This is a genomic window from Cnuella takakiae, from assembly GCF_001953305.1.
GTDB lineage: Bacteria > Bacteroidota > Bacteroidia > Chitinophagales > Chitinophagaceae > Flavisolibacter > Flavisolibacter takakiae.
In genome coordinates, this window is sequence record NZ_MTFE01000010.1 from 1,473,015 (window position 1) to 1,578,711 (window position 105,697).

Sequence of the window (105,697 nt, forward strand, 5' to 3'; positions counted from 1 at the left end):
CGCATCGAGGAAGTGCTGCGTGCCCACAACGTGGTGGACGAAAACCCGCAGGGCAAAACACTGCCCCATTTCCAGCACAGCATCGAGCTGCGCAACGTGTCGTTCGACTACGACGGGCACCCCATCCTCCATAATATCAACCTCACCATTCCTAAGGGGAAGACTATTGCGCTGGTGGGCTCGTCGGGAGCAGGCAAAAGCACGCTGGCCGACCTCGTACCGCGTTTCCACGATGTGAGCAGCGGCGAGTTGCTGATCGATGGCGTGAACATCAGGGATTATTCGCTCCAGTCGGTACGCGAACAGATTTCCATTGTAACGCAGGAGCCCATCCTCTTCAACGATACCATTGCCGCCAACCTGCAGATCGGCAAGCAAAACGCTACCCCCGAAGAACTGGAGGCCGCTGCAAAAGTGGCCAATGCGCATAGTTTTATCACCAACAAGGAGCAGGGCTACCAGACCAATATCGGCGACCGGGGCTCCAAGCTCAGTGGCGGCGAACGCCAGCGCCTTACCATTGCCCGTGCCCTGGTGAAAAACCCGCCCATCCTCATCCTCGACGAGGCCACCTCTTCACTGGATACCGAAAGCGAGCGCCTGGTGCAGGACGCCATCAATAATATGATGCAGAACCGCACTTCCATCGTTATTGCCCACCGCCTCAGCACCATCCGTCACGCCGACGAGATCATTGTGCTGCAAAAAGGAAAGATCGTGGAAAGGGGTACGCACCAGCAGTTGATGGAGTTGGGTGGGTATTACCGGAAACTGGTGGAAATGCAGGAGGTAAAATAAACCTCCTGTCCCCTGCAGGGGGAACTTAGGCCGGAATGGCTGAGGGTATTAGATGGTGTCATTCAAAGTAAGTTTTGATGGGAACACAGATGAAACGGATGGAACTGATGGGAACAGATATCCGTTTCATCCGTTCTATCCGTGTTCCCATTCCGAGATCAAAAAGATAAAACCTGCTGTTTTATAGTAAACAACAATGCCCCTCTGCAGCAGAGGGGCATTGTTGTTTAAAGTTATGTGCGACCTAAGTTCCCCCTCTAGGGGGACAGGGGGTGTTTAAATTTCCCTGGCTATCACCACCTTCTGTATCTCGCTGGTGCCTTCCCCAATAGTACAGAGCTTGGCATCGCGATAATGTTTTTCTACCGGGAAATCCTTGGTATAACCATAGCCACCAAAAACCTGTACGGCATCATTGGCCACTTTCACCGACACTTCGGAAGCATAGTATTTAGCCATAGCCGAAATCTTGGTTACCGACTCACCGCGGCTCTTCAGGTCGCAGGCCTGGAGGGTGAGCAGGTCGGCGGCCTCTATTTCGGTGGCCATATCGGCCAGCTTGAATGAAATGCCCTGGAAGGAAGCGATGGGTTTGCCAAACTGGTGGCGCTCCTGTGCATATTTCACAGCAGCTTCAAAGGCGCCTTTTGCAATACCCAGGGAAAGGGAGGCTATAGAAATACGGCCGCCATCCAGCACCTTGAGCGATTGCTTAAAGCCATCGCCCACCTCGCCCAAGCGGTTCGCATCAGGAATAATGCAGTTGTCAAATACCATTTCGGCGGTTTCGGAAGCCCGCATCCCCAGCTTGTTTTCCTTTTTGCCACCGCTAAAACCGGGTGTGCCGCGCTCCACGACAAATGCTGTTGCATTGTTTTTGGTGCGGGGTTCGCCGGTACGGCAGATCACCACCGCCACATCGCCGGTAAGGCCGTGGGTGATCCAGTTCTTGGTACCGTTAATCACCCAGTTGTCGCCATTGCGCACCGCGGTGCACTGCATATTGCCCGCATCGGAGCCGGTGTTGGCCTCGGTAAGTCCCCAGGCCCCGATCCATTCGGCCGTGGCCAGTTTGGGTAAATATTTTTGTTTTTGCGTCTCGTTGCCAAACAGGAGGATATGGCCGGTGCACAGCGAGTTGTGCGCCGCAACGCTCAGGCCGATGGAGCCGTCCACCTTGGCAATTTCCTCGATGATGGCCTTGTACTCAAAATAGGAAAGACCGGCGCCGCCGTACTGCTCGGGCACCAGTACACCCATCATACCCAGCTGGCCGAGGGCTTTGAAGATATGGGTGGGGAATTCCTGGCTTTCGTCCCACTCCATTACGTGCGGACGGATCTGTTGTTGTGCAAACTCACGGGCGGCCTGTGCCACCTGCTGGGTGATTTCTGTGGTTTCGAAGTTCATGGGTGCAATCGTGATCGCAGATGGAAGGATGATGTAAGATTTCGCAGATAATTGTCTGCGACACTTGGGTTTCCACCTGCCTGGTTTATTGGGGTTAAATGTATGGTCCTTCGTAATACAAAACGCTTGCCTTGCCGTTAAGGTTGATGCAATAGTTGGCTGACAGCTAAACTAATCGTTGCATCCGGCAATATGAATTACCTGCCGGTCGTATGCCAGTTCCATACCCTGCGGCAGGTCGGCATTTACATCGGCATGGCGGCCCAACTGGTGGGAGATATGGGTAAAATAGGCCTGTGGAATTTCCAGTTCCCGCACAACGGTCATGGCTTCCAGCAGGGTGAAGTGCGAAATATGCGGCTCGTGGCGGAGGGCGTTCAGTACCAGCACATCGCTGCCCTGGATCTTGGCCCGCTCCTGTGGTTCGATGCGGTTGGCATCGGTGATATAGGTAAAGCGGCCGAAGCGAAAACCATAAACCGGCATTTTCATATGCCATACCATGATGGGCTGCACCGGGATGTCGCCGATCATAAAAGGCTCCTCGGTGATGCTGTTCAACTCCAGTTGCGGCACACCGGGGTAGCGCTTTTCGGCAAAGGCGTAGGCAAATTCCCGCATCAGCGCATCGATAGTCATCTCGTTGGCGTAGAGGTTCATCGCCCGCTTCAGGAGGAAGTTGTAAGCCCGCACATCGTCGAGGCCGGCAATATGATCTTTGTGTGGGTGGGTAAACAAAACGGCATCCAGGTGCATCACCTTTTCGCGCAGCATCTGGTAACGGAAATCGGGGGTGGTGTCCACCACAAAACTGGTGGTGGCCGACTGTACCAGGATGGAGGAACGAAGCCTTTTGTCGTGGCGGTCGGGTGAGGTACACACTGCGCAGGTACAGCCAATCATGGGTACGCCGCTGCTGGTGCCGGTGCCCAGGAAGGTGATGGTGAGTGGAGGACAGTTCACGGATGGAAGATAGTGGTTTGAGGCATTTGTGCGTGAGGCAGATTATTGATTATTGAATTATTGATTATTGGGCACCTGCGATAAGGCAATAATTAATAATAAATAATTACTCATCCGATGCACCATCCTGTTTTACCCTTGCCATTACATCATCATACACCTTACGGCTTTCAGGCGTCAGCGCTTCGGGGTCGAGGCCCAGTTGTGGAATCAGGTCGATAACCGTATTGATGCGGCCTTCCAATTGGAGGAACTTGTTGAGCACAATTACTTTCTTCTGCTCCAGGATGCAGTAGCCGCTATTGAAGGTGCCCCGCTCGTAGCGAACGATATAGCCCACTTCGGTGATGACCTTTTCTATTTTATTGAGTGTGTTTTGTGTGTATTTCATATCCGCTCCGCCGCACCCCCTGTCCCCCTGAAGGGGGAACTTAGGCCGGAAATGTTTTTATTATTTCACTCAAGCCTTATTTCAGTATGGCCTGGATTGAATGCGACTGCAAGATACAAAGAAGCATTTTTTTAAAGCCCTTCCCAACCTTTGCAGGTTGTAAGCCTTATTTAAGCGCTAACTTCCATATTTGTATTTGAAGATTAGTAAAAAACAGCATAAATGTTCGGTTATGAATGCTTTACTCCGGTTTGCAACCCGGTCTCCATTACTAATAACCCTGCTTTTTATTGGCTTAATCTACAGCATTGTTTATTGGTTATCGCCGGGTATCAGATTTCCTTTAATAACCATTTTCCCATTCATCATCATTCTTTATAAATATTATCAGTATCGTAAAGGAAACCGCCAACCACTAGAGAAGATGGCCTACTTAAGCATCATTATGGCCATTACCCTAGCAGTTCTGCTGATTGTTACCAGGCTTTTCGACTTAAGCTAATAAGCCGAATAAACCTTATCATCAAAGTTTATTGAATGGATGGAAAGTTTATTTTACCTAAAGACACGCTTACCTAAGTTCCCCTTTCAGGGGGACAGGGGGTGGGGTATTACTTCTTCACCATCGTCACCACCGGCACAATCATCTCCTCCAAACTAACTCCGCCATGTTGAAACGTGTTGCGGTAATAATTTACATAATGGTTATAGTTGTTGGGGTAACATAAAAAGGTATCCTCCCCCGCAAAGATGTAACTGGAGTTTACCGAAGGCGAAGGCAGCCCCGCCTCTTTGGGTTCGCGGAAAGCCAGTACATCTCTTTTCTCGTAGTTGAGGTTGCGGCCGTGTTTGTACCGCAGGTTGGTGGTGGTTTGCTTGTCGCCGACCACCTTGGCAGGGGTTTTTACCCGCACCGAACCGTGGTCGGTGGCCAGTACGATCTTGATATTTTTATCCGCAATCTTCTTCAATGCCTGGTGCAGGGGCGAGTGCTCGAACCAGGATGTCGTGATGCTGCGGTAGCTCACCTCGTCGCCGGCCAGTTCCTTCAGCACTTCCATCTCGGTACGGGCATGACTCAGCATATCCACGAAGTTGTACACGATCACGTTCAGGTCGTTGTTAAGCAGGTTGTGGATATTGGCCACCAGTTCGAGACCCGCCTGGTTGTTGAGTACCTTGGTATACGATACCCGCATGCTGCCCTCGCCGAGACTAGCCAGCTGGGCCCTAAAGAAAGCTTCCTCGTTCAGGTTCTTGCCACCTTCCTCATCGTCATTTTTCCAATGCTGCGGGAATTTCTTTTCAATATCGATGGGCAGCATGCCGGCGAAAATGGCGTTGCGGGCATAATGGGTAGCCGTGGGTAGGATGGCATAAAAGGTATCCTCTTCCACCACGCGGAAGCTTTCGGCAAAGATGGGCTGGATGGCCCGCCACTGATCGAAGCGGAGGTTATCGATCAGGATAAAAAAGGTGGGTACGCCCTTTTCCACCTGGGGCAGCACCTTTTCCCGCACCAGCGTGTGCGACAGCACCGGCTTATTGCCTGTTTTGCCACTTACCCAGCTGGCATAGTTGCGCGAAATGTATTTGAAGAACTCCGTGTTGGCCTCCGCCTTTTGGGTGTGAAATACCTCCTGCATCTCGGGCGAGTCGGAGCGCTGCAGGCTCAGCTCCCAGTACACCAGGTTTTTATAAATGCCCATCCACTCGTTGTAGTCGGGGTTGGCGTTGAGGGCCATAAACAGGTTGCGGAACTGCTGCTGGTAGGCCGTGGTGGTGCGTTCGGCCACCAGGCGGCGGTTGTCGATGATCTTTTTCAGCGACAGCCATACCTGGTTGGGGTTTACCGGCTTAATCAGGTAATCCGATATCTGGCTGCCGATGGCTTCATCCATCAGGTTTTCGGTTTCGTTCTTGGTGATGAGCACCACCGGGATGCTGCTGTTCACTTCCTTGATCTTTGCGAGGGTTTCCAGCCCGGTGATGCCGGGCATGCTTTCGTCCATCAACACCACGTCCACGATGTTTTCCTTGATATAATCAATGGCGTCAAAGCCATTGGTCAGGGTATGCACATCATAGCCCTTATTTTCCAGGAACATTTTCTGCGACTGCAGGCTCTCGATCTCGTCGTCTACCCAAAGGATTTTTGCCAAAGACATGGATGTGGTTTGGGGGTTTATTGTTTGGTGTTTAGGGTTGTTGTACTACAGCAAGGCTCCGGGAAAGTACGAATGAAATCGGAACCGCCGGAGGCAGGGTCATATACAAACTACAAACCACAAACTATGGCCTACTTTTGCCACCTCAACAAAGCAGGAGCATGGCCCAGGTACGCAAGATCATCAATGACCCCGTTTACGGCTTTATCACCATCGACCACCCGCTGGTAATGGAGATCATCTCGCACCCCTACTACCAGCGGCTGCGGCGGATTCACCAGATGGCTTTTGCCTCCCTGGTGTACCCCGGCGCCGTGCACACCCGCCTGCACCATAGCCTGGGCGCTTACCACCTGATGGGCCTTGCCATTTCAGAGCTGCGCAATAAGGGCACGGAGATCACGCCCGACGAGGAACTGGCAGCCAAGATTGCCATCCTGCTCCACGATATCGGGCATGGACCTTACTCGCATGCCCTGGAGCGCAAGCTGATCCGCGGGGTGCACCACGAGGAAATTTCCACCCTGATCCTGGAACTGCTCAATGATAAGTTTGGCGGCGAGCTGGACCTGGCCATTGAAATTTTCAAAGGCACCTACCACAAAAAGTTTCTCCACCAACTGGTGTCGGGACAGCTGGATGTGGACCGTATGGACTACCTCAGCCGCGATTCTTTTTATACCGGCGTATCAGAAGGCGTGATCGGCTACGATCGCATTTTGAAAATGTTGGTGGTGCATGAGGGCGAGCTGATGGTGGAGGAAAAAGCCATCTACTCCGTTGAAAAGTTCCTGGTGGCCCGCCGCCTGATGTACTGGCAGGTGTACCTTCACAAAACCGTGGTGGCCGCCGAAAAGATGCTGGTGCGCACCATCGACCGGGCGCAGGAACTCACTGCCGCCGGCATCGACCTGCCCGTGGCCTCGCCGGCACTGGCCTTTTTCCTGAAAGAACACCAGCCCGACGGCAATTTCCTCAGGCACCTGGAGAAGTTCTGCCAGATGGATGATACCGATATCATGTGCACCCTCAAGCAATGGGGCTATTATATCGACCCGGTGCTGGGTCGCCTAAGCCGGGGCCTTACCGACCGCAGGCTGCTCAAAATTCATTACCGAAACCAGCCCTTTACCGATGCCGAAGTGCAGGAGAAGCGCCAGGAAGTAATGGAAAGGCTGCGCCTCAACGAAGCGGAGGCAACCTATCTGGCCTTTGCCGGCGAAGCCAAAAACACCACCTACAACCCCGCCAACGAACATATTCGCATCTTATTTAAGAACAACCGGGTGGCCGATATTTCAGAGGTGGACAATGCCCTGATTATGCAGCATATGGCCGCCCCTGTCAAAAAATACTACCTTTGCCACCTCAGATAGGCAAGACCCAAAAGGTAAATTTCAGAAAGGCCCGCACTAGCCACGGCTTTTTTGCCGTTTGTACCAGAATGAACGAGGTTTTGATTTTGCCTTTTGACTTTTGACTTTTTACTTTATCAGAATATGCAGTTTACAGCCGCCCAGATATCTTTAATTATTCAGGGGAAAATTGAGGGAAATGCAGACGCTGCGGTTGATTCCTTTGGCAAGATCGAAGAGGCGAAGCCTAACCAACTGACCTTTTTGGCTAATCCCAAATACGAGGAATTTCTTTATTCCACCAACGCTTCTATCGTTATTTTAAACGAAGCTTACGAGCTGAAAGAGCCCATTGCGCCTACGCTGATCCGGGTGCCCGATGCCTATAGCGCCTTTGCACTGCTGCTGAGCAAGTACCAGGAAATGGCTGCCCAGCAAATGAAAGGCATCCAGCAGCCTTCCTATATTCCCGATTCTGCAGAGATCGGTGAAAATGTATTTATTGGTGCTTTTGCCTATTTCGGGCAAAATGTAAAAGTGGGCGCCAATACCAAAATTTATCCCAACGCTTTTATTGGCGATAATGTACAGATCGGCGACAACTGCGTGATCCATCCCGGCGTGAAGATCTATTATGGCTGTATTCTCCGCAACAATGTGGTGATCCATGCAGGCACCGTGATTGGTTCCGACGGCTTTGGCTTTGCGCCGCAAGCCGACGGCTCTTACAAAAAAGTACCCCAGATCGGTAATGTAGTGGTTGAAGATGGCGTTGAGATTGGCGCCAACACCACCATCGACCGGGCAACCATTGGTTCAACCATCATTAAAGCGGGCGCCAAACTCGACAACCTGATCCAGATCGCCCACAATGTGGAGGTGGGCAACAATACCGTGATCGCCGCCCAGGCAGGTGTTTCGGGTTCTACCAAGATCGGCGATAATGTAATGATCGGCGGACAGGCCGGGCTGGTAGGTCATATCCAGATTGCCGACGGCAGCCGCATCAATGCCCAGAGCGGTGTGAGCAAATCGCTTAAAACGCCCGGCACCACCGTTACCGGCTCTCCTGCCCACGACTACAGCTCGGTGCTTCGCAGCCAGGCCGTTTTCCGCAACCTGCCCAACCTCGAAAAGCGTATTTACGAGCTGGAAGAGTTGGTAAAGCAGTTGATGGCGGAGAAGGTTTAGGTTGAGGAGCAGGTTTAGGTTTAGAACTGAAGGAAATTTTTAAGATAGGAAGGAGGCTGATGGCCTCCTTTATTTTTTTTACCGCTATCCTTCCTGATAAACCACAAATTATTTCCAACCACTTACGCCAACAAGAATGCTGGGTTGTAAATAGAAAACTGGGATTGCACCAAGTGAATACATTGTGGTTCTTCTATTTCATTGTTGGCCAGAAACGGCCCATCACTAACTCCCCTGCACTCAGGAATGGCAACCAGGCATATCGTAGTCTGGCTTTTATGGTTGCGTGAAGCAGCGGCAGCCCGTAGGGCTTAAATCTGAATAGCCGCCGGTTGCACCGGCGGGAAACAAGGCGCCGGCTGAATGCCAAATGCCCAACCCCGTAGGGGTTGAATAATACAGGTGCTCAAGGTTCAACCCCCAAGGGGTTGGCCGTTATAGGGTTGCGCTTTCTTTGCCATCCGCCGGTTGCACCGGCGGCTATTTGAATTGAAGCCCTATGGGCTTTACAGAACCTTGACGGATTACCGGGATATAATGCCAGGGGTATCTGTTTCTTTTACCTCCATTCCAAACTTAATCTAAACCGCTCCCTCAACCTTTGATTGATGCTTCCTGCTGATCAATCTCCAACCTACTCCCAATAGCACCACTGAAAACCCCAGGAACCCAAAGTTCCAGGCTGCCACATTTCCGGTTATCTCCCGCACATTGTGCAGCTTTAGGATGTGGTGATCCATCAGTCCCTCCAGAATATTGAAAAGGCCCCAGCCTGCCAGCAGTCCGCCCCACAACAGGTTACCGCTGCGGTCGGCATCGGCACGCCGGCCTGTTTTCCAAAGCATTACTACCCCCACTAGCACTACCAGCAGGCAAAAAGCATGGAAAATGCCATCCCAAAACATATTCACGGTTTTAGCCACGAGGTCGGTAGGAGGGATCTTGTTGCTCAGCATTTCGTGCCATTGCAGTATTTGGTGCAGCATGATGCCATCTATAAAGCCGCCTAGGCCGATGCCCAGCACCAGGGCTGCCGTTGCCAGTGGCATGAGGTTGTATACCGTTGCTGGTCCCTGCACACCAGAAGGTTGATGGTATCGTTTACCAAAGAGCCAGGCCAGGCCGCCCACAATTGCTGCCAGCAGGATAAAGGGCGACAGCATAGCCAACAGGTTGGGGTAAAACTGGCTGTCGAAGATGGCTTCCTGCACTTTTTTGTTGCAGGTGATACAGGCTTGCAGGGGTGGCCCCACCGTTAGGAACAGGGGCAATAACAAGAGGGCTTTATTGTGGTTTTGCATCAACCGGTTTTACCCGTTCAGCAACAAGAATAGGACCGCCTGCCAAAAGGGGCTGAAATGGGCGGTTTTTGGGGATAAAATGGCAGGTTTTTAACGGCTGTACACATGGCAGAGCGGCCCATTTTCGGTACATTTGCCCACTTGTGGACTCCTCCACAGGAATAGCAAAATTCAAAGCGAAACATGAGCGAATTAATTGAAACCATACCTACCCCTGAAACACCCGCCGCAGCACCCAGTTATGGTGCCGACAGTATTCAGGTACTGGAAGGTCTGGAAGCCGTGCGCAAGCGCCCGGCGATGTATATTGGCGATATCGGTGTAAAAGGCTTGCACCACCTCGTTTATGAGGTAGTGGACAACTCCATTGACGAAGCCCTTGCCGGTTATTGTAAGAACATCACAGTTAACATACACGAAGACAATTCCATTTCCGTTTCCGATGATGGCCGGGGTATCCCCACCGCCATGCACACCAAGGAAAAGCGTTCGGCGCTGGAAGTGGTACTTACCGTACTGCACGCAGGTGGTAAGTTCGACAAAGGCTCCTACAAAGTATCGGGCGGTTTGCACGGTGTGGGTGTGAGTTGCGTAAACGCATTGTCCACCAAGCTGCACGTTACCGTTCGCCGCGAAGGCAAGGTCTTCGAGCAGGAGTACGGTATTGGCGCTCCCAAATACCCTGTGCGGGAAATTGGTACTGCCGACACTACCGGTACCACCGTTCACTTCTGGCCCGATGATACCATCTTCACTACCACTACCTACAATAAAGACATCCTCGAAGGCCGTTTGCGTGAGCTGGCCTACCTTAACCGCGGTATCCGCATCATCCTCAACGATTTTCGCGAGCAGGATGAAGAAACCGGAACTACCTATACCAATACTTTCTTCAGCGAAGGCGGTATCACCGAGTTTATCGAGATGCTGGACGGCAATGCCGGCCGCGCACCGCTGATCCCCAACGTGGTGTACGTGGAAGGCCACGACGAAAAAACCAATGTACACGTAGAAGTAGCCACCCTGTACAACGATGGCTACCACGAGCATATCTATTCTTACGTAAACAATATCAACACCATCGAAGGTGGTACACACGTTGCCGGTTTCCGCCGTGCTTTGACCCGTGTGTTCAAATCTTATGGCGACAAGAACGGGCTTTTTGAAAAAGCCAAGGTTACCATTGAAGGCGACGACTTCCGTGAAGGCCTGAGCGCCATTATTTCGGTAAAAGTACCCGAGCCCCAGTTTGAAGGCCAAACCAAGACCAAGCTGGGTAACAGCGAGGTGAGCGGTGTGGTGGACAGTACTGTTAGCCGTGTGCTGGAAGCTTACCTGGAAGAAAATCCCAAGGAAGCCAAGAACATCATCAACAAGGTGATTTTGGCAGCCCAGGCCCGTGCCGCTGCCAAGAAAGCCCGCGAGATGGTGCAGCGTAAATCGGTACTGAGCGGTGGTGGCCTCCCCGGCAAACTGGCCGACTGCTCCGAACGCGACGCTGAAAAATGCGAGCTCTACCTGGTGGAAGGTGACTCGGCGGGCGGTACTGCCAAGCAGGGCCGCGACCGCAGTTTCCAGGCCATCCTGCCCCTGCGTGGTAAAATCCTGAACGTGGAGAAGGCCATGGAGCACAAGATCTACGAGAACGAGGAAATCCGCAACATGTACACCGCCCTTGGTGTAACCGTGGGAACCCCCGAAGACCCCAAGGCGCTCAACATTACCAAGCTCCGTTACCACAAGCTGATCATCATGACGGATGCCGACGTGGATGGAAGCCACATCGCCACCCTGATCCTCACCTTTATCTACCGCTACATGAAAGAGATGGTAGAGCAGGGTTATGTATACCTGGCCCAGCCGCCGCTTTACCTGGTAAAACGTGGTAAGGAGCAGGCCTACGCTTACAACGAAGAGCAACGCAAAGCCCTGGTGGAAAAGCTGGGTGCCGGTAAGGAAGACAGCGTAACCATCCAGCGCTATAAGGGTCTGGGTGAAATGAACGCCGACCAGCTGTGGGATACCACCATGAACCCTGATACACGTACCCTGAAGCAGGTAACCATCGACAGTGCCGCCGAGGCCGACCGCATCTTCAGCATGCTGATGGGTGACGAAGTGGCCCCCCGCCGCGAGTTCATCGAGAGCCATGCGAAGTATGCACGTATCGATGCTTAAGTTTTGTCCAACTTGTTCATAATAAAAAAGTGGTTTCCATCCGGAACCACTTTTTTTATTGCTTTTATATAAAACTCTATTTAGGGGAAAGGGCACCTTTGCGCTCCCTGCTTCAGTTGGCAGCAAAAAACTTTTCCCTGAATTTTTGATACAATTGGGGTAAACTCATCGTAGTTGCTTTGCTGGCCTGTATCATCAGGCTTTTATAACCCGTAGGCCTGGTGTTGAAGGCGTATTGCAATAAGGCAGGAACCATCCGCTCAATCAAATCAATATGCGCTTGTGAGGTCCTGCGCTTTGCTTCGGGTATGCTGTAAAAAAGGGATATGATTTCATGGCTGTTGATGATGTAAAAGCGCTCCGTTCCCCGCAGGTCTAATGACTGCTCAATTGCCGACAGCCATCCGCCAACCCGCTGCTCCAGGTAAAATCGATCCCGCCAGTCCAGGCCTTCGGTAGGTGTATGTTCCACCCATTTCATCCACTCCTTCAGAGCTTGTATATAAAAGTTATCCTCATCATGCGGAAGCCGGTACCTTTTGCGCAGGGAGGCAATTTCCATCGGCGGATCAAACCAGTTGTATCCAAAACATTTGGCAACGCCGAAAACGCCACCCCTTAGTATCAGGTCACCTTTTCCAAAATGATCCCATTGGCCATGGGTAAACATCTCTTTGTCCGCATCGTCAATATTGCCTGCAGTATGTGCTGTATAAAGCCTTTCCTTTTCTGCCGAAAAAGGACCCTTTTTGATGTACTGATGTTTTACCTGCAGTGCGCGTGCAATTTTTGGTGGCAGGTCAAAATCGGTAAGCGTGAGGTGTTTGTGATCCTGGGTGTAGGTAGCAAAACTGATCTTGGCAGTGTGGCATGCCGCTGCAATCAACCTGGAGTCGTAGCCTGACGTAAGGGGTAGCAAAATCCTTTTCCTGGTTTGGTACAGGTTGGAAAGCGAAGTGATAAACCGGTCCTGTATCCGGTCCAGCACTTCGGGGTAAGACAGTTCCGGGATTGGCTTAGGTAAAGGCCGGTAAACAGGCTGGAAGGTTTGCAGGTTGAGAGTCTGGCTGGGCAGCAATTTATACACCCCTTCAAACCTGCTTAAGGGCAAAGGGTACCATTCCACGCCCCGGCGGTGTTTCAGCACTTCGGGGCGGGGAACAAGACCTTCAATTTCCTGGAGGAGCGCCAGGCTGCCGGACACCCATTTGCGCCCATTCACCAGGGTATAAAAACAACCGATCAGGCCACTGCAATCAAGGTGAATTTCATCGTTGCCAATCAGCAGCCACCTGCCATTCCAGGTTTTATAATGTTCCTTTATTTCCGAGGTCCGTGCTTTTTTTATAACGGTAAGCGGGTCTTCGCTCAGGCGGTCCGAATGAACAGCTATACCCATCAGCCACCACGATATTCCGTCAGCGTCTACAGCTTGTTCAACCCTTAGTTCCGAACAATGCATCAGCAAAAAACCGGCATTGATCTTAACAGTCTGCCAGTCTGCATTCACTGGTGCTGCGCCTGTTCCAATTAAGTACTGCATTTTGTGCATCATCTGGGAAAGAATTTCTGATCAGGAAATCGAATAGTTTACAAGACGCTACACAGATTAGCCTGAAGGTTTTTTTACAGCACAATCTGTAGCAGCCAGGCTGGTAGTGGTTTGTATACCGAAAAGCCAGCAAGGGCATTGGGGAATATTGTTTAAAAAGGGTAGGGAGCAAGCGAGTGGTTATTGGCAAAGCACAGGCCAATGGATGCCTTTCGTTTGCTCTGTTGATAGCAAGGGATTGGGTTTACGCTACACTTGCGTAAGGGTGCAAGCAATTAGTAAACCAAGCGCAGGCTGGGTGCATATTTGCTATGCTTACCCTGCCGTTAAAAAAAGGAACATAACCTAATCCGGCCGGCCCTATTTTTACGCCACTTAATTTTTCCCGATGACCTATACCGCTAACGACCAACGCTATGCCGCCATGCAATACCGCCGCACGGGCCGCAGTGGCCTCAAGCTGCCCGCACTTTCGTTGGGCCTGTGGCACAACTTCGGCGAGGTAGACACCCTGGCCAATTGCCGCGACATTATCTATACTGCATTCGACCATGGTATTACGCACATTGACCTGGCCAACAATTACGGCCCGCCTCCCGGAGCTGCAGAAGAAACCTTTGGAAGGATCTTCGCTTCCGGCCTCCAGCCTTACCGCGATGAGCTGATTATATCCACCAAGGCCGGCTGGCCCATGTGGCCCGGGCCTTATGGCGACCTGGGTTCTAAAAAATACCTGGTGGCCTCCCTCGATCAAAGCCTGAAAAGAATGGGGTTGGATTATGTAGATATTTTTTACCACCACCGCCCCGATCCCGATACGCCGCTGTACGAAACCATGTCCGCACTCGACGGTATCGTGCGGCAGGGCAAGGCACTGTATGTAGGCATCAGCAGTTACGGACCGGCAGAAGCTGCCGAGGCTTTTAAAATTTTGCGCTCCCTGGGTACACCTTGTCTGATCCACCAACCCAAGTACTCGATGCTGGACCGCTGGATTGAAGACGGCCTGCTGGATGTGCTGGAGCAGGACGGTGTCGGCTGTATTACCTTTTCATCGCTGGCGCAGGGCCTGCTCACCAACAAATACCTCAACGGCATCCCGGCCGACTCACGTGCCGCACGCCCCCTGGGCAACGGCGCCATTGAGGCCGATGCCATCACCGATGCCAATATTGAGAAGGTACGGCGCCTCAACACCCTTGCGGAGCAAAGAGGCCAGTCGCTGGCGCAGATGTCGCTGGCCTGGGTGCTTAAAGACCCGCGCATCACATCGGTGGTGATTGGCGCTTCCAAAGCTTCCCAGGTTTTGGATTCGATCAAATGCCTCAACAACCCGAACTTTGCGGCCCAGGAGCTGGAAGCAATTGAAGCCATCCTGAAAGGATAAGGATTTTGGATGTGGGATATCGGATTTCGGAGCGCTTGAAACAGTAATACGCTTACTGGTGCTGAGAACTGCCGAAATCCGAAATCCCACATCCGGAAATCCCTGTCGGTATATTTTTTACAGTAAACAACATCATGGTACAATCAAACCCTTTCAACGTTGCGGCTGTGGCCGCTACTTTTCGTGAAGCCTACGGCACCGAACCCCTGGTGGTACGTTCGCCGGGACGGGTAAACATCATTGGCGAGCACACCGATTACAACGAGGGTTTTGTATTGCCTGCAGCCATTGACAAGGCCATTTATGTAGCCATCGGCAAAAGGGACGACGATACCATTAAGCTTTTCTCCCGTGAGTTTGGCCAGAGCCATACCACCACGCTTTCGGATGTACACCCCACCCGGGGCTGGGCCAACTATATCCTTGGCGTGGTAGATCAACTGCAGAAGCGCGGTTATAAACTGGGCGGCTTCAACCTGGTATTTGACGGCGATGTACCTATCGGCGCCGGGCTTTCCTCTTCAGCGGCTGTGGAGTGCGCTGCAACCATGGCCCTCAGCGAACTGTTTGGCCTGGGCGTAGCGCGCCGCGAGATCACCGATATTGCCCAGAAAGCCGAGCATACTTATGCTGGTGTTCGGGTAGGCATCATGGATATGTTTGCCTCTGTTTTTGGCAAGAAGAACCATGTGATCAAACTGGATTGCCGCAGCATGGAGTACGAATATGTGCCCCTGAATATGGAAGGTGTGCGCATCGTATTGCTTAATACCAATGTAAACCACTCCCTGGCTTCCTCCGAATACAATACCCGCAGGCAGGAATGCGAGCAGGGTGTAGCCTGGATCAAAGAACAGCATCCTGAAGTGCATAGCCTGCGCGATGCTACACTTGAGATGCTGGACCAGCATGTAGCACCCAGGAGCAAGGTTGTGGACAAACGCTGCCGTTATGTGATCGAAGAAATCCAGCGCCTGCAGGCAGGTTGCGAAGACCTGCGCAACGGCCACCTGGAAGACCTGGGACAAAAGATGTTTGCAACCCATGATGGATTGAGCAAACAATATGAAGTAAGCTGCAAAGAGCTGGACTTCCTGGTCGATCATGTGCGCAACAATCCCGCAGTGCTGGGTGCCCGTATGATGGGTGGCGGCTTTGGCGGCTGTACCATCAACCTGGTAAAAGAAGAAGCGATCGAAGACCTGATTGCATCGGCTACCAAGGCCTATAAAGATGGTATGGGCATGGACCTTACAGCTTATGTAGCGCAGGTGGAAGATGGCACTTCGGTGATCAGCAGGCCGTAATGAGTGATGAATGATGAGTAATGAGTTTTTATAACAAAAGTTTTAATGTACATCAATAGAAAAGCCGGCAATCATGTGCCGGCTTTTCTATTTGGAACCTGTCATGCCGAACTTGTTTCGGCATCCCCCCTGCTTTCGCAAACTCCGAGAAAAGAAGGAGATGCCGAAACAAGTTCGGCATGACAGACGCTATAACTTTCAAGTTCCCTTCATACCTTAATAAATTCACTCACCACTCACCACTTACAAAAACCGGAACACCGTCACCGATTCAAACACCTCACCCGGGTTCAACCTTGTAGTAGGGAAGTGCGCATGATTAGGCGAGTCGGGGAAGTGCTGGGTTTCAAGGCAGAAGCCGCTGTTCTTTTCATCCATGGCGCCACTGCGCAGCCGAACAGTGCCCTTCATGAAATTGGCGCCATACAACTGTACACCGGGCTCGGTGGTTTCCACTTCCAGCACTATACCGCTTTGTTCACCAATGACGCGGGCGGCAAAGGAGCGGGTATTTTCTTTTTCCTTCCGCAATACAAAGTTGTGGTCGTAGCCGTGCCCAAACTGGATCAGCGGATGCGGGTCGTTTACCCTTTCGCCAATGGTATGCGGCTCCAGGAAGTTGAAGGGGGTGCCGGCAACAGGCAGCAGCACACCGGTAGGAATGGCAAAGGCATCCGTTTCAGTAATATAATCTGCATTTATCTGCAGGCGGTGGTTTAATATGGAACCGCTGCCCTGACCATTCAGGTTGAAATAAGCATGGTTGGTGAGGTTCACCACGGTAGGTTTATTGGTGGTAGCTTTGAAGCTTGCTTGCAGTTCGTTGTTACCGGTAAGCTGGTAGCTTACTTCAATATCCATATTTCCCGGGTAGCCTTCTTCGCCATCGGGCGAGTGGTAGCGGAACACAATGGTTGCAGCATCGGGCTGGGTAGCTTCCCATACTTTTTCCTGAAAATTTTCAATGCCGCCATGCAGGTGGTGTTCACCCAGGTTGGTTGCCAGCGCGTAGTCATGGCCATCAAGGGAAAACCTGCCTTTGGCAATGCGGTTGGCATAACGGCCAACCGTTGCGCCCAAAAAAGAAGAGCGTGCGGCTTCATAAGCCTGCAGGCTGTCGAGGCCCAATACCACATCGCGTAAAACGCCGTTTTTATCAGGTGCCAGCAGGCTTACCAGTCTTGCGCCATAGTTGGTAAAAGCGGCCTGCAGCCTGCCATTGTGCAGGTAGAAAAGGTCCACCTGTTTTCCATCCTTTTGTTGCTGAAAACCTTCTTTTGCGGGCAATGCTACTGCTGCGTCCATGTGTAAGCTGCTTTTATATGAACGGGGAAATTAGGGAAAAAGCCGCTACCAGTTTCTGATGCCAACAGCATTGCGCTACCGCATTTTATTTACCAGTCTTCAGTTATGTTTCCACCTTCCTTTCAACATAGTTGTTCGCTACATCAAGCGGGCATCGCTCAGGCCATTATCTTTAAGCCATAGCAAATAAAACATGCCAATATGAAACAACTCCTCTTTGGCCTCGCCCTTAGCTTCACCCTGCAATCGCAGGCGCAGCACAGCATGGAAAAATTATGGGAAAGCGATACTACGCTGGCTATCCCCGAATCGGTATTGCCTGTTGCAGGACAGGACCTGCTGTATGTTTCACTGATAGACGGCTCGCCATGGGAAGCTGATGGCAGAGGCCATATTGCCGTATTGAACCGGAAGGGAAAGATCATCAACAGCAACTGGGTAAGCGGGCTAAACGCACCCAAAGGCATGGCGCTCCACAATGGCAAACTCTATGTGGCCGACATGGGCGAGGTAGTGGTGATAGATGTCAAGCGCAGTGCCATCGAAAAGCGGATACCCATTGCAGGCGCCCAGGGATTGAACGATATTACCCTTGGTGCAAATGGCGCTGTATACGTGTCAGACTCAAGGCTGGGAAAAGTACACCGCATAACAAACGGTAATCCTGAGTTGGTAATTGAAGGACTCAAAGGTGTTAATGGCCTCTTATGGACCAACAACGAACTCTATATCTGCACGTCCAACGATGTGCTCAAGACCAAAGACGGCAAGCAAACCCAAGTGGTAGCTACCATGCCTTCAGGTGGTGATGGCATCGAACCTGTAGGCAATGGCGACCTCATTACTTCCATCTGGGGCGGCGTGGTTTATTACATCACAAAGGATGGTACCGTTACGCCCATGCTTGACACACGGGAGCAAAAAAAGAATACCGCCGATATCGGCTATGATGCCAAAGAGCGGATCATTTATGTACCCACCTTTATGGCCAAGAATGTGGTGGCTTATAAGCTGAAGTAAAAACCATACCCCCTGTCCCCCTAAAGGAGGGAACTTAGGCCGGAATGCCCGCCCATTCTGCGAATTGCTTTAGAATTAAGTTGTTATAATAACAGCGCCCCTCTGCTTTGGAGCGGCGCTGTTATTATAGGGTTGTATTACCTAAGTTCCCCCTTTAGGGGGACAGGGGGTGGTTACTGGGTGTGTGTACTGCTTTCCATGCCCAACTTCTTCAACCCGCGCTTCACTTCCGGGCAACTCATAAAGAGGTTCCACAACAGTCCGGTGCGGTAGTTTTCCATCATCACAACAATGGGCCCCTGGTCAATGGCCAGGTGCGAGTTGGCATACCAGTTAGCGGTTTCGTTGAATGCATCAACAAATCCGTATTCACTCCAGATCTTATCTCCCAGGTCGTCATAAAAATGACGGAGGGCCTGCATCGAATAGGCAGGGGTATAGGGGAAAGAGGAGAGTGCCGCGGTTGGCGTGATCACGCCCAGGTCTTCGGAAGGCGAATGTGCGCCATAACCCTGGTGGTTATCAGATGCGGTAAGCCCCCAGCTTTGCGGGCCATAGCCTTTCCACTTCCTGGGGTTCTCTAAACAATAGGCCCGGTTGATCAGGGTATGGTTGCGGTTCTGTTCCCAGTAATCGGCATACTGGTCTTTGAGCCCCCTGGGATCAAGGCAAACGAAGGAATAATGCGCAAAGAACAGTGGTCCGCCATAGTCAAACCCAAGTGGCAGTTTGTGGCCATAAAAGGTCTTGCCGTTTTTAAAAAAATTGCTTTGTGCCCAGCCGCGGTGGTACACACTGGCAGGTACAGGGTAGCGTTCCGCACCAGCCGCCAGCACATAGGTAATGAGGGTTTCGTTGTACCCGCGCAAAGGAAAGTTCATGGCCCACCCGTTGTTGGGGCTCCAGTGCCAGTACAGTACTTCCTGTCCCTCGCGGGTGTACCAGTCCCATTCCAGTTCGCCATACATCCAGTTGATCTTATTGCGGATATCCTGCTCTATGGGATTGTCCTGGTTGAAGTACTGGCGCACACAAAGCAGTCCCTGCATCAGGAAGGCCGTTTCCACCAGGTCGCCGCCATCATCCTTGCGGCTAAACGCAATGGTCTTGCCGGTAGCGCCGTTCAGCCAGTGCGGGTATACGCCGTGGTAGGCATCGGCTTTCCATAAAAAGTTCACCAGCTTGCGCAGGTGGCGGGCCGCCGTATCCCTGGTTACCCATCCTCTTTCCGCAGCCACAATGATGGCCATCACACCAAAGCCGGTACCGCCTGTTGTTACCACTTCATCGCCGTAGCCAAAGCTGGCATTGCTGCGCTCCCTGGCCATGCCCGACACCGGGTGGGCAAAGTCCCAGAAGTAGCGGAAGGTTTGTTTTTGCACCAACTCCACCAGTGCCGTATCAGACAGGTTGCGCGGCCGGTTGGCGGCATTGAAAACCGGCGTATTGTTCCGGCTTTTCTTTTGCGCGGTCAATGGTTTATTGCAGGCAAACAGCAGGAGGAATAAGGGAAGGAATCGCAGCATCGTTAGCGTGTTTCGTTAGGAAATACAAACATCGGATGATATGGTAAGCAGTTGCAATTTTTTTTACCTGCAAAACTTTGTCCAGCTGGCCCTTGCTATTTGTTCGTGGTAAAAAGCGTTAAGCATTTCAAGTGCCCGCCTTCCGGTTGGCAACCCACACGCCACCCAGTATCAGGGCCAGGCAGGCTACCTGTAAAATGGTTACCGGTTCTTTTGCCACCACGCCCCAGCCGATGGCTATTACCGGTATGCCATAGGTGACCAGGGAGGCAAACAACCCGCCGGCTCTTTTGATCAGGGCATAGTACAGCACCGTTGCAAAGGCGCTGCCGATGATGCCCAGCAGGGCGGTGGCCCCCACCGACCAACGCGTGGCTTCACTGCTGCTCCAGCCTGCAAGGCTGTTTTGCTGCCATGCTACTGCACCGGCAGCCAGTCCCACACCTGCCAGCGAAACACTGGCTAAGTGCAAGGGGTTGATGCCTTTCAGAAAACGGGTGACCAGGTGAATGTTGAGCGCATACATCAGGGTGGCGATAAAGATCAAAGCAGCATAACCCGCATTTTGAAGCGAAATGCCGCCTTTGGAAAAGGACAACAGCAGCAGCCCGGCAAATCCAATGGATACCCCCACCAGCTTATTGCGGGGTACAGGAGTGCGGAAAAATAAAATGCCCAGCAGGATCACCAGCAGGGGTGTAAGCGAATTGAGGATACCCGCCAGCGAGGAGTCTATCTGGTGGTCGATGGCAATGGCAAACAAAAATGCCGGCAGCAGGTTGCCCAAAGTACCGGAAAGCAGGGCCAGCAAAAAGGTGCGCAGCGTAAAGTTTTTCAGGTGTACAAGGGCCATGGGCATAAACACCAACCCTGCGAAAAAGATGCGCAGGGCACCGATCTGCATGCCGTTCAGTCCTTCCTTGCTCACCTTCATCAGGATAAAGGAACTACCCCATATCAGGGATAAGACCCCGAAAATTACCCAGTTTACGACCCTTTGCTTTTGCATACCTTATGTGCAAATGTGCGGCAATAGACTTGCATGACATGACGGTGTTTTACACATCCGTTCAGCATTACCCAATTTTTTCTTTATGTACCAGCTCAATGAAATAGATACCCTGCCGCCTGAAAGTGCCGACAAGGAAACCAGCAAGGTTGCCATCAAAGCCCTCCTGCAGGAGTTAGACGAATTGCAAAACCTGCTGTACGCCAGCCGCAAACATGCATTGCTGGTAGTACTACAGGGTATGGATGCCAGTGGTAAGGATGGGCTTATCCGTGATGTATTTGGCAACCTCAATCCGCAAGGTGTGCGGGTGCAACCCTTCAAAGCACCCACTGAAGAGGAGCTGGCCCACGACTTCTTGTGGCGTATCCACCGCCATGTGCCGGAGCGGGGGATGATACAGGTGTTCAACCGCTCGCATTACGAAGATGTGCTGGTGACCAGGGTACACGGAATGATCGATGATGCAACCGCCGGAAAACGGTTTGCCGCCATCAACGATTTCGAGCGCCTGCTGCAGGAACACAGTCAAACCGTTATACTGAAGTTCTACCTCCATGTTTCTGCCGAAGAACAGTCGAAGCGGCTGAAAGAACGCATCCAGGACCCGCGCAAAATGTGGAAGTACAATGCCAACGATGAAAAGGAGGCTTCCCTTCGCACCCAATATATGCGGATGTATGAGGAGGTTTTTGCCAACTGCGCCCAGCCCTCCTGGCATATTGTTCCGGCCGACAAAAACTGGTATAAGGAATACTATGTTGCCCGCGCGGTTGTGGAAGCATTGCGGGCCCTGGACATGAAATATCCTTTAATAAAACAATCCTGACTTTGCAAAATGCACTGGCAGGACCTATCTTGAATAGGTAAAATTTATACCATGGGATTTGTCAAAGAGTTTAAAGAGTTTGCCGTTAAAGGCAATATCGTGGATCTCGCCGTTGCCGTAATCCTGGGTGCTGCATTCACGGCCATCGTTTCTTCGCTGGTAGATGATGTGGTGACCCCGCTATTGCTGAAGCCGGCACTTGAAGCAGCCAATGTAGAAGACCTGGAAAAACTTTCCTGGGGCGCTGTGAAATACGGCAAGTTCCTGGCAGCCGTAATCAAGTTTTTGATTGTAGCCCTGGTGCTGTTTTTCCTGATTCAGGCTATCAACCGGATGCAGCGGAAAAAAGCCGCCGAAGTGGCCGCACCGGCAATACCCGAACTCACCCTCAGTGAAAAACTGCTGACTGAAATCCGCGACAACCTGAAACAATAAGGTTCGGACAACATAGCGTATATAGGATGCCCGCACCGGGCAAAAGGGAAGGAAAAGACCCGCATTGGCATTGACCGGACACATTCCGGTCTTTACCGTTTGTGCCGTCTTTCCTGTCTTTTCTGTCTTAACTTGCATCCGTGAGCAATACCACCTATCAGATTAACCTACCCCAGTTTGAAGGTCCTTTTGACCTTTTGTTGTTCTTCATCGAACGCGACGAACTGGATATCTATAATATTCCCATTACCCGCATCATCTCCGACTTTATGGATTATATCCATAGCCAGGAGGAGTTGAATATTGAGCTCTCCAGCGAGTTCATTCTTTTTATTTCCACCCTGATGCGCATCAAGGCCAAGATGCTCCTGCCCCGCAAGGAGCTGGATGCGCAAGGCAACGAGATTGATCCCCGGCAGGAACTGGTGGATAAGATCCTGGAATACAAAAAGTACAAGGAGGCCGCTGCCGAGCTGGCCCTGCAGGAGGCCGAGCGCCTGCTGTTGGTAAAACGTGGGAATATCCAAAAAGAACTGAATCATATCGGCGCCGAAGCCGGCGAGGGAACCGAAATACAGGCCATCACCATGTTCAAATTGATGAAGGCTTTTGAGCGGGTGATGAGCAAATACCAGGAGCGCTTCAACAAGCCGGTACATACTGTTGTGCAGTACACCTACAGCATGGAAACCACTAAAGCTTCCATGATCTCTTATGTACAAAGCCACCGCACCGTTTCTTTTGAAAAAATCTTTGAGGAAGTAGAGAACCGGGTACACGCCATCTTTACCTTTCTTTCGATGCTGGAGCTGGCGCAACAGCATTATTTCCGCATTCTGGTAGGCGATGGGCGCAACAACTTCATTGTAGAATACAACGAAACCGAAGCAGGGCTCACCGATGAAGAGCACATGCGCTTGCTATAAATTGTAAAAGGGTAAACAGCATGCCGGTGAGTTATTTGCCGGCTGTATCTGCGCAATAGCTACATTAAGTTCTGCGGCTTTGGCTGGCTTAAGCCAGCTTTCTGATTTGTCTTCTGCGACAGATAGCTGGCGTGGTTTGATAGGAAGTGCTGCTCTATCAAAGCTGGAATGTCTTCCCTGAAATGGGCATGCAGGATCCTGGCTCCGGATAGCCGGGGAAATATGGTTTTGTACTCGCCCAATAAGGTCTCCCTGCCATAATTAGGATTGGAAAGAATGATATTGGTGCCTCCAAAATAGGACGCCAGTGCAGCTGTGCCCCCATGTACCGAAATAAAATGGTTGGTATTGGCATAAACCATCAATTGCAGGTGATTGAAGCTGTTCACCTGTTCGCTGTGTTTATGATAAAGATCATCCAGCAGGATAACCCCGGGAAAAGACTGGCGGATCCACTCATGTTCCTGCAGGTCGAAAATTTCACTGTTGTCTTCTACAATATGTTTGGGCAAAGGCCGGTTGTAAATGATTTGAAACTTGTCCTGGCATAACGTAATGATTTCCTTCAGGATAGCAGGGTCGAAATAATTAATGGGCGGAAGGCTCCATTCTTTATTGTATTTGTTGGCTATTACCAGTACCGGCTTTTCAAATACAAATATGTTGTTGGCGTACTGCTTTTTTAAAGGTACCTGGCGCCATTTGCGATAGCTATACCGGTTGCTATGCGTCATGTTGGGAATGTGAAAGGCGGAAGTAGTACCGCTCAGGGTTCTTTTATCAAACCGCTCCAGGTGTTCGGGGCTAAAAAAGTAAAGGTCTTTGGTTCCGTTGCAGGAAATGGTTTGGCGCAGCGTGCCATTCAAATGGTGCCAATAAGCAAAAGGGAGTGTAAATAAGAGTTCCTGCTGAAACTCGCCGTGGTACTTGATGATTTTATATGGTCTTTTCTGCAGGTAGTCCTGAACAATATATTTTCCCTGAAGCAACCGGGCAAATAGATTATCCCGGATCATAGAGCTAAGGTCTGCCCTAAGACCAGGATGTTTGAATTGTACCCAGCGGAGCAACACAGCCCGGGCAAAACTGCGTAGTTGCATGCGGAAGGTCATGGTTAAAGGAAGGGCTTTGGTTTCGATATTTATCACAGCCTTTAGTTTGGAAGTCGGCATTGCAAAAATGCCGACTTCCAAATTAATTTAAAAAATCAAACCTAGGGTTCAGGATAAGCAATTAATATGGGTAAAAAATATATTATATAGCCTCGGCCATATTGGAGGTGGTAAGCGAACGCACTTCGGCTGCTATGGCTGCTGCGTCGTAGCCGCACTCGTGGTGCAGCTCTTTAAGGGTGCCATGTTCTACCAGGCGGTCGGGGATACCCAGTATGCGCACCTCATTTTTATAGCCATGCTGTTGCATGAACTCGAGGATGGCCGAACCAAATCCGCCTACAACAGTACCGTCTTCAACAGTAACAATGCGTTCGTAGTTGGTGAGCGCTTCGTGCAGCAGCTCTTCATCGAGCGGCTTTGCAAAACGCATATCGAAGTGCGCCGGTGTAATGCCCTCGCCCCGCAGCTCGCGGATGGCGGCGGCGGCAAAATTGCCGGGATGGCCAAAGGAAAGGATGGCTACATCTTTACCATCGCGCAGCTTGCGGCCTTTGCCAATGGTAATCTCCTCAAAAGGTTTGCGCCAGTCCGATAGCATGCCTTCGCCGCGGGGATAGCGGATCACGAAAGGCAGTTCGGTGCTTTCCAACTGGGCGGTGTACATCAGGTTGCGCAGTTCCTGCTCGTTCATCGGGGCAGAAATGACCATATTCGGGATGCAACGGAAATAAGGAATATCGTAGGCGCCATGGTGCGTAGGTCCGTCTTCGCCCACCAGGCCGGCCCGGTCAAGGCAGAGCACTACGGGCAGCTTTTGGATGGCTACATCGTGCACCACCTGGTCGAAGGCGCGCTGCATGAACGAAGAATAGATATTACAGAACACCCGCATCCCCTGCGTGGCCATACCGGCACTAACCGTAACGGCATGCTGCTCGCAAATGCCCACGTCGAAAGCGCGGTCGGGCATCTTTTCCATCATAAACTTCAGCGAGGAGCCACTGGGCATGGCCGGCGTGATGCCAAAAATCTTCTTGTTATGCTCAGCCAGTTCAATGATGGTGTGGCCAAATACATCCTGGTATTTGGGCGGCTGGGGTGTGTCAAATTTCTTTTTGTAGATCTCACCGGTGATCTTGTCGAAAAGGCCGGGTGCATGCCACTTGGTCTGGTCTTTTTCCGCCAGGGCATAGCCCTTACCTTTTACGGTAACGATGTGCAGGAGCTTGGGACCGGGAATGTCGCGCAGGTCTTTCAGGGTATCCACCAGCTTAGTGATGTTGTGCCCGTCAATGGGACCGAAGTAGCGCAGGTTGAGCGCCTCAAAAAGGTTGCTGCTTTTGTTGACCATGCCCTTGATGCCGGCTTCCAGCTTGGAGGCCATCTCGCGGGTAAAGCGCTTGCCGATGGGCAGCTTGCCCAAGATTTTCCAAACATCATCGCGCAGCTTGTTGTAGGTGTGCGAAGTGGAAATATCGGTGAGGTATGCCTTGAGCGCACCCACGTTGGGGTCGATGCTCATGCAGTTGTCGTTGAGGATGATCAGTACGTCGCTGTCGGCAACACCTGCGTGGTTCATGGCTTCGAAGGCCATACCGGCAGTCATAGAGCCATCGCCGATCACGGCTACCGCTTTGCGATCGGTCTCGCCCTTGTACTTGGCGGCCATGGCCATACCCAACGCAGCCGAGATGGAAGTAGAAGAGTGGCCCACGCCGAAGGTGTCATATTCACTTTCGCTACGTTTGGGAAAACCGCTCAGGCCTTTGTATTTGCGGTTGGAGGGAAATGCATCCCTGCGGCCGGTAAGTATTTTATGGCCATAAGCCTGGTGGCCTACGTCCCATACCAGCTGGTCGTAAGGCGTGTTGTAAGCATAATGAAGCGCAACGGACAGCTCCACCACGCCCAAAGAGGCCGCAAAATGACCGCCGTGCACGCTTACCACATCAATAATATATTGACGCAGTTCATCACACACCTGGTGCAGTTGCTCCCGCGGTACCTTTTTAAGGTCCTCGGGGCTGTTGATGGTTTTGAGCAGGCTTCCGGGTTCGATGTGCATGGAGTACGATTTGAAGGCGTAAAAGTAACTGTTTTAGCGGGGATGACCGCAAAGTGCATCCCGGTTCAACGTTTAACAAACCGTGTAGCTTTTAGTTGTTTCCATGGACAACAGATCGCCGGTTGACAAAGCCCTGCTCCCTCGAATACTGGCATGCTTTACTGCTGTTGGCTGGGAATCTACCGCAACTGTCTTATTTTTCCATTTGGATAAGCCAGCACCCGCTGATAAATTAGGCTTCCATTGTGCCTGGCCACCCATTTAGCTTTACAGTATGAAACCATCCTTGTCGCGTTATTGGACCTTTCAGTTGTTGGGATGGGGTGTGTTTGCCCTGATCAATATTTTCTTTTCCCTGGTATTTAATATGTTCAGCACCCGCATGCTGTTCCGCCTGGTTTTTTTCGTGGAAATCGGCATTCTTTTTACCCACCTGATGCGGGAGGTGATCCACAAAGTGGGCCTGCTGATGCGCAAGCTCCAGCACCAGATCGTGATCTTTATCATGCTCACCATCATCTTTGGTTTGCTGTGGGCCCTGGTGCAAACACCTTTTGAGATCATCTGCGACCTGCGCTCCGGTGCCAATAAGGACAAGCCCTTTCACATGCTGTTTATCATTAATTTCAGCATGGTGTTGCCGCTGTTCCTGATCTGGAACCTCATTTACTTTATGTACCATTATGTGCAGAAGAGCCGCAAGCAGCAGATGGATACCATCAAGCTGGAGGCACTGGTAAAAGAGCTGGAACTCAAAACCATCAAGGCGCATATCAACCCGCATTTTATTTTCAATGCCCTCAATGGCATCCGTTCGCTGATCGACCTCGACCCGCCGCGTGCCCGCCGGGCCGTAACGGAGCTTAGTAATATTTTGCGCAGCAGCCTCAGCGCCGAGAAAGGTGAAACCATTGCGTTTAAGGACGAACTAAGAATTGTAAAGGACTACCTGGCCCTGGAGCATATGCGTTTTGAAGACCGCCTGCGGATCGACTACAAAGTTGACGATGCTACCCTCAACCAGCCCGTGCCGCCCATGATGCTGCAAACCCTGGTGGAGAATGCCATCAAGCATGGGATTTCCAAACAGGTGGCTGGTGGTATTGTGGAGGTGACTTCCGATTACAAGGATAATTTCCACGAACTGATCGTACGCAATTCGGGGGTGTTCAATGGCGGTACTTCAAAAAGCGGCGGTTTTGGATTGAGCAGTACCCGCGACCGCCTGCAACTATTGTATGGCGAGAAGGCCCGCTTCGAAATCAGGCAGGCCGAACCCGAAGTGGTGGAGGCCAGGGTGTTGATTCCGCTTAATTAAGTAAAGCGTCAATGGGCAATGGTGAATAGTGAATAGTGAATTTGAGAGCTCATTATATTCAATCAGGCTTTTATTTATCTGGTATAAACATCTTTTACGATAGTAACTTAAATCCTCCTCCAATCGTCTAACTACTCACTATTCACCATTGCCTATTCACCAATAACACTGCATAAACCAACTATATGAGCCTCAAAGCAATCATCATCGACGACGAACGCCTTGCCCGCCTCGAACTGCGCCGTATGCTCCAGGATTTCCCCGAAATAGAAGTGGTGGACGAAGCCGCCAATGCCGACGAGGGGCTGGCCCGCATCGAAAGCCATAACCCCGATATCATTTTCCTGGACATTCAAATGCCGGGCAAAACAGGTTTTGACCTGCTTTCCGAACTGGACCGCTCGCCCCAGGTAATCTTTACCACGGCCTATGATGAATATGCGCTGAAGGCCTTCGAGGTAAATGCCCTCGACTACCTGCTGAAGCCCATCGAGCCCAAGCGCCTCGCCGATGCCGTACACAAGCTGCACAATGGCGAAGGAAACGGCAACGGACATACGCATTTGTCGGTACCGGGCGAAAACCGCAGCCTGCTGGGCGAGAACGACCAGGTATTTGTAAAAGACGGTGAGCGCTGCTGGTTTGTAAAGCTGTCCGATATCCGCCTGTTTGAAAGTGTGGGCAACTATGCCAAGGTGTTCTTTGGCAACAACAAACCCCTTATTCTTAAATCGCTCAATGCCCTGGAAGAGCGGCTGGATGAAAAGGTGTTTTTCCGGGCCAACCGCAAACACATCGTGAACCTGCGCCTGATCGAAAAGATCGAACCTTACTTTAATGGCGGCCTGCTGCTGGAACTGAAAGGCGGCGAGAAGGTGGAAGTGAGCCGCAGGCAAACGGTGAAATTCAAGGAGATGATGTCGCTGTAATTGGCTAAAAGCGGCCCGGCCAGCTGGCAGCGGCTCCGAACTGCCTGTTTCTTGCCGGTGGCCCGGCCAGTTATTCATCCCATTGCACCCGGTTTCCCTACCAACAATCAATCGTTTATAGTAATCAAGTAATCTTGAAGGCCGCTCATTGGCCGGGCCACTGGCAAGAACCCTTAATTTAGGAGCTTCTAAAAAGTGGCCTGGCCAGTGCGGCCCCTATATTTACTTATGAAAAGAATATTTCTGGGCCTCCTCCTGGCCTCCGGTACCCTTGCCTGTGCGCAAACGAATAGCAAGTTGATCAACGTGGCAGAGGTGCGCCGCATCGAGTCGGTGCTGGCAAGCGACAGCATGCAGGGCCGCCGTGCAGGCACTCCCGGCAGCGACAAGGCCGCTGCTTTCATTGCTGCTGAATTCAAGAAGGCTGGTTTGCAGCCCGTAGCTAATGGCAGCTACCTGCAGTCTTTTTCGGTATTTAAGCCCAAGTTCCTTGGGCTGGAAGCTACCGTAAATGGCGCCGCCTTCGATAGCCGCAACGTAATTGTAGTAACCACCCAGCCCGAGGTAGCACTCACCCAGGCTTCCGGTTATGAAACGGTAACAGTAAGTGCCGGCGACGACCTTTCGGGTAAGGTGATGGGTGCCCTACAGGGCGGAAAAAATGCAGTGGTATTAATTGATACTTCTTTTGCCAAAACCTTCCCCCGCCTCCAGTCGCTGAAGCGCCAACTGTTCCAGGGTACACCCAACGTGGTATTTATGCTCACTGCCGACAAGCCTTCCGCTTATTCGGTAAAGGCTACGCATAGCTTTGAAGAAACCCGTATGGCCAACGTGGTGGGCATCCTTCCCGGCAAGGCCAAAAAAGCGGAGCAGGTGATCTTCTCCGGTCATTACGACCACCTGGGGTTGGGTAAGGCTGTAAACGGCGACTCTATCTACAATGGCGCCAACGATGATGCCGCCGGTACTACCGCAGTGATCATGCTGGCCAACCATTTTAAAAAGCAGAACAACAATGAGCGCACCCTGGTGTTTGCGGCCTTTACCGCCGAAGAAGTGGGTGGTTTTGGCGCTACTTATTTCTCCCGCCAGTTCGACCCAGCTAAAGTTGCGGCCATGTTCAACATTGAAATGATTGGTACCGAAAGCAAGTGGGGCAAAAACTCGGCTTATATCACCGGTTTTGAAAAAACCGATATGGGTGCCATCCTCCAGCGCAACCTGGAGGGCACGGGCTTTACCTTCCATCCCGATCCTTACCCCGACCAGCAATTGTTTTACCGCTCCGACAATGCCACCCTCGCCCGCCTGGGTGTGCCCGCGCATACCATTTCCACTTCCAAAATGGACAGTGAGAAGTTTTACCACACTGTGGATGATGAAGTAGAAACGCTTGATATGGATAATATGGCTGCCATCATTGAAGCCATTGCCAAGAGCAGCGCATCCATTATTTCCGGAAAAGATAGCCCTTCGAGGGTGAAGCAGGAAGACCTGAAGCGGTAATTCCATTGTTGGGAAAGCTGCAAGCTTTTAGCTGCAAGGCTAGCTTAATCCAAAAAGGTTTATTGCTGGTACATACCCGAACCTTGTCAGGTATTAGGTTCTTGTTAACCGCAACAGCTGTCATGCCGAACTTGTTTCGGCATCCCCTTTTGTAAACAAATACCCGAAGGTGTAAGGAGATGCTGCCATACGTCAGCATGACAAACCCCGTGAACACTGTCGTGCCGAACCTGTTAAGGCATCCTCCCAACCACCGAAGTGTCCGATAGCAGAAGGAGATGGCGCGACGTCGGCATGCCAAGTTTTTAAAGGATGCCAATTGTTTTTGAACCACGCCAAAACATTCTTATCACCTGGAAGTGTACGGTTGTATGAAACTTAATTGATCCGGTAGCGAAATATGCTTAATAAGAGAAGGGGTATCCGCAACGGTACCCTTTCTTGTTATATGCTTTGGCTCTTCCCACTTTTACGGTAAACTGGGAACAAGGTGGGGACATACTAGGGATATAGTAGGGAGAAGGTAGGGACAAGTATAGGTTTAGGGTTTGGGGTTAAGGGTTTGGCGTTGAAGGTTCCTTTTTTGGTGTTCGTTGTCCTTTATGGTACAAGGTTTTTAGCCCACGGTTTCGTTTTTAGCCCACGGTTTCAACCGTGGGACAGAAACAATCCGAGTGGCAGAAAACCGTTTCAACGGTTTTTGGGCCCCCTTGAAGATTTGCTATTATCCAGCACCAACTAAATGCCCGCTGGCTTGGTTAACCGCCGCTGCCAACTCCGGTAATAGTTCTGGAACCTCTTCCAACACATTTCCTACTACCACAATATCGGCTCCGGCCTTTGCCGCGTCGTATGCCTGCTGAGGCGTTCGGATCCCTCCGCCAACTACCAAGGGAATGCCTATTTGTGCCGCAACGGCATGGATCATCCCGGTAGGCACAGGCCGGGGGGCGCCGCTGCCGGCGTCTATAAAAATCAATTTCATACCCAGCAGCTCACCGGCAAGGGCGGTGCTTACGGCAATATCAGACTTGTTATGGGGCAGGGGCGTGGTATTGCTGATATAAGACACGGTAGTAGGTGCACCGCCATCCACCAGCATATAACCGGTGGAGAGCACTTCCAACCCGCTCCGTTTTACCCCCGGTGCCGACAGTACCTGCTGGCCGATCAGCAACTCCGGATTGCGGCCCGAAATGAGGGAAAGGTAGAGCAGGGCATCGGCAGCAGGGGTGAGGTGGGTAGCCGCCCCGGGAAAGAGCACTACGGGAATGGTGCATTGCACCTTGATTGCCTGAACGGTTGCTTCAAGCCTGCCCGAAAGCAGGAGGCTGCCCCCCACAAAGAAATAATCTACACCTGCTGTAACAGCCAGTTCAACCAACCGGGAGAGGTGCGTCTCATCCGCCTTGTCCGGGTCGACTAGCACGGCCAGGGCTTTGCGCCGCTGCGCTTTTAAATGCATCAGAGCAGGGTAGAGGGGCATGGGGAACGGATTATAAGCCAGCAAAAGTGCGAAACTTTGCTCATTGTGGTTAGGTGCCGGAAGTTTACCTGCTTTGGAGGTGATAACAAGCGCCAGTTAGCTTGGTTTTCCGGTAGCCGGCAGGGCCTCAATTTGCGGCGTTTGATAAGCAAAAATGGCTTGGAAAATGCAGGATGCTGGTATAGGCTGGGCCAGTTTTGGGGAAAACCCCTACAGTTTTCCCGATTTGGCTGAAATGCAAGCTGGACAATAGTTTCAGGCTTGTGGGGGCCATATCCTCACCCCTGTGAAAATGGGCGTTTCGCCTAAAAAAAGTTTGCCACATGCTGTGCATTTCCCGTGCATAACTCACCAAACGCAGCAAGGGCTTGCATTACAAAAAATGTCCACGAAGGTTGTGCACAGGTGTGCATATCTCTGGCTCCTTTTTTTCGACAGGTACGGATAATTTCGATGTCCCACAAGACTTCGGAGGAGACATGGACCTGTTCAACATAAACGAATTTGATATGCCTACTGCTAAAAAAACCGCTGCTAAAGGCCTGACCTTTACCCGCAAATACACCAGCGATGCCAAGCCGGTGTTCGACCTCTTCGAGTACGACTACCGTACTTCCGTGATCCGCAACCCTAGTGGGGAAGTGGTGTTCGAACTGAACAACGTGGAAGTGCCCAAAGGCTGGAGCCAGATCGCTACCGATATCCTGGCCCAGAAGTACTTCCGTAAGGCCGGTGTGCCCCAGCCCGACGGGTCGCTGGGTCGCGAAACCTCGGTAAAACAGGTAGCCCACCGCATGGCCAACTGCTGGAAAGTATGGGGAGAGCGCTATGGCTATTTTGCTACTGAGAAGGACGCTACCGTATTTTACGAAGAGCTGGTTTATAGCATCCTGGCGCAAATGTGCGTGCCCAACTCACCGCAGTGGTTCAATACCGGCCTGCACGAGAGCTACGGCATCACCGGTGCTCCTCAAGGACACTATTATGTTGACCCTATCGACGGCCAACTGAAGAACTCTACCTCTGCATACGAACGTCCCCAGCCCCACGCCTGCTTTATCCTGAGCGTGAACGACGACCTGGTGAACGATGGCGGTATCATGGACCTGTGGGTGCGTGAGGCCCGCATCTTCAAATACGGTTCGGGTGTAGGTACCAACTACTCCAACATCCGTGGTGAAGGCGAAAAGCTTTCCGGTGGCGGTTCTTCTTCGGGCCTGATGTCCTTCCTGAAGATCGGCGACCGTGCTGCAGGTGCCATCAAGAGCGGTGGTACCACCCGCCGGGCTGCCAAGATGGTGTGCCTCGACCTCGATCACCCCGAGATCGTTGAGTTTGTAAACTGGAAAGTGGAGGAGGAGAAGAAAGTGGGCGCCCTCATTGCTGCCGGTTATGCCAGCGACTACGAAGGCGAAGCTTACCGCACCGTATCGGGTCAGAACTCGAACAACTCGGTACGTATCCCCAACTCTTTCTTCGAGAAACTCGAAAAAGGCGAAGACTGGGAACTCAAAGCCCGCACCGATGGCCGCACCATGAAAAAAGTGCCCGCCCGTGAGCTGTGGAACCAGATCGCTTATGCCGCATGGCGTTGCGCCGACCCCGGCACCCAGTACAATACCACCATCAACGAGTGGCATACCTGCCCCGAAGGTGGCGAAATCAGGGCTTCCAACCCCTGCTCGGAGTACATGTTCCTGGATAACACCGCATGTAACCTGGCATCGGCCAACCTGATGAAGTTTTACGACAACGATACCAACCACTTCGATGTGGAAGGTTTTGAATATGTTTGCCGCCTGTGGACCACCGTACTGGAAGTTTCCGTACTGATGGCACAGTTCCCCTCCAAAGAAGTAGCCCAGCTGAGCTACGACTACCGCACCCTCGGTTTAGGTTATGCCAACCTGGGTTCGCTCCTGATGGTCAGCGGTATTCCGTATGATAGCGAGAAGGCCCGTGCCATTTCCGGCGCCCTTACCGCCATCATGACCGGTACGGCCTACAAAACTTCGGCTGAGATGGCCTCCTTCCTGGGCGCCTTCCCCCGCTACGAAGAAAACAAGCAGCACATGATGCGCGTAATGCGCAACCACCGCCTGGCCGCTTACGATGCCGACGCCTACGAAGGCCTGAGCATCAAGCCCCAGGGTCTGAAAGCGCAGTTCTGCCCCGACTATATGCTGAAAGCCGCCTGCAAGGCGTGGGATGATGCAGTAGAGCTGGGTGAGCAGTTCGGCTATCGCAACGCACAAACCACTGTTATCGCCCCTACCGGTACCATTGGCCTGGTAATGGACTGCGATACCACCGGTGTGGAACCCGATTTTGCCCTGGTTAAATTCAAGAAGCTTTCCGGTGGCGGTTACTTCAAGATCATCAACCAGTCGGTGCCTGTTGCCCTGAAGAACCTGGGTTATGGTGCCAAAGAAGTGGATGCCATTGTAAAATACGCAGTAGGTGCAGGCTCTTTTGCCGGTGCGCCCCACATCAACCACCAGACCCTGAGCGAGAAAGGTTTTATCGCCGAGGAAATCAAGAAACTGGATAAGGCCGTTGGTGCCGCCTTTGAAATCGGTTTTGTATTCAACGTATACAACCTGGGCGAAGAGTGCCTGCAGCGTCTGGGCTTCAAACCCGAAGATTACTACAACTTCGAATGGAGCCTGCTGGAAGCCCTCGGCTTCACCGGCGAGCAGATCGATGCTGCCAATGACTATGTATGCGGTACCATGACCGTGGAAGGTGCGCCTTTCCTGAAAGACGAACACCTGCCCGTTTTCGACTGTGCCAACAAGTGCGGCAACAAAGGCGAGCGGTATATCCATGCACACGGCCACATCAAGATGATGGCTGCTGCACAACCCTTCCTGTCGGGTGCCATCTCCAAAACCATCAACCTGCCCCACGAAGCAGAAGTTGAAGAAATTGCCGACTCTTACCTGCTTAGCTGGCAGATGGGCCTCAAAGCCTGCGCCCTCTACCGCGATGGTTCCAAACTGAGCCAGCCCCTGAGCAACAAGAGTGACAAGAAGAAAAAAGAAGACGAACCCGCCGAGGCAGAAGCCGAAACAACTGCTGATATCACCGGTAGCGGTATCGTAGATATGGGCAAGCTCACCATCGAAGAGCTGCTCGACGAAGTACAGAAAAGGGTACAGGCATCGCCCGACACCCAACTGAAGCGCGACCTGGCCCGTATCGTTGAACGCCGCACCCTGCCTGCCAAACGCCGTGGGTTTACCCAAAAGGCCAAGATCAACGGTCAGGCCGTGTTTGTACGCACCGGTGAGTATGCCGATGGTACTGTAGGGGAGATCTTCATCGACATGGCCAAGGAAGGCGCTACCATGCGCTCGATGCTCAACTGCTTTGCCATTGCCGTTTCGCTTGGCCTGCAGTATGGTGTGCCCCTGGAAGAATTTGTAGAGAAATTTGTATTCACCAAGTTCGACCCCGCCGGTTTTGTAGAGCACCCGAACATCAAGTCTACCACTTCAATCGTTGACTTTATCTTCCGGATGCTGGGTTACGAGTACCTCAACCGTACCGACCTGGTGCATGTGCTGGACAAACCCGAAGTACAGAACACCGGTACCGACAGCTGGGACGATCAGCCTGCCAAGGCGCCCGAACTGTCGAATGTACGGGTAGTAGCTTCGGTGGCTCCTGCAAAGCCTGTCCAAAAGACGGCTGTAAAAGCTGAAGTGGGTATGGATGCGGTAAACGCTGCTGCCAAGAGCATGCAAAGCGATGCCCCGGCCTGTAACACCTGTGGCCACATCACCGTACGCAGCGGCACCTGCTACAAGTGCCTCAACTGCGGCAACAGCATGGGTTGCAGCTAAGGCGTGAATGGTGAATAGTGAGTGGTCAATCAATCATTATTCACCATTGCCCATTCACCTGATAGTAGTTATGATAAGCCTCTTATAAACAAAGATCCCGCTGCGAGGCGGGATCTTTTCAGTTTCATTGTGATGAGTGCAGGTAGGCTTTTCAGCTTACATGGCTGGCATCCTGCTGCTCCAGTATCATATCAATGGTGCCGGTGAGTAGGGGATACTTCTCTTTAACGTAATCGGCCACCGACTGTATTACTACCTCTACCTGATCTTGGGGTAAGCCTGTGTCGGTAATAACTTTTTTAACCAAAGGGTTCATAGGGTTTCATTTGCTTTTAATGCAGCTGCAAACTAAATCCTTTTGTTTTATATGATGAAAAAAATAGATGGATTTTGATTAGTTGTCTATGAACCTCGGTATTTCAACGGCCGGCACGATGGATACACCATAATGACCTTGTTGTTATTTGCAATGCTGCAAAAGAAAAAGCACCTCCTCATGGAAGTGCTTCGCAAAATGGTTCTACCTATTATTTTATGTCGCCGCCAAAAATGCTGCTCACCGCCCCCTGGAGCATGGGGTACTTTTCTACCACGAAATCTTTGAGGGTAACAAGTACCTGTTGTGCCTGTTCGTCGCTCAGGTTGGCATTGGTCTTCAGGCGTTCAACGAGTTCATTCACTTGTCCTTGTGCATTGTCTTTGTTCATTCCGAACATGTTTCCAAACATAGGTCCTTAGTTATGTAGATTAAAATTAATGGCTATTAGCCTTTAGCTGTTAGCTAAAAGCCAATGGCTAACAGCTAACAGCTTTCCTACGCTACTTTCAGCAAACTCAATTTGCTCTTGTCAAACTTGCGGCGGGCAGTTTCCATGTCCAGCACGAAATACTTTTCCTTGGAAGAAGGAAGTTCATACATCGCATCGGTAAGGATGCCTTCGCAGATGCTGCGCAAACCACGTGCCCCAAGCTTGTATTCCATGGCCTTTTCAACAATGAAATCCAGCACTTCGTCTTCGATGTGGAGGTTGATGCCTTCCAGCTCGAAGAGGCGGTGGTACTGTTTGGCCAAAGCGTTTTTGGGCTCAGTAAGAATGGCGCGCAGGGTGGAAGCATCCAGGGGGTCGAGGTGCGTTACCACGGGCAGGCGGCCCAGCAACTCGGGGATAAGGCCAAAGCCTTTCAGGTCCTGGGCGTTTACATAGCGCAGCAGGTTTTTCTTCATGCTTTCCTGAAGGCCTTTGTCCACGTTGAACCCGATGGTATTGGTTTGCACCCTGCGGGCAATGATGCGGTCGATGCCATCGAAGGCACCGCCACAGATAAAGAGAATATTCTGGGTGTTGATCTTAATGAGTTTCTGCTCGGGGTGCTTGCGGCCTCCTTGTGGCGGCACCAGCACATCGGTACCCTCCAGCAGTTTGAGCATGCCCTGTTGTACCCCTTCGCCGCTCACATCGCGGGTAATGGAGGGGTTGTCGCCTTTTCGGGCGATCTTATCAATTTCATCGATGTACACAATACCGCGTTCGGCAGCTGTTACATCATAGTTGCAAACCTGAAGCAGGCGGGTGAGGATGCTTTCCACGTCTTCGCCTACATATCCGGCTTCGGTAAAAACAGTGGCGTCTACAATAGCAAAGGGCACGTTGAGCAACTTGGCAATGGTTTTGGCCAGCAGGGTTTTGCCCGTACCGGTTTCGCCCACCATGATGATATTGCTTTTTTCAATTTCGATCTCGGAGCCGTTCTGCTCGTTGGCCTTATACTGGAGGCGTTTGTAGTGGTTATATACCGCTACGGCCATCACCTTTTTGGCTTCGTCCTGCCCAATCACGTACTCGTCAAGAAACTTCTTGACTTCCATGGGTTTTTTAACCGTAAGCTTGAAGGAGGAAGGCGTTTTTTCATCGCGCACCATCAACTCCTGGTCGATGATTTCGCGGGCATGCTCCACGCAGTTTTCGCAGATATGGCCTTCCTGCCCTGCGATGAGGATCTTTACTTCATCGCGGCTGCGGCCGCAAAACGAACAATGGAGCAGATTTTTAGCCATGTGTGCAGTTGATAATTGTTAGAGGCGGGAATGCAGGCCTTTGCTGCATCCATTGGGCAAAAGTAGAAAAAACCGCCGGGGCGGGGCGGTTCTTGAGGGAATATTAACGAAGTCAGAAAAGTCGATAGTCTGTAAAGTCGGAAGACCAAAGTCCGGAAAGCCAGAAGACGGTTCAGATTTTTATAAACGTCTTTCCCGTCTTTACTGACTTTCCCGACTTCCGACTATCAATACAGCTTCGTAATGATCTCATCCACAATACCGTACTTAATGGAAGTTTTCGCATCCATCCAGTAGTCGCGGTTGAAATCCTTCATTACTTTTTCAAAAGTCTGGCCGGTATTCTCCGCCAGCAGGCGGGCACCCATTTCTTTGGTGCGGCGGATTTGCTCGGCATGGATTTCCATGTCGGCGCTTACGCCCTGGATATGGCCACCCAGCGAAGGCTGGTGGATCATCACCTCGCCATGCGGGTAGATAAACCGGCGGCCCTTGGTGCCACCACTCAGGAGGATGGATCCCATGGAGGCTGCCAGGCCCATACAGATGGTGCTCACGGGGCTTTTGATCAGCTGCATGGTATCGTAGATCACCATACCCGAGGTAACAGAACCACCGGGGCTGCTGATGTACATTTTGATTTCTTCACCGGGGTTGTCGGCTTCCAGCAAGAGGAGCTTGGTTACAATATCTTTTGCGGAGCGGTCATCCACCACCCCCCAGAAGTAGATGCTGCGGGTTTTAAAGAAATACTTCTCCAGTTTACGGTACAGCATTTCGGTATCGGTCTTTGCACGCAGTTCTTTCTCCTGGTCGTCTTCTTCGGGCTCGTCTTCTTCGAAACGTTTATCCAGATAAAATTTATTCAGGTCCATTGCTATAGTTTTTTGATCGTGAAACATGTGCTTTCAATGGCCATGGTCGATGGTCCATAGACCATGGTCTGTTTGAGCTATTTCTTTTCCTTGCGGGGGTTCACCAGCAACACTTCATCCACCAGGCCATAATCTTTGGCTTCGCCGGCACGCATCCAGAAGTCGCGGTTCAGGTCTTCTTCTATGCGGCCTGTTTCCTGGCCGGTGTGGTGGCTGTAAATATCATAGAGCTCTCTTTTGAGCTTCTTGATTTCACCCACGGTGATCTCGATATCGGAAGCCTGTCCGCCGATGGCGCCCGAAGGCTGGTGCATCATCACGCGGGCATGCTTGAGGGCTGCACGCTTACCGCTGGTGCCGGCGCATAGCAGCAGCGAACCCATGGAGGCTGCCAAGCCAATACAGATGGTGCTTACATCGGGCGATACAAACTGCATGGTATCATAGATGCCGAGGCCCGCATATACGGAGCCGCCGGGAGAATTGATATACATGTTGATGTCGCGGGTGCGGTCGGTAGAATCCAGGAACAAGAGTTGCGCGGTGATGATATTGGCCACTTCATCGTTGATGGGATATCCCAGGAAGATGATGCGGTCCATCATCAGTCGGCTGTACACGTCCATGACGGCTACGTTCATCGGACGCTCTTCGATGATGTTGGGGGTGAGGGCCGTTACCAGGTATTTATTATAACTGTCTAAGGTATTGCTCGACATGCCCCGGTGTTTGACGGCGTATTTTTCAAATTCCGATTTGTTACTCATGATCGTCTTAAATTATAGGTAAGGCAATATAGTGGTTTAGGTGCTATCAAATAATGAGCCCGGGTACAAAATGCGACAAAAGGGCAGAGTCTTTTTCACGCAACGACGCAACGGAGCCACGATTATTTCACGCAGAGACGCAAAGGAGCAAAGATGCAAAAGGGAAAGGTGTATGGCTCGCAAAGCCGAAGAGACGCAAAGTATAGTTTTGTAAGTGGGTAGAATTTCAAAAACAAACAAATCGTTGCGCCATGGCCCCGTTGCGTCGTGGCGTGAAAAATTCTTTGCGGCTTTGCTCCTTCGCATCTTTACGTGACAGAAACTGTTGCGGCTTTCTTTATCTTCAGCCCCCAACCCGTTTACATGAGAAAATTGTTACGCACAGCCGCGTTGCTGCTGGCCACCACCCAGGTGCAGGCGCAAGATTTAAGTTATTACCTCCCCGACAGTGTACCGTACAATGCCGCCATTCCCAAACCGCAGGAAGTGATTTACCACCAGGTAGGGGAGTACCATATTACCCACGACCGGCTGGTGAACTATATGCAGGCATTGGCAAAGGCGGCACCCGACCGCATCAAGCTGGAGCCCATTGGTTTTACTTACGAGGGCCGGCCACAGGTGCTGCTGATCATTACCTCGCCCAGAAACCACCAGAACCTGGAGCAGATCCGCCAGCAGCATGTACAGTTGACAGACCCTTCAAAATCGGCTGCCTTAAATACTGCCGATATGCCTGCGGTGGTATATATCGGCCACTCCATCCACGGCAATGAACCCAGTGGTGCCAATGCATCCCTGCTGAGCGCCTATTACCTGGCGGCCGCCAAAGGCCCCCAGATCGACGACCTGCTGGAGCATACCGTTATTCTGTTTGACCCTTCATTTAACCCCGACGGCCTCCAGCGTTTTTCTACCTGGGTAAACCAGCACCGCGGCAAAAACCTGGTTACTGATCCTGCTTCCCGCGAGTTCAACGAGGTTTGGCCCGGCGGCCGATTTAACCATTACTGGTTCGATCTCAACCGCGACTGGCTGCCTGCGCAGCACGTGGAAAGCCAGAACCGACTGGCATGGTACCACAAGTGGAAACCCAATATCCTTACCGACCACCACGAGCAAGGTAGCAATGCTACTTTCTTCTTCCAGCCTGGTGTGCCCAGCCGCGTCAACCCCATCACGCCTGCCAAAAACCAGGAGTTGACGGGCAAAATTGCCCAGTACCATGCGCAGTTCCTCGACCGCATCGGGTCGCTTTATTTTACAAAAGAGAACTACGATGATTTCTACTACGGCAAAGGCTCTACCTACCCAGATGTGAACGGCGCCGTAGGTATCCTCTTCGAGCAGGCTTCTTCGCGTGGCCATGCCCAGCAAACTGCCAATGGCGTACTGCGTTTTCCGTTTACCATCAGAAACCAGTTTACCACTACGCTGTCCACACTGGAAGCCGCCCGCAACCTGCGCCGCGAGCTGCTCGACTGGCAGCGTGAGTTTTACCGCTCGGCCCTGACCGATGCTGCTGCCAATGCAGTAAAGGGTTATGTGTTTGGCGATAGCAATGACGAAGGCCGCACCGCCATTTTTGTAAACATGCTGCGCCGCCACCAGATAGAAGTGCGCAGGCTGGCGAATGATACCAAAGTGGAAGGCATCGTATTTGGTAAAAACAACAGCTACGTGGTGCCTGCCGCACAGCCGCAACACCGCCTCATCAAAGCCATCTTTGACAAGACCCTTGAATACAAAGACAGTATTTTTTACGACATCACTTCCTGGACCATGCCCCTGGCTTTTGGCCTGCCCTATGCCCAGCTGAATGCGGCCCAATTCACGCCTTCGCTGATGGGTGAAGTGGTAAGTGGTACCGTTACGACAAAGGGCGGCGTAGTAGGTGGCAAAAGCGAAATAGGCTACCTGCTCGACTGGAAGGCCTTTGGCGCACCGGCAGCTTTATATGCTTTGCAAAATGCTGGCATCATCACCAAGGTGGCTACCCGGCCGATGGAGATGACCATTGGTGGTACGGCCCGCAAGTTTGACTTCGGTACCATCCTGCTGCCGGTATCGATGCAATCCGTTTCGGGTGATCAGTTGCTGACAAGAGTGCAGGCCATTGCCCAGCAATACAGCGTGCCTGTTTATGCCATTGGCAATGGCAGCGTACTCAGCGGCAGCGATCTGGGCAGCAGCAAGTTTGTTTCCTTAAGCAAACCCAGCGTGGCCATGGTAGTGGGTACCGGGGTAAGCGCTCTGGATGCCGGCGAGATCTGGCACCTTTTTGATCAGCGCTTCGACATTCCGATGACCCACCTCGACCTGCCCTCTTTCAACCAGCGCGATCTCTCCAGGTATAATACCCTCATCATGGTGAGTGGCTCCGGCTACAGCGATATCAACAAGGACAAGTTGAAAGCGTGGGTACAGAACGGCGGTACCCTGGTGCTTACCGAAGACGCCATTACCTGGGCGGCACAGGCAGGTATCTGCACTGTGGGTTTGAAGCGTGGGCAGTCGGGTATTGATAGTGCACAGGCACTTGCGTACGCCAGCCGCGAACAATTGGTGGGTGCACAGGAAGTGGCGGGCGCCATCTTCCGTGCCGATGTGGACCTGAGCCACCCACTGGCTTATGGCTACAGCACGCCTTCGGTGCACCTGTTCAAGGCCAACCGCGTGTTCATGGAGCGGAGCAAGAGTCCTTTTGCCAACCCGTTCACCTATGGCAAACAGCCTTTGGAAAGCGGCTGGGTAAGCCGGGAAAACAAAGCTGCCATTGCCAACAGCGCAGCAGTAGTGGTGAGCACGGTAGGCAGCGGCCGCGTCATTGCCATTGCCGATAACCCCAACCTGCGGGCCTTCTGGCTGGGCGGTACCAAGCTGATGATGAATGCCGTGTTCTTTGGTAAAGTGATTGAGGCCGGATCGGCAAGAGGGGAAGAATGATAAACTAGCTGATTTGTTGTAAGAGCGTGCCTTAAGGGGTGCGCTCTTTTTTATGCCCCCGTTTTCTTGACTGCGCTTTAGTTAATTGGGAAAAAACGAGGCGGCACAGAATTTTCAGCAATCATTTCCTTCGGGTACATAACCTTCAGAGCCGATTATTGTAAAACACACCCAATGCCGAACACTACCCAGTTTTTCGATATACTGTTCAATAATGCCCGTACCAATGCCATGATGATCATGAGCATGGACGGAATTGTTGAATCAGTAAACGAAGCTTTTACGCTTTCCTTTGGCTATACTACCGATGACCTCAGGGACAAGCATTTCCGGGTGTTGTACATTGAAAAAGACCAGGCTACCCGCAGGCCTGAAATTGAGCTGAACCAAACACACCGTACAGGTTCCAGCAGTGATGAGAATTACCTGGTGCATAAGGATACCACACCTATTTGGGTAACCGGTGAATCGATACTGGTAAAAACCGACGATACTTCCTGTATCGTGAAGTTGATCCACAACATACATGCGCAAAAGCAACTGGAGCGTTACCTCCTGTCTTCCTCCGAGTTGCTGGGTAGCTTGTTTGAATCGGTGCAGCAAAGCGGCTTGCTGCTGCTCAATTCGCAGATGAAACTGGTGCGCACCAACGGGGCTTTTCGCAAAATGTTTGGTGTACGCAGTGATGTTGCAGAAGGAAGTAAACTACAGGACATTGGCAACAGCTTCTGGACAAAGGAAGAACTGCGACAGGAAATACGCAACGTGATTGTAACAGGTGTGCCGATGAAAAAAGAATTTGTTTACGATAAGGGCGATAATGATTGTGTGCGGTATGAAATCATTTCAAAGCAGATTACCGGCGATGGCGATGCGGAACATCAGTTATTGCTGATGATCAAAGAAGTGTAATACCAGTTTCAGGTTGCAAGTTATTGGTTGCCGGATACAAGATGCCGGTAGCCAGTTGCCTGTTGCCGGTTATTTACACCTGAGCAGAACCAAGACGATCATTGATAATGCAATAAGTAAAATGGCGCTCCTGTTTGGGGCGCCGTTTTCGTTTGTATATAGCCGCTATTCTATCAAGTGCTATAATTCAATCGGGGGCCGCATTGCGAAGCGCCAGCAGGGTTATGATAGCCTCGACAGTTCGCGGCGCTGAAGCGATCTTCTGCCGCTGTAGGTCACCAACTTGGTCACTGTTGGTGCAGGGGATTGCTTCAGCGCCGCCAGCCGCTACGTAACGCCAAACCCCACCGGCGCTTCGCAATGACGTCGTTCCCAAGTGTAAGCCATTGCCGCATTGCAGCAACAAAAAAGAGCACCCGTTTCCAGGTGCTCCTCTTTATGTGGTCCATACTTCCTACTTCCCACTTCTAACTTCTTACTTATGCATGATGCGCGTGGTTGTGCTCCTCGTTCATCTTGATAAACTCTTCTTTCGATACCACCTGCTCCGTAGCGTTCAGTTTGGTTTCGGCAAACTCGAACAGCTTCTGGGTTTGCAGGCGGTTGTACGCATCTTCTACGTACTTGCGGTCCTTCATCATGCGGTCGATGTAATCGTTCATCCACTCCGCTTCTTCGGCACCGGCACCCATACCCATGTAGCCCAGCAGTTGCTCTTTGGCAAACTGGCGGAGGTCTTCCTGTTCAACCTTGATGTCGTTGTCCTGGATCATCTTCTCGGTGATCACGCTCCACTTCAGCTGGTTCAGGAAAGCGGGGAACTCGGCCTCAACCTGCTCGTCGGTCTTGGTGGTGTTGTTCTCGCCCTGGGTCTTCAGCCAACGCTTCAGGAACTCGGTAGGGAAAGAAACATTGGTATTTTCCAGCAATACGTGGTAAAGGCTGTGGTGCAGCTGGTTACGGGTTTCGCTTTCCCACTGCTTCTGCAGCTCTTCACGCAGTTTGTTGCGGAACTCTTCTTCGGTCTTTACTTCGGCGTTGGGGAACAGCTGGGCGAAGAACTCTTCGTTCAGTTCGCGGGGCTCTACCAGGCCTACCTTGGTGATGTCAAGGCGGAAATGACGGCCGGTAGCGCTGTCCAGGCCCAGGTCTTCCAGTATGGCAGCACGCTCGGTACCGCTGAAGGCTTCTTCCAGGGAAACCTGGATGTTGTCGCCAACTTTTTTGCCCATCAGCGAAGGACGGATGCTCTCGGCGAAGTATTTCACCAGTACGCTGTTGTCTTTGCGGATGCCACCTTCAATCTCGTTGCCTTGTGCGTCGGTTTCAACAAAGGTTGCGTTCAGCACGTTGTCGTCGCCGGCAACTGCTTCAGGCTCGGTCATATTGCCAAAACGGGTGCGGAGGCGTTCTACTTCCTCGTTCAGCATTTCGTCGGTGATGTCCACCTTGTAGCGGGTGATGTTCTGGCTGGCCAGGTCGGGCAACTGCACCTCGGGCTTCAGGCCTACTTCGAATGTAAAGTTGTAGTTATCGGGTTTGTTTACATCCAGCTGGCCCAGGTTGAGGTCAACGGGGAGGGGCTGGGCGAAAATGTCCAGCTTCTCGGTTTGGAGGTAACCAAAAACTTCTTTGTCAACGGTGCGCAGCACTTCGTCGATAAACAGCGAAGAGCCGTGCATTTTGCGGATCAGGCCGGCAGGAACCATGCCTTTGCGGAAGCCGGGGATATTGGCTTTCTTGCTATAATCTTTCAGCGATTTCTCAAAAGAAGGCAGGTAATCTTCCTTTGCGATGGTGATATTCAGATGCTTGTGCAGGGGAGCTACCTCCTGCTGGGTAATCGTAGCCATGACTGTTTGTTATAGGTTTTAATAACGAACAAGGAACAAGTAGTGAAGAATGATGAAGTAAAGATTGATCTGTTCCTTCCGCATTCATCAGTTCTTGTTCCTTGCGCTCTTGTGCTGTGCGGGTGGAGGGACTCGAACCCCCATGCCTCGCGGCGCCAGATCCTAAGTCTGGTACGTCTACCAATTTCGCCACACCCGCTTTTTTCCGTGAATGGTGAATGGGCAATCGTGAATAAGTTGACTATTCACCATTCACCATTGCCGATCAGGGCGGCAAAAGTAAGGCATTTTGCTAAAGTTGGCATTCCTTTTTCCCGTTAAAATAATTGCCCCCGCTTTGGCGTAAATTCGTGCCTGATGGAAACCGTAGCGCAGAAACCGAAGTATAACCTCAACGAAGAACAGGAAAAGAAACTCATTCTCCGCGAATACCGCGCCCTGCTCCGTTGCCTTAAATCCCGCATCAAACCCGGCGACCGCAAGTTGCTCCGACATGCTTTTGAGATGGCCGCCGACGCTCATAAAAGCATGCGCCGCAAAAGCGGTGAGCCCTACATCCTGCACCCGCTGGCCGTTGCCCGCATTTGCGTGGAAGAAATAGGGCTGGGTATCCGCTCCACCATTTGCTCCCTGCTGCACGATACGGTTGAAGACACCGACATCTCGCTTGAAGACCTGCAGCGTGAGTTTGGCTCCGAGATCGCCAAGATCGTGGATGGCCTCACCAAGATTTCCAACGTCATTGATGTGAACGCCTCGCAGCAGGCCGAGAACTTTAAAAAAATCCTGCTCACCCTCACCGACGACCCGCGGGTGATCCTCATTAAGCTCGCCGACCGCCTGCACAACATGCGCACCCTCGACAGCATGAAGCAGGAAAAGCAGTTGAAGATCGCCTCCGAAACGGTATACGTGTATGCCCCGCTGGCCCATCGCATGGGCCTGTACAACATGAAGACGGAGATGGAAGACCTCTCCATGAAGTACCTGGAGCCGGACACCTATAAGGAAATTGCCCGCAAGCTGTCGGAAACACGCCGCGAACGGAGCCGTTTTATCAATGAATTCATCAAGCCGTTACGCGATAAGCTGGAAGGGACCGGGCTTGACTTCGATATTTATGGCCGTCCCAAAAGCATCCATTCCATCTGGAATAAGATGAAGAAAAAGGGCGTGGCCTTTGAAGAGGTGTACGACCTTTTTGCCATCCGGGTTATCCTCAACTCCCCTCCGGAGCGGGAAAAGGAAGACTGCTGGAAAGTGTACTCCATGATCACCGACGAGTACAACCCATCGCCGGAGCGCCTGCGCGACTGGCTGTCCAACCCCAAAAGCAACGGCTACGAGGCCCTGCACACCACGGTGATGGGCCCCAACGGGAAATGGGTGGAAGTGCAGATCCGTACCAAGCGGATGAACGAGATTGCCGAAAAAGGCCTTGCTGCCCACTGGAAATACAAGGAAGGTACCAATGAGGAAAACCGATTTGATAAGTGGTTCAGCCAGATCCGCGAGGTGATCACCAACCAGGACATCGACTCGGTGGATTTCCTGCAGGATTTCAAAACCTCCTTCCTTGCTGAAGAAATTTATGTGTACACACCCAAGGGCGATGTGAAGATGCTGCCCATTGGCGCATCGGCACTCGACTTTGCCTTTTCGGTACACAGCCAGGTGGGCTCTAAATGTATCGGTGCCAAGGTGAACCATAAACTGGTGCCCATTTCGCACAAGCTGCGCAGCGGCGACCAGGTGGAGATCATCACCTCCAACAAGCAAAAACCTACCGAGGACTGGTTAAACTTCGTGGTAACGGCCAAGGCCCGTGCCCGCATCAAGGATGCGTTGAAGGAGCAAAAGAAAACCATTGCCGAAGAAGGGAAGTATACCCTGCAACGCAAGCTGGAAGCCCTGGGTGCCGCCCTCAATCCGCACAATATCGACGAGCTGATTGTACACTATAAAGTGAACTCGGCGCTCGACCTGTATTATGGTATCGCCATCAAAAGCATCGACCTTAAAGAACTCAAGGAGTACAAGGTTGTTGGCGATAAACTGGAAATTCCCAAGGTAGAAAAACCGCTGCCCGAGCAGAAGCCTGCCGAACTCCACATCCCGCGTAAGGATACCGAACTGATCATCTTTGGCGAGAGCAGCGATAAGATCATGTACAACCTGGCCAACTGTTGCAAGCCCATTCCCGGCGACGATGTGTTTGGCTTTGTAACTACCGGCAAAGGGCTTACCATTCACCGTACCTCTTGCCCCAACGCCCCCAAGCTGATGGCCAACTATGGCCACCGGATCGTAAAGACCAAGTGGGCCAAGAACAAGGAGATTTCCTTCCTCACGGGTCTCAAGATCATCGGTATGGATGATGTGGGTATCATCAACAAGATCACCAATATTATTTCCGGCGACATGCGGATCAATATTGCCGCACTCACCATTGAGTCGGGTGAAGGGCTGTTTGAAGGCACCATCCGGGTGTTTGTACACGATAAGGAGGAACTGGAGGAACTGGTGGAGCGCCTGCTGGCACTCGATGGCATACAGCGGGTAGAGCGGTTTGAAACGGAAACGGCGGGATAGGAGTTAAGGGTTTGGGGTTATGTGTTTGGGGTTTGGAGTTGGTAGATAGGAAACCGGTTTTGAGATGTAAATCATTCAAACTCCAAATGTTTAACCTCCAACTCTAAACCCCAAACACATAACCCCAAACTCCAAACCCCTAACCCCAAACTTCTAACCTGTTTTCGCCTACTTTTGCCACTCAATTAACAAACTCATTATGGTTGACGTTATTCTGGGCCTTCAGTGGGGTGATGAAGGCAAGGGCAAAATCGTGGATTTCTTTGCAAAGGATTACGATGTGATTGCCCGTTTCCAGGGAGGCCCCAACGCGGGTCACACACTCTATGTTGGCGACAAGAAGATCGTACTGCACCAGATTCCTTCCGGTGTATTTCACCAGCAGGCTACCAACCTCATTGGTAATGGCGTGGTGCTCGATCCCGTAACCCTGCGCCGCGAAGCTGCTTCCGTAGAAGCGTTTGGCGTTGATCTCAAAAAGAACCTCTTTATCTCGGAGCGTACCAATATCATCCTGCCTACGCACCGTGCGCTGGACAAGGCCGCCGAACTGGCCAAGGGTAACGACAAGATCGGTTCTACCCTCAAAGGCATTGGCCCCGCTTATATGGACAAAACCGGCCGCAACGCCATCCGCGTTGGCGACCTGCTCCACAAGAGCTTTACCACCAACTACATCAAGCTGCGCCTGAAACACCAGCGCCTGCTCGACAACTATAATTTCCAGGAAGATATCACCGCATGGGAAGAAGACTTCTTTGAAGCCATCGAGTTCCTGCGTAGCCTCAACATCGTTAATGGTGAGTACTTCATCAACGACAAGATCAGCCAGGGCAAACGCGTACTGGCCGAAGGCGCACAAGGTTCCATGCTCGATATCGACTTTGGTACCTTCCCCTTTGTTACTTCCTCCAACACCATTTCGGCCGGCGTATGCAATGGTCTGGGTGTGGCTCCGCAAAAGATCCGCGAGGTGCTGGGTGTGAGCAAGGCTTACTGTACCCGCGTAGGTGGCGGTCCTTTCCCCACCGAACTGGAAAATGAAACCGGCGAGGAACTGCGCCGCATTGGTAACGAGTTTGGTGCTACCACCGGCCGTCCCCGCCGCTGCGGCTGGATGGATATGGTAGCCCTGCGTTTTGCCTGCATGATCAACGGCGTAACACAGCTGGTGATCACCAAAGCCGACGTGCTGGACGCTTTTGATACCCTTGAAGTGTGCACCAAGTACAAAATCAATGGCGAAGAAAGCGAGCAGGTGCCTTTCCAGATGACCTGGAGCAAGATCGACCCTGTATACGAGCAATTCAAAGGCTGGAAAGTGGATTCGTCGGTATTGAAATCAGAAAGCGAACTGCCCCAGGAAATGAAGACCTATATGGACTTCCTGACCCAGCAGGCAGGAGCCCCCATCCGCTACATTTCCAATGGTCCCGGCCGCGACCAGATCATCAAGATTGAAGGATAATTTTTATTGCCACTAAGTCACCAAGGCTCGAAGAAGCACAAAGAAACCCTTAGTGAACCCTTTGCGTCTTTGTGTCTTGGTGGCTCTATTTTTCCGGTTTTAGCCGCTTAGAAAATGGGTGCATAAAAATTTGGCGGAATGAAAATCCCGCACAAATTTTACACCCCCGATACAACGACAAGAAACTATGATACACACACTGGAACCCCAATTGGAAGAGGCTCTGCTGCCGGATGTATTTACGGCGCTGGCCAAAGGCCGTTCGGCAAAAAAGGCAGAAGAAGTAGAAGAAGACGAGGACGACGAAGACATCGATGAAGATGGGGATGATCTGGAGGGTGAGGAAGATGATTCGTGGGATCCCGACTTCGAAGAGTTTGACCTGCCCAAGTCGAAAAAAGGCGGTGGTAAAAAAGACGCCGACGAAGAAGAAGATTTCAAGATCGAAGAAGATCCTGAGTTCAAGGATTTGTTTAGCGGTGGTGGTAATGGTTTTGACGACGAGGACGACGATTTTTAGATGAATACCCATACAGCATCCGGCACGATCGCACATTACGCCATCGCTGATTTGGAAGTGCTGAAACAGAAAATGTTGAACTGGGCATCCCGGTTCAACATTTTTCTTTTTCTGGACAGCCATCAGTACGGTTTCCAGCCGCAGCACTTCGAGTGCCTGCTGGGTGTGGGGGTACGTTCGTGGGTAGATGACCTTTCTTCGCTGGACGCTTTTGTACAGCAGCCCCGCTGGTGTTTCGGTCATTTGGCCTACGACCTGAAAGAAGAACTGCATGGGTTGGAAACAGGGAAAAAAGATCCCATTGGTTTTCCGCACCTCCACTTCTTTGAGCCGGAAGTGGTGTTGTATGTAAAAGACAATACCCTCACCATTGAAGCCACGGATCCTGGCGCGGTATGGCAGGCATTGCAGGAAACTATTGTTGCGGAGCCAAAAATGGATCATCCGGTGGTGCTCACGCCAAGGCTTACCCGGAGGGCTTACCTTGATGCCATCGGGCATTTGCAGCAACATATCCGCCGCGGCGATTGCTACGAGATCAATTTCTGCCAGGAGCTGTACGCCGAAAACGTGCAGCTGAATCCGGTACCTATTTACCGGCAGCTGTCGGCAGTTTCACCCGCGCCTTTTGCTGCGCTTTACCGGTACCACAACCGCTACCTGATTTCGGCAAGCCCTGAGCGTTTTCTAAACAAAAAAGGTGGTCAGCTGATTGCCCAACCTATGAAGGGCACTGCCCGCCGCAACCTACAGGATGCTGAAAAAGATGCGGTACTGAAAAGAGAATTGTACCTCAGCACCAAGGAGCGCTCCGAAAACGTGATGGTGGTGGACCTGGTGCGCAATGACCTGTCGCAGGTATGCGCAGATGCTTCCGTGAAAGTGGATGAATTGTACGGTATTTATTCCTTTCCGCAGGTGCACCAGATGGTCAGTACCATCAGCGGTACCATCAGGCCTGCAATAAGCTTTTCCCAATTGCTGCAGGCCAATTTTCCCATGGGCTCCATGACCGGTGCGCCCAAGCTCCGCGTGATGCAGCTGGTTGATCAATACGAACCATCAGCGCGGGGCATATTTTCCGGATCGGTAGGGTATTTTACTCCTGCCGGCGATTTCGATTTCAACGTGGTGATCCGCAGCATTATGTACAATGCCGATAATGGCTATGTTTCCTGCCAGGTAGGCTCCGGAATTACCTTCTATAGCAATGCGGAACGGGAATGGGAAGAATGCCTGCTCAAGGCAGCAGCGATCCGGAAGGTGCTGGAGGATCGCTGATCTATGATGTTTTAATCGCTGATTTGAAGGCGGAAATTACTGGTTTGAAGATCGCTGATCAGGAAATCTGGACTGGTGCCTTTTCGCGTCTCCTGGATTTGTCATAGTAGTTATTGTCCGCTCCTTATTAATGCTGCCCCAAACCATAACTCATAAATCCGCGATCCCCACATCAGCGATCCGCGATGCTAATCCATGCCCAACATCAATTGGATGCTTTGTTCCAGTATCTCCTGCTTTTTTTCTTGGAATAGAAGTGCCTTCTCTTTGGGTAAACGCAGGTCGTAGTTGCCGTTATGCGCCAGGGCTTTATCGAAGTTGGGATTCAGCTTGTCAAAGCGTACTTTATCCAGCGCTACATGCTGCCTGATGGCCGCTGAATGGTATTTGCCGGTAATGGGAATCACTTCTGTATCGGCATCCGCTTCAGCCGCCTGCTGCATACCACGGTTAGCCACTTCAGTACTGGTAAGGGTGGTTTCGCCACCATCGCCTTCCATAATGTAGTGGGTGGCAATGAATTTCTTTACATGCAGCCTCGACTCTTCAGGTAAATGGTATTGCAGGTTCCAGAAATTGCGGCTGCCGCTGCGGCGGATAGCGCTATGTACGCCACCGGGGCCACAGTTGTAGGCGGCAATCACCAGCAGCCAGTCGCCGTATTGTCGGTACAACTGGTTGAGGTAACGGGCGGCGGCATGGGTGCTTTTGAAAAAGTCGGTGCGTTCGTCGATGGTAGGCCCGATGCGGAGGCCCATCATCCTGCCGGTGCCTTCCATAAACTGCCAGGGACCAACGGCCCCTGCCCATGATACGGCAAAAGGCTGCAGGCGGGATTCAATAACCGCCAGGTATTTGAGTTCAACAGGCAGGCCATGCTGTTTGAGCACGCCATCCATCATGTCGAACTGGGGCTTGGCCCAGCTTTTCATCCGCTGCAGTCCAGGACCCAAGCGCTGCATATAATCGGCTACATAAGAGATCGCCTGCGCATTCAGTTTGCGGGCATCGATGCCGTTGACCTTTGTTTTTTCAAACAGGTCCTTGAACCCGCTCTTGGGGTCGATATGCGCTGATTTTTTTACGAGGGTATCACCGGGCATAGGCTGGTATGCACCGGATGCGTAGGTGGCAACGGTTCCAAAAAGGCATAGCGACAAGAGGAGAGGTTTGTGCATGGGTGCTTTTTGGGGTTTTCACGCAAAGGCGCGGCGGAGCAAAGACGCAAAGTTTTTCTCGCAACGACGCGGCGGAGCAACGGAACTATTGTACAAATCCAAGACGCTACTGCAAAAACTTGTTGCTTCTTTTTCCTTATACCAACTCCTTTGCTCCTTTGCGGCTTTGCGAGAAATCTCTTTCCAGCGCTGCGGAAAAGCCCAGCAAAGTTAACTCATTAAACCTTTTTGCCATAACCTGTACGCTGAACGGAAGGTTAGCAGAATGTTTAAATAAAGGCAAAGCTGCTGCGGGCACACCCACCAGGTTGGCAAAAACAGTGAAGATGTCGCCCATATACATCGCCACTGGGTCCTGGGTCTTTTCGCCGGCTTTATAGGCCGGGGTAGGAGAGGTGGGTGCCAGTATCAGGTCGTAGTTGTTGAAGATGGCATCGGCCTGTTGTTGCAAAAGGCGGCGTACCTGTTGGGCACGGGTAAAGTAAGCGTCGAAATAACCGGTGCTCAACACAAAAGTGCCCAGCATAATGCGGCGCTTTACTTCGGGGCCAAAACCTTCGGAGCGGTTTTGCTTGTAAAACTCGCGCAGGTCTTCCACGGGATTTGCCGACTGGTGACCAAAACGCACCCCGTCGAACCGGGAGAGGTTGGAGGACGCTTCGGCCGTGGTGAGCACGTAATAAGTGGGTACAATGTATTCGGTAAGCGAGAAGGACACGGGTTCTACAGTATGGCCTTCAGCTTTCAATTGTTCCAGCAGTTGGCCCAGTGCAGCACGTATTTCCGGGTCAATAGAGGAATGCTCCAGCCATTCGGGGAAATAAGCAATGCGGTAAGATTTTCCATTTTCCTTTGCCGAAGCTGCAATAGCAGGTACCGGCTGTGTGGAAGCAGTACTGTCCATGCCATCGGGGCCGGCCATTACTTCCAACACCAGGGCAGCATCGGCCACATTTTGCGCCAGCACACCTACCTGGTCGAAAGAAGAAGCATAGGCAATCAGTCCATAACGCGATACACGGCCATAGGTGGGTTTTACTCCCACAATGCCACAGAAGTCGGCTGGTAAACGAACCGAACCACCGGTATCGGTTCCCAGCGATACCATGCACAACCCGGCAGCCACTGCGGCAGCACTGCCACCCGAAGAGCCACCCGGCACATAATCGGGATTAACAGGGTTAAGCGCCGGGCCATAAGCCGAGTTCTCGTTGGTGGAACCCATGCCAAACTCGTCGCAGTTCTGGCGGCCGATGATGATGGCACCTTCATCCACTAAACGTTGTACGGCGGTGCCGGTGTAGAGCGATTCAAAACCGTTCAGGATTTTGGAGGCGGATGAAACGGGGTGACCGGCGTAGCACAACACGTCCTTAATGCCCACCACTACACCGTGCAGGCGGCCTTTGGGAGTAGTTTGATTATCCAACTCCTGGGCTCTTGCTATGGCTTCTTCGGCAAATACCGAAACAAAAGCATTCAGTTCGGGGCGGGCTTCGATGGCTTGCAGGTAGTGCCTAACAGCCTGCAGGCAGGTGATATCACCTGCCTGCAACTGTTGATGGTATTGTTCGATGGAATGGAACTGGAACAAAGTCAACTGATTAGATCCGTGGCGGAAAAATATTAAGGCTGTGTGGTTGTAGAAGAGGTAGTAGTTGTTACACGCTCTGCACTCTGCTCGCTTACACGCTCTTTAGGCTGCTCGTTGATGCCTTCTTCAATTTCTTTACGCACGTTGTTTTTTGCATCGTTGAATTCGCGGATGCCCTTACCCAGGCCACGCATCAGTTCAGGAATTTTGCGGCCGCCGAACAGGAGCAGTACCACCAGGAGGATGAGCAGAATTTCGTTCCAACCAAGGCTCATAACTAAAGTTTTTAATGATGAATAAGCAAAGGTATCCCAAATTGGTTACCCGGATTGCTAAAATAAGGGAAATAAAAAAGCGCCCCATGAATATGGGACGCTTATATAAACGAAAGTTGTGCTTATTTGGATTTAGTTTCCACCGCCTGACGCTTTTCCTTGATACGGGCGCTTTTACCGCTACGCTCACGCTGGTAGTACAGCTTAGCGCGACGAACACGACCTACCTTATGCAGCAGGATGGACTCGATGTTGGGCGAGAAGAAGGGGAACAGACGCTCCACACCTACGCCATCGGAAATTTTACGTACGGTGAAGGTGGCAGTAGCACCATCGCCCTGTACTTTAATTACATCGCCTTTGAAGGACTGGATACGCTCCTTGTTACCTTCAATGATTTTATAGTTAACGGTGATATTGTCACCGGCTTTGAATTTGGGGTATTCCTTTTTACCAGTGAGCTGCTCGTGCACAAATTGGACAGCGGATTGCATAACTTCAATTTTAAGGACGGCAAAGATAAGGAGGGAGGAGGAACTTTCGGCAAACTTAGTAAAGAAAATTTAGCTGTTAGCCTTTGGCTGTTGGCTGTTAGCTTGAGAAACAGCGGTTTAGCTTTTATCTTTTCCTAAAAATGAAAGACTTCCGGCAATTACGGGTATGGCAGAAAGGTTTGGATTTGGCAATTCAGACTTATCGGTTCTCTGCAACCCTACCTAAAATTGAGCAGTTTGGACTTTGTTCCCAGATAACAAGGGCAGCGGTTTCCATTCCTTCAAATATTGCAGAGGGGAGTAGCAGGAGCAGTGATAAAGACAATAACCGTTTTGTTGAAATAGCGCTTGGTTCCAGTTTCGAGTTGGAAACCCAATTGCTGATTGCAAAAGCTGTTGGGTTGGGAAACTTAGAGTTATGTGATGCTTTACTTAGCAATTTAGGTGACGGACAACGTATGCTTAACGCATATCAAAAAAGCCTGAACCACTAATGGTTCAGGCTTTTTGCACGTTTGCTATGTTGAGGAAAAGCTAATAGCCAAAGGCTAACAGCGAACCGCTTCTCTCTTATCGCGCTACATTCACCGCCCTTTTCTCCCTGATCACCGTCACCTTGATCTGACCGGGATAGGTCATTTCGGTTTGGATCTTCTGGGCGATCTCAAAGCTCAGTTTGTCGCTGTCGCCGTCCGATACTTTATCAGCTTCCACAATCACCCGCAGCTCGCGACCAGCTTGAATGGCATAAGCTTTCTCCACGCCATTGTAGGCGCAGGCCAGGCGTTCCAGTTCCTTAATGCGCTGCAGGTATTGCTGCATGATCTCGCGGCGGGCACCGGGACGGGCACCGCTGATGGCATCACAAGCCTGGATGATGGGGGAGATCACATACTGCATTTCCATTTCATCGTGGTGGGCGCCGATGGCGTTTACGATGGCAGGAGCTTCACCGTACTTCTCGGCCAGCTTGGCACCCAGCAGGGCGTGGCTCAGTTCGGTTTCTTCATCAGGTACTTTACCAATATCGTGGAGCAGGCCGGCACGCTTGGCCAGTTTGGGGTTGAGGCCCAGTTCGGCAGCCATGATACCGCAAAGGTTGGCCACCTCGCGGCTGTGCATCAGCAGGTTCTGGCCGTAAGAAGAGCGGAAGCGCATCTTACCCACCAGGCGCACCAGTTCCTTGTGCAGGCCGTGGATACCCAGTTCGATTACGGTACGCTCACCAATTTCCATTACCTGGTCTTCCAGCTGGCGCTTGGTTTTTTCCACCACTTCCTCAATGCGGGCGGGGTGGATACGGCCGTCGGTTACCAGGCGCTGGAGGGCCAGGCGGGCGATCTCACGACGCAGGGGGTCGAAGCAAGAGAGGATGATGGCCTCGGGAGTATCATCCACGATCAGGTCAACACCGGTAGCGGCTTCAATGGCGCGGATGTTGCGACCTTCACGGCCGATGATCTGGCCTTTGATCTCGTCGCTTTCGAGGTTAAATACGGTAATAGCGTTCTCAATGGCCTGCTCGGCAGCGGTACGCTGGATGGTTTGAATAATGATCTTGCGGGCTTCCTTGTTAGCCTTTTGCTTGGCCTCGTCTACAATTTCCTGTTGCAGGCCAAGGGCTTGCGACTGTGCTTCCTGCTTCAGGCCTTCAATCAGCTGGTTCCTGGCTTCCTCTGCGGTGAGGTTGGCGATCTTTTCCAGGCGGCGCATGTGCTCTTCCTGGTGGCGGTCCAGCTCAGTTTGCTTCTGGGCCACTACTTCCAGTTGCTTGTTGAGGTTTTGTTTGATCACCTCGTTTTCTTTCACCTGTTTGTCCAGCTGCGCCGACTTGGCGTCCAGGGTTGTTTCTTTTTGCTTGATACGGTTTTCGGCATCACCCAGCTCGCGGTTGCGGCGGTTTACTTCTTTGTCGTGTTCCGATTTCAGCTGTACGAAGCGTTCCTTGGCGGAAAGTTCTTTTTCCTTGCGGGTGGTTTCGGCACGGAGTTCAGCTTCCTTGATAATGTTCTGTGCCTGCTGTTCGGCATCGTCAATACGTTTCTGGTTGTCTTTGGCAAATATGAATTTACCGGCCACGATGCCGGCTACCAGCGCCACTATTCCGACTAATATGGAAAGGATCATTGGGTCCATTGAAAATGTTTGAAAAAATGTTTGGTCAAGATATACGATTCTCACAACCCTTATTCAGGGGCAGGGTGGCGAAGATACTAAAAGGCGGTATTTGTTGCGGAGCCAAGGAAAGGTATTGCTGACCCTGTTAGGACTGCGGAACAGAAAATACATTCTGGCTGTCAGCGGCTAACTTTAAAACATGCAAACGGAGAAAGAAAAAATGATCGCCGGCGACCTATACCGCCCCGATGACGTAGAGCTGGCTGCCGACCGTACCCGCACCCGTCTCTTGCTGAAGGCGCTGAACGATGCAAGAGATGACCAGCCGGATGTGATCGCAGGAATATTAAAGGAGCTGATTCCCGGTGCAGGTGCCGCTTTGACCATTCAGCCGCCCTTTTTTTGCGATTATGGCTATAATATATGGATGGGCGAAAAGGTGTTCTTCAACTTCAACTGCGTGGTGCTGGACGTGGCGCCGGTGCGCATCGGCAGCCGAACGATGTTTGGTCCCAATGTGCAGATATATACCGCCACGCATCCCATTGATCCTGTGGAGCGGGCTTCAGGTGTGGAGTTTGCCAAACCCATCACCATCGGCGAAGATGTGTGGGTGGGTGGAAGCGCGGTGATTTGTCCGGGTGTAAATATTGGCGACCGCTCTATTATTGGTGCGGGTAGTGTTGTAACAAAAGATATTCCCGCAGGTGTGATAGCGGCAGGCAATCCTTGTAAGGTGATCCGGGAGATTTAGATCTTCCATCTCTTGAAGAGATGGAAGATATGGCCCATACCTAACAGGTCTCCAAGACCTGTTAGGTATGGCATTATTCCTTATCCAGTGAACCCTCAATCATTTGTTCCAAGGCCTGCAGCCTTGCGGAAAGCTGCTCGGTCTGCACATTGGCTGCCGCCTCAGGCGTGCCCTGCTCCGTGGCCAGCCAAATCAGCACCATGGCGATATAGTCCTGCATGTCCTTACCGGCAAAGCTGGTTTTGAATTCAATAAGTTTATCGTTCACTCTTTTAATGGTGCGGCGCACCACTTCTTCATCCTGGGGTTGGATGCGTACGCGGTAGGTGCGGTCGCCGATAACGAGGTTGGTAGGGATGAGTTCCATGGTAAGTCCGAAAAGTTGATGGTCCGGAAAGTCCGGAAAGACGTTTAAAAATAGTACTGCAGTAAAAATGGTTTGTACCGGGCCGGTCTTCTGTCTTTTCCGACTTCCGACTTTCCGGACTTCCACTTACTGACTCAAAAAAGCAATCACCTTGTCTATATCCCGGATATAGCTGTTGATCACCTTGTCAAATTCTTTTTTGTCCGCTTCGGGCAGGTCGCCGGCGGCAAATTTGAGGATGGCAACCCTTTGCTCCAGTTGGGTGATCATGTCCACCTGTGTTTTTTCGCTGTTGCGGCAGGCTTCCAGTTCTTCCTGCAGGCGTTCGTTTTCCTTTTTCAGCTTAGCCTGCTGCCGCAGCAGTTGTTGCACCTTGTCGGTGATGGCGGCTATTTGTTGGTCAAGTGGTGTCACTGTTGTAAATATTTTGTGTCATTAAGGTTGGGGGAGGACGACGGACTACGGACGACAGACCACAGACGACCATTCGTTGTCCATCGTCTGTGGTCTGTCGTCTATTCCTTACTTCCTCACTTCCGCACCCAGTTCCTGCTCCAGCGTGGTCATGATCTTGTTCATCCAGCCGTCAATTTCCTTGTCGGTGAGGGTTTTCTCTTCGTCCAGGAAAGTAAAGTTTACGGCCATCGACTTTTTGCCGGCACCCAGCTTCTCGCTTTCAAACACGTCGAAGAGGCGTACATCCTGGAGCTTGCCCAGGCGCAGCTTGCCCAAAGCGCCGGTGATGGCTTCGTATTTCAAATCCTTGGCTACTACAAGGGCCAGGTCGCGCTCCACAGACGGGAACTTGGGAATTTCACGGAAGCCGGTTTTTACCTTACCATAAGCTTTGAGGATGCCGTTCCAGTCGAGGTTGGCAAAGAAAACCGCTCCTTTTACATCGAAAGACTTAGCGGTTTTCGCCGACACCCTGCCCAGCTTAATCAGTTGCTTGCTCCCTACTGTGCCGGTGATGGCGCCATCGAAATGGGGGCTGTCATATTTTTCCCATACCACTTTGAGGCCCGATGCCTGGAGGAGGGCTTCCACCACCCCTTTCAGGAAATAAATATCGGTTGCCACAGCCTTGCCCTTCCAGCCTGCCTGCTGGCGGTTGCCGGTAAGGTAAAGGCAGAAATGATCTTTTTCAGTGTAGTTGCCAACGCCTTCGGTTTTGTAGGTTTTGCCCCATTCAAAGAACTGCAGGTCGCTGTTCTTGCGGTTGATGTTGTGGGCAATCACTTCCAGGGCCGTGGGCAGCATGGCGGGGCGCAGCACGTCCAGCTCAGAGCTCAGGTTGTTGAGCAGCTTCACGGTATTTTCCAGCTGGCCTTCGCCAAAGTATTTGGAGTTGGTTATGGAGTTGGTCAGTATTTCATTGAAACCCAAACCCACCAGCATCGAAGCCCATTTTTCCTTCAGGGCATCGCTTTTCTGGTCGCGCTCAACGGCGGGGGAAAGGCGGATGGCCTGTGGGATTTCGATATTGTCCAACCCATCGATGCGCAGGATTTCCTCCACGATATCAGCAGGAATGCTCACATCGTGTTTGTGGTAAGGCACTTCCAGGAACAGGCCGTCCATGTCTTCGCGCATGATGGTAAAGCCCAGGCTTTGCAGGATGGTTTTTACTGCGTCGGGGTGGTAGTTTTTGCCACTCAGTTTTTTGAGGTACTGGTATTTGAAAATGAGCTGTTGCCTGGGTTTGGGATCGGGGTAAATGTCGATCACTTCCGAGGCAATGGCACCACCAGCCACTTCTTTGATCAGGGCTGCGGCACGCTTCAACACGTTCACGGTACCCGAAATGTCCACGCCTTTTTCAAAACGGGTGGCCGCATCGGTACGCAGCCCATGGCGGAACGAGGTTTTGCGAATGCCGATGCCTTCGAAACAGGCGCTTTCCAGGAAAATATGGGTAGTGTTGTCTGTTACACCCGATTTCAAACCGCCAAAAACACCTGCGATACACATGCCTTCGGTGGCGTTGCAGATCATCAGGTCTTCGGCGCTCAGCCTGCGTTCTTTTTCATCCAGTGTAACAAAGGGCGTACCCTCGGGCAGGGTTTTTACCACCACCTGTCCGCCTTCAATCTGGTCGAAATCAAAAGCATGAAGCGGCTGGCCGGTTTCGTGCTGGATATAGTTGGTGATGTCTACAATATTATTGATAGGACGCAGGCCGATGGCTTTGAGGCGGTCCTGCAGCCACTTGGGCGAAGGTGCCACCTGGATGCCGCTGATGCACACCCCTGAATAACGGGGGCAGGCTTCAGTAGCTTCTACCTTTACCGCAACCTGCAAGGCCTTGCTGTCCACTTTAAAGTTGACAGCAGGTGTTTTTGGTTTAAAATCCTTGCGGTCGTGGTGGCTGAGGTAGGCACATACATCGCGAGCCACACCCTGGTGGCTCATAGCGTCCATTCGGTTGGGCGTGAGGCCTATTTCAAATATGATATCGGAATAAGGCTTGAAATATTCGGCAGCGGAAATGCCCACAGGCGTGTCGGCGGGCAGCACCAGGATGCCGGCATGCGAATCGCCGAGGCCAATTTCGTCTTCGGCGCAAATCATACCCTGGCTTTCCTCACCGCGTATTTTAGCCAGCTTCATCGTCATGGGCTCGCCGTTGGCGGGGTAGATGGTGGTACCCACGGTGGCTACTACCACTTTCTGGCCAGCGGCAACGTTGGGCGCGCCGCACACAATGCGGAGGGGTTCGGAACCGCCTACAGCCACCTTTGTAAGGCGCAACTTATCGGCATTGGGGTGCTGCACGGCTTCCAGCACTTCGCCAATCACCAGTCCCTGCAGGCCGCCCTTTACTGCTTCAAAAGGCTCCATGCTTTCCACTTCCAAACCAATGGAAGTAAGGATGCGGGAAAGCCTTTCGGGTTCAATGCTTACCGGTAAATAGTCGCTCAGCCAGTTGTAGGAAATGGTCATTGGTCCAAAAAATTTCTGTGGGTGGCAAAGATAGGGCGGCAGCGGGAGCAATGGTGCGGACCGAACCGCGGGAAACGCGAAAGAGTAGGCTGTGGTGGATTCTTTTATACAAACTTCAAGGCGGCTAATTGCCTGAGTGGTAGAACTGTACTGGCAATTTGAGATAACAGGTACCGTATTGCCAAGGTCTGTCATGCCAAACTTGTTGCAGCATCCCCTTCATTACACAGGTACTTCTAAGATTGCAGGAGAGGCCCCGACGACGGCATGATGGTGAACCCGGATACTGTCATGCTGAACTTGTTTCAGCATCTCCTTCGGTATACAGGTACTCCGAAGAACTGAGGGAGATGCCGTCATTCGTGGGCATAATAGATTGCAATTATTCCTGCTTGATTTAGCGTCCAGGGTATTTGCTTTTTATAAAAGAACAAATAGTTCCTGCCAGCTGGTCCTGGTTGGGTGCGAAAGTTTCCTTGTTGGGGCAATTTCTTTTTTTCAACACCCCTTTTTCTTTCCTCCCAAATCCACTTGCGCCTTTAACCGGTGGCAACCATGCGCCAGGTTCTGCTATTTAAAACGGCGGAGTTAATGTGCCAGAATCCGGCCTTTTATTTGTCCACAAAGAAGGAGGCTTGCTAAAATCTTTGGAATTTTGCAGTTGGCTGCAGCGTGTATAAGTATTGGTTTAAATGTGTATATCCTGTGCGGTAAATGTGCGGATTAAGACCAGGGACGATACCGGATACCGAAAAAGGGCGGCGTACCTTAGCAGACCGGCCGGACGGGTAAATGCCCTTTCACCGCGGCTGGAAACAGGCCTTTCCTTTAGCACCGATAAACATCTACTGCCCACGGGCAGCAATAATATAGTAAGCACATGTTAGATCTTTCTAAACTCAATCAGGACCGGAAGCAAGGCAAACGCAACAAGCCTGCGGTTGACCTGAGCACCATGGTTTACGGCAAAGTGCCGCCCCAGAGCAAAGAACTGGAGGAGGCCGTGCTGGGTGCCATCATGCTTGAAAAAGGCGCCTTCGACGTGGTGATCGAAATTCTGAAAGCCGAATGTTTTTACGTGGACGCCCACCAGCGGATCTTTCGCGCCATCCAGGGACTGGCCAATAAAAGCCAGCCCATTGATATCCTGACGGTGGTGGAAGAACTTCGTTTCCGCGAGGAGCTGGAAATGATTGGCGGTCCTTATTATGTTACCAAGCTTACCAACAGCGTGGTGTCGTCGGCCAACATCGAGGCACACGCCCGCATCATCCTCCAAAAGTTCATTCAGCGCGAACTGATCCGCATTTCGGGCGAAATCATCCAGGAAGCTTACGAAGACAGCACCGATGTATTCGAGTTGCTGAACTCGGCGGAAAGCAAGATGTATGATGTAACCAACAAACACCTCAAGAACAACTACGAATCGATTGACTCCGTACTGGTAAAAACCATCCAGCGTATCGAAGACCTCCGCCACCGTAATGAAGACATTACGGGTGTGCCGAGCGGTTTTCCTGCCCTGGACAAGGTTACTTACGGCTGGCAAAATACCGACTTGATCATCCTCGCTGCCCGTCCCGCGGTAGGTAAAACGGCCTTCGCCCTCAACCTTGCACGCAACGCGGCCCTGCACCCCACAAGGCCCACGCCGGTGGCGGTATTCTCGCTTGAAATGGGTGCGGCACAGCTGGTGTCGCGAATTCTTTCGGCAGAAAGTGAGATCTGGCTGGAAAAGATATCCCGCGGTAAGATGGAAGAGCACGAAATGAAGCAGCTGTATGCCAAGGGTATTCAGAAGCTGGCGCAGGCGCCCATCTTCCTCGACGACTCGGCCGGTTTGAACGTATTTGAACTGCGTGCCAAGTGCCGCCGTTTGAAAACGCAGAACAACATTGGTATGATCATCATCGACTACCTGCAGCTGATGAGTGGTACCGGTGATAAGGGCTCCAACCGCGAACAGGAAATTTCAACCATCTCCCGCTCGCTGAAGGGCCTGGCTAAAGAACTGCAGGTACCGGTAATCGCCCTGTCGCAGTTAAGCCGGGAAGTGGAAAAACGTAAAGACGGCAACAAGATGCCCCAGCTCTCCGACCTTCGTGAATCGGGTGCCATCGAACAGGATGCCGACATGGTATGCTTTATTTACCGCCCCGACTACTACGATGTGGCGCAAAACGAAATGGGTGAAAGCGTAAAAGGAGAAACCCACCTCCGTATTGCCAAGCACCGTAACGGTTCGCTCGAAACCATCGTGCTGCGGGCCCGCCTCGAGATCCAACGCTTCTATGATGATTCGGCGGGCGACAGCTTTGGTGGCAACAACCTGCCCTCCAACTGGAAACCCGTTCAGGACGGTGGTGGCGGCGCCAACGGCGGCGGTGCCCGGATGTTTATCCAGACGAGCAGCAAGATGAATGACCTGGGGGATGATGATGATCCCTTTTAACCGGTGATTTGCAGGATTTTTAAAGGATTAATAGGAAAAAGGCAGTCCGTATTTGATTTGGCACCCACGCTTAACCACGTGGGTGTTTTATTTAAACCATAAATGGAGCTGTGTTCAATGTCTGGCAATCCAATCTTGTAACTCCCTGTTAGTACCTTCGCACCACGTTCTTATTAATCCTTTAAAAATCCTGTAAATCACCGGTTCATGCGGTACTTCTTTGTTGCAGACATTTCCCCTTCCCTCATCGTTCTGGATGAAGATACCTCCAAGCACATCACGGGTGTGCTGCGGATGAAAGTGGGCGAGGAGTTGGTACTGACCGATGGACGTGGTACCAAGGCAACCGCAGTTATTGAAGACGATCACCGAAAGCGTTGCGCAGTGCGGGTGCTGAACCGCAGTTTTGAAGCGGAGGTGGAGCCACGCATTACCATTGCCATTTCCCTGACAAAGAACAATGCCCGCATCGAATGGTTTTTGGAAAAAGCCGCGGAGATCGGCGTGTCGGAAATCATTCCCCTGCTGTGCGACCGTACGGAAAAGGACAAGTTCCGGCTGGACCGTTTACAAAACATACTGGTAAGTGCCCTGCTGCAATCGCAGCAAAGCTGGATGCCGGTACTGCAGGAGCCCGTAGCTTTTGACAAGGTGGTAAGATTAAGCAATGCCGCAGACAAATTTATTGCGCACTGCCTGGAATGGGATAAACAGCAACTGGTGCAGGTAGCAGGCAACCGTTCCTCCATTATCCTGATTGGCCCGGAAGGCGATTTTACGCCCGCCGAAATTGAAGCTGCCATGGAGCAGGGCTTCCGGCCGGTGGCTCTGGGCAATACCCGCCTGCGTACTGAAACGGCAGGGATGGTAGCTGCTACCATCCTGCGGATGGGTAGTTTATAAAAAGCTAAATACACCTGACAGGGTTTCAAAACCTGTCAGGTGTATTTATAATATCTATCCTGATTATTGCGCCTCAATGCGCCACATCATCCATATTGGCTTGCTGCATCCTGGGCTGGCGCAGTTCCACGGGTAAGGTTTCCCTTTTCCGCATTTTCATATTCAACAGTTCCACGCCAAAAGAGAAAGCCATAGCGAAATACACATAATTCTTCAGGTGCAGCTGGTGCGCCTGATCGGCGTTCCAGCCTTCCATCAACAGCACTACCGATACCAGCACCAGGAAGGAAAGTGCCAGCATTTTGAAAGTTGGGTGTTTGTTGATAAAGGCGGCAATATGCAGGCTGAACAGGAACATGATCACCATGGCTATCACCACGGCAATGATCATGATCCAGATGTTTTTGGCAATACCCACCGCAGTGATCATACTGTCGAAAGAAAATACCATATCCACCAGCATAATCTGGAAGATGGCCGCGCCAAAGGAAGATGCTTTTTTAGTGGCATTGATTTCCAGCGCTACCTCGTCACCTTCCAGCTTGTGGTGTATTTCCTTTACCGTTTTGTATAACAGGAACAGGCCGCCTGCCAGCATTACCAAGCTGGCGAGGTCGAAACCCTTACCGAACAAGGTAAATACAGGCCGGCCTTTTTGCTGTACCAGCCAGCTCAGGCAGAACAGCAGGAAAACCCGCACACCGATACCGGTAAGCATCCACAGCCTGCGGGCACTGAGTTGTTTACTGGGGTGGAGGCGCCCCATGATAATGGAAACAAAAATGACGTTGTCAATACCCAGGATCACCTCGAGGCTTGCCAGGGTAAAAAGCGAAATGATATTGTCAAGCGTGAAAAGTTGGTCCATGGCCGTGGGTTAGGTAGTGATCATGCAAAAGGGAAAGTCCTGCAAGGGCACTACCCGCACCCGGTAACTTATGATGGTTATCCCGTGTCGGCGCTTACCTTGCCAGGCCTTTACATATCTGTTGTACAATTGCCGGACCTTCATAGATAAAACCGGTCCACACCTCGCAAAGCGCGGCACCTGTGGCCAGTTTTTCGCGGGCATCGGCAGCAGTAAAAATGCCACCGGAAGCAATTACGGGTATTTCGCCCTTCAGCTGACTGCACAGGTATTGAACTACTTCGGTAGCTCTTTCTTTCAGCGGAGCGCCACTGAGGCCACCTGCACCAATCTGTTCGAGTGCAGCAGCAGGTGTTTGCAACCCGGACCGGCTGATGGTAGTATTGGTGGCAACAAGTCCATCCAGTTTTATCTCGCGGGCAAGGGCAATCACATCATCAATCTGGCTCCACTCCAGGTCGGGGGCAATTTTCAACAGGATGGGGCGCTGCACCGCAAAGCCTTTGTTGAGCGCCTGCAGGTGGGTAAGGATCTTGTGCAACGCGTCTTTTTCCTGCAAGGCCCGGAGCCCCGGCGTATTGGGCGAGGATACATTCACTACAAAGAAGTCGACATAGGCATGGAGCGCACGGAAGCAGATCTCGTAGTCTTTCCAGGCCTCCTCGTTGGGGGTTACCTTGTTTTTGCCGATGTTGCCACCTACCAGGAGTTTGGCGGCAGGGTTGAGGGGTTTGCCGTTGAGGCGCCAGTTGCGCAGCCTGCGGGCAATCACTTCCACGCCTTCGTTATTAAAGCCCATCCGGTTGATGAGGGCCCGGTCTTCAACGAGACGGAAAAGGCGGGGCTTTTCATTGCCTTCCTGGGGCAGGGGGGTAACGGTACCAATTTCTACAAAGCCAAAACCCAAAGCATCCAGTTCTTCGAGGTATCGGGCGTTTTTATCGAAGCCGGCACCCAGGCCTACCGGGTTGCGGAACGATAGGCCAAATACATGCTTCTGCAGCCCTTTTTGCGGTGCCCGGAAGATGCGGTGGATGGTGTTTTTGCCGCCCGGCAGCTTGCGCAGGGTTTGCAACAGGTTCATGGCGGTGTAGTGCGCCTGCTCGGGTTCCAGCTGGAAGAATATCTTGCGTATGAGGGAATACATATCGGGGAGCGAAGATAAGAACCGCAGATTTGTACCATTTGAAATGATTTGTATGATCTTATTGTAAATGCCTGGTGTTGCATCATTGTTTCAATGCGGATTGTTGCTCCTGGTTCAAGCTCCTGAAGAGCGTAAAGTAAGTTTGAATGGCTAACCCTTATGTAAGCTGCTCATGGCAATACCAGTTTGCAACTACTGCTCAGTAGTCATACCAGTCATTTCAAATGGTACAAATCTGCAGTTAGTTGTTTAGCTAACTATTTTTCCTAAATTCATTTCTTAAACCCTTACAACTATGCAGGAAGCATATATCGTTGCCGGTTTCCGTACCGCGGTGGGCAAGGCCAAACGCGGGGGGTTCCGGTTTTTCCGCCCCGACGACCTGGCCATTGAAGTGATCCAGGGCCTGCTGGCATCGGTGCCGCAGCTGGAAAAGCAGCAGGTGGATGATGTGATTGTGGGCAATGCCGTTCCGGAAGCTGAGCAGGGTTTGCAGGTGGGTCGCATCATTGCTGCCCGTGCCCTTGGTTTTGAAGTGCCGGGAATGACGGTAAACCGCTACTGTGCTTCCGGGCTGGAAACCATCGCCATTGCTACCGCCAAGATCCGCATGGGTATGGCCGATGTTATTGTTGCCGGCGGCACCGAAAGCATGAGCATGGTACCCACTGCCGGCTGGAAAACCGTACCGGCCTATTCCATTGCCAAAGACGAACCCGATTATTACCTGAGCATGGGCCTTACTGCCGAAGCGGTGGCTAAAGAATATAAGGTGAGCCGCGAAGACCAGGATGCTTTTGCCTACCATTCGCACCAGAAGGCCTTGGGTGCCATTCAAAACGGTTATTTCAAAGAAGGCATCCTGCCCATAAACGTGGAAGAAGTGTACCTTGATGAAAGGGGCAAAAAGCAAAAGCGCAACTACGTGGTAGATACCGATGAAGGCCCCCGTGCCGATACTTCGGTGGAGGCTTTGTCGAAACTGAAACCTGTTTTTGCCAACGGAGGCGTGGTTACGGCGGGCAACTCTTCGCAAACCTCGGATGGAGCTGCCTTTGTGCTGGTGATGAGCGAACGGATGGTTCATAAACTGGGTATCCAACCCATTGGCCGGCTGGTAAGTTGTGTTTCTGCGGGTGTGCATCCCCGCATCATGGGTATTGGCCCCGTGGCGGCCATTCCAAAGGCACTGGAGCAGGCAGGTAAAAACCTGGGCGACATTGATCTGGTAGAACTGAACGAAGCTTTTGCTTCGCAGTCGCTTGCCGTTATTCGCGAGGCGGGTCTTGATCCGGAAAAAGTAAATATTAACGGCGGTGCCATTGCCTTGGGGCATCCGTTGGGTTGCACCGGTGCCAAGCTTACCATCCAGTTGCTCAGCGATTTAAAAAGGCTGGGCAAAAAGTATGGTATGGTAACGGCTTGCGTTGGTGGCGGCCAAGGTATTGCCGGAATTATTGAGCGTATGTGAGGAATTGGGGATAAACTATGTGATAATTACTTTTTCTATATGTTTTAATTGCTGTTAATTTGTCGCAATGAACAATTGCTGAGTACAAGAAAGCATACCGTACTCCGCAACCAAGATTCCTAAAAAGCTACCAAACCCGAACTGCTGTGGAGGAAAAAAAGAAGGTTTTATACGCTGATGATGATCTGGACGACAAGGCCTGGATCATAGAAGCATGGGAGACACTGGATTTTCCCTTGCAAATTGAATTTGTTGATAATGGCCGCCAGGCTATTGAATACCTCCAGCAAAGCGACGGAGCAATGCCCGCATTGATTGTACTGGACCTGAACATGCCCGAGATGGATGGCCGACAAACTTTGCAGAAACTCAAAAACGATCCCCAATTCCGGCACATACCTGTAGTGATTGTAACCACTTCTACCAGCAAGCTGGATATTGAAGTATGTAAGCGTTTGGGTGCTTCTCAATTTCTGACCAAGCCCGATACCCATGCCGAGTGGCAGGAGATCGTACAACAACTACAACCTTACCTTGCATAACGAATGGGAGCCAAAAGCTCCCATTTTTTGTGGCACTCCGTTGTCCCCATTGCCCGGTGGCTTGGCTTAACTTCACGGCATGGAACTTACTTTCAATACACCTGCGTTATTGTTCCCGGCCATTTCTCTTTTGCTGCTGGCTTATACCAACCGCTTTGTGGCCATTGCCAACCGGGTGCGCAGCCTGCATACCGAATACCTGAAGCAGGAAGACAAGACCACCATCCTCAAACAAATACAGAGCCTGCGCAAACGCATCAACCTGATTAAATACATGCAGGGGCTTGGTGTGTTTGCATTCTTATGCTGTGTGGTTACCATGTACAGCATTTACAACCAGTGGAATGCTTTTGCGCAAACTGTATTTGCGTTCAGCCTCTTGAGCCTGCTAACCTCCCTGGTATTATCACTGGTGGAAATCATTCAAAGCACCCATGCCCTCGAACTGGAGTTGAGTGATATGGAAGGATTGGAACGTGGTAATATTTTTACCGATCTATGGGGCACAAAAGAATAAAGGTCATCACCAGATGACTTCCATCCTGGATGACAACCTTTACAGCCTTTTTCTTTATGCCTTAACGGCTACTTCCTTGCGCTCGCCAATTTGCTGGCGCCACATGGCATAGTACAAACCCTTTTGCGCCAGCAATGCATCATGTGTTCCTACTTCTTCAACCTCCCCGCGTTCCAGCACAATGATGCGGTCGGCGTGCATGATGGTGGAGAGGCGGTGGGCAATCAGGATGGTGATCTGCTCGCGGGAGGAGGATACACTGCGGATGGTTTTGTTGATCTCTTCTTCGGTGAGGGAATCGAGTGCTGAAGTGGCTTCGTCAAAAATCAGCAGGCGTGGTTTGCGCAACAGGGCACGGGCAATGGAGAGCCTTTGTTTTTCGCCGCCGGATAGTTTCAGGCCACCCTCACCAATTACCGTTTCCAAACCTTTTTCGGCCCGCTCCAGCAGGTTCTGGCAGGAGGCTTTATGCAGTGCATCGATGATATCATCTTCGGTAGCTGCAGGGTTTACAAAGGCCAGGTTTTCCTTGATGGTGCCGGAAAACAGCTGTGTATCCTGTGTTACAAAACCGATTTGTGCCCGCAGGTCGTTGAAGTCGATGCTATTTTCATCCATGCCATTGTAAAGGATGCGGCCTTCTTTTGGTCGATAGAGGCCTACCAGCAATTTCATCAAGGTAGTTTTTCCCGAGCCTGAAGGGCCTACAAAGGCAATGGTTTCGCCCAATGTTGCGGTAAAGGAAATGCCATCGATGGCCTTATGCTTTGCCGTGAGGTGTTGAAAGCCTACGCGGTCGAACTGCAGCTCCCGGATGGGGCCCAGGTGTGCCGGCGCTGCGGGGGTGGGCTCGGGTGCTTTCTGCATCAGGGTTTGGAAATTATTGAGCGATGCTTCGGCCTCGCGGTAAGTAAGAATGATATTGCCTATTTCCTGAAGGGGGCCAAACACAAAGAAGGAAAAGATCTGCATGGTGGCAAGCTCACCCGCATTCATACGGCCGCCATATACCAGCCACATCAGCATGAAAAGAATGACCTGCCGCAGGGTATTTACAAAGGTTCCCTGTACGAATGAAATGGACCGGATGCGTTTTACCTTGGTGAGTTCAAGTCCAAGAATCTTATAGGTGTTCTTATTCAGCCGCTCCACTTCCTGGCCCGTAAGACCCAGGCTTTTTACCAGCTCGATGTTGCGCAGGCTTTCGGTGGTGGTGCCTGCCAGCGCGGTTGTTTGCGAAACGATGGTCTTTTGGATGGTCTTTACTTTTTTGCTCAGCAGGTTGGAGATCACCATCAGCAGGGCAATGCCACCAAAATAGATCAGGGGCAGCGACCAGTGAATACGGAAAGCAAAAATGGCAACGATGGCAATGCCGATGAATACGGTAAAGAGGATGTTGACAAAGGAGTTGATGAAGCGCTCCGTATCGGTGCGCACTTTTTGCAAAATGGAAAGGGTTTCGCCGCTGCGCTGGTCTTCAAACTCGTGGTAGGGCAGTTTCATGGCATGCTGGAGGCCATCGGTAAACACCTTGGCGCCAAACTTCTGTACCACTACGCTGAGGAAGTAATCCTGGAAGTTCTTGGCTATCCGGCTGATCATGGCCACACCAATAGAGGCGCCCAACAAGGTAAGCACCGGCCCCGAAAACTTGGCAAACGGCTGGTAGGCTGCGGGGTTCTTGGTATAGGCAAAAGCAAAGTTGATCAGTTTGCCAAAGATGATGGGATCGATCAGGGAAAAGCCAATGTTGCAGGCTGCCAGCAGCAGCACCAGGAACACCAGCCATTTATGGGGTTTTAAGTATTGAAGCAGAATTTTCATGGAGCAAATATAACACCCCCTGTCCCCCTGAAAGGGGAACTTAGGCAGATGTGGTTTTATCTATCACGCAATCCTTAATGCGAGAGAGGATAGGAACACAGATTGAACAGATGAAACAGATATGAACGGATATCCTTTTTTATCCGTTCAATCCGTTTCATCCGCGTTCCCATCCATTTGTACAATAATGGCAAGTAAGTACAAGTGTGCGACGCAACCGAGGCTCCATGGTACAATAAAAGCTCGGTTCAAAAAACAACAAAGCCACTCCGCACTGAGTGGCTTTGTTGTTTGAAAGTAGATATGTACTAAATTCCCCCTTTAGGGGGACAGGGGGTGTTACCCCGCCCAACCCTCCCGATCTAAAGACCGGTACTGGATCGCCTCTGCCAGGTGTTCCGGTTTGATGTTTTCGGTACCCGCAAGGTCGGCAATGGTGCGGCTAACCTTGAGGATGCGGTCGTAGGCGCGGGCCGAGAGGTTGAGGCGTTCCATGGCGGTTTTAAGGAGGCGTTGGCCGATGGGGTCGATGACGCAGATATCGCGGAGCTGCTTGGCGCTCATCTGGGCATTGCAGTAGGTGCCCGGGCTTTCCTTGTAGCGTTCCGCCTGGCGTTCGCGGGCCTTGATCACCCGTTCGCGGATGGCTTCACTTGCTTCCTGTGGTTTCTTGGCCGACAGCTCGCTGAAGGGTACCGGCGTTACTTCCACGTGCAGGTCGATGCGATCGAGGAGCGGACCGGAAATCTTGTTCAGGTATTTCTGCACGGCACCCGGCGGGCAGGTACATGGCTTTTCGGGGTGGTTGTAAAAACCGCAGGGGCAGGGGTTCATGGATGCCATCAGCATGAAAGAGGCGGGAAAATCCAGCGCCACCTTAGCCCTTGAAATCGTTACCCTGCGCTCTTCCATGGGCTGGCGCATCACTTCCAGCACGGTGCGTTTAAATTCAGGGAGCTCGTCGAGAAAAAGTACACCGTTATGTGCCAGCGATATTTCACCGGGCTGCGGAACCGTGCCGCCGCCAACCAGGGCCACATCCGATATGGTGTGGTGGGGGCTGCGGAAAGGACGTTTGGAAATCAGCGTGGCATTTTCGGGCAGCTTGCCTGCCACGGAGTGGATCTTGGTGGTTTCCAAAGCCTCGTGGAGCGATAAGGGCGGCAGGATGGTAGGCAGGCGTTTGGCCAGCATGGTCTTACCTGCACCGGGCGGACCAATCAGGATGGCATTGTGCCCGCCGGCGGCCGCAATCTCCAGTGCCCGCTTGATATTTTCCTGGCCTTTAACATCAGAAAAGTCTATTTCAAAATCGTATTGCGCGTTGAAGAACTCTTCACGGGTATCCACTATCGTTGGCTGGAGGCTTTGTTCCCCGCTTTCAAAAAACTGAATCACTTCGTTGAGGTGCTCCACGCCAAACACTTTCAGGTTGTTGACCATGCCCGCCTCACGTGCGTTGGCCTTGGGTACAATCAGTCCTTTGAACCCTTCCTTTCTGGCCTGTATGGCAATGGGCAATGCCCCTTTAATGGGGCGCACAATACCATCAAGGCTTAACTCACCCATGATCACATAGCCAGCCAGCGCTTCGGCGCCCTGCATCTGCCCGGAGCCTGCCAGTATGCCCGCGGCAATGGTAAGATCGAATGCCGACCCGCTCTTCTTGATGTCGGCGGGCGCCATATTTACCACGATGCGGGTGCGGGGCATGTCGTAACCATTGGTTTTCATCGAACTTTCAATGCGCTGGAGGCTTTCCTTCACAGCATTGTCAGGCAGGCCCACAATCAGGTAGCCTGTAGCCGTTTCCATTGCATTTACTTCCACCGTAATGGTGGTTGCTTCCACGCCGTACACCGCACTGCCAAAAGTTTTTACCAGCATAGCTCTTCCTTATTCAAAATTGAAAATAGCAGAAAAAGGGGGAAGCGCATAAGGATGGGGTTAACGGCAAAGCATTTGCATGGAGCAACTATAAATTGAAGAGATGAAAAACGCAACTTCTTTATGGATAACAGCCCTGGCGCTGGCTACAACACTATCTTCCTGCGAGGTGGTGGGTGGTATTTTTAAAGCCGGTTTCTGGACTGCCATCATCCTCATTGTGCTGGTGGTGGCATTGATCATCTGGCTGATGCGCAGGGGCAGGAGAATGTAAAAGCAAAGTGTTTGGAGTTAGGGGTTTGGTGTTTAGGGTTGGTGGCGGTGCATTACCATAGTATCTTCTGATTACCATGCAATGTCACAGTTGTTTGCTGCAGTTAACCCATAACTCCAAACCCTAAACCTCCGTTTTCTTTTGCCGCGTTAGGTTTTATCTTACACCATGCTCCATTCCTCCACCCTCCAACTGCTGCGGTTGCACTTCTCGCTATTCCTGCTGCCGGTGTACCTGTTTGCACTGGGCGAGGTGGCAGAGGTGAACTGGACCAAGGCGCTGGTGTTGGGCATCATCCTGCACGGGTTGGTATACCCGGCCAGTAATGGCTACAACTCCTATATGGACCGGGATGAAACACCCATTGGCGGGCTTGCACATCCCATGCAACCAACAAGGCAGTTGTTTTACACTACCCTGGTGTTGGACACCGTATCGGTGATGGGCGCTTTGTTGTTTTTCGATCCGGTGGTAGCACTGGGTATATTATGCTACATTATCGCTTCCAGGGCATATAGCTGGCGTGGGCTACGTTTGAAAAGGTATCCGCTGACCGGGTTTGCCGTGGTGTTTATTTTCCAGGGAGCATGGATTTATGCGCTGACCCAATACGCGGTAGTGCAGCATGTGCATCAGCCTTTGTCCTGGATGCCTTTGCTTACGGCCAGCCTGCTCATTGGCGCATTGTACCCGCTCACGCAGGTGTACCAGCACGAAGCCGATTTACAGGATGGAGTAGAAACCATCAGCTACAAGCTGGGTAAGCGGGGCAGTTTTGTATTCAGTGGTTTTTTGTTCCTGCTGGCAGCGATCCTGCTTTTTATTTGGTACCGGCAGCAGCACCGGTTGAACGAATTCTTTTTATTCCTGTTAATCACCTTACCGGTGGTATTGTTTTTTGCCTGGTGGATGCGCAAGGTGTGGCAAGACGGAAGTCAGGCCAATTTTACCAACAGCCTGCGGATGAACCTGATGGCAACGGGCTGTACCATTCTATATTTTAGCACCCTTATTTATATCCATCATTTTGAGTAAAATCGTATCCATCGGCACGGCCCTGCCTGCCTATTGTCACCGGCAAAGCGATATCCTGCAGTTTATGCAACTGGTATATGCCAGCAACGATGTGGACCGGCGCAAGCTGCGCTTCCTGTACAGCCAGGGCGGCATCGACCAGCGTTATTCGGTGATTGGCGACTATAGCCGTCCTGCTGCCGACTGGAAGTTTTACCCGCAAACGGAAAACCTGGAGCCTTTCCCTTCCCTGGAAACCCGCATGGCCCTGTTCAACCGCTTTGCCCCCCAGCTTTCGGTAGATGCCATCCGCAACTGCCTGGAAGGTGTGGCGCATGCAAAAGACATTACCCACCTCATCACCGTGAGTTGTACCGGCATGAGCGCACCCGGCCTCGACCTGCAGGTGATGGAACTGCTGGACCTGCCCAAAAACATCATGCGTACATCGGTCAACTTTATGGGTTGTTATGCGGCCATCCATGCTCTTAAACTGGGTGATGCTTTTTGCCGCTCCGACAAAGATGCCCGGGTGTTGATTGTGTGTACCGAACTCTGTACCCTGCACTTTCAGCGCGAGGGTACCATGGACAATATCGCATCTTCCCTTCTTTTTGGCGATGGCAGTGCAGCGGTACTGATGATGGGTGCCGATGCTACACATAGCGGTTTGCAGGTATCGGGTTTTCATTCCGAAGTGCTGCCCAACGGCAAGCGAGATATGGCCTGGGAACTTTCTTCTTCGGGCTTCCTCATGACGCTCAGCGGCTATGTGCCCGAACTGATTGAAGAAGACCTGGATGACATCATTGAACGCGGTTTGCAGCGCCACCAAATGAACAAAGCAGATATCAGCCATTGGTGTATCCACCCTGGTGGTAAACGCATATTGGAAGCCATCACCAAGAGTGTGGGTTTGCAAAAAGAGCAGTTGCAGCATTCTTACCAGGTGCTGCAGGAGCATGGCAATATGTCGTCGGCAACCATACTTTTTGTACTCAAAAGAATGTTGCAGGAAAAGCCCGCAAAATTATTTGGCGCCGCCTTTGGTCCCGGGCTTACGGTAGAAACTTTTATGGCAACCAGCTAAGACAAATAGACGATTAGAAACTCAGAGCGATACGGACCACGGACCACAGGCCACCTGTTGTTCGTGGTCCATTGCCAATCATCTTAAACCGGAATAAACCTGCTCATGTTCGCCACCCGCAGCTATACCCCCGAACTGCTGGATCAGCCCCATATTCCTTTTGCGGACATCCGCCAGAATATGCGTGAGCTGGATACCATCAATACCCTGTTGGGCGGGCATGCCATTACATTGAAAGGGCTGCAAAAATTGGTGCCCGGCCAGGTGCAGCAGGCGCCTGTAAGCATACTGGAAATTGGATGCGGCGATGGCAATAACCTGCGGGTAGTACAGCAATGGGCAGAGCGAAAAGGTTTATCCCTCCAACTCACCGGTGTAGATTATAACCCCGAGTGCATTGCCTATGCACGGCAGCTTCCTGCCAATAATGCGATTCAATTTATCTGCTCCGACTACCGCACGGTTGCAGCGGCACAAAAGAGCGATATCGTTTTCTCTTCCCTTTTTTGCCACCACTTTACCGATGCGCAACTGGTGGAACAGTTGCAATGGATGCAGGCCAACAGCAACATCGGTTTTTTCATCAACGACCTGCACCGGCATCCATTGGCTTATCACAGCATCAGGCTGCTGACCCGTTTGTTTTCCAAAAGTTACCTGGTGAAAAATGACGCGCCTTTATCGGTGTTGCGTGGGTTTAAAAGAGGGGAGTGGCGCCACCTGCTTAAGGAAGCTAAAGTAGATGCACAAATTAATTGGGCATGGGCCTTCCGGTGGCTGATCGTTTGTAACTTGAGTAATACCCAACTTTAAACCCTTACCATTTTGTCTGCACACTTCGATACGGCGATTATTGGCGGCGGACTGGCCGGCCTTGCCCTGGCTATCCAGTTGGCCGACCAGGGTTGGCAGGTGGTTGTTTTTGAAAAAGAGCAGTACCCTTTTCACCGGGTTTGCGGCGAGTATATCAGCATGGAAGCATGGGATTTTTTATGTTCTCTTTCCCTGCCTTTAGACCAATGGAATTTGCCCCGCATCAACCGGCTGCAGGTAACCGCACCCGATGGCAGGAAACTGGAAGCCAGGCTGCCGCTGGGTGGTTTTGGCGTTAGCCGGTATAAGCTGGACGCCAGCCTTGCGGCCATTGCGGAAAAAAGAGGCGTGCAGCTGGTAACAGGGGCAAAGGTGGATGCGGTTTTGTCTGCCACTGATGGCTGCCAATTGCAGGTAAGGATCGACGGAAGTTCCCAGCGTTTTGATGCCCGGGTATGTTGTGGCGCCTGGGGCAAGCGCAGCAACATCGATCTGAAATGGCAACGGCCATTTGTGGCCGACAGCAGCACCCGTATTTCCAACTGGGTGGGCATCAAGTACCATATTCGCTGCTCCTGGCCCGAAGACCTGATTGGCCTACACAATTTCAGGGATGGCTATTGCGGCATATCGCGGATTGAAGATGGCTGGAACTGTTTGTGTTACCTCACCCGGGCGGTCAACTTAAAGGGCCTTTCCATTCCACAGCTGGAAGCCACCCTCATGAGCCGCAATCCTTACCTGGAGCAGGTGCTCAGCAACAGCAAACGAAGGGAAGGTTTTCCGCTCACCATCTCGCAGGTTAGCTTTTTACCCAAAACACAAGTGGAACAGGGCGTACTGCTGATGGGTGATGCTGCGGGCATGATTACACCGCTTTGTGGTAATGGCATGAGCATGGCCCTCCATGCCAGTAAGGTGGCGGCCCTGCAAGTGGGCGATTTTTTAAGCGGTAAACAAACGCGCAGCAGCATGGAAGCTGCCTATATCCGTGAGTGGCGGCGCCTGTTTCAGCACCGCCTTCGCACCGGCAGGTTGCTCCAGCGCTTCTTCGGGTCGGAGCAGGGCAGCAATATGCTGGTGGGTGTGATGGGCAAACTGCCTGGTCTTACCCGTACCCTCATCCGCCAAACCCATGGGCAGCCTTTTTAAGGCATGTAGTTTGGTACCTTAGCCAAACAAAGAGCGTCCTTATGGAACAGACAAAAACAGGTAAAAAAACAGTGGTGCTGGGTGCCTCGTCCAACCCCGACCGGTACAGTTTTCTTGCAGTGAATAAACTGAGAGCCTACAAACATCCGGTGGTGGCTATCGGAAAACGGAGCGGCAATGTAGGCGATACAGAAATTCTTGCTGCACCCGAACCCCAGGAAGGAGTAGATACCGTAACGCTGTACCTGAATCCCACCAACCAGCAACCTTATTACGATTATATCCTGGGCCTCAAACCCCAGCGGATCATCTTCAACCCCGGAACTGAAAACCCGGAGTTGATGCGCAAGGCCCGCGAGCAGGGCATTGAGCCCGTAGTGGCCTGTACGCTGGTGATGTTGTCGGCAGGGATGTATTGATAAGGGACGACGGACCACAGACGACGGACAACGGGTGGTCTGTGGTCCGTCGTCTGTGGTTTAGGCCGGAAATTTCGTACTGCTTACCTCAAACCCAAATAATCAGTAATGATTAATTAATAATGTTTACCTGTGCTCCGGATTTTCGCATTAATGTTTTTCATAATTTAGGGAAACACTGTTCGTATGCGTTGGAGAAAATTCAATGGCGAAACGATCGACCTACCCATTTACAAGGCCGTAGAAAACGCCATCAAAAGAGAAGCGGCAGCAGGCAATAAGCTGAAAGTTTGTATCGGCACCGACTCGCAGGTAAAAGGCCACGAGACCGAGTTTGCCACCGTGATCGTTTTTTTAAGAGAAGGGCACGGCGGGTTCATGTTCATCCACAACGACAAAACCACGCACCAGTACAGCATCAAAGAGCGTATGCTGGTGGAGGTGGCTAAAAGTATAGAGGTTGCATACGAGTTATGCAACCTTTTTTCTTTGTACAAAGTGGATATGGAAGTGCACGCCGACATCAACACCAGCCCCAACTTCAAGAGTAACGATGCCCTCAAAGAGGCCATGGGTTATATCCTTGGGATGGGCTTTGCCTTCAAGGCCAAACCCGAGGCTTTTGCCAGCAGCAGTTGCGCGAATAAAATGTGCAACTAGGGTAATGTGCTAATTAGCTAATGTGATAATGTGCTAATTAGGTAACCTGCTAATGGAATGTACTCTCAGGTAATAAATTTTTGGAAGTACCTGAAAAGGGCAGTAGCGGCGTTTTGTAATTGAAACCAATTACTTGCTGCCACGACCTGTATTTTGTTAGCACATTAGCTAATTATTACATTAGCTTATTTCCCTCCCTTCTGCTCCCACCACTCCTCATTCATAGCTTGCACCAGGCTCAGGATCTTCTTGCCGCCGAGGTGCTTTTCGGCCGAGGTAATGAAGGAGATAGGGAGTTCTTCCCACTGCTCCTTCAGGGTATTCATGAAGCGGTTCACGTTGTTGGCCACTTCTTTTTGGGTGCTCTTATCGGCCTTCGTAAAAATGATGGAAAAAGGCACCTGCCACTCGCCCATCTGGTTGATGAACTCCAGGTCGAGTTCCTGTGGCTCGTGGCGGCTATCCACCAACACAAAGAGGTTGACGAGGTTCTCCCTTTTGCGGATATATCCTTCGATCATCTTCTCCCAGCTTTTGCGCTGGTTCTGGCTCACCTTGGCAAAACCGTAGCCGGGCAAATCCACCAGGTACCATTTTTTGCGGTCGCTGCCCAGTACGTCAAAATGGTTGATCATCTGGGTCTTGCCCGGAGAGCGGGATACCTTGGCCAGTTCCTTTTTTTGGGTGAGCATATTGATCACGGAAGACTTGCCCACATTACTGCGGCCGATAAATGCGTATTCGGGCCGGTCGGGTTTGGGGCATAAGTCAACAGAAGGGGAGCTGATGAGGTACGAAGCCTGGATGATTTCCATCGGGCAAAGGTAAACCGAACCGCAGATTTGTATGATTTTATAATGATTGCATGATGTACACTTAGGCAACTTGCTTGCAGTGCTGATGAATTTTTTTGTTGTGGGCATCACCATTCATGACCGCAATTGTTAAAAATCTTATAGAATAAACAACAGGATATTCAGAAATGATGATGCGGTATTATTGTCTGGGGACCAAATTTCAAAATCGATGTGTACTGTTGTATGGTTTTTTTAATCAATGGGTAAACAAAACTTTGGTGCTGCCCGCTATTGCAGCATCTTCCTATTCACAGGTCATAATAATCATTATAAAATCATACAAATCTGCGGTTCGGTTTACCTTTGCAGCCACTATGGCCGAGTTTCCACACGATAAGATCAAGCCCTTTTCAGCAGCGGGCGGTAAGAAAGAGCAGGTGAGCGCAATGTTTGACAATATTGCGGGCCGCTACGATTTTATGAACCGGTTTCTGAGCGCCGGTATCGATGTAAGCTGGCGGATCAAAGCCATATCTCTTTTTAAAAAAGACCAGCCCCGGCACCTGCTGGATGTGGCTACCGGCACGGCCGACATGGCCCTGCGGGCCGCAAAAATGCTCCACCCCCAAAAGATCACGGGTATCGATATCTCGCCTGGTATGCTGGCCATCGGCCGTAAGAAAGTGGCTGCGGAAGTGTTATCTACCGAAATAGAACTGCTGGATGGCGACAGCGAAACCATCCATTTTCCTGATGCCACCTTCGATGGTGTGATGGTAGCTTTTGGCGTACGCAACTTCGAGCACCTGGAGCAGGGGCTATCGGAGATCTACCGGGTGCTGAAGCCCGGCGCACAACTGGTAGTGCTGGAGTTCAGCAAACCTAAAATTCCGCTTGTTCAGCCCCTGTACAACCTGTACATGAACCAAATGGCACCCTTTTTCGCCGAGTTGTTTACCAAGAACAAAAAGGCTTATCAGTACCTCAACGAATCCTCCAAAGCCTTTCCCGACCGGGAAAATTTTGTCCGCATCCTCAGTGAAGTAGGTTTTCAAAAAACCTATTTCAAACCTTTGAGCTTTGGTATCTGCTGTGTGTATAGCGGCAGGAAAGCTTCCTGATCATTTACCATATTTTAAGCGCAGGGCTGTTGTGGTCCTGCGTTTTTTATGTGCAAAAAAAAGGATGCTCCTGGTGGAGCATCCTTAGTGGTTTTTCAGATTAGTCAAAGATTATTCCCTTCGGTCGATCAGTTTACCTGTTGTACGGAGGTTCCCTACACGCAGCTGGTAGATCAATGTCTTCCGCTGTGCGGCCGGAACTGTGTAGTAAATAGTCTGAGCTTTGCCGGCGAAAATATAACCCTGGTAAGCTACACCTACCTTCTGACCCAGCAGGTTGAACACTTCCAGGACACCCTGACCTGATACGGGCGATTCAATGTTGAATTGAACGCGGTCGCGGTAGGGGTTGGGTGTTGCGGTTACCTTCAACACTTCTTGTAGCAGAACCTTACTTGATGCATCCCTGGACTGTACCATTGTAAGCGGTGCAGCGAGTGTGGATGTGCAAGTATTGATGGTCAGGTTTTCATCGCTGTTGGGAACAATTGTATTGATGGTATTTGCTGTAGCTCCTTGGGAAAGATTGAAGGAGTAAGTAGCAGGCAGCGTGTTGGCAATTGCATCCCTGATAGAATTACTGTTGTACTTAACAGAGATGATAACTTCCTGCGCCAGGTTACTAAGGCCTGTAATATTAATTACCGGTTGTGCCGGGTTACCAAAATCGGTGGTCACATTCCTGGTAATCTGGGTACAGCTGCTGGTCCAAGCCTTGATCTCATCACTGGTAAATAACCTTGTAGAACCGGTTATTGAACCGTTAGTGATAGACTGGTTGATCCGTACACTGAGAGTGCTTACACCTGCAGGCTTGGTTACCTTGGCATAGAAGAACCATGCACCAGGATTGCTTGCATTAGTGATCTTCTTACTTGCATCAACTGCTACACAAAGTGAACGGAGTGGTGCTACACTTTGAGTTGTGAAGTTTTCACATGTTGTACCAGTTGGGAAGATGTTATTCTGACAAGACAATACTGTTATGCGCTGGGTACATGTATTTTGATTTCCACATGCATCAACAGCTGTCCAAGTCTTGCTGTAGGTGATTGATCCATCGGCATTGGTAACCTGTGTAACAGTGCCTCCTGTCGGAGTAACGGTTCCGCCGCAGTTGTCTGTTACAGTAGGTGTGCCAAAGGTCGGGGTAGATCCACAGGCAAGCGTTTGGTTTGCAGGACAGGTGATTGTCGGCGGAGTGATGTCCTCAGTCCATGTCACGGTGCGTGTTGCGGTGCTTTGATTGCCGCAAGCATCTGTAGCGGTCCATGTTCTTGTTTGTGAACGTGAACAACCATTGCTTACCACCTCACCTGTACTTACCGTCAAGCCATTGACAGCAGCCAGACCGCAGTTGTCTGCAGCAGTAGCTGAACCCAGGGCAGCGTCAATAGCTGCTGCAGTTGGATTACAGCCAAGGGACGTTGTACCGCCACTTGCTCCGGCAGATGGTGTAATGGTCGGATTGACATTGTCCGCTACAGTTCTTGTTAACGGACATTCCGTTGATTGTCCATCAGCTTGTGTTACCCTCAGCGAAACGGTATAGTTACCGCAGGCAATGTGGTTGACGGTGATAGAGGATGCGGTTGATGTGGTTTGACCGTTCACAACTGATGCACCACTGATCCTGGCAATGTTGCTTGGTGATACTGTCCACAGGAAAGTAAGCCCTGTCCCGGTAGGAGCACTGTATGTGGCAGTTCCACTTGGGCAAGGATTGAAAGCACCGGGGACGATGGCGCAGTCTGGCGGTGGCAATACTGCCGCAGCAGACAACGAGCGATCCTGGTTGCCCAGATTGGTAAGTGTACCATCCTGTTCACCGGTTAAGTTCCTGCCCCAGGAGATAAGCCGCATGTGGTAAGGTGAACCACTAATGCCTCCAGCAGAACGCGGCACACCGTTTACAAAACCCCAATCAGCCCGGCTGGCAATATGGCCACCCCAGGCTAATACCACGGTCCTCTCAGTTTGGCCTGCTGGGATTTGCACAGTAAAAGTCACCCGAATCCGCTGCTCAGAATTTGCTGCAGTTAAACTGCCCAAAGGAGTAACATATACTATTTGTGTAATATCTCCTCCCCACATGCTCATTTGAACCTTAGCAGCGTTCGCTGTAGCAATCTTACCAAAAGAAGTCGCCGGTTCTCCTGGTACTGGAGAACCAACAGAACTGGGGGTAGGTATTGTAAACTTATCTATGGTCACATTTCTATTGGCATACACCGTCCCAATTCTGGGATCTATCAATTCCTGGCTGTGTGCAGGGTCGTATGTATGTGGCTGTAACCGGTCAAAATCGGTCAGGTAATCAATAGCATGTGCATTACTGTGTTTGATATCATAACCAAGTATCAAAGAGACTGTGGTTCCATTTGCCGGCATGCTGGTCATTACAACCCTATAGGGAATGGACTGACCCTCCCTGTAATGTGCAGTTTGGTTTCCGGCATTACCGTTTTGCCAAAACCCCGGATCTGTAGGTTGATCAGCCGTTCCGTTCCTTACTTGATCAAGGTTTGCAGCCTGGCCAAGTATTGCTCCTGTGCAAAGCAGCATAAGGCATATCGTTAGCCAACAGCGGGGTCCTCGGACAAGCCTAAGTTGTGTTGACAGCAGCAATGAGCTTGCTAATTTGAGGTAATTGATTGGATTCATTTTTTTTGATTGAATTGAGTGAAAGCTTTTGTTTCAATTCAATGGAGAGTGTCTCCATCTAAAGATGGACTTATGGTGGCGCATGCGCATTATACAGGGGCACACTTAGGTATGGGCAAAAAGGAACTTGCACCATGGTGGGGTGTATTTAAAAAATAAATAAGCATTGGTGAGAGTGGCAAGCAATCACGAGGAACGGAGCAGTAGAAAAGAGGGGCAACAAAAAGGGAGTTCGCGGGGTAGGGATGTAAGTAGATAGTTTGAAAGAAGTATTTCCCTAGGCAGTTGTGCCGAAATACCTTGTTAAAGTAGAGCTGCTGAAAGAAATTTGCAACCCTTTAACAGGATATTTTTCAGTTGTATTCCTCTAAGAATATTGATTATTGATTATCAGGAACAAAGAGTATAACTAAAAAAGGTAACTCCCATTTGATTAGATAGGTAGAGCGAGGCGCTAACCTTATCGTTTACGCAAGAATAAGAAGCAACGTTCCACTTCATTTTAATATAAAACAGAAAGGGCGCCCACTCGGAGCACCCCTTTGGTTCTGCAAAAGGATGAATCATTTAAGCCCGATCAGCTTTCCGGTCACTTGCTGATCCCCTACCCGGAATACATAAACCAGGCTGGTCTTCAGGTAGCCGGGCACCAGGAAGTCCACCATTTGGGCTTTGCCGGATTGTACATAACCCTGGAAAACAGTCCTGACCTTTTGACCATTGAGGTTGTACAACTCCAAAATACCATAGCCCGATGATGCCGACTCCAGTTGAAAACGAACCTTATCGCTAAAAGGATTGGGCGCAGCCCTCACCTGGGTAACAGGCTTGCCTTCCAATACAACCTTCTGGGAAATGGTGCGCTGTTGCTGGTTATTGAGCGAAACGGGCGGGGCACAGGCCATAACTACATCACTACAGGATACAGTTGTTACGCAACCGAATCCATTCTTCACTTTATACCCGGAAACGGAACCGGAACCAAGGCCTGTAAAGCTGTTGCTTGACTGGAAATTTGTGCCATTGTCGATACTGTATTCAAAGCCGCTGCCACCACTGGCAGCAAAGCTTACACTTCCCGAGTTGGCGCAAAGGCTTGGCTGGCTGATGCAAACAGAGAAGTTGGGCGCTTCGGTATTTACGGCAACCACTACCTGTCTGGTATCGGTGCAGCCATTAGCCAGGTTGGTTTTGGTAACAGTATAGGTAGTGCTGGCAGCCGGGTTTGCAGTGGGATTGCTAATGGCAGCATCACTCAGACCTGTTGCCGGTGCCCAGGCATAAGAAAAGCCACTTGCTGGTGTTTCACCAATGGTGGCACCGCTGGTATTGAGTACACAGGTTTTGGTAAAAGCTCCTCCAATGCTGCCTACGTCGGGTATAGTAGTGTTGACGGTTACTGTTACGGGAGCATCCGCGTAGCAACCATTTGTGTTGTTGGTTTTTGTTACGGTGTACACCGTTGTAGCAGTTGGGTTCACCGTTGGGTAAGCACTTGTGGCAGTAAAGCCAACAGGTGAAGAAGTCCAGGCATAGCTGAAGCCCGCTTGTGCTGTTTCGCCAATGGCCGCTCCACTTGCGTTGGTGGTACATGTTTTGGTAAATGCCCCGCCAATTCCGCTGATATCGGGTGTCGTGGTATGCACCGTTACCGCTACCTGCCTGGTGTTGGTACAACCGTTTGTAAGATTGGTTTTGGTAACGGTATAAGTGGTGCTCACCGTGGGGTTGGCAGTTGGATTTCCAATATTGCTGGCACTCAGGCCCGTTGCCGGCAACCAGGTGTAGCTATAATCGTCCACCGGAGTTTCGCCGATGGTAGCACCATTGGTATTGCTGATACAGGTCCTGGTAAAGGCGCCTCCAATGCTGTTTACACTGGGTTGCACCTGGTCAACAGTTACCAAAACAGTTTTGGCGTTAAAGCATCCGGTAGCCGTCTCCGTTTTGGTTACCGTATAGGTGGTAGTGGTAGTTGGGTTGGCATTAGGGTTACCGATCGTGTATGCACTTAAGCCTGCAGCCGGCGACCAGGAGTAAGTAAAGCCGGTAACAGGAGTTTCACCAATGTCCGCGCCGCTTGTTTTCAACACACAGGTTTTGGTGAACTCGCCTCCAATACTACTTACATCCGGTAGTGTATTGTTTACTGTAACCGTTACAGTGGCCTCGGCATAACAGCCGTTTGATGGGTTTGTTTTGCGAACAGTGTAATTGGTAGTTCTTTGTGGGTTAACATTAGGATCGGCACTTGAAGCAGTAAATCCTGATGGCACCGAAGTCCATGCATAGGTAAAGCCTGTTTGTCCACTCTCGCCAATAGTGCCACCATTGGTATTGGCAATACATGTTTTTGTGAAGGCGCCGCCAATGCTGCTTATACTGGGTTTTGCCTGGTCAACTGTTACTACAACTTGCTTTGTATTGCTGCAACCGTTTGTCGTGCTGGTTTTGGTTACCGTGTACGTGGTGGTAGCATCCGGGTTAGCCAATGGATTACCAATGTTTGCATCACTTAAACCTGTATTGGATACCCAGGCGTATGTAAAGCCTATTACCGGTGATTCGCCAATATAGGTACCATTGGGAAAGTCAGAACAGGTCTTTGTAAACCCATACCCGATATCGCTGATACCGGGTATGGCCCTGTCAACAGTTACCAATACTTGCTTGGTACTGGTACACCCGGTTGCCGTATTTGTTTTGGTTACCGTGTAAGTGGTTGTAGTGGTGGGATTGGCGGTAGGGTTGCCCACGTTTGCAGTACTGAGCCCGGTAGTGGGTGCCCAGGAATAAGTAAAACCTGTTGCCGGTGTTTCGCCGATGAGGGCACCATTTAGAAAAGCCGTACAGGTTTTGGTGAAGGCACCACCAATGCCACTAACATCAGGTGCAGCAGCATTCCCAATGGTGCGGTTGAAGTTGTTGTTGATGCAACCACGGCTGTCTGTTACCTCTATGTTGTAGGTGCCACTGGGCAGGCTGAATGTGGTGGAACTGCCGGCAACAATTCCGGTACGCGTAGTGCCGGCCACTGTTACCTTGTAAGGACCTAAGCCACCACTGGGAAATACCTGTAAAGATCCATTGGCAGCACAGGTAGCGTTGTTTACCGAAAAATCAGCAGTCACACCCAGGCCAATTTTGATGGAGGGCAGCGTGCCGCATTTTGGGTTGAGGGTGGCCGTATTGGTCCGAAGGAAATCACAGGTCTCATTACTGTTGGCCGTGGTCCATGCCAGGTAAAGGTTCTCTATCACTAGTGACTCCCCGCATCTGACTGTAATACTCGTTAAACCGGAGGTTGCCTGTAGCTGGTTGTCGCTGTTGGCCTTTACCTGGTTGGCACAGGCAAAAATCGGGGTGCCTGCAGTCGTTTTAATTCCGTTGTCATCTACCTGCTCCCCGGCGGCATTAAACCGCTTCAGGGTGCCCCACAATGCAAAGGAGGTACGGGTAGATCCTGTTTTGTTGCGGATGCCCAACATCAGGTTGCGGGTGCCTGAACACTGGCAAGGGTTGGCAGCAGGTGCCGGCAAGGTTGCGCTGATCAGTTCCAGGTCCTTTGAAGTACAGGAGGTTGCCGGAGGAAAGGTTTGGGCATGTAACTGAAAACCCTGAAACATACAGGCGGTGACAAACAGGAATAAGGCAAGCAATTTCCTGATCCTGCTTTGAGGGCCACGGCCCGTACTACTTTGTTCTGATTGCTGGGTAAATGTGCACATGATCGTTTTGGTTTATACTGAATAGCGTTTGATATAAGTTGGTTGGCTTACTTATAAAACCGAGCGCACGAAAACAGCAACCTACGCACCTGGGCGGCAGGGCAAGAGCCATTTTGGGACGTTCAGGCCCGGGGCATGACGGTGGGTCAGGCGCAAAGTGGTAGGGTTCTGTTTAGGTGCAAACGGTTAAGCCCCCGAAGGCAAAAGGGTGGACGGATTTTAAAGGATGTAAAAGGCCATGCAGTGCCCTTTGCTGGATTGCAGGAAGAAACTTCTGGATAAATTTTCGGGGGGTAGGGATTATAATGCAATTGAAAAGTAGAGCCGGCCCGTCTATTATGCAAGAGCTTGTTCAACTTTCGATTTTAATCTACAAGGGTGTAAATCTGTTTCGGGTTACAATTATTTGGCAGCTGTATCGTTTAATGCAGGAAGCTCAGAAAGCAGATATTTGCTCGCTTCGTGTTTTTTAATCTTCAAGAACGCTCAATTAGCATATGGTGGCAAACAGCAAGAGCTTTGCATGGGGGGCAAGGGTGATAGGGGTAATGGTAGCGCTATTTGGTTATGGTTTTGCTGCTAATGCCCAGGTAGAACTCAACCTGAACGAACACGATAATAAACCCTATTATTTCGGTATTACCCTGGCCACCAACCGGTCGCGTTTTCAAACAGAGCACCACGCTTCCTTTTTGCAGCAGGACAGCATCCTTGTGGCCGAACCCGGTAATGCCGGCGGCTTTGCCCTTGGCCTGCTGGCAACAGCCCGCCTGTCGCCCCGGTTTGAAACCCGCTTCAATCCTACACTGGCCTTCATGGACCGGGGTATTCATTACAAACTGCGTTATGCCGACCTGGACAACCAAACCGCGGTAACCCAAAAGGTGGAGTCGGTGCTCGTGAGCTTTCCTTTCCAGCTGAAATTTAATTCGGACCGCATCGGCAACTTCCGGGTTTACCTGCTTGGCGGTGCCAAGCTGGATTATGACCTGGCTTCCAATGCCCGTGCCCGCAAGGTGGATGACCTGGTGAAAATTCAAAAGACCGACTATGGCATTGAGGCCGGCCTTGGATTCAACTTTTACTTTCAATCTTTTATTTTCTCTCCCGAGATCAAGCTGAGCAACGGGTTGGGTAATATCCATGTACGCAATGAAAACCTGCGCTATTCCAGCGTGCTGGACCGTATTCAGAGCCGGATGATTGTGTTTTCCATCCACCTGGAAGGATAGGCGGCGGCTGGCAACAGGAGCATCGGCACTCAAACGTGGCAGGCTGGATCGATCATATTATCTTCGCCAACCATCCATGCGGCATGCAACGGATGGTTCCGGTAATTTGTCCTTGCACAAGCAACCACCTACAAACAAGCCACCTGCAGGGGCGCCTGCAGTAATCAGCTGCGCATGAGAGTACTGACCCTGTTATCCTGTTTATTATTGCTGGCCCGTTCCGGTGGGGCCCAAACCTGTAACACCCATGGCCAAACACCCGAGACGGCTTTCCCGGTTTGCGGCACTTCTGTCTTTACCCAAACTACAGTACCCCTTTGTGGCGGCCGCACCCTGCCATCGCCGGCATGCTCCCGCGATCAGCTCACGGATGTCAACCCCTTCTATTACAAGTTCACCTGTTTCGAGGCCGGTACCCTGGGCTTTGTGATCACGCCCAAAAACAACAGCAGCGACTACGACTGGGAGGTTTACGACATTACCGGCCGCAAACCCGGCGATATTTTTAACGATGGGTCGCTGGTGGTGTCCAGCAACTGGAGCGGCGAAACTGGTACCACCGGCGCCAGTGCCCAGGGCAACCAAATATTTGTGTGCGCCGGCACCGGCAAACCCCTGTGGAGTAGCATGCCCCAGCTGGTCAAAGGCCACGAATACCTGCTGCTGGTGAGCCACTTTACCAATAGCCAGAGCGGCTACGACCTGGAGTTTAAAGGCGGCACAGCCGTAATTACCGACCCCAAGGCGCCGGGGCTGCAAAACGCAACCGCGCATTGCAATGCCCAAACCATCAGGCTGAAACTGAATAAAATGATGCGTTGCAACAGCATCACGGCAAGCGGTTCCGAATTTGTGATCCTGCCCAACAACACACCGGTGAGCAGCGCAAGTCCCATCTGCGGTAATGGCTTTGAAACAGACTCGGTGGAGATCAGGCTGGCAAGACCGCTTGATCCTGGTAATTACCAATTGGCCATCCGTGCCGGTACCGATGCCAATACCATTTTGGACAACTGCGGCAACGGGGTTCCAGAAGGCGAGCTGGCTCCTTTTAAGGTTGATCCCACCCTGCCCACCCGCCTCGATAGCATCGTGCCGGTGGGTTGTGCGCCCAACCAGCTTACCCTTGTTTTCCGGAAAGGGGTGTATTGCAATACCGTTGCCGCCGACGGCTCCGATTTTGTTATCCAGGGCCCATATGCCGTGGGCATCACCCGTGCGGTGCTAAACTGCCAGAACGGTCTTTCGGAAACCATCACACTGGAGTTGGCTGCACCCATGGTGGATGCGGGTAATTTCCGGGTGGCGCTCCGCCGCAATGCCAGTGGCACCGTGCCTACCGATGAATGCGGCAACCCCATTCCGCTGGGTGCTGTAAACTTTACGGTGGCAGATACCGTAAGTGCGGCATTTACCTACAACATCCAATATGGCTGTACTACCGATAGCGTGCAGTTCAACCACCCGGGTACACGCGGCGTAAACCAGTGGAGCTGGATACTGGATGAAGGCAAAACCAGCACCGTGCGCAACCCGCTAGCATTGTACAATGTGTTCACTACAAAAAACATCCGGCTGGCAGTAAGCAATGGCGTGTGCGTGGATACGGCTGATACAAAGGTGGTGCTCGAAAACTTCCTGAGCCTTGATTTTAAAGCCACCACCGAGGAGTGTCCCAACGAGCCGGTACAGTTTACCAGTACGGCTGTAGGCCGCGGCTTACGCCACCGTTGGGTATTTGGCGATGGCACTACCAGCAGTGAGGCCCAGCCTGTGCACCGGTTCAACGCACCTTTGCGCACCGCTGCAATCAATGTAACCTACAGCGTTACCGATAGTTTTGGTTGTACCAGGTCGGTAACTAAGCCCATTACCATCTACAGCAGCTGCACGGTACATGTGCCCAACGCCTTTACACCCGGCAGTGATGGTCGCAACGACCTGTTCCGCCCGCTGAATGCTTTCCGCATTGATGGTTACGAGTTCATTGTATACAACCGCTGGGGACAGGAAGTATTTCGCACCCGCGACCCCAAGCGGGGCTGGGATGGCCGCATCAGCGGGCAGTTGCAAAATACCGGCACCTATGTATGGACCCTCCGCTACCGCGAGCTCAGTACCGGCACACAAATGGAGCGGAAGGGGAGTGTGGTGCTGATCCGGTAACCGCAGCTTTGTATGATTAAACAATGATCTGAAGGATTGGTTACCTACAGCAGCAAAGCTACCTTATGGGGTAGCTTTGCTGCTGTAGGTATGGTAATGATTGTTAGGAAACCCTGGTCTGACATATAGGATATCCTGGAAAAAGGGAAAAGGTAAATCTGTTGCAAATAGGATGTTCTGATTTCTATGCCTCCTGAGCAATGTGTAAGAATCGTTCCTGGTGGGTTACATTTGCCTCCGCCCTTGCAGGTACAAAATGCAAAAGCGTCTATTTGGCGCAGGATCATAAAAATCTTTATCAAATCATATAAATCTGCGGTTCATGACTAAGCTGAGTGTCAATATCAATAAAATAGCCACCCTGCGCAACAGCCGCGGTGGCAACAACCCCGACGTGGTGAAAGCTGCAGTGGATGTACAGCGTTTTGGTGCTGATGGCGTTACCATTCATCCCCGTCCCGATGAAAGGCATATCCGCTATCAGGATGCCCGTGACATTAAAAGCATCATCACCACCGAGTACAATATTGAAGGCAACTGCCAGGAGCAAAAGTTCGTGGACCTGGTGCTGGAAGTAAAGCCCGACCAGGTAACCCTTGTACCCGATGTGCTGGGACAGATCACTTCCAACCACGGCTGGGATACGGTGCAACACCGCGACTACCTGCGGGAGATCATTACGGTGTTTAAAAATGCCGGTATCCGGGTTTCCATCTTTGTGGATCCCGTTGTAGCTATGGTGGAAGGTGCCGCGGAAACCGGTACCGACCGTATTGAACTGTACACCGAAGCCTATGCCCATGGCTTTGCTGCTGGCAACAAGGAAGCTGCTGTTGCGCCTTATGCCGCAGCGGCCAAAAGAGCCTTAGAACTAGGCCTTGGCCTGAATGCCGGCCACGACCTGGACCTGCACAACCTGAAATATTTTGCCCAGAACATTCCCGGCCTTGACGAAGTAAGCATCGGTCATGCCCTTATTGCTGATGCGCTGTACCTGGGATTGGAGAATACCGTGCAGTTGTATAAGCGGCAGTTGGGTTTTTAGTTTTTGGTTTTTCGTTGGTTTCTGCTCGAAATGGATGTAAATGAAAATGAGAAAGGCGCTGTAGTAAAACAGCGCCTTTTATATAGTCGGGCTTTTATCAAAAAACTAAAAACCATAAACCTACAAAGCCGGTATCAGCGGGATTGTAGGTGCCGCACTGCTGGCGGGCGCTGCGGCGCCAAGGGCTATCCAACTGCTGCCCATGATATGTTTGCCCACACTTTTCTGCACTTTGCCCAGCAGGCCTTTCTGCCGGTTGTGTTTTACAATGTAATAGCCAACTGCCAGCAGTGCCGCAGCTGTAAGTACGCGCTTCAGCATTACGCCCCGCTTGGGTGGCAGGTAGGTGGGAATGCCATCCACGTCAAATAGGGCCGGTTCCTTTACATAACGCCCGGAGGCGGGTATGCCACGCTGCCAGAAGTTTTTGGACAGGCGGTTGAGCTCTTTCATGGCTATTTCGCCATAAAAACTTTTACCATGACCTGTGGCTATTACCTGTGGTTTGAGGTCGGCCAGCTCGCGTACCGAGCGGGCAGCCGCGCCCCAGTCGGGGGTAAAGTACTTGGGTGGCCCGCTCAGGAAAGGCATCTGCGTAGCCACCGATATGGCCGACTCCTGCACGGTAGTTACACAGGCATCGCCGGCAATGAGCACGCCATCGCGGTTGCGAAACAGGGATATATGCCCTGGTGTATGTCCGGGTGTATGTATCCATCGCCACTCGGGCATACCGGGTATGGTGCCGTCCTCGGGCAACTCGTTCAGGTGCTCCGTTATATCGATGGGTGTTTTGGGGTAAAGGAATGACATGGTGGCCATCAGTCCGCCGCCAACACCGGGATCGGGTGGGGGGTAGGAGGAGGTACCATTGAGGTAAGGCTGCTCCATATGGTGGGCATAAACGGGTGCCTGCCATTCATCGGCAAGCTCCTGCAAGGAACCACGGTGGTCGAAATGGCCATGTGTGAGGACGATGGCCACAGGCCTGATGTGGCGGCCGATCACTTCTTCAGCCAGCTTGCGTATATGCTGCGCCGTCGATTTCAGCCCTGCATCTACCAGCACCCAATCCTGGCTGGTAGGATCCTGGATGATATAAACATTCACAAAAACATCTTTCAACCGCCACACATGCGGTGCTACCACCCATGCGTTATAATAGAGTTCCGTTTCTTCTGTTGCCGTAGCCTCGCGTTGGGGAATCTTTGCACTCATAACTCGCTGTTGTTTGGTCGTATGGGAACAAATAATATACCATGGCTGACCATTAGCATCAATTGCTTGGTTTAAAAGGGCTGCAGGTGGCTTTATTTGGCACCGACGCACCGGGTTGGCAATGTTTTATTTAGCGGTGGGATTGTTTACCTTGGAAGCCGTGTTGCCGCACCGACTGCCTTCTACGGTAAAACAAATCACCCGATTGCTGATCTGCTACCAGTGGATGCTTTTTTCCATGGTGTTGGTTTGCTTTGCCTTTTCGGCAAAGGCCCAGCCCGTAGAAGCTGCCAATCTCAGCGGGCAAAGACACCTGGTAGTAACGCCCCATATGCAGGTATTGAAAAGCCAGGTTCCCTATACCATCAAACAAATTTTACAACCCGAAATACAGGCCCGTTTCAGGCAGGCACCTGCAAAGCCGGTGGTCTTTTCGGGTTACGACCAAGATTATTATTGGTTTCGTTTGGTGCTGCGCAATGGAGCAGCCGGCCCCCAGAACCTGCTCCTGCTGATGGGCCCAATTGGGATGCGGGAAGGACTGCTGTACCGGGTTGAGAACGGTACCTGGAAAATGGAGGGCAAGAACGGTGTTGCGGTTCCTTTTGCGCAGCGTGCCTACCAGTATACCCACTTTGTATATCCCCTGTACCTGCCCCCGCAAAGCACCGACACTTTTTACCTGTCCATGGATGCCCGGCATGTGTACAAGTCCTATGCATTTGCCCTGCTGGAGCCCGCCGAGTTCAAGGCTTTTGCCAACCGCATGTACCTGCTTTTTGGGATCATCCTCGGCATCCTCTTCCTGTTCCTCATTTTAAATCTTTATCTCTACACATCTCTTAACGACCGCATCCATGTTTGGTATAGCCTCTACATCCTCTTCCTGATGCTGATCGTGATGAAAAACGACCAGCTGGACCAGCAGTTTCTCCACTGGGATTCGGAACGGGCTTACCGGCTTACACCCATCATGGCCCTGGGCGCACTGGCCATATCGGTGCTGATGCATGTGGTGCAGCAGTTCCTGACCAATATACCGCCCCACAGCAGGCTTTGTATTTTCCTGAATGTGGTAAAGTTCAATACTATTTTAAGTGCCTTGTGTCACCTGGTGGCGTTCAATTTGAAACCCGATCCATGGTTGGAAACAGTCTTGTTTAAATGGGCCAATATCAGCACCATGGTCACCATTATTTCCATCATTGGGGCCTGTATTTACAGTACGGTAAAAGGCATGAAAAGCGCCATCTTCCTGCTGGCGGGCCTGTTGGTTTTTTTGATCGGCGCCCTCCAGCGCCTTACGCTTGCCGCTACGGCTTCCTACCTTTTTCCACCTTCTACTTTTCATGTAGGCATGATCATGGAAACCCTGATCATTTCCTTTGGACTTATATACCGGTACCGCGCCGAGCGCAAGGAAAAGATGCAGTACCTGGCTGAAAAAGAATCGCTGCGCAACAACTTCGATAAGTTGCTGCTCGAAAGTAAGTTCGAGATACAGGAGCAAACCCTCCGCAACATCGGTCAGGAAATACACGATAATATCGGGCAGGTGCTAAGCCTGGTACGTATGAACCTTACAAGGCAGGCCATGCAACTACCTGTTGGTGCCAGCAAGGGTATGCTCGACGACCAGGTAGACCTGATCGGCAAAGCTATTGCCGACCTGCGCCTCCTCTCCAAGTTGCTGGATGCCGATTATGTACTGGAAATGGGCCTGGAAAAATCTATTGCCTCCGAAATGGAGCAGGTACGCAAGTATGGCGCATTTCAAACCGAACTCACCGTAACAGGCGAGGAACTGCAGCTGGAGCCACAGAAAGAACTGATTCTTTTCCGCCTCTTCCAGGAAGTACTGCAAAATATCATCAAACATGCGCAGGCCCACAAGGTATCTGTGCAACTGGAAGTAAGGGATGCCCGGTTGCACCTCACCATACAGGATGATGGCATCGGATTCGACCCGGAAGCATTGCTGCTCAAGGGCCATGGCAAAGGCATGGGGTTGAAAAATATGTACCGGCGTGCAGGATTGTTGCAGGCCGAGTTCCGGATCATTTCGGGCAAGGATGGTACCCGGGTGTCCATTAGTATGCCCACGCAGCCTGCATAGCAGGCATTTGTTGGATCGGCTGGGTACCACTATATTTAAGCAATCCTCCCTCCTGATTGCGCTGATCCGCTCCCCATTTCCCGCTTCGAATTAATTGCTATGAACAAGACTGTATTTGAAAAGAACAGCCCTTTTTACCAGGTGCTGAAAGCCAGGGTGGACACTTATTTCAGGCAAAACGCCATAGCCAAAACTGGTAATGGCCAGCTTTGGTTGAAGGCAGCGCTCTTGGGTGGAACAGCCGTGGTGCTCTTCGTGGTATTGTTGCTGGTGCCCCTGCCTGTTTGGGTACAATTGGTATTGTCCGCCACATTGGGGCTGGTGCTGGCAGGAATTGGCTTTGCCATTATGCACGATGCCTGTCATTACAGTTTCAGCAGCAGCCGGCGGGTAAACGACCTGGTGGTGCTAAGCCTCAACGCGCTTGGTGGCAATGCGTTTTTGTTCCGGCAAAAACACCAGCTGCATCATAGCTACACCAATATCGACGGGCTGGATGATGACATTGCAAAAAGCCCGCTGTTGCGCCAGTGCGATGTGCAGGTATGGAAACCCATGCACCGCTACCAGCACTGGTACGTGCTGTTGCTTTACCCTTTTTCGGGTATTTTCTGGATCACCGTTTTTGATTTTACCAAGTACTTCAAAGGACAGATCAGCAATATGCCCCTGCGCCGTATGAACCGCACCGAGCATATATTGTTCTGGGCAAGCAAGGCGTTCTACTTTTTCTGCTACGTGGGCCTGCCCATTTACCTGCTTGGTTTCAACAACTGGCTGGTAGGCTACCTGGTGATGAATATGGTGATGGGGCTAACCCTTGCACTGGTGTTTCAGCTGGGGCATGTGGTGGAACACACACAGTTTTACCAGGCAAAAGAAGAAGGCGGTATGCTGCCTGTACATTGGGCCGAACACGAAGTGCAGGCATCAGCCAATTTTGCCCTCAACAACAAGCTGGTTACCTGGTACACCGGCGGCCTCAACTACCAGATAGAACACCATCTTTTTCCCCGCGTAAGCCATGTGCATTATCCCGCCATCAGCAAGCTGGTGCAGCAAACCTGCCGCGAATATGGCCTGCCTTATTTCTGTTATCCAACGTTTACCAGTGCAGTGCAATCGCATTTCAGGCTGTTGCGCACCCTGGGCAATACGCCACCGGCGGTTACTCCGACAACTGCTTTGGCAGGGGCTTAAATAGCCAAATAATAAAACAGGCACCGAATACCCGGTGCCTGTTTTATTGAAAAAGATCCATAGCGTATTGTGGTAAAGTTCCCAATGAACGCCTCCCGTTGTCCATCGTCTGTGGTCTGTCGTCCATCGTCCATATCCCATCGTCTATCGTCCATCATCCCTACGGTGTCGGTTTCCCCTTTGTATCCGTTGGTTCAATATTGTTTTGTTGTTGCAGCTTTTCCTGCACCTTTTTGCTGCCTAGCCGCAACACGGGCCAGCTCATGGGGCTCTTCTGCGGTTTTTCATCGCCAAACAACACGCCCCACTGCTTGAGGTTGTTGGTGCGGTCGAAAATGATCTTCATTACCGCAATAACAGGTAGTGATAGGAACATACCCGATACACCGGCCATGGCGCCGGCAATGATCACCCCGATAATGGTGACCAGCGCATTGATCTTAACCTTGGAGCCCACAATGCGGGGCATCAGGATATTATTGTCGAGGAATTGTACAAAAGCAATGGTCACCAACACCGCAATAATGGGCCACAACTCCTGCGAAGAAGACAGGGTGAGCAGCACACCAATGAGGTTGCCAATAAGTGCACCCACATAAGGTATGAGGTTGAGGATGGCAAAGATGGCACCGATGAGGATGGCGTGTTTGATGCCAATGACCAGCAGGATGCCGCCCAGCAAAATAGTGATGTAGGTTATTTGTATCAGCAGGCCGCCCAGATAGCTTTTGATAATTACCTCCGATTCACGCATGGCTTCCTCTACCTTTTGGTGGTTGTCTTTGGGAAACCACAGGAACACAAAACGCAGCAGCAGGTTTTTGTAAAACAGCAACAGGAAAATATAAATGGGCAACAGGCCGATGAAAACAAAGATGCCTGTAACCGAAGATGCCGCACCGCCCAACATACCGCCGGCCCATGCCAGTACCTTTTCGTTTTGCTGGTTGATCAGTTCGGTTTGCCGGCGGGTTGAAAGTCCTGTTTTTGTTTCAAACCAATGACTCAGGTTATTGAGATGCAGGGTCACATTTTCCCTTATCTGCGGAAAGTCCTGCACCACGCGGCCTATTTGGGAAGAAAAAAACCAGATCAGTCCGCCCAGCACCAGGAACAGCAGGAAAAGGGAAAGGATGATGGACCCAACCTCGCCAAACTTTGCCCGGTTGCGCAGAAAGCGGTATACGGGCAGCAGCATGATGGCCAGGAAAAAGGCCATCAGTAGGGGTGTAATAATATCTTTGGCAACGATGATAATGGTACCCAGGAAATAAAGACCCATTATTTCAATTGCCCTGCGAACGGTTAAAGGCATGCGATCCATGTGCTTTTTTTATATTGCTTCAGGCCTAAGCTAATAAAACCGGACCAGTTACGGTTTGGGGTTTGGAGTTTGGCGTTTTGGGTTTTTAGTTTTTGGTTGGGAGGTTTGAGTTAGAAGAGGAAGCTGCGGCGCCACATGTTCCACCTGATACCGGCCGAAAGCACGGTGGTGTGCTGGCTTTGCCTGCCCGCCGCCTTTTCGTTGCGGAACAGGGCACAGGCTTCCAGGTAAAGGTTTTGTTTCAGTTCGTACGAAAGCAGTAGGGAAGCCAGTGTTACATCAGTGCGCACACCATTGCCAACACTATAGCCATAATCCTGTTTGCGGTAGGGCGGCACGTTGGGTAAAAAGATATTGCTGCCGCTGGAAACCTTTGCCGAGTCGCGGCCTTGGAAATAATACATCCCCTTTGCCAATACCGTCCACCGGGGCTTGGGCTGGTAGCGCAACTGCATCAGCACCTCCTGGAAGTTGGCGCCAAGCGGGTGTGCCAGCGGCTGGTTGTAGTGCGTGTAGTTGGCCACTGAGTCGTCGTGCGAATAGGTAAAGGGCCGTACCCGGTTGACCTCCACCTGCAGGTCGAGGTTGGGCACACCCAGCACATCGATGTATTTGGCGCCCAGCTGCCAGCCCCACTTGTTGGCCCACCACCCTTTATTGTCGCGCACCTCGGAGAGCTTGAACTCATCAAACAGCAACTGCCCGTAAAACTGGAAGCGCCTGGCAGCATTTGCTTTAAAGTCAATCCCCGCCATGCTGTTGTCGCCCGACCCGTTTTGCTGCTCCATCGACCGCATGAAGATGATGGGGTTGAGGTAGCTGAAATCAAACTTGTTTGTGCGGCCAAATACCACGCTTTCAAAAAGACCCACATTCAGCCAGGGCGTGAGTGCCATGTCGAGGTGGTGCATGGCAGCGTACTTCTTGCCTAAAAGGTAGTCGCGTTGGCGGGGATCAAGCGGGTCGGCATGCTGCAGCTCCATAAAAAGGTTCTGGTAGTTGAACTTCCAGATACGGGTATTGAGCCGCAGGAAAAGCGCATTGTTGGGAAAATCAGAAAGGTACAGGCTGCGCAGGCCATTGCCGATGCTGTTGCGGTCGTAGCCAAAGGAGACATCAATGTATTTGGTAGCGTTGAAGCTGATATAACCGCGGGCATCAAAATAGTCGTAAGCCGTTTTTTTGAATGCCTGGTAATAACCCTGCCCGGGCAGTGCCTTTCGTTCGGCTACCCAGCTTTGCACATACAGCGGATCACGTTCCTGGTTTTCGCCCACATAGCCGGCAAACCCGATCCTGTTGGCAATGCGGCCACGGATATGGGCACCACGGCTGTTTTGGAATAAATATTGGGTGTTGTTTTGTTCTTTGGCAACGGTATATTGAAAAGCAGGATTGATCACCAGGAAAAAATCGGGCTGGTCAACTTCCACCAGGTTGGCGGGTGTTTTATAAAAATGTTTCCAAGTAGGTTTCCGGCTCCTGTAACGGGCATGGGCAACCGAAGTCCACTCAGGGCTTGCCATCAGGGCGCTGGCATAGAGATAGCGGTCTGATGGCGACTGCAGCAGGTTGTCCAAAGCTGCTATGCGTGGTACTACCTGTTTGCGGCTGTAGGGATGAATTTTGGAAAAATTCAGTACCGAATCGCGCTGGGCTTTTACTTCCATTCTTTCCAGCAGGATGCCCTCTTTGCTGTCCTGGAACAGGTAGGTAGTTTGGGCTTTGATAGCCAAGGGGAATAAAGAAAGAATGAGGTTGCGAATGGTTGCTTTAACTTGCATCTCAGAGGGTTAACGGAAGAATTGAATTTATGCATAAATATCTTATCCGGAATATTCAGGTCGTGAACGAAGGCCGCACGGAGGTCTTGGATGTGCTGGTGGCTAATGGACGTATTGAACGTATAGCGCCACAGCTAACGGTTACGGACAACGTAAAAGAAATTAATGGTGAGGGCAAGTATCTTTTGCCGGGCGCCATCGACGACCAGGTGCATTTCCGCGAGCCGGGTCTTACCCACAAGGCCAATATTTATTCGGAGGCAAAAGCTGCGGTTGCAGGTGGTGTTACTTCTTTTATGGAAATGCCCAACACCAACCCGCCGGCATTTACCCACGAGTTGCTGGAGCAGAAATACGCCATCGGTGCCAACACTTCGCTGGCCAACTACTCGTTTTTTATGGGTACTTCCAACGACAACCTCGAGGAAGTGCTGCGCGTAAACGACCGCAGGCAGGATATCTGCGGCGTAAAGATTTTCATGGGTTCCTCAACGGGCAACCTGCTGGTAGATAATTACCTGACGCTGGACCGCATCTTTGCCGAAAGCCAGGTGCTCATTGCCACCCACTGCGAAGAAGAAAGCATCATCAAGGCCAACCTAGAAAAGCTTAAGGCCCAAAAGCCGGTACTCGAGCCTTCGGATCATCCCATCATCCGCAACGAGGAAGCCTGTTTTGAATCTTCGTTCAAGGCCATTCAACTGGCCAAAAAACATGGCACCCGCCTCCACATCCTGCATATTACCACCGAGAAAGAGCTGCAGCTGTTTACCAATATGCTGCCCCTGAAGGACAAGCGGATCACTTCGGAAGTGTGTGTGCACCACCTGCATTTTACATCCGATGATTACCCCGCGTTGGGCAACCGCATCAAGTGCAATCCCGCCATCAAGGCGCCGTTTAACCGCGAGGCTTTGTGGCAGGCCCTCAACGACGACCGCCTCGATGTAATTGCCACCGACCACGCCCCCCATACCTGGGAAGAGAAAATGGAGCCTTACGAAAAGGCACATGCCGGTCTGCCGCTGATCCAGCATTCGCTGCTGCTTATGCTGCACTATGTAAAAGAAGGCCGCATCACGCTGGAAAAGGTGGTACAGAAAATGAGCCATGCCGTTGCCGACTGTTTCCAGATCAAGGACCGTGGTTATATCCGCGAAGGCTACCATGCCGACCTGGTGATTGTGGACCCGCAGCAAACAACCACCGTTGAAAAAACCAATATCCTGTACAAGTGCGGCTGGAGCCCGCTGGAAGGCACCACTTTCCCGGCAGCCATCACCCATACTTTTGTAAATGGTCACCTGGTTTATGAAAATGGGAACTTTGATGAGTCACAAAAAGGACAGCGGCTGAAGTTTGATAGGTAAACCCCCTGTCCCCCTAAAGGGGGAACTTAGGCCGGAAAGCATAATTGGGAACAACGCTACCCTGACAGGGGTGGCGTTGTTGTTTTAAGAAGAGGTGGCTTTTGTTTGCCAAAGATTTCAAAATCTAGTGCCTGCTGTAAAACCTATTCCTTTAAAATTCAGTATGTTCGACCTAAGTCCCTCCTTTAGGGGGACAGGGGGTATGCAGATTGATAAGATAACTTTTAACGACATTTCCATCTTCCAGCAGGAAGAGGAGTTCTCCATATTTCATAAGCTCAACTTCACCCGCACCATTGGCGGCAAGGAATGGCTGCGCCGCTACTTCAACGAGCCGCACAGCGACCTGAAGAAGATCCGCGGCACCCAAACCATCATCCGTACCGTGATGGCGCACATCGATGAATGGCCTGCCGATATCACCAACGGTACCATCCTGGTGATGGATAAGTTCCTCGATTACCCGCTCGATCCCGGTCCGCAGCATCCCAACCCCGCCAGTGCGCTTTCATATCGTTTGCTGCATGCCGCCGACTATTCCATGATCAAGTACTCCATCCGGCATTTTGCCGACTTTTTCAGGGGTATTAAAAAGCTGGAGCAACTGTTTGCCGGTGTGGAGTTGCCCGCACAGGTGCAGCTGCTGATGGAAAGGGTGCGCAAAGCTTTATCGGAAGAGCCGTTACGACGCCTGTCGGAGGCCGAAGCCGGAACGAAGTTCAGCGTGGTGCAAAACCTCTATTTTACCCACCATGTGCGCTACCTCCACAAAACCCGTATCCTCGACCTGATGGACCTCTATGGCCGTTTGGATGCCTGGTATTCAATGGCGGTAGCCGTGCAGAAATACGACCTGCATTTCCCTGAATTTGTAGACGACAGCCCGCCGCTAATTCAAGCCAGGGGTTTGTATCACGTACTCCTGGAAAAGCCCGTTGCCTACGACCTGGAAATGAACCCCGACCAGCATTTTGTTTTCCTTACCGGTGCTAATATGGCCGGCAAAAGTACGCTCATCAAGGCCCTGGGTTCCTCGGTATTCCTGGCGCATATGGGTATGGGCGTACCTGCCAAAAGCATGCGGCTGTCCTTGTTCGACGGCGTGCTGTCCAATATCAATGTGTCGGACAATATTGCAAAAGGAGAAAGCTATTTTTTCAACGAAGTACAGCGCATCAAAAACACCATCAACAAAATCAACGATGGTCGCAAGTGGCTGGTGCTGATCGATGAATTATTCAAGGGCACCAACGTGCAGGATGCCATGAAGTGCTCGCTAACGGTGATCAAAGGTTTGATTAAAATGCACAACTCCTTATTTGTGCTGAGTACCCACCTGTACGAGATAGGCGAGGAGCTGAAGCAGTATCCAACCATTGCCTTCAAATACTTCGAAACCGAAGTGCACGACGACCAGCTTTCTTTCAGCTACCAGCTGAAGGACGGTGTTTCCAACGACCGGATTGGGTATGTTATCTTGCGCAGGGAGAAAGTAGTGGAGTTGCTGGAGAATCTATAAATGCAAGTGGATGTTTTTTCGATTGGTCGCATTTCTTTTTTTGCTGCTTGCTACGGGCCAAGAGGCAAAAAGTCAATGGTATAAAGAGGAGACACCCCTGCATCAATTTTTTCAGAAGCATTTTGACAGTACGCTGATCTATCATGAGTTTTCTTCCTGGAGTCCTTACCCCAACTACCATATTGTCGCTAAAAGCAAGGGATCTGTTTTCCTGTTTACCTACAAAAACCCATATGCTGCCATAAGGGGCAGGAACCTGCCCATGGAACTTGCCCTTCATTTCTATCGATCGGATGATAACTTCCAGGCTGTTAAACCAGACACCAACCGGTACTTGCTTCCCTTTGTTCCTGCTTTCCATTATAACGGACCCAATCGTTGGGAGCAGTTGGCACAACTAAGGATTTGGCAATTACAACCTGCAACCCAGTTCACCGCTACCTGCAGTGTTGAAGATGGCAGTGAAATAGTTTTTTACCGCATCACCAAAAACGACATTCAGACGATTTACTTCTACGACGCGGAAGAATTAGATACCTGCACTCCCGCTGATACAAACAGGAAGACAGCCATTGAGTTGATGAGATACTTCCGTGATTTGTTCAAGGTGCGATAGCAGCAATACAGGAAGGACCGACTGTAATAAAACAGCGTACTTTTAAGGCTGCACAACACCATGAAACTGCTCTTAACCCTCTCCGCTGTTTTACTTGCTTCCCTGCTCCAGGCCCAGGTGCCCGATGTACAGCACTACGATTTCCAGCTACAGCTTTCCGACCAACACGATTCCATCAGGGGTGTTGCTACCATCCGTTTCCAGTATACCGATACTTTCTCCTCGGTACGTTTCAACCTGGCGGGGTTGCAACGTGGAAAAGGTATGCGGGTTAATGAGGTTAGGGCAAAAGACAAGCGCATTGCTTTTTCGCACCAGCAAAACGACCTGTTTATTGATATGCGCGGGCTGGACCGGCAGCAGCCCGAACAGGAGGTGGTGATTCAGTATGCAGGCATTCCTGCCGATGGCCTCATTATTTCGCGCAACAAATACGGCAGCCGCACCTTCTTTGCCGACAACTGGCCCAATAGGGCGCACCACTGGCTTCCCTGCAACGACCGCCCTGATGATAAAGCCTCGGTTCGTTTTTCCGTTACTGCCCCGGCGCATTACCAGGTTATTGCCAATGGCCTGCAGGTGGAAGAAACCAATGCCGGCAAGGGATTGAAGCAAACCGTGTGGCAGGAGCCCACGCCCATTCCCACCAAGGTGATGGTGATTGGCGTGGCCGAAATGGCGGTGGGCTTGTTGGACAGTGCTGCCGGTGTGCCGGTATCGGCATGGGTGTACCCGCAGGACCGTGAAAAAGGATTCAAGGACTTCGCCCTCACCAAAGGCATGCTGGATTATTTCCACCAATATATTGGGCCTTATCCTTTTAAAAAACTGGCCAATGTGCAGTCGCGTACCCGCTTTGGCGGAATGGAAAACGCCAGTGCCATTTTTTACGAAGAAAATACACCCACCGGCAAGGGTACCCACGAAGACCGTATGGCACACGAAGTGGCCCACCAGTGGTTTGGCGATATGGTGAGTGAAAAGAGCTTTGCCCATCTTTGGATATCGGAAGGCTTTGCTACTTACTGCACCAATCTTTATTGGGAGTACAAATACGGCAAAGCCGCGTTTGAAGACCGGCTGCGTGCCGAGCGGCAGCAGGTAGTCGACTTTGTGGCCCACAACAAAACCAGCGTGGTCAATACTACCTCCGACCTGCAGTCGCTGCTGAATGCCAACAGCTATGAAAAAGGAGGCTGGTTCCTGCACATGTTGCGCCGCAAGCTGGGCGACGCGGTTTTCCGACAGGTGTTGCAGGCTTTTTATAAAAACTATGCAGGTGCTAACGCCGATACCCGCGATTTTCAAAAGCTGGCCGAAGAGATCAGCAGGCAAAACCTCCAGCCCTTTTTCGACCAGTGGCTGTATCATCCCGGCGTGCCGCGTTTGAATATTACCTGGGCACACAGCAGGGGCAAAGTGCAACTGCAGTTGCAGCAAACGGGCGAAACTATTTACCATTTCCCGTTGGAGCTGGCATTTGTTGACGCCAAGGGAAAACAAACCTTACATCGGATCCAGGTAAACAAGGTAAAGGAACGGTACGAGTTGCCTTCTCGGGAAAAGCCTACCGTTATCCTGCTGGATCCGAATGTGAATTTGTTGTTTGAAGGAACGATCAGGGAGTGAGCTTTGTTGCCAAACGATAAATCATCACCAGGAACGCTCTTTTAAGCTTGAACTGGTTGTGGAACGTCATTGCGAAGCGCCAATAGTGTTTTGCATTACGCAGCAGTTGGCGGCGCTGAAGCAATCCCCTGCAATGATAGGGTTGCCCTTTGTGCCCGTTTGGTGGCTTACAGCGGCTGGAGATTGCTTCGGCGCGCAAGTAGCCTTCAGACAGTAGTAGCGAATGCGCCTCGCAATGACGTTTCGTTGCAGTTAAGGTGTAACCGAGTTATACGGGGGATAGTAAAGATTGATAAACAGGAGCAGACTTACCTGGAATACGACCTTACCCAACACCCTAAAAGCAAAAAGACCCGGAGCATACACCCCGGGTCCTTATCTGAATTCTTAATCTTAGTCTTAGCCTGAACCTTACTGCTATACCAGCATGGTTACGGGGTTCTCCAGGAAGCGCTTCAGCGTTTGGAGGAAGGCGGCGCCAACGGCACCATCCACGCTGCGGTGGTCGGCACTGAGGGTAACCTTCATTACATTGGTTACGCCAAAACCGTCGCCCTTGCGTACCACCACTTCCTTGATGCGGCCAACAGCCAGGATAGCGCTGTCGGGCGGGTTGATGATGGCGGTAAACTCTTCGATGTCCATCATACCCAGGTTGGAGATGGTGAAGGTGTTGCCCGAGAACTCGTTGGGCTGCAGTTTCTTGGCCTTGGCCTTACCTGCCAGTTCTTTGGTCTCCGCAGCAATGGCGCTGAGGGGCTTCTGGTCGGCAAAACGTACCACGGGTACAATCAGTCCGTCTTCGATGGCTACTGCCACACCTACGTGAACGTGGTTGTACTGGCGGATATAGTCGCCCATCCAGCTGCTGTTTACAGCGGGGTGCTTGCGCAGGGCCATAGCGGCAGCTTTCACCACCATATCGTTGAAGGAAATCTTGGCGGCACTTACCTCGTTCATGGCAGGACGGGCTTCCATAGCCTTGTCCATATTGATTTCCATGGTGAGATAGAAGTGAGGTGCCGAGAACTTGCTTTCGCCCAGGCGCTTGGCAATTACCTTACGCATTTGCGAGAGGTTGATGTCCTGGTAGCCTTCTTCGCCTGCCACCACGGGAACGGGTGCGGCTTTGGGTGCTTCAGCAGCAGCCTGTGGTGCAGCGGCGGGAGCAGCCTGGGGCTTGAAGTTCTCAATGTCGTTGCGGGTAATGCGGCCGCCATCGCCGGTGCCGGGTACCTGTGCCAGGTCGATGCCTTTGTCGGCAGCGATCTTTTTAGCCAGGGGCGAAGCCTTGATGCGGCCATCGCCATTGAGGGAAGCAGCAGGAGCAGTTGCCGCTTGCTGAGTGGCTGTAGCAGCTGGTGCTGCGGCTTGGGATGCAGCCGGGGCGGAAGCTGCAGGAGCCGCAGTAGCTTCACCTTTGGAGGCTGCTACAATTGCCTGAACATCTACCTTACCTTCTTCGCCAATAACGCAAAGCAGGTCGTTTACGGCAATCTTCTGGCCTTTGTCGGCACCGAGGAACAGCACCTTGCCATTTTTATAGCTTTCGAGCTCCATAGTGGCCTTGTCGGTTTCGATCTCGGCCAGCAGGTCGCCTTTTTTTACGTCGTCGCCTACCTTTTTATGCCAGGCGGCAATCACACCTTCGGTCATGGTATCGCTCAGGCGGGGCATCAGCACCACCTCTTCCATTTTGGAAAGGTCAAGGGCAGCAGTTGCCGGTTGCTGGGCTGCGGGTTGGGCGGCAGGAGCAGCTTCAGCAGCAGGAGCTGCCTGGGGAGCTGCAGCTGCGGCGCCACCACCATTTACGTGTGCGGAAATATCTTCACCTGCCTGGCCGATGATGGCCAGCAAGTCATTTACCTGAAGTTTGCCTCCTTTGTCGGCGCCTACATGCAACAGGATACCATCTTTATAGCTTTCCAGTTCCATAGTGGCCTTGTCGGTTTCAATTTCCGCCAACAGGTCGCCTTTCTTAACAGGGTCGCCAACTTTTTTATGCCATGCCGCAATCACGCCTTCGGTCATCGTGTCGCTCAGGCGGGGCATTAAGATCACTTCAGCCATGTTCGATTATTTATATATGGTGCGCAGTAAAATGCGGCGTGAAATTAAGCCAAAACAGTTTACAGGGCGCGGATGATTTTTTTTGTAATGCGATGGGTGTAATTCACCCGTTAACTGGGCTGTAACTTGCCTTTTCCAGGGCATTACAACTCCAGGTCAAGCCTTAGTCTTTCCCTTAACTCTTTGATCAACGGGTATTTTTCAATCATGATCTGGTACTGCTGCTTTGCGGAAAGGTGCAGGTCGGCAGCCACCTCCTCGTCGGGCGATTCCACCACCAGTACCGAAAAAGCTACCGTGCGGTTGCCTAATTCCTTTTGCAGGTACTCGCAGCATTTTCCCCGTTCCAGTTCCAGGAACTTTTGCTGCAGGTTGTTGGCGGCAGTAGCTTCAAAAGCGCTTTCATCCCGGATGATCAGCTCGGCCATTTTAAAGCTCTGGGCAGCAGGGTTTTTATCGCTTTCCAATTGGGCAATGAATCGTTCCCAGGCGGCACGCAGGCTTACCGGCTCCAGGGGCACATCGGCCGCAACTTCTTCGGTAACGGTATTCATGGCCACATGTTGCCGCATGGCTGCCAGCGATCCCAGTTTGGGCTTGGTAGCAGCGGGCGCAGCAGTTGGGGGGGCAGTAGCCGCTACCGGTTTAGGAGCCGCCACGGTACGGGGCTGGGGGGGCGGGACGGGTGCTGCCGCAACAGGTTGGGGCCTGGGTGTTTCCACTATCAGCTTAGCCTCGCCGGCAGGGG

82 protein-coding genes, 1 tRNA gene and 2 pseudogenes are annotated in these 105,697 nt (G+C 51.5%); 45 read left to right on the plus strand and 40 right to left on the minus strand.

Annotated features, from left to right (window positions below; all coding sequences use genetic code 11):
• On the plus strand, positions 1-798 hold a 798-nt coding region (locus BUE76_RS25075; RefSeq protein WP_254049522.1), incomplete at its 5' end, for an ABC transporter ATP-binding protein.
• A 276-nt stretch (positions 799-1,074) separates the two neighbouring features.
• Here the strand turns inward: BUE76_RS25075 and BUE76_RS06730 are convergent.
• The 4 genes from BUE76_RS06730 to porX form a co-directional block, all read right to left on the minus strand.
• Positions 1,075-2,208 (minus strand): acyl-CoA dehydrogenase family protein, encoded by a 1,134-nt coding sequence (locus tag BUE76_RS06730; RefSeq protein ID WP_073040612.1) that lies wholly within the window; start codon positions 2,206-2,208, stop codon positions 1,075-1,077.
• A 171-nt stretch (positions 2,209-2,379) separates the two neighbouring features.
• Positions 2,380-3,171 (minus strand): MBL fold metallo-hydrolase, encoded by a 792-nt coding sequence (locus BUE76_RS06735; RefSeq protein ID WP_083596370.1) that lies wholly within the window; start codon positions 3,169-3,171, stop codon positions 2,380-2,382.
• Positions 3,172-3,277: 106 nt separating this feature from the next.
• A complete protein-coding gene (locus tag BUE76_RS06740) occupies positions 3,278-3,562 on the minus strand; it encodes a hypothetical protein (protein WP_073040609.1) in 285 nt (94 codons plus the stop codon).
• A 611-nt stretch (positions 3,563-4,173) separates the two neighbouring features.
• Positions 4,174-5,730 (minus strand): T9SS response regulator signal transducer PorX, encoded by a 1,557-nt coding sequence (gene porX / locus BUE76_RS06750; RefSeq protein ID WP_073040605.1) that lies wholly within the window; start codon positions 5,728-5,730, stop codon positions 4,174-4,176.
• 161 nt (positions 5,731-5,891) lie between these two features.
• Between porX and BUE76_RS06755 the strand changes: the two genes are divergently transcribed.
• Positions 5,892-7,106: an HD domain-containing protein gene (locus BUE76_RS06755; RefSeq protein WP_073040604.1), complete on the plus strand. Its 1,215-nt coding sequence runs from the start codon at positions 5,892-5,894 to the stop codon at positions 7,104-7,106.
• 123 nt (positions 7,107-7,229) lie between these two features.
• Positions 7,230-8,276: a UDP-3-O-(3-hydroxymyristoyl)glucosamine N-acyltransferase gene (lpxD, locus tag BUE76_RS06760; protein ID WP_073040601.1), complete on the plus strand. Its 1,047-nt coding sequence runs from the start codon at positions 7,230-7,232 to the stop codon at positions 8,274-8,276.
• A gap of 581 nt (positions 8,277-8,857) precedes the next feature.
• On the opposite strand, the gene BUE76_RS06765 is transcribed toward lpxD, so the two are convergent.
• On the minus strand, positions 8,858-9,577 hold the full coding sequence (locus BUE76_RS06765; RefSeq protein ID WP_216820636.1) for a DUF2243 domain-containing protein: 720 nt from the start codon (positions 9,575-9,577) through the stop codon (positions 8,858-8,860).
• Between the two features lie 183 nt (positions 9,578-9,760).
• Here BUE76_RS06765 and gyrB point away from each other — a divergent pair, with 183 nt between their 5' ends.
• Positions 9,761-11,755 carry a DNA topoisomerase (ATP-hydrolyzing) subunit B gene (gyrB, locus tag BUE76_RS06770; protein WP_073040600.1) on the plus strand — a complete coding sequence of 665 codons (1,995 nt, stop codon included), beginning with the start codon at positions 9,761-9,763 and terminating at the stop codon, positions 11,753-11,755.
• A 112-nt stretch (positions 11,756-11,867) separates the two neighbouring features.
• On the opposite strand, the gene BUE76_RS06775 is transcribed toward gyrB, so the two are convergent.
• The gene (locus BUE76_RS06775) at positions 11,868-13,310 is read right to left on the minus strand and encodes a hypothetical protein (protein WP_073040598.1); all 1,443 of its coding nucleotides are present in this window, start codon (positions 13,308-13,310) and stop codon (positions 11,868-11,870) included.
• 385 nt (positions 13,311-13,695) lie between these two features.
• Between BUE76_RS06775 and mgrA the strand changes: the two genes are divergently transcribed.
• Together mgrA and galK are read left to right on the plus strand one after the other, a co-directional pair.
• Positions 13,696-14,694 carry an L-glyceraldehyde 3-phosphate reductase gene (gene mgrA, locus BUE76_RS06780; protein WP_073040596.1) on the plus strand — a complete coding sequence of 333 codons (999 nt, stop codon included), beginning with the start codon at positions 13,696-13,698 and terminating at the stop codon, positions 14,692-14,694.
• 134 nt (positions 14,695-14,828) lie between these two features.
• Complete coding sequence (gene galK / locus BUE76_RS06785; protein ID WP_083596369.1) at positions 14,829-16,001, plus strand: galactokinase; 1,173 nt, start codon at positions 14,829-14,831, stop codon at positions 15,999-16,001.
• A gap of 243 nt (positions 16,002-16,244) precedes the next feature.
• On the opposite strand, the gene BUE76_RS06790 is transcribed toward galK, so the two are convergent.
• Positions 16,245-17,306 (minus strand): aldose epimerase family protein, encoded by a 1,062-nt coding sequence (locus BUE76_RS06790; RefSeq protein ID WP_073040594.1) that lies wholly within the window; start codon positions 17,304-17,306, stop codon positions 16,245-16,247.
• Between the two features lie 201 nt (positions 17,307-17,507).
• Here BUE76_RS06790 and BUE76_RS06795 point away from each other — a divergent pair, with 201 nt between their 5' ends.
• On the plus strand, positions 17,508-18,326 hold the full coding sequence (locus tag BUE76_RS06795; protein WP_073040592.1) for a strictosidine synthase family protein: 819 nt from the start codon (positions 17,508-17,510) through the stop codon (positions 18,324-18,326).
• Between the two features lie 173 nt (positions 18,327-18,499).
• Here the strand turns inward: BUE76_RS06795 and BUE76_RS06800 are convergent, their stop codons facing one another.
• Both BUE76_RS06800 and BUE76_RS06805 read right to left on the minus strand, forming a co-directional pair.
• The gene (locus BUE76_RS06800; protein WP_073040590.1) at positions 18,500-19,852 is read right to left on the minus strand and encodes a glucoamylase family protein; all 1,353 of its coding nucleotides are present in this window, start codon (positions 19,850-19,852) and stop codon (positions 18,500-18,502) included.
• 127 nt (positions 19,853-19,979) lie between these two features.
• On the minus strand, positions 19,980-20,861 hold the full coding sequence (locus BUE76_RS06805; RefSeq protein WP_073040587.1) for a DMT family transporter: 882 nt from the start codon (positions 20,859-20,861) through the stop codon (positions 19,980-19,982).
• An 85-nt stretch (positions 20,862-20,946) separates the two neighbouring features.
• On the opposite strand from BUE76_RS06805, the gene BUE76_RS06810 reads away from it, so the two are divergent.
• The 3 genes from BUE76_RS06810 to BUE76_RS06820 all read left to right on the plus strand — a co-directional run bounded on the left by BUE76_RS06810 (position 20,947) and on the right by BUE76_RS06820 (position 23,051).
• On the plus strand, positions 20,947-21,690 hold the full coding sequence (locus BUE76_RS06810; RefSeq protein WP_073040585.1) for a PPK2 family polyphosphate kinase: 744 nt from the start codon (positions 20,947-20,949) through the stop codon (positions 21,688-21,690).
• A 51-nt stretch (positions 21,691-21,741) separates the two neighbouring features.
• On the plus strand, positions 21,742-22,125 hold the full coding sequence (mscL, locus tag BUE76_RS06815; RefSeq protein ID WP_073040583.1) for a large conductance mechanosensitive channel protein MscL: 384 nt from the start codon (positions 21,742-21,744) through the stop codon (positions 22,123-22,125).
• A gap of 140 nt (positions 22,126-22,265) precedes the next feature.
• The gene (locus tag BUE76_RS06820; protein WP_073040580.1) at positions 22,266-23,051 is read left to right on the plus strand and encodes a segregation and condensation protein A; all 786 of its coding nucleotides are present in this window, start codon (positions 22,266-22,268) and stop codon (positions 23,049-23,051) included.
• Between the two features lie 59 nt (positions 23,052-23,110).
• On the opposite strand, the gene BUE76_RS06825 is transcribed toward BUE76_RS06820, so the two are convergent.
• Positions 23,111-24,199, minus strand: a complete 1,089-nt coding sequence (locus BUE76_RS06825; RefSeq protein WP_073040578.1) for a hypothetical protein — start codon at positions 24,197-24,199, stop codon at positions 23,111-23,113.
• 106 nt (positions 24,200-24,305) lie between these two features.
• Positions 24,306-26,231 (minus strand): 1-deoxy-D-xylulose-5-phosphate synthase, encoded by a 1,926-nt coding sequence (dxs, locus tag BUE76_RS06830; RefSeq protein WP_073040576.1) that lies wholly within the window; start codon positions 26,229-26,231, stop codon positions 24,306-24,308.
• Between the two features lie 274 nt (positions 26,232-26,505).
• On the opposite strand from dxs, the gene BUE76_RS06835 reads away from it, so the two are divergent.
• The 3 genes from BUE76_RS06835 to BUE76_RS06845 all read left to right on the plus strand — a co-directional run bounded on the left by BUE76_RS06835 (position 26,506) and on the right by BUE76_RS06845 (position 29,987).
• Positions 26,506-27,549 (plus strand): sensor histidine kinase, encoded by a 1,044-nt coding sequence (locus BUE76_RS06835; RefSeq protein WP_073040574.1) that lies wholly within the window; start codon positions 26,506-26,508, stop codon positions 27,547-27,549.
• A 185-nt stretch (positions 27,550-27,734) separates the two neighbouring features.
• On the plus strand, positions 27,735-28,478 hold the full coding sequence (locus BUE76_RS06840; RefSeq protein ID WP_073040572.1) for a LytR/AlgR family response regulator transcription factor: 744 nt from the start codon (positions 27,735-27,737) through the stop codon (positions 28,476-28,478).
• A gap of 228 nt (positions 28,479-28,706) precedes the next feature.
• Complete coding sequence (locus BUE76_RS06845) at positions 28,707-29,987, plus strand: M20/M25/M40 family metallo-hydrolase (protein ID WP_073040570.1); 1,281 nt, start codon at positions 28,707-28,709, stop codon at positions 29,985-29,987.
• A 724-nt stretch (positions 29,988-30,711) separates the two neighbouring features.
• On the opposite strand, the gene BUE76_RS06850 is transcribed toward BUE76_RS06845, so the two are convergent.
• Positions 30,712-31,473, minus strand: a complete 762-nt coding sequence (locus tag BUE76_RS06850) for a geranylgeranylglyceryl/heptaprenylglyceryl phosphate synthase (RefSeq protein ID WP_216820637.1) — start codon at positions 31,471-31,473, stop codon at positions 30,712-30,714.
• Between the two features lie 509 nt (positions 31,474-31,982).
• Between BUE76_RS06850 and BUE76_RS06855 the strand changes: the two genes are divergently transcribed.
• On the plus strand, positions 31,983-35,321 hold the full coding sequence (locus tag BUE76_RS06855) for a vitamin B12-dependent ribonucleotide reductase (protein ID WP_073040965.1): 3,339 nt from the start codon (positions 31,983-31,985) through the stop codon (positions 35,319-35,321).
• Positions 35,322-35,472: 151 nt separating this feature from the next.
• On the opposite strand, the gene BUE76_RS24450 is transcribed toward BUE76_RS06855, so the two are convergent.
• From BUE76_RS24450 to BUE76_RS06875, 5 genes are all read right to left on the minus strand, one after another.
• Positions 35,473-35,637 (minus strand): hypothetical protein, encoded by a 165-nt coding sequence (locus BUE76_RS24450; protein WP_158069936.1) that lies wholly within the window; start codon positions 35,635-35,637, stop codon positions 35,473-35,475.
• 211 nt (positions 35,638-35,848) lie between these two features.
• Positions 35,849-36,028, minus strand: a complete 180-nt coding sequence (locus tag BUE76_RS06860; RefSeq protein WP_073040567.1) for a hypothetical protein — start codon at positions 36,026-36,028, stop codon at positions 35,849-35,851.
• A 107-nt stretch (positions 36,029-36,135) separates the two neighbouring features.
• On the minus strand, positions 36,136-37,377 hold the full coding sequence (clpX, locus tag BUE76_RS06865) for an ATP-dependent Clp protease ATP-binding subunit ClpX (protein WP_073040564.1): 1,242 nt from the start codon (positions 37,375-37,377) through the stop codon (positions 36,136-36,138).
• 227 nt (positions 37,378-37,604) lie between these two features.
• Positions 37,605-38,252, minus strand: coding sequence for a ClpP family protease (locus BUE76_RS06870; RefSeq protein ID WP_073040562.1), 648 nt, complete (start codon positions 38,250-38,252; stop codon positions 37,605-37,607).
• Between the two features lie 77 nt (positions 38,253-38,329).
• Positions 38,330-39,019: a ClpP family protease gene (locus BUE76_RS06875; RefSeq protein ID WP_073040560.1), complete on the minus strand. Its 690-nt coding sequence runs from the start codon at positions 39,017-39,019 to the stop codon at positions 38,330-38,332.
• Between the two features lie 363 nt (positions 39,020-39,382).
• Here BUE76_RS06875 and BUE76_RS06880 point away from each other — a divergent pair, with 363 nt between their 5' ends.
• The 3 genes from BUE76_RS06880 to BUE76_RS25275 all read left to right on the plus strand — a co-directional run bounded on the left by BUE76_RS06880 (position 39,383) and on the right by BUE76_RS25275 (position 43,130).
• Positions 39,383-41,965, plus strand: a complete 2,583-nt coding sequence (locus BUE76_RS06880; RefSeq protein WP_073040557.1) for a M14 metallopeptidase family protein — start codon at positions 39,383-39,385, stop codon at positions 41,963-41,965.
• 174 nt (positions 41,966-42,139) lie between these two features.
• A complete protein-coding gene (locus tag BUE76_RS06885) occupies positions 42,140-42,877 on the plus strand; it encodes a PAS domain-containing protein (protein ID WP_073040556.1) in 738 nt (245 codons plus the stop codon).
• A gap of 121 nt (positions 42,878-42,998) precedes the next feature.
• Positions 42,999-43,130: a hypothetical protein gene (locus BUE76_RS25275; protein WP_262485766.1), complete on the plus strand. Its 132-nt coding sequence runs from the start codon at positions 42,999-43,001 to the stop codon at positions 43,128-43,130.
• 226 nt (positions 43,131-43,356) lie between these two features.
• Here the strand turns inward: BUE76_RS25275 and tig are convergent, their stop codons facing one another.
• Together tig and BUE76_RS06895 are read right to left on the minus strand one after the other, a co-directional pair.
• Positions 43,357-44,730 (minus strand): trigger factor, encoded by a 1,374-nt coding sequence (tig, locus tag BUE76_RS06890; RefSeq protein WP_073040554.1) that lies wholly within the window; start codon positions 44,728-44,730, stop codon positions 43,357-43,359.
• Between the two features lie 117 nt (positions 44,731-44,847).
• Positions 44,848-44,929, minus strand: a tRNA-Leu gene (locus tag BUE76_RS06895).
• A gap of 158 nt (positions 44,930-45,087) precedes the next feature.
• Between BUE76_RS06895 and BUE76_RS06900 the strand changes: the two genes are divergently transcribed.
• From BUE76_RS06900 to BUE76_RS06915, 4 genes are all read left to right on the plus strand, one after another.
• Entirely contained in the window at positions 45,088-47,322 is a 2,235-nt protein-coding gene (locus BUE76_RS06900) for a RelA/SpoT family protein (RefSeq protein ID WP_073040552.1), read from the plus strand.
• Between the two features lie 199 nt (positions 47,323-47,521).
• Complete coding sequence (locus tag BUE76_RS06905) at positions 47,522-48,790, plus strand: adenylosuccinate synthase (RefSeq protein ID WP_073040550.1); 1,269 nt, start codon at positions 47,522-47,524, stop codon at positions 48,788-48,790.
• A 187-nt stretch (positions 48,791-48,977) separates the two neighbouring features.
• Positions 48,978-49,310, plus strand: coding sequence for a hypothetical protein (locus BUE76_RS06910; protein WP_073040548.1), 333 nt, complete (start codon positions 48,978-48,980; stop codon positions 49,308-49,310).
• Positions 49,311-50,591, plus strand: coding sequence for an anthranilate synthase component I family protein (locus tag BUE76_RS06915; protein ID WP_073040545.1), 1,281 nt, complete (start codon positions 49,311-49,313; stop codon positions 50,589-50,591).
• 188 nt (positions 50,592-50,779) lie between these two features.
• Here BUE76_RS06915 and BUE76_RS06920 read toward each other — a convergent pair whose 3' ends face one another.
• From BUE76_RS06920 to rplS, 4 genes are all read right to left on the minus strand, one after another.
• Positions 50,780-51,769: a lytic transglycosylase domain-containing protein gene (locus BUE76_RS06920; protein ID WP_073040543.1), complete on the minus strand. Its 990-nt coding sequence runs from the start codon at positions 51,767-51,769 to the stop codon at positions 50,780-50,782.
• Between the two features lie 136 nt (positions 51,770-51,905).
• Positions 51,906-53,363: an Asp-tRNA(Asn)/Glu-tRNA(Gln) amidotransferase subunit GatA gene (gatA, locus tag BUE76_RS06925; protein WP_073040963.1), complete on the minus strand. Its 1,458-nt coding sequence runs from the start codon at positions 53,361-53,363 to the stop codon at positions 51,906-51,908.
• 32 nt (positions 53,364-53,395) lie between these two features.
• The gene (locus tag BUE76_RS06930) at positions 53,396-53,638 is read right to left on the minus strand and encodes a Sec-independent protein translocase subunit TatA/TatB (protein WP_073040541.1); all 243 of its coding nucleotides are present in this window, start codon (positions 53,636-53,638) and stop codon (positions 53,396-53,398) included.
• A gap of 122 nt (positions 53,639-53,760) precedes the next feature.
• Positions 53,761-54,132 carry a 50S ribosomal protein L19 gene (rplS, locus tag BUE76_RS06935; protein WP_073040539.1) on the minus strand — a complete coding sequence of 124 codons (372 nt, stop codon included), beginning with the start codon at positions 54,130-54,132 and terminating at the stop codon, positions 53,761-53,763.
• 140 nt (positions 54,133-54,272) lie between these two features.
• Between rplS and BUE76_RS06940 the strand changes: the two genes are divergently transcribed.
• The gene (locus BUE76_RS06940; RefSeq protein WP_073040537.1) at positions 54,273-54,626 is read left to right on the plus strand and encodes a four helix bundle protein; all 354 of its coding nucleotides are present in this window, start codon (positions 54,273-54,275) and stop codon (positions 54,624-54,626) included.
• Between the two features lie 76 nt (positions 54,627-54,702).
• On the opposite strand, the gene rny is transcribed toward BUE76_RS06940, so the two are convergent.
• The gene (gene rny / locus BUE76_RS06945) at positions 54,703-56,268 is read right to left on the minus strand and encodes a ribonuclease Y (protein ID WP_073040535.1); all 1,566 of its coding nucleotides are present in this window, start codon (positions 56,266-56,268) and stop codon (positions 54,703-54,705) included.
• A gap of 181 nt (positions 56,269-56,449) precedes the next feature.
• Here rny and BUE76_RS06950 point away from each other — a divergent pair, with 181 nt between their 5' ends.
• Positions 56,450-57,004, plus strand: coding sequence for a sugar O-acetyltransferase (locus BUE76_RS06950; RefSeq protein ID WP_073040533.1), 555 nt, complete (start codon positions 56,450-56,452; stop codon positions 57,002-57,004).
• A 73-nt stretch (positions 57,005-57,077) separates the two neighbouring features.
• Here BUE76_RS06950 and BUE76_RS06955 read toward each other — a convergent pair whose 3' ends face one another.
• The 3 genes from BUE76_RS06955 to pheT form a co-directional block, all read right to left on the minus strand.
• Entirely contained in the window at positions 57,078-57,371 is a 294-nt protein-coding gene (locus BUE76_RS06955) for a cell division protein ZapA (protein ID WP_073040531.1), read from the minus strand.
• A 126-nt stretch (positions 57,372-57,497) separates the two neighbouring features.
• Positions 57,498-57,785 (minus strand): hypothetical protein, encoded by a 288-nt coding sequence (locus BUE76_RS06960; RefSeq protein ID WP_073040530.1) that lies wholly within the window; start codon positions 57,783-57,785, stop codon positions 57,498-57,500.
• A 108-nt stretch (positions 57,786-57,893) separates the two neighbouring features.
• Positions 57,894-60,314: a phenylalanine--tRNA ligase subunit beta gene (gene pheT, locus BUE76_RS06965; protein ID WP_073040527.1), complete on the minus strand. Its 2,421-nt coding sequence runs from the start codon at positions 60,312-60,314 to the stop codon at positions 57,894-57,896.
• An 880-nt stretch (positions 60,315-61,194) separates the two neighbouring features.
• On the opposite strand from pheT, the gene dnaB reads away from it, so the two are divergent.
• The gene (gene dnaB / locus BUE76_RS06970) at positions 61,195-62,766 is read left to right on the plus strand and encodes a replicative DNA helicase (RefSeq protein ID WP_073040525.1); all 1,572 of its coding nucleotides are present in this window, start codon (positions 61,195-61,197) and stop codon (positions 62,764-62,766) included.
• Positions 62,767-62,973: 207 nt separating this feature from the next.
• On the plus strand, positions 62,974-63,669 hold the full coding sequence (locus tag BUE76_RS06975; protein ID WP_073040523.1) for an RsmE family RNA methyltransferase: 696 nt from the start codon (positions 62,974-62,976) through the stop codon (positions 63,667-63,669).
• A gap of 73 nt (positions 63,670-63,742) precedes the next feature.
• Here BUE76_RS06975 and BUE76_RS06980 read toward each other — a convergent pair whose 3' ends face one another.
• Both BUE76_RS06980 and BUE76_RS06985 read right to left on the minus strand, forming a co-directional pair.
• Entirely contained in the window at positions 63,743-64,537 is a 795-nt protein-coding gene (locus tag BUE76_RS06980; RefSeq protein ID WP_073040521.1) for a TerC family protein, read from the minus strand.
• Between the two features lie 94 nt (positions 64,538-64,631).
• Positions 64,632-65,684 (minus strand): quinone-dependent dihydroorotate dehydrogenase, encoded by a 1,053-nt coding sequence (locus BUE76_RS06985; RefSeq protein ID WP_073040519.1) that lies wholly within the window; start codon positions 65,682-65,684, stop codon positions 64,632-64,634.
• A gap of 295 nt (positions 65,685-65,979) precedes the next feature.
• On the opposite strand from BUE76_RS06985, the gene BUE76_RS06990 reads away from it, so the two are divergent.
• From BUE76_RS06990 to BUE76_RS07000, 3 genes are all read left to right on the plus strand, one after another.
• On the plus strand, positions 65,980-67,155 hold the full coding sequence (locus BUE76_RS06990) for an acetyl-CoA C-acyltransferase (RefSeq protein WP_073040514.1): 1,176 nt from the start codon (positions 65,980-65,982) through the stop codon (positions 67,153-67,155).
• 146 nt (positions 67,156-67,301) lie between these two features.
• Positions 67,302-67,697, plus strand: coding sequence for a response regulator (locus BUE76_RS06995; protein WP_073040511.1), 396 nt, complete (start codon positions 67,302-67,304; stop codon positions 67,695-67,697).
• Positions 67,698-67,776: 79 nt separating this feature from the next.
• Positions 67,777-68,214: a DUF2721 domain-containing protein gene (locus BUE76_RS07000; RefSeq protein WP_073040509.1), complete on the plus strand. Its 438-nt coding sequence runs from the start codon at positions 67,777-67,779 to the stop codon at positions 68,212-68,214.
• Between the two features lie 54 nt (positions 68,215-68,268).
• Here the strand turns inward: BUE76_RS07000 and BUE76_RS07005 are convergent, their stop codons facing one another.
• The 3 genes and pseudogenes from BUE76_RS07005 to BUE76_RS25455 form a co-directional block, all read right to left on the minus strand.
• Complete coding sequence (locus tag BUE76_RS07005; RefSeq protein ID WP_073040507.1) at positions 68,269-70,041, minus strand: ABC transporter ATP-binding protein; 1,773 nt, start codon at positions 70,039-70,041, stop codon at positions 68,269-68,271.
• A 339-nt stretch (positions 70,042-70,380) separates the two neighbouring features.
• A complete protein-coding gene (locus tag BUE76_RS07010) occupies positions 70,381-71,928 on the minus strand; it encodes a YifB family Mg chelatase-like AAA ATPase (RefSeq protein WP_073040505.1) in 1,548 nt (515 codons plus the stop codon).
• A gap of 60 nt (positions 71,929-71,988) precedes the next feature.
• Positions 71,989-72,120, minus strand: a pseudogene (locus BUE76_RS25455) (hypothetical protein); the annotation flags it as partial.
• Between BUE76_RS25455 and BUE76_RS25080 the strand changes: the two are divergent.
• The 7 genes from BUE76_RS25080 (at position 72,071) to BUE76_RS07040 (ending at position 77,350) form a co-directional block, all read left to right on the plus strand.
• A complete protein-coding gene (locus BUE76_RS25080; protein ID WP_394333552.1) occupies positions 72,071-72,202 on the plus strand; it encodes a phosphatidate cytidylyltransferase in 132 nt (43 codons plus the stop codon). The pseudogene BUE76_RS25455 and the gene BUE76_RS25080 sit on opposite strands and share 50 nt — an antisense overlap.
• Before the next feature lie 168 nt (positions 72,203-72,370).
• The gene (locus BUE76_RS07015; protein WP_073040503.1) at positions 72,371-73,237 is read left to right on the plus strand and encodes a UbiA family prenyltransferase; all 867 of its coding nucleotides are present in this window, start codon (positions 72,371-72,373) and stop codon (positions 73,235-73,237) included.
• Positions 73,230-74,306: a type III polyketide synthase gene (locus BUE76_RS07020; protein WP_073040501.1), complete on the plus strand. Its 1,077-nt coding sequence runs from the start codon at positions 73,230-73,232 to the stop codon at positions 74,304-74,306. Before BUE76_RS07015 ends, BUE76_RS07020 begins: the two co-directional genes overlap by 8 nt.
• A 105-nt stretch (positions 74,307-74,411) precedes the next feature.
• Positions 74,412-75,119: a methyltransferase domain-containing protein gene (locus tag BUE76_RS07025; protein ID WP_073040499.1), complete on the plus strand. Its 708-nt coding sequence runs from the start codon at positions 74,412-74,414 to the stop codon at positions 75,117-75,119.
• A 12-nt stretch (positions 75,120-75,131) separates the two neighbouring features.
• Entirely contained in the window at positions 75,132-76,271 is a 1,140-nt protein-coding gene (locus BUE76_RS07030) for an NAD(P)/FAD-dependent oxidoreductase (RefSeq protein ID WP_073040498.1), read from the plus strand.
• 41 nt (positions 76,272-76,312) lie between these two features.
• Positions 76,313-76,690 carry a CoA-binding protein gene (locus BUE76_RS07035; RefSeq protein ID WP_073040496.1) on the plus strand — a complete coding sequence of 126 codons (378 nt, stop codon included), beginning with the start codon at positions 76,313-76,315 and terminating at the stop codon, positions 76,688-76,690.
• Between the two features lie 186 nt (positions 76,691-76,876).
• Complete coding sequence (locus BUE76_RS07040; RefSeq protein ID WP_073040494.1) at positions 76,877-77,350, plus strand: ribonuclease H-like YkuK family protein; 474 nt, start codon at positions 76,877-76,879, stop codon at positions 77,348-77,350.
• Positions 77,351-77,535: 185 nt separating this feature from the next.
• Here BUE76_RS07040 and yihA read toward each other — a convergent pair whose 3' ends face one another.
• The gene (yihA, locus tag BUE76_RS07045; RefSeq protein ID WP_073040492.1) at positions 77,536-78,165 is read right to left on the minus strand and encodes a ribosome biogenesis GTP-binding protein YihA/YsxC; all 630 of its coding nucleotides are present in this window, start codon (positions 78,163-78,165) and stop codon (positions 77,536-77,538) included.
• 356 nt (positions 78,166-78,521) lie between these two features.
• Between yihA and ubiE the strand changes: the two genes are divergently transcribed.
• Positions 78,522-79,268, plus strand: a complete 747-nt coding sequence (gene ubiE, locus BUE76_RS07050) for a bifunctional demethylmenaquinone methyltransferase/2-methoxy-6-polyprenyl-1,4-benzoquinol methylase UbiE (protein ID WP_073040958.1) — start codon at positions 78,522-78,524, stop codon at positions 79,266-79,268.
• Between the two features lie 111 nt (positions 79,269-79,379).
• Here the strand turns inward: ubiE and BUE76_RS24150 are convergent, their stop codons facing one another.
• Both BUE76_RS24150 and BUE76_RS07060 read right to left on the minus strand, forming a co-directional pair.
• Complete coding sequence (locus tag BUE76_RS24150; RefSeq protein WP_143157214.1) at positions 79,380-81,833, minus strand: HYR-like domain-containing protein; 2,454 nt, start codon at positions 81,831-81,833, stop codon at positions 79,380-79,382.
• 662 nt (positions 81,834-82,495) lie between these two features.
• Positions 82,496-85,660, minus strand: a complete 3,165-nt coding sequence (locus BUE76_RS07060; RefSeq protein ID WP_073040488.1) for a hypothetical protein — start codon at positions 85,658-85,660, stop codon at positions 82,496-82,498.
• Between the two features lie 497 nt (positions 85,661-86,157).
• Here BUE76_RS07060 and porT point away from each other — a divergent pair, with 497 nt between their 5' ends.
• From porT to BUE76_RS07080, 3 genes are all read left to right on the plus strand, one after another.
• On the plus strand, positions 86,158-86,892 hold the full coding sequence (porT, locus tag BUE76_RS07070; RefSeq protein ID WP_245798306.1) for a type IX secretion/gliding motility protein PorT/SprT: 735 nt from the start codon (positions 86,158-86,160) through the stop codon (positions 86,890-86,892).
• A gap of 174 nt (positions 86,893-87,066) precedes the next feature.
• The gene (locus BUE76_RS07075; RefSeq protein WP_083596366.1) at positions 87,067-89,058 is read left to right on the plus strand and encodes a T9SS type B sorting domain-containing protein; all 1,992 of its coding nucleotides are present in this window, start codon (positions 87,067-87,069) and stop codon (positions 89,056-89,058) included.
• A 322-nt stretch (positions 89,059-89,380) separates the two neighbouring features.
• Positions 89,381-90,103, plus strand: coding sequence for a pyridoxine 5'-phosphate synthase (locus BUE76_RS07080; RefSeq protein WP_073040483.1), 723 nt, complete (start codon positions 89,381-89,383; stop codon positions 90,101-90,103).
• A 120-nt stretch (positions 90,104-90,223) separates the two neighbouring features.
• Here the strand turns inward: BUE76_RS07080 and BUE76_RS07085 are convergent, their stop codons facing one another.
• On the minus strand, positions 90,224-91,321 hold the full coding sequence (locus BUE76_RS07085; protein WP_073040481.1) for an MBL fold metallo-hydrolase: 1,098 nt from the start codon (positions 91,319-91,321) through the stop codon (positions 90,224-90,226).
• A 121-nt stretch (positions 91,322-91,442) separates the two neighbouring features.
• On the opposite strand from BUE76_RS07085, the gene BUE76_RS07090 reads away from it, so the two are divergent.
• Both BUE76_RS07090 and BUE76_RS07095 read left to right on the plus strand, forming a co-directional pair.
• A complete protein-coding gene (locus tag BUE76_RS07090; protein WP_073040479.1) occupies positions 91,443-93,437 on the plus strand; it encodes a sensor histidine kinase in 1,995 nt (664 codons plus the stop codon).
• A 99-nt stretch (positions 93,438-93,536) separates the two neighbouring features.
• Positions 93,537-94,637, plus strand: a complete 1,101-nt coding sequence (locus tag BUE76_RS07095) for a fatty acid desaturase family protein (protein ID WP_073040477.1) — start codon at positions 93,537-93,539, stop codon at positions 94,635-94,637.
• A gap of 160 nt (positions 94,638-94,797) precedes the next feature.
• Here BUE76_RS07095 and BUE76_RS07100 read toward each other — a convergent pair whose 3' ends face one another.
• Both BUE76_RS07100 and BUE76_RS07105 read right to left on the minus strand, forming a co-directional pair.
• Positions 94,798-95,961, minus strand: coding sequence for an AI-2E family transporter (locus BUE76_RS07100; protein WP_073040475.1), 1,164 nt, complete (start codon positions 95,959-95,961; stop codon positions 94,798-94,800).
• Between the two features lie 110 nt (positions 95,962-96,071).
• Positions 96,072-97,745 carry a capsule assembly Wzi family protein gene (locus BUE76_RS07105; RefSeq protein WP_073040473.1) on the minus strand — a complete coding sequence of 558 codons (1,674 nt, stop codon included), beginning with the start codon at positions 97,743-97,745 and terminating at the stop codon, positions 96,072-96,074.
• 29 nt (positions 97,746-97,774) lie between these two features.
• On the opposite strand from BUE76_RS07105, the gene BUE76_RS07110 reads away from it, so the two are divergent.
• From BUE76_RS07110 to BUE76_RS07125, 4 genes are all read left to right on the plus strand, one after another.
• On the plus strand, positions 97,775-99,115 hold the full coding sequence (locus BUE76_RS07110) for a dihydroorotase (protein WP_073040471.1): 1,341 nt from the start codon (positions 97,775-97,777) through the stop codon (positions 99,113-99,115).
• A gap of 163 nt (positions 99,116-99,278) precedes the next feature.
• The gene (locus BUE76_RS07115; protein WP_245798305.1) at positions 99,279-100,634 is read left to right on the plus strand and encodes a MutS-related protein; all 1,356 of its coding nucleotides are present in this window, start codon (positions 99,279-99,281) and stop codon (positions 100,632-100,634) included.
• A gap of 262 nt (positions 100,635-100,896) precedes the next feature.
• A complete protein-coding gene (locus BUE76_RS24155; protein WP_143157213.1) occupies positions 100,897-101,250 on the plus strand; it encodes a hypothetical protein in 354 nt (117 codons plus the stop codon).
• A 60-nt stretch (positions 101,251-101,310) separates the two neighbouring features.
• Positions 101,311-102,879, plus strand: coding sequence for a M1 family metallopeptidase (locus BUE76_RS07125; RefSeq protein WP_073040465.1), 1,569 nt, complete (start codon positions 101,311-101,313; stop codon positions 102,877-102,879).
• A gap of 417 nt (positions 102,880-103,296) precedes the next feature.
• On the opposite strand, the gene BUE76_RS07130 is transcribed toward BUE76_RS07125, so the two are convergent.
• Positions 103,297-104,949, minus strand: a complete 1,653-nt coding sequence (locus BUE76_RS07130) for a pyruvate dehydrogenase complex dihydrolipoamide acetyltransferase (protein WP_073040463.1) — start codon at positions 104,947-104,949, stop codon at positions 103,297-103,299.
• Positions 104,950-105,092: 143 nt separating this feature from the next.
• A pseudogene (locus tag BUE76_RS24160) lies at positions 105,093-105,697 on the minus strand (hypothetical protein); the annotation flags it as partial.

Excerpts from the sequence above, each read along its gene's own strand:
- BUE76_RS06730 (WP_073040612.1), bottom strand. The coding sequence starts at position 2,208 with ATGAACTTCGAAACCACAGAAATCACCCAGCAGGTGGCACAGGCCGCC.
- BUE76_RS06740 (WP_073040609.1), bottom strand. The coding sequence starts at position 3,562 with ATGAAATACACACAAAACACACTCAATAAAATAGAAAAGGTCATCACC.
- porX (WP_073040605.1), bottom strand. The coding sequence starts at position 5,730 with ATGTCTTTGGCAAAAATCCTTTGGGTAGACGACGAGATCGAGAGCCTG.
- BUE76_RS06755 (WP_073040604.1), top strand. The coding sequence starts at position 5,892 with ATGGCCCAGGTACGCAAGATCATCAATGACCCCGTTTACGGCTTTATC.
- lpxD (WP_073040601.1), top strand. The coding sequence starts at position 7,230 with ATGCAGTTTACAGCCGCCCAGATATCTTTAATTATTCAGGGGAAAATT.
- BUE76_RS06765 (WP_216820636.1), bottom strand. The coding sequence starts at position 9,577 with ATGCAAAACCACAATAAAGCCCTCTTGTTATTGCCCCTGTTCCTAACG.
- gyrB (WP_073040600.1), top strand. The coding sequence starts at position 9,761 with ATGAGCGAATTAATTGAAACCATACCTACCCCTGAAACACCCGCCGCA.
- BUE76_RS06775 (WP_073040598.1), bottom strand. The coding sequence starts at position 13,310 with ATGATGCACAAAATGCAGTACTTAATTGGAACAGGCGCAGCACCAGTG.
- mgrA (WP_073040596.1), top strand. The coding sequence starts at position 13,696 with ATGACCTATACCGCTAACGACCAACGCTATGCCGCCATGCAATACCGC.
- galK (WP_083596369.1), top strand. The coding sequence starts at position 14,829 with ATGGTACAATCAAACCCTTTCAACGTTGCGGCTGTGGCCGCTACTTTT.
- BUE76_RS06790 (WP_073040594.1), bottom strand. The coding sequence starts at position 17,306 with ATGGACGCAGCAGTAGCATTGCCCGCAAAAGAAGGTTTTCAGCAACAA.
- BUE76_RS06795 (WP_073040592.1), top strand. The coding sequence starts at position 17,508 with ATGAAACAACTCCTCTTTGGCCTCGCCCTTAGCTTCACCCTGCAATCG.
- BUE76_RS06800 (WP_073040590.1), bottom strand. The coding sequence starts at position 19,852 with ATGCTGCGATTCCTTCCCTTATTCCTCCTGCTGTTTGCCTGCAATAAA.
- BUE76_RS06805 (WP_073040587.1), bottom strand. The coding sequence starts at position 20,861 with ATGCAAAAGCAAAGGGTCGTAAACTGGGTAATTTTCGGGGTCTTATCC.
- BUE76_RS06810 (WP_073040585.1), top strand. The coding sequence starts at position 20,947 with ATGTACCAGCTCAATGAAATAGATACCCTGCCGCCTGAAAGTGCCGAC.
- mscL (WP_073040583.1), top strand. The coding sequence starts at position 21,742 with ATGGGATTTGTCAAAGAGTTTAAAGAGTTTGCCGTTAAAGGCAATATC.
- dxs (WP_073040576.1), bottom strand. The coding sequence starts at position 26,231 with ATGCACATCGAACCCGGAAGCCTGCTCAAAACCATCAACAGCCCCGAG.
- BUE76_RS06835 (WP_073040574.1), top strand. The coding sequence starts at position 26,506 with ATGAAACCATCCTTGTCGCGTTATTGGACCTTTCAGTTGTTGGGATGG.
- BUE76_RS06840 (WP_073040572.1), top strand. The coding sequence starts at position 27,735 with ATGAGCCTCAAAGCAATCATCATCGACGACGAACGCCTTGCCCGCCTC.
- BUE76_RS06845 (WP_073040570.1), top strand. The coding sequence starts at position 28,707 with ATGAAAAGAATATTTCTGGGCCTCCTCCTGGCCTCCGGTACCCTTGCC.
- BUE76_RS06850 (WP_216820637.1), bottom strand. The coding sequence starts at position 31,473 with ATGCCCCTCTACCCTGCTCTGATGCATTTAAAAGCGCAGCGGCGCAAA.
- BUE76_RS06855 (WP_073040965.1), top strand. The coding sequence starts at position 31,983 with ATGCCTACTGCTAAAAAAACCGCTGCTAAAGGCCTGACCTTTACCCGC.
- BUE76_RS24450 (WP_158069936.1), bottom strand. The coding sequence starts at position 35,637 with ATGAACCCTTTGGTTAAAAAAGTTATTACCGACACAGGCTTACCCCAA.
- BUE76_RS06860 (WP_073040567.1), bottom strand. The coding sequence starts at position 36,028 with ATGAACAAAGACAATGCACAAGGACAAGTGAATGAACTCGTTGAACGC.
- clpX (WP_073040564.1), bottom strand. The coding sequence starts at position 37,377 with ATGGCTAAAAATCTGCTCCATTGTTCGTTTTGCGGCCGCAGCCGCGAT.
- BUE76_RS06870 (WP_073040562.1), bottom strand. The coding sequence starts at position 38,252 with ATGGACCTGAATAAATTTTATCTGGATAAACGTTTCGAAGAAGACGAG.
- BUE76_RS06875 (WP_073040560.1), bottom strand. The coding sequence starts at position 39,019 with ATGAGTAACAAATCGGAATTTGAAAAATACGCCGTCAAACACCGGGGC.
- BUE76_RS06880 (WP_073040557.1), top strand. The coding sequence starts at position 39,383 with ATGAGAAAATTGTTACGCACAGCCGCGTTGCTGCTGGCCACCACCCAG.
- BUE76_RS06885 (WP_073040556.1), top strand. The coding sequence starts at position 42,140 with ATGCCGAACACTACCCAGTTTTTCGATATACTGTTCAATAATGCCCGT.
- BUE76_RS25275 (WP_262485766.1), top strand. The coding sequence starts at position 42,999 with ATGGCGCTCCTGTTTGGGGCGCCGTTTTCGTTTGTATATAGCCGCTAT.
- tig (WP_073040554.1), bottom strand. The coding sequence starts at position 44,730 with ATGGCTACGATTACCCAGCAGGAGGTAGCTCCCCTGCACAAGCATCTG.
- BUE76_RS06900 (WP_073040552.1), top strand. The coding sequence starts at position 45,088 with ATGGAAACCGTAGCGCAGAAACCGAAGTATAACCTCAACGAAGAACAG.
- BUE76_RS06905 (WP_073040550.1), top strand. The coding sequence starts at position 47,522 with ATGGTTGACGTTATTCTGGGCCTTCAGTGGGGTGATGAAGGCAAGGGC.
- BUE76_RS06910 (WP_073040548.1), top strand. The coding sequence starts at position 48,978 with ATGATACACACACTGGAACCCCAATTGGAAGAGGCTCTGCTGCCGGAT.
- BUE76_RS06915 (WP_073040545.1), top strand. The coding sequence starts at position 49,311 with ATGAATACCCATACAGCATCCGGCACGATCGCACATTACGCCATCGCT.
- BUE76_RS06920 (WP_073040543.1), bottom strand. The coding sequence starts at position 51,769 with ATGCACAAACCTCTCCTCTTGTCGCTATGCCTTTTTGGAACCGTTGCC.
- BUE76_RS06930 (WP_073040541.1), bottom strand. The coding sequence starts at position 53,638 with ATGAGCCTTGGTTGGAACGAAATTCTGCTCATCCTCCTGGTGGTACTG.
- rplS (WP_073040539.1), bottom strand. The coding sequence starts at position 54,132 with ATGCAATCCGCTGTCCAATTTGTGCACGAGCAGCTCACTGGTAAAAAG.
- BUE76_RS06940 (WP_073040537.1), top strand. The coding sequence starts at position 54,273 with ATGAAAGACTTCCGGCAATTACGGGTATGGCAGAAAGGTTTGGATTTG.
- rny (WP_073040535.1), bottom strand. The coding sequence starts at position 56,268 with ATGGACCCAATGATCCTTTCCATATTAGTCGGAATAGTGGCGCTGGTA.
- BUE76_RS06950 (WP_073040533.1), top strand. The coding sequence starts at position 56,450 with ATGCAAACGGAGAAAGAAAAAATGATCGCCGGCGACCTATACCGCCCC.
- BUE76_RS06955 (WP_073040531.1), bottom strand. The coding sequence starts at position 57,371 with ATGGAACTCATCCCTACCAACCTCGTTATCGGCGACCGCACCTACCGC.
- pheT (WP_073040527.1), bottom strand. The coding sequence starts at position 60,314 with ATGACCATTTCCTACAACTGGCTGAGCGACTATTTACCGGTAAGCATT.
- dnaB (WP_073040525.1), top strand. The coding sequence starts at position 61,195 with ATGTTAGATCTTTCTAAACTCAATCAGGACCGGAAGCAAGGCAAACGC.
- BUE76_RS06975 (WP_073040523.1), top strand. The coding sequence starts at position 62,974 with ATGCGGTACTTCTTTGTTGCAGACATTTCCCCTTCCCTCATCGTTCTG.
- BUE76_RS06980 (WP_073040521.1), bottom strand. The coding sequence starts at position 64,537 with ATGGACCAACTTTTCACGCTTGACAATATCATTTCGCTTTTTACCCTG.
- BUE76_RS06985 (WP_073040519.1), bottom strand. The coding sequence starts at position 65,684 with ATGTATTCCCTCATACGCAAGATATTCTTCCAGCTGGAACCCGAGCAG.
- BUE76_RS06990 (WP_073040514.1), top strand. The coding sequence starts at position 65,980 with ATGCAGGAAGCATATATCGTTGCCGGTTTCCGTACCGCGGTGGGCAAG.
- BUE76_RS07000 (WP_073040509.1), top strand. The coding sequence starts at position 67,777 with ATGGAACTTACTTTCAATACACCTGCGTTATTGTTCCCGGCCATTTCT.
- BUE76_RS07005 (WP_073040507.1), bottom strand. The coding sequence starts at position 70,041 with ATGAAAATTCTGCTTCAATACTTAAAACCCCATAAATGGCTGGTGTTC.
- BUE76_RS07010 (WP_073040505.1), bottom strand. The coding sequence starts at position 71,928 with ATGCTGGTAAAAACTTTTGGCAGTGCGGTGTACGGCGTGGAAGCAACC.
- BUE76_RS07015 (WP_073040503.1), top strand. The coding sequence starts at position 72,371 with ATGCTCCATTCCTCCACCCTCCAACTGCTGCGGTTGCACTTCTCGCTA.
- BUE76_RS07025 (WP_073040499.1), top strand. The coding sequence starts at position 74,412 with ATGTTCGCCACCCGCAGCTATACCCCCGAACTGCTGGATCAGCCCCAT.
- BUE76_RS07035 (WP_073040496.1), top strand. The coding sequence starts at position 76,313 with ATGGAACAGACAAAAACAGGTAAAAAAACAGTGGTGCTGGGTGCCTCG.
- BUE76_RS07040 (WP_073040494.1), top strand. The coding sequence starts at position 76,877 with ATGCGTTGGAGAAAATTCAATGGCGAAACGATCGACCTACCCATTTAC.
- yihA (WP_073040492.1), bottom strand. The coding sequence starts at position 78,165 with ATGGAAATCATCCAGGCTTCGTACCTCATCAGCTCCCCTTCTGTTGAC.
- ubiE (WP_073040958.1), top strand. The coding sequence starts at position 78,522 with ATGGCCGAGTTTCCACACGATAAGATCAAGCCCTTTTCAGCAGCGGGC.
- BUE76_RS24150 (WP_143157214.1), bottom strand. The coding sequence starts at position 81,833 with ATGCTGCTTTGCACAGGAGCAATACTTGGCCAGGCTGCAAACCTTGAT.
- BUE76_RS07060 (WP_073040488.1), bottom strand. The coding sequence starts at position 85,660 with ATGTGCACATTTACCCAGCAATCAGAACAAAGTAGTACGGGCCGTGGC.
- porT (WP_245798306.1), top strand. The coding sequence starts at position 86,158 with ATGGTGGCAAACAGCAAGAGCTTTGCATGGGGGGCAAGGGTGATAGGG.
- BUE76_RS07075 (WP_083596366.1), top strand. The coding sequence starts at position 87,067 with ATGAGAGTACTGACCCTGTTATCCTGTTTATTATTGCTGGCCCGTTCC.
- BUE76_RS07080 (WP_073040483.1), top strand. The coding sequence starts at position 89,381 with ATGACTAAGCTGAGTGTCAATATCAATAAAATAGCCACCCTGCGCAAC.
- BUE76_RS07085 (WP_073040481.1), bottom strand. The coding sequence starts at position 91,321 with ATGAGTGCAAAGATTCCCCAACGCGAGGCTACGGCAACAGAAGAAACG.
- BUE76_RS07090 (WP_073040479.1), top strand. The coding sequence starts at position 91,443 with ATGTTTTATTTAGCGGTGGGATTGTTTACCTTGGAAGCCGTGTTGCCG.
- BUE76_RS07095 (WP_073040477.1), top strand. The coding sequence starts at position 93,537 with ATGAACAAGACTGTATTTGAAAAGAACAGCCCTTTTTACCAGGTGCTG.
- BUE76_RS07100 (WP_073040475.1), bottom strand. The coding sequence starts at position 95,961 with ATGGATCGCATGCCTTTAACCGTTCGCAGGGCAATTGAAATAATGGGT.
- BUE76_RS07105 (WP_073040473.1), bottom strand. The coding sequence starts at position 97,745 with ATGCAAGTTAAAGCAACCATTCGCAACCTCATTCTTTCTTTATTCCCC.
- BUE76_RS07110 (WP_073040471.1), top strand. The coding sequence starts at position 97,775 with ATGCATAAATATCTTATCCGGAATATTCAGGTCGTGAACGAAGGCCGC.
- BUE76_RS07115 (WP_245798305.1), top strand. The coding sequence starts at position 99,279 with ATGTTCGACCTAAGTCCCTCCTTTAGGGGGACAGGGGGTATGCAGATT.
- BUE76_RS24155 (WP_143157213.1), top strand. The coding sequence starts at position 100,897 with ATGGAACTTGCCCTTCATTTCTATCGATCGGATGATAACTTCCAGGCT.
- BUE76_RS07125 (WP_073040465.1), top strand. The coding sequence starts at position 101,311 with ATGAAACTGCTCTTAACCCTCTCCGCTGTTTTACTTGCTTCCCTGCTC.
- BUE76_RS07130 (WP_073040463.1), bottom strand. The coding sequence starts at position 104,949 with ATGGCTGAAGTGATCTTAATGCCCCGCCTGAGCGACACGATGACCGAA.